This is a genomic window from Rossellomorea sp. FS2, from assembly GCF_047915635.1.
Taxonomy (GTDB): Bacteria; Bacillota; Bacilli; order Bacillales; family Bacillaceae_B; genus Rossellomorea; species Rossellomorea marisflavi_A.
Window position 1 is genome coordinate 438,323 of sequence record NZ_JBLRVS010000007.1, and the last position, 115,343, is coordinate 553,665.

109 protein-coding genes, 4 tRNA genes and 2 riboswitches are annotated in these 115,343 nt (G+C 49.0%); of the genes, 44 read left to right on the plus strand and 69 right to left on the minus strand.

Going from position 1 to position 115,343, the window contains the following annotated elements; translation table 11 throughout:
* Positions 1 to 180: hypothetical protein (locus tag ACNA6I_RS21550; protein ID WP_416314151.1), on the plus strand; the 180-nt coding region annotated here is incomplete at its 5' end.
* Between the two features lie 417 nt (positions 181 to 597).
* Here the strand turns inward: ACNA6I_RS21550 and ACNA6I_RS21555 are convergent.
* The 5 genes from ACNA6I_RS21555 to ACNA6I_RS21575 form a co-directional block, all read right to left on the minus strand.
* On the minus strand, positions 598 to 1,860 hold the full coding sequence (locus ACNA6I_RS21555; RefSeq protein WP_159130249.1) for an ABC transporter substrate-binding protein: 1,263 nt from the start codon (positions 1,858 to 1,860) through the stop codon (positions 598 to 600).
* Positions 1,857 to 3,005 (minus strand): response regulator transcription factor, encoded by a 1,149-nt coding sequence (locus ACNA6I_RS21560; RefSeq protein ID WP_048012127.1) that lies wholly within the window; start codon positions 3,003 to 3,005, stop codon positions 1,857 to 1,859. The genes ACNA6I_RS21555 and ACNA6I_RS21560 overlap by 4 nt, the downstream gene beginning before the upstream one ends.
* Positions 2,983 to 4,734 carry a sensor histidine kinase gene (locus ACNA6I_RS21565; RefSeq protein ID WP_416314152.1) on the minus strand — a complete coding sequence of 584 codons (1,752 nt, stop codon included), beginning with the start codon at positions 4,732 to 4,734 and terminating at the stop codon, positions 2,983 to 2,985. The genes ACNA6I_RS21560 and ACNA6I_RS21565 overlap by 23 nt, the downstream gene beginning before the upstream one ends.
* 266 nt (positions 4,735 to 5,000) lie before the next feature.
* Positions 5,001 to 7,433 (minus strand): MMPL family transporter, encoded by a 2,433-nt coding sequence (locus tag ACNA6I_RS21570; RefSeq protein ID WP_416314153.1) that lies wholly within the window; start codon positions 7,431 to 7,433, stop codon positions 5,001 to 5,003.
* Positions 7,430 to 7,882, minus strand: coding sequence for a MarR family winged helix-turn-helix transcriptional regulator (locus ACNA6I_RS21575; protein ID WP_048004699.1), 453 nt, complete (start codon positions 7,880 to 7,882; stop codon positions 7,430 to 7,432). The genes ACNA6I_RS21570 and ACNA6I_RS21575 overlap by 4 nt, the downstream gene beginning before the upstream one ends.
* Before the next feature lie 125 nt (positions 7,883 to 8,007).
* Between ACNA6I_RS21575 and ACNA6I_RS21580 the strand changes: the two genes are divergently transcribed.
* Positions 8,008 to 8,649 carry a pentapeptide repeat-containing protein gene (locus ACNA6I_RS21580; protein WP_231578988.1) on the plus strand — a complete coding sequence of 214 codons (642 nt, stop codon included), beginning with the start codon at positions 8,008 to 8,010 and terminating at the stop codon, positions 8,647 to 8,649.
* 36 nt (positions 8,650 to 8,685) lie between these two features.
* Here the strand turns inward: ACNA6I_RS21580 and ACNA6I_RS21585 are convergent, their stop codons facing one another.
* The gene (locus ACNA6I_RS21585) at positions 8,686 to 9,123 is read right to left on the minus strand and encodes a hypothetical protein (RefSeq protein ID WP_048004698.1); all 438 of its coding nucleotides are present in this window, start codon (positions 9,121 to 9,123) and stop codon (positions 8,686 to 8,688) included.
* A gap of 181 nt (positions 9,124 to 9,304) precedes the next feature.
* On the opposite strand from ACNA6I_RS21585, the gene ACNA6I_RS21590 reads away from it, so the two are divergent.
* The 3 genes from ACNA6I_RS21590 (at position 9,305) to ACNA6I_RS21600 (ending at position 11,182) form a co-directional block, all read left to right on the plus strand.
* Positions 9,305 to 9,880, plus strand: a complete 576-nt coding sequence (locus ACNA6I_RS21590) for a PadR family transcriptional regulator (RefSeq protein WP_048004697.1) — start codon at positions 9,305 to 9,307, stop codon at positions 9,878 to 9,880.
* A complete protein-coding gene (locus ACNA6I_RS21595) occupies positions 9,861 to 10,334 on the plus strand; it encodes a DUF4188 domain-containing protein (protein WP_416314206.1) in 474 nt (157 codons plus the stop codon). The genes ACNA6I_RS21590 and ACNA6I_RS21595 overlap by 20 nt, the downstream gene beginning before the upstream one ends.
* 65 nt (positions 10,335 to 10,399) lie before the next feature.
* Positions 10,400 to 11,182, plus strand: a complete 783-nt coding sequence (locus tag ACNA6I_RS21600; protein WP_367259399.1) for a DUF3891 family protein — start codon at positions 10,400 to 10,402, stop codon at positions 11,180 to 11,182.
* 335 nt (positions 11,183 to 11,517) lie between these two features.
* Here ACNA6I_RS21600 and ACNA6I_RS21605 read toward each other — a convergent pair whose 3' ends face one another.
* Complete coding sequence (locus ACNA6I_RS21605; protein WP_252265431.1) at positions 11,518 to 12,219, minus strand: hypothetical protein; 702 nt, start codon at positions 12,217 to 12,219, stop codon at positions 11,518 to 11,520.
* On the minus strand, positions 12,216 to 12,938 hold the full coding sequence (locus ACNA6I_RS21610) for a hypothetical protein (RefSeq protein WP_048004693.1): 723 nt from the start codon (positions 12,936 to 12,938) through the stop codon (positions 12,216 to 12,218). The genes ACNA6I_RS21605 and ACNA6I_RS21610 overlap by 4 nt, the downstream gene beginning before the upstream one ends.
* Positions 12,939 to 13,114: 176 nt before the next feature.
* On the opposite strand from ACNA6I_RS21610, the gene ACNA6I_RS21615 reads away from it, so the two are divergent.
* On the plus strand, positions 13,115 to 13,783 hold the full coding sequence (locus ACNA6I_RS21615; protein WP_048004692.1) for an SOS response-associated peptidase: 669 nt from the start codon (positions 13,115 to 13,117) through the stop codon (positions 13,781 to 13,783).
* 38 nt (positions 13,784 to 13,821) lie between these two features.
* On the opposite strand, the gene ACNA6I_RS21620 is transcribed toward ACNA6I_RS21615, so the two are convergent.
* The 8 genes from ACNA6I_RS21620 to ACNA6I_RS21655 all read right to left on the minus strand — a co-directional run bounded on the left by ACNA6I_RS21620 (position 13,822) and on the right by ACNA6I_RS21655 (position 20,396).
* Positions 13,822 to 14,991 carry a CynX/NimT family MFS transporter gene (locus tag ACNA6I_RS21620; RefSeq protein ID WP_048004691.1) on the minus strand — a complete coding sequence of 390 codons (1,170 nt, stop codon included), beginning with the start codon at positions 14,989 to 14,991 and terminating at the stop codon, positions 13,822 to 13,824.
* A 5-nt stretch (positions 14,992 to 14,996) separates the two neighbouring features.
* The gene (locus ACNA6I_RS21625) at positions 14,997 to 15,692 is read right to left on the minus strand and encodes a FadR/GntR family transcriptional regulator (protein WP_053072410.1); all 696 of its coding nucleotides are present in this window, start codon (positions 15,690 to 15,692) and stop codon (positions 14,997 to 14,999) included.
* A gap of 105 nt (positions 15,693 to 15,797) precedes the next feature.
* Complete coding sequence (gene arsC, locus ACNA6I_RS21630) at positions 15,798 to 16,217, minus strand: arsenate reductase (thioredoxin) (RefSeq protein WP_048004690.1); 420 nt, start codon at positions 16,215 to 16,217, stop codon at positions 15,798 to 15,800.
* Between the two features lie 33 nt (positions 16,218 to 16,250).
* Positions 16,251 to 17,546, minus strand: coding sequence for an arsenical efflux pump membrane protein ArsB (locus ACNA6I_RS21635; RefSeq protein ID WP_048004947.1), 1,296 nt, complete (start codon positions 17,544 to 17,546; stop codon positions 16,251 to 16,253).
* 13 nt (positions 17,547 to 17,559) lie between these two features.
* Positions 17,560 to 17,886, minus strand: coding sequence for an ArsR/SmtB family transcription factor (locus tag ACNA6I_RS21640; protein WP_048004946.1), 327 nt, complete (start codon positions 17,884 to 17,886; stop codon positions 17,560 to 17,562).
* 174 nt (positions 17,887 to 18,060) lie between these two features.
* Entirely contained in the window at positions 18,061 to 19,362 is a 1,302-nt protein-coding gene (locus ACNA6I_RS21645) for an NAD(P)-binding domain-containing protein (protein WP_416314154.1), read from the minus strand.
* Positions 19,359 to 19,868, minus strand: coding sequence for an arsinothricin resistance N-acetyltransferase ArsN1 family A (locus tag ACNA6I_RS21650; RefSeq protein WP_231578987.1), 510 nt, complete (start codon positions 19,866 to 19,868; stop codon positions 19,359 to 19,361). The genes ACNA6I_RS21645 and ACNA6I_RS21650 overlap by 4 nt, the downstream gene beginning before the upstream one ends.
* 72 nt (positions 19,869 to 19,940) lie before the next feature.
* Positions 19,941 to 20,396 (minus strand): MarR family winged helix-turn-helix transcriptional regulator, encoded by a 456-nt coding sequence (locus ACNA6I_RS21655; protein WP_048004687.1) that lies wholly within the window; start codon positions 20,394 to 20,396, stop codon positions 19,941 to 19,943.
* A gap of 135 nt (positions 20,397 to 20,531) precedes the next feature.
* Between ACNA6I_RS21655 and ACNA6I_RS21660 the strand changes: the two genes are divergently transcribed.
* The gene (locus tag ACNA6I_RS21660) at positions 20,532 to 20,966 is read left to right on the plus strand and encodes a GNAT family N-acetyltransferase (protein ID WP_048004686.1); all 435 of its coding nucleotides are present in this window, start codon (positions 20,532 to 20,534) and stop codon (positions 20,964 to 20,966) included.
* 259 nt (positions 20,967 to 21,225) lie between these two features.
* On the opposite strand, the gene ACNA6I_RS21665 is transcribed toward ACNA6I_RS21660, so the two are convergent.
* The 6 genes from ACNA6I_RS21665 to ACNA6I_RS21690 form a co-directional block, all read right to left on the minus strand.
* Positions 21,226 to 23,667, minus strand: coding sequence for an FtsX-like permease family protein (locus ACNA6I_RS21665; protein WP_416314155.1), 2,442 nt, complete (start codon positions 23,665 to 23,667; stop codon positions 21,226 to 21,228).
* Between the two features lie 5 nt (positions 23,668 to 23,672).
* Positions 23,673 to 24,431 carry an ABC transporter ATP-binding protein gene (locus tag ACNA6I_RS21670; RefSeq protein WP_416314156.1) on the minus strand — a complete coding sequence of 253 codons (759 nt, stop codon included), beginning with the start codon at positions 24,429 to 24,431 and terminating at the stop codon, positions 23,673 to 23,675.
* A 124-nt stretch (positions 24,432 to 24,555) separates the two neighbouring features.
* Positions 24,556 to 25,029 (minus strand): hypothetical protein, encoded by a 474-nt coding sequence (locus ACNA6I_RS21675; protein ID WP_048004684.1) that lies wholly within the window; start codon positions 25,027 to 25,029, stop codon positions 24,556 to 24,558.
* Between the two features lie 71 nt (positions 25,030 to 25,100).
* A complete protein-coding gene (locus ACNA6I_RS21680) occupies positions 25,101 to 25,709 on the minus strand; it encodes an ABC-2 transporter permease (protein ID WP_416314157.1) in 609 nt (202 codons plus the stop codon).
* Positions 25,690 to 26,571: an ABC transporter ATP-binding protein gene (locus ACNA6I_RS21685; protein ID WP_416314158.1), complete on the minus strand. Its 882-nt coding sequence runs from the start codon at positions 26,569 to 26,571 to the stop codon at positions 25,690 to 25,692. Before ACNA6I_RS21685 ends, ACNA6I_RS21680 begins: the two co-directional genes overlap by 20 nt.
* Entirely contained in the window at positions 26,571 to 26,948 is a 378-nt protein-coding gene (locus tag ACNA6I_RS21690; protein WP_416314159.1) for a GntR family transcriptional regulator, read from the minus strand. Before ACNA6I_RS21690 ends, ACNA6I_RS21685 begins: the two co-directional genes overlap by 1 nt.
* A gap of 158 nt (positions 26,949 to 27,106) precedes the next feature.
* Between ACNA6I_RS21690 and ACNA6I_RS21695 the strand changes: the two genes are divergently transcribed.
* From ACNA6I_RS21695 to ACNA6I_RS21715, 5 genes are all read left to right on the plus strand, one after another.
* The gene (locus tag ACNA6I_RS21695) at positions 27,107 to 27,553 is read left to right on the plus strand and encodes a MarR family winged helix-turn-helix transcriptional regulator (protein ID WP_416314160.1); all 447 of its coding nucleotides are present in this window, start codon (positions 27,107 to 27,109) and stop codon (positions 27,551 to 27,553) included.
* Complete coding sequence (locus ACNA6I_RS21700) at positions 27,550 to 28,113, plus strand: TVP38/TMEM64 family protein (protein WP_416314161.1); 564 nt, start codon at positions 27,550 to 27,552, stop codon at positions 28,111 to 28,113. Before ACNA6I_RS21695 ends, ACNA6I_RS21700 begins: the two co-directional genes overlap by 4 nt.
* A gap of 285 nt (positions 28,114 to 28,398) precedes the next feature.
* Positions 28,399 to 29,094, plus strand: a complete 696-nt coding sequence (locus ACNA6I_RS21705) for a hypothetical protein (RefSeq protein ID WP_416314162.1) — start codon at positions 28,399 to 28,401, stop codon at positions 29,092 to 29,094.
* Between the two features lie 394 nt (positions 29,095 to 29,488).
* Positions 29,489 to 31,399 (plus strand): threonine--tRNA ligase, encoded by a 1,911-nt coding sequence (thrS, locus tag ACNA6I_RS21710; RefSeq protein WP_416314163.1) that lies wholly within the window; start codon positions 29,489 to 29,491, stop codon positions 31,397 to 31,399.
* A gap of 84 nt (positions 31,400 to 31,483) precedes the next feature.
* Positions 31,484 to 32,287: a sulfite exporter TauE/SafE family protein gene (locus ACNA6I_RS21715; RefSeq protein WP_416314164.1), complete on the plus strand. Its 804-nt coding sequence runs from the start codon at positions 31,484 to 31,486 to the stop codon at positions 32,285 to 32,287.
* A 53-nt stretch (positions 32,288 to 32,340) separates the two neighbouring features.
* Here ACNA6I_RS21715 and ytvI read toward each other — a convergent pair whose 3' ends face one another.
* Positions 32,341 to 33,369 carry a sporulation integral membrane protein YtvI gene (gene ytvI / locus ACNA6I_RS21720; protein ID WP_053072158.1) on the minus strand — a complete coding sequence of 343 codons (1,029 nt, stop codon included), beginning with the start codon at positions 33,367 to 33,369 and terminating at the stop codon, positions 32,341 to 32,343.
* A gap of 201 nt (positions 33,370 to 33,570) precedes the next feature.
* Between ytvI and ACNA6I_RS21725 the strand changes: the two genes are divergently transcribed.
* Complete coding sequence (locus ACNA6I_RS21725; RefSeq protein ID WP_416314165.1) at positions 33,571 to 33,789, plus strand: hypothetical protein; 219 nt, start codon at positions 33,571 to 33,573, stop codon at positions 33,787 to 33,789.
* Between the two features lie 19 nt (positions 33,790 to 33,808).
* Here ACNA6I_RS21725 and ACNA6I_RS21730 read toward each other — a convergent pair whose 3' ends face one another.
* From ACNA6I_RS21730 to yeiL, 3 genes are all read right to left on the minus strand, one after another.
* Positions 33,809 to 34,615 (minus strand): MBL fold metallo-hydrolase, encoded by an 807-nt coding sequence (locus ACNA6I_RS21730; RefSeq protein WP_063191863.1) that lies wholly within the window; start codon positions 34,613 to 34,615, stop codon positions 33,809 to 33,811.
* A 112-nt stretch (positions 34,616 to 34,727) separates the two neighbouring features.
* Positions 34,728 to 35,426, minus strand: a complete 699-nt coding sequence (locus tag ACNA6I_RS21735; protein ID WP_048004672.1) for a hypothetical protein — start codon at positions 35,424 to 35,426, stop codon at positions 34,728 to 34,730.
* Positions 35,427 to 35,440: 14 nt separating this feature from the next.
* On the minus strand, positions 35,441 to 36,115 hold the full coding sequence (gene yeiL, locus ACNA6I_RS21740) for a transcriptional regulator YeiL (RefSeq protein WP_048004671.1): 675 nt from the start codon (positions 36,113 to 36,115) through the stop codon (positions 35,441 to 35,443).
* A 241-nt stretch (positions 36,116 to 36,356) separates the two neighbouring features.
* On the opposite strand from yeiL, the gene ACNA6I_RS21745 reads away from it, so the two are divergent.
* Positions 36,357 to 37,538, plus strand: a complete 1,182-nt coding sequence (locus ACNA6I_RS21745; protein ID WP_063191860.1) for an MFS transporter — start codon at positions 36,357 to 36,359, stop codon at positions 37,536 to 37,538.
* Positions 37,539 to 37,609: 71 nt separating this feature from the next.
* Here the strand turns inward: ACNA6I_RS21745 and ACNA6I_RS21750 are convergent, their stop codons facing one another.
* Both ACNA6I_RS21750 and ACNA6I_RS21755 read right to left on the minus strand, forming a co-directional pair.
* Positions 37,610 to 37,879, minus strand: coding sequence for a hypothetical protein (locus ACNA6I_RS21750; RefSeq protein ID WP_063191859.1), 270 nt, complete (start codon positions 37,877 to 37,879; stop codon positions 37,610 to 37,612).
* Between the two features lie 95 nt (positions 37,880 to 37,974).
* Positions 37,975 to 38,319, minus strand: a complete 345-nt coding sequence (locus ACNA6I_RS21755) for a helix-turn-helix transcriptional regulator (protein WP_231579058.1) — start codon at positions 38,317 to 38,319, stop codon at positions 37,975 to 37,977.
* 190 nt (positions 38,320 to 38,509) lie between these two features.
* Here ACNA6I_RS21755 and ACNA6I_RS21760 point away from each other — a divergent pair, with 190 nt between their 5' ends.
* From ACNA6I_RS21760 to ACNA6I_RS21775, 4 genes are all read left to right on the plus strand, one after another.
* Positions 38,510 to 39,337, plus strand: a complete 828-nt coding sequence (locus tag ACNA6I_RS21760) for a MerR family transcriptional regulator (RefSeq protein WP_416314166.1) — start codon at positions 38,510 to 38,512, stop codon at positions 39,335 to 39,337.
* 29 nt (positions 39,338 to 39,366) lie between these two features.
* Positions 39,367 to 40,764: an MATE family efflux transporter gene (locus tag ACNA6I_RS21765; protein WP_416314167.1), complete on the plus strand. Its 1,398-nt coding sequence runs from the start codon at positions 39,367 to 39,369 to the stop codon at positions 40,762 to 40,764.
* A 227-nt stretch (positions 40,765 to 40,991) separates the two neighbouring features.
* Positions 40,992 to 42,254 carry an Nramp family divalent metal transporter gene (locus ACNA6I_RS21770; protein ID WP_048004666.1) on the plus strand — a complete coding sequence of 421 codons (1,263 nt, stop codon included), beginning with the start codon at positions 40,992 to 40,994 and terminating at the stop codon, positions 42,252 to 42,254.
* A 129-nt stretch (positions 42,255 to 42,383) separates the two neighbouring features.
* Positions 42,384 to 42,863 carry a hypothetical protein gene (locus tag ACNA6I_RS21775; RefSeq protein ID WP_048004665.1) on the plus strand — a complete coding sequence of 160 codons (480 nt, stop codon included), beginning with the start codon at positions 42,384 to 42,386 and terminating at the stop codon, positions 42,861 to 42,863.
* Between the two features lie 45 nt (positions 42,864 to 42,908).
* On the opposite strand, the gene ACNA6I_RS21780 is transcribed toward ACNA6I_RS21775, so the two are convergent.
* The 7 genes from ACNA6I_RS21780 to ACNA6I_RS21810 all read right to left on the minus strand — a co-directional run bounded on the left by ACNA6I_RS21780 (position 42,909) and on the right by ACNA6I_RS21810 (position 51,298).
* Positions 42,909 to 44,000 (minus strand): acetyl-CoA C-acyltransferase, encoded by a 1,092-nt coding sequence (locus ACNA6I_RS21780; RefSeq protein ID WP_148794391.1) that lies wholly within the window; start codon positions 43,998 to 44,000, stop codon positions 42,909 to 42,911.
* Entirely contained in the window at positions 43,997 to 45,457 is a 1,461-nt protein-coding gene (locus ACNA6I_RS21785; RefSeq protein ID WP_148794389.1) for an AMP-binding protein, read from the minus strand. Before ACNA6I_RS21785 ends, ACNA6I_RS21780 begins: the two co-directional genes overlap by 4 nt.
* A 100-nt stretch (positions 45,458 to 45,557) precedes the next feature.
* A complete protein-coding gene (locus ACNA6I_RS21790; protein ID WP_048004662.1) occupies positions 45,558 to 46,139 on the minus strand; it encodes a biotin transporter BioY in 582 nt (193 codons plus the stop codon).
* A 182-nt stretch (positions 46,140 to 46,321) separates the two neighbouring features.
* On the minus strand, positions 46,322 to 46,753 hold the full coding sequence (locus tag ACNA6I_RS21795) for a hypothetical protein (RefSeq protein ID WP_048004661.1): 432 nt from the start codon (positions 46,751 to 46,753) through the stop codon (positions 46,322 to 46,324).
* 157 nt (positions 46,754 to 46,910) lie between these two features.
* Positions 46,911 to 48,377, minus strand: coding sequence for a glycoside hydrolase family 1 protein (locus ACNA6I_RS21800; protein WP_048004660.1), 1,467 nt, complete (start codon positions 48,375 to 48,377; stop codon positions 46,911 to 46,913).
* Between the two features lie 66 nt (positions 48,378 to 48,443).
* The gene (locus ACNA6I_RS21805) at positions 48,444 to 50,342 is read right to left on the minus strand and encodes a beta-glucoside-specific PTS transporter subunit IIABC (protein ID WP_082140779.1); all 1,899 of its coding nucleotides are present in this window, start codon (positions 50,340 to 50,342) and stop codon (positions 48,444 to 48,446) included.
* Between the two features lie 104 nt (positions 50,343 to 50,446).
* The gene (locus tag ACNA6I_RS21810) at positions 50,447 to 51,298 is read right to left on the minus strand and encodes a PRD domain-containing protein (RefSeq protein ID WP_048013928.1); all 852 of its coding nucleotides are present in this window, start codon (positions 51,296 to 51,298) and stop codon (positions 50,447 to 50,449) included.
* Positions 51,299 to 51,587: 289 nt separating this feature from the next.
* Here ACNA6I_RS21810 and ACNA6I_RS21815 point away from each other — a divergent pair, with 289 nt between their 5' ends.
* From ACNA6I_RS21815 to lepB, 3 genes are all read left to right on the plus strand, one after another.
* Complete coding sequence (locus ACNA6I_RS21815) at positions 51,588 to 52,484, plus strand: DMT family transporter (RefSeq protein ID WP_416314168.1); 897 nt, start codon at positions 51,588 to 51,590, stop codon at positions 52,482 to 52,484.
* 5 nt (positions 52,485 to 52,489) lie between these two features.
* Positions 52,490 to 52,879: a MerR family transcriptional regulator gene (locus ACNA6I_RS21820; protein WP_416314169.1), complete on the plus strand. Its 390-nt coding sequence runs from the start codon at positions 52,490 to 52,492 to the stop codon at positions 52,877 to 52,879.
* A gap of 177 nt (positions 52,880 to 53,056) precedes the next feature.
* A complete protein-coding gene (gene lepB, locus ACNA6I_RS21825; RefSeq protein WP_048013926.1) occupies positions 53,057 to 53,599 on the plus strand; it encodes a signal peptidase I in 543 nt (180 codons plus the stop codon).
* Between the two features lie 172 nt (positions 53,600 to 53,771).
* Here lepB and ACNA6I_RS21830 read toward each other — a convergent pair whose 3' ends face one another.
* The 3 genes from ACNA6I_RS21830 to ACNA6I_RS21840 are packed head-to-tail and all read right to left on the minus strand — an operon-like array spanning position 53,772 to position 56,130.
* Positions 53,772 to 54,515, minus strand: a complete 744-nt coding sequence (locus ACNA6I_RS21830; protein WP_148794382.1) for an amino acid ABC transporter ATP-binding protein — start codon at positions 54,513 to 54,515, stop codon at positions 53,772 to 53,774.
* An 18-nt stretch (positions 54,516 to 54,533) separates the two neighbouring features.
* Positions 54,534 to 55,259, minus strand: a complete 726-nt coding sequence (locus ACNA6I_RS21835; protein WP_063191848.1) for an amino acid ABC transporter permease — start codon at positions 55,257 to 55,259, stop codon at positions 54,534 to 54,536.
* A 40-nt stretch (positions 55,260 to 55,299) separates the two neighbouring features.
* The gene (locus ACNA6I_RS21840) at positions 55,300 to 56,130 is read right to left on the minus strand and encodes a transporter substrate-binding domain-containing protein (RefSeq protein ID WP_416314170.1); all 831 of its coding nucleotides are present in this window, start codon (positions 56,128 to 56,130) and stop codon (positions 55,300 to 55,302) included.
* Positions 56,131 to 56,238: 108 nt separating this feature from the next.
* Positions 56,239 to 56,422, minus strand: a riboswitch (Lysine riboswitch).
* A gap of 187 nt (positions 56,423 to 56,609) precedes the next feature.
* Between ACNA6I_RS21840 and ACNA6I_RS21845 the strand changes: the two genes are divergently transcribed.
* From ACNA6I_RS21845 to ahpF, 9 genes are all read left to right on the plus strand, one after another.
* The gene (locus ACNA6I_RS21845; protein WP_252265471.1) at positions 56,610 to 57,740 is read left to right on the plus strand and encodes a GGDEF domain-containing protein; all 1,131 of its coding nucleotides are present in this window, start codon (positions 56,610 to 56,612) and stop codon (positions 57,738 to 57,740) included.
* An 84-nt stretch (positions 57,741 to 57,824) separates the two neighbouring features.
* The gene (locus tag ACNA6I_RS21850; RefSeq protein ID WP_416314171.1) at positions 57,825 to 59,501 is read left to right on the plus strand and encodes a PrpR N-terminal domain-containing protein; all 1,677 of its coding nucleotides are present in this window, start codon (positions 57,825 to 57,827) and stop codon (positions 59,499 to 59,501) included.
* A gap of 166 nt (positions 59,502 to 59,667) precedes the next feature.
* Complete coding sequence (locus tag ACNA6I_RS21855; protein WP_252265475.1) at positions 59,668 to 60,666, plus strand: 2-keto-3-deoxygluconate permease; 999 nt, start codon at positions 59,668 to 59,670, stop codon at positions 60,664 to 60,666.
* A 29-nt stretch (positions 60,667 to 60,695) separates the two neighbouring features.
* Positions 60,696 to 61,994 (plus strand): four-carbon acid sugar kinase family protein, encoded by a 1,299-nt coding sequence (locus ACNA6I_RS21860; RefSeq protein ID WP_416314172.1) that lies wholly within the window; start codon positions 60,696 to 60,698, stop codon positions 61,992 to 61,994.
* Positions 61,987 to 62,982 (plus strand): 4-hydroxythreonine-4-phosphate dehydrogenase PdxA, encoded by a 996-nt coding sequence (gene pdxA / locus ACNA6I_RS21865; RefSeq protein WP_290031745.1) that lies wholly within the window; start codon positions 61,987 to 61,989, stop codon positions 62,980 to 62,982. Before ACNA6I_RS21860 ends, pdxA begins: the two co-directional genes overlap by 8 nt.
* A gap of 119 nt (positions 62,983 to 63,101) precedes the next feature.
* The gene (locus ACNA6I_RS21870) at positions 63,102 to 63,818 is read left to right on the plus strand and encodes a 3-ketoacyl-ACP reductase (RefSeq protein ID WP_416314173.1); all 717 of its coding nucleotides are present in this window, start codon (positions 63,102 to 63,104) and stop codon (positions 63,816 to 63,818) included.
* Between the two features lie 216 nt (positions 63,819 to 64,034).
* Positions 64,035 to 65,936 carry a PhoX family protein gene (locus tag ACNA6I_RS21875; protein WP_416314174.1) on the plus strand — a complete coding sequence of 634 codons (1,902 nt, stop codon included), beginning with the start codon at positions 64,035 to 64,037 and terminating at the stop codon, positions 65,934 to 65,936.
* A 406-nt stretch (positions 65,937 to 66,342) separates the two neighbouring features.
* Positions 66,343 to 66,906, plus strand: a complete 564-nt coding sequence (gene ahpC, locus ACNA6I_RS21880) for an alkyl hydroperoxide reductase subunit C (protein ID WP_048004644.1) — start codon at positions 66,343 to 66,345, stop codon at positions 66,904 to 66,906.
* A 13-nt stretch (positions 66,907 to 66,919) separates the two neighbouring features.
* A complete protein-coding gene (gene ahpF, locus ACNA6I_RS21885; RefSeq protein ID WP_048004643.1) occupies positions 66,920 to 68,446 on the plus strand; it encodes an alkyl hydroperoxide reductase subunit F in 1,527 nt (508 codons plus the stop codon).
* 306 nt (positions 68,447 to 68,752) lie between these two features.
* Here ahpF and ACNA6I_RS21890 read toward each other — a convergent pair whose 3' ends face one another.
* Together ACNA6I_RS21890 and ACNA6I_RS21895 are read right to left on the minus strand one after the other, a co-directional pair.
* Positions 68,753 to 70,390 (minus strand): alkaline phosphatase, encoded by a 1,638-nt coding sequence (locus tag ACNA6I_RS21890; protein ID WP_416314207.1) that lies wholly within the window; start codon positions 70,388 to 70,390, stop codon positions 68,753 to 68,755.
* Positions 70,391 to 70,587: 197 nt separating this feature from the next.
* Positions 70,588 to 71,940: an amino acid permease gene (locus ACNA6I_RS21895; protein ID WP_159130276.1), complete on the minus strand. Its 1,353-nt coding sequence runs from the start codon at positions 71,938 to 71,940 to the stop codon at positions 70,588 to 70,590.
* Between the two features lie 124 nt (positions 71,941 to 72,064).
* Positions 72,065 to 72,143: riboswitch (glycine riboswitch) on the minus strand.
* 262 nt (positions 72,144 to 72,405) lie between these two features.
* Between ACNA6I_RS21895 and ACNA6I_RS21900 the strand changes: the two genes are divergently transcribed.
* The gene (locus tag ACNA6I_RS21900; protein ID WP_159130277.1) at positions 72,406 to 73,107 is read left to right on the plus strand and encodes an FTR1 family iron permease; all 702 of its coding nucleotides are present in this window, start codon (positions 72,406 to 72,408) and stop codon (positions 73,105 to 73,107) included.
* Positions 73,108 to 73,149: 42 nt separating this feature from the next.
* On the opposite strand, the gene ACNA6I_RS21905 is transcribed toward ACNA6I_RS21900, so the two are convergent.
* The 8 genes from ACNA6I_RS21905 to ACNA6I_RS21940 all read right to left on the minus strand — a co-directional run bounded on the left by ACNA6I_RS21905 (position 73,150) and on the right by ACNA6I_RS21940 (position 80,453).
* Entirely contained in the window at positions 73,150 to 73,515 is a 366-nt protein-coding gene (locus ACNA6I_RS21905) for a DUF3899 domain-containing protein (protein ID WP_416314175.1), read from the minus strand.
* 63 nt (positions 73,516 to 73,578) lie between these two features.
* Complete coding sequence (locus ACNA6I_RS21910; protein WP_416314176.1) at positions 73,579 to 75,192, minus strand: peptide ABC transporter substrate-binding protein; 1,614 nt, start codon at positions 75,190 to 75,192, stop codon at positions 73,579 to 73,581.
* A 21-nt stretch (positions 75,193 to 75,213) separates the two neighbouring features.
* Positions 75,214 to 76,161 (minus strand): ABC transporter ATP-binding protein, encoded by a 948-nt coding sequence (locus ACNA6I_RS21915; protein ID WP_048004638.1) that lies wholly within the window; start codon positions 76,159 to 76,161, stop codon positions 75,214 to 75,216.
* Positions 76,161 to 77,177 (minus strand): ABC transporter ATP-binding protein, encoded by a 1,017-nt coding sequence (locus tag ACNA6I_RS21920; protein ID WP_048004637.1) that lies wholly within the window; start codon positions 77,175 to 77,177, stop codon positions 76,161 to 76,163. The genes ACNA6I_RS21915 and ACNA6I_RS21920 overlap by 1 nt, the downstream gene beginning before the upstream one ends.
* Before the next feature lie 13 nt (positions 77,178 to 77,190).
* Complete coding sequence (locus ACNA6I_RS21925) at positions 77,191 to 78,132, minus strand: ABC transporter permease (protein ID WP_048004636.1); 942 nt, start codon at positions 78,130 to 78,132, stop codon at positions 77,191 to 77,193.
* 1 nt (position 78,133) lies between these two features.
* Positions 78,134 to 79,060, minus strand: coding sequence for an ABC transporter permease (locus ACNA6I_RS21930; RefSeq protein WP_416314177.1), 927 nt, complete (start codon positions 79,058 to 79,060; stop codon positions 78,134 to 78,136).
* 31 nt (positions 79,061 to 79,091) lie between these two features.
* Positions 79,092 to 79,940, minus strand: coding sequence for a M55 family metallopeptidase (locus tag ACNA6I_RS21935; RefSeq protein WP_416314178.1), 849 nt, complete (start codon positions 79,938 to 79,940; stop codon positions 79,092 to 79,094).
* A 21-nt stretch (positions 79,941 to 79,961) separates the two neighbouring features.
* Entirely contained in the window at positions 79,962 to 80,453 is a 492-nt protein-coding gene (locus ACNA6I_RS21940) for an Lrp/AsnC family transcriptional regulator (protein ID WP_231579055.1), read from the minus strand.
* Positions 80,454 to 80,604: 151 nt separating this feature from the next.
* On the opposite strand from ACNA6I_RS21940, the gene ACNA6I_RS21945 reads away from it, so the two are divergent.
* From ACNA6I_RS21945 to ACNA6I_RS21955, 3 genes are read left to right on the plus strand one after another with little or no spacing between them, the layout of a single operon-like run.
* The gene (locus tag ACNA6I_RS21945) at positions 80,605 to 81,741 is read left to right on the plus strand and encodes an amidohydrolase (protein ID WP_416314179.1); all 1,137 of its coding nucleotides are present in this window, start codon (positions 80,605 to 80,607) and stop codon (positions 81,739 to 81,741) included.
* A gap of 31 nt (positions 81,742 to 81,772) precedes the next feature.
* Positions 81,773 to 83,737 carry a S9 family peptidase gene (locus tag ACNA6I_RS21950; RefSeq protein ID WP_416314180.1) on the plus strand — a complete coding sequence of 655 codons (1,965 nt, stop codon included), beginning with the start codon at positions 81,773 to 81,775 and terminating at the stop codon, positions 83,735 to 83,737.
* Between the two features lie 14 nt (positions 83,738 to 83,751).
* Positions 83,752 to 84,348 (plus strand): pyroglutamyl-peptidase I, encoded by a 597-nt coding sequence (locus ACNA6I_RS21955; protein WP_416314181.1) that lies wholly within the window; start codon positions 83,752 to 83,754, stop codon positions 84,346 to 84,348.
* Between the two features lie 48 nt (positions 84,349 to 84,396).
* Here the strand turns inward: ACNA6I_RS21955 and ACNA6I_RS21960 are convergent, their stop codons facing one another.
* Both ACNA6I_RS21960 and ACNA6I_RS21965 read right to left on the minus strand, forming a co-directional pair.
* Positions 84,397 to 84,930, minus strand: a complete 534-nt coding sequence (locus tag ACNA6I_RS21960) for a hypothetical protein (protein WP_416314182.1) — start codon at positions 84,928 to 84,930, stop codon at positions 84,397 to 84,399.
* A 344-nt stretch (positions 84,931 to 85,274) separates the two neighbouring features.
* Entirely contained in the window at positions 85,275 to 86,630 is a 1,356-nt protein-coding gene (locus tag ACNA6I_RS21965) for an FAD-binding oxidoreductase (protein ID WP_416314183.1), read from the minus strand.
* Between the two features lie 149 nt (positions 86,631 to 86,779).
* On the opposite strand from ACNA6I_RS21965, the gene ACNA6I_RS21970 reads away from it, so the two are divergent.
* The 4 genes from ACNA6I_RS21970 to ACNA6I_RS21985 all read left to right on the plus strand — a co-directional run bounded on the left by ACNA6I_RS21970 (position 86,780) and on the right by ACNA6I_RS21985 (position 91,641).
* Positions 86,780 to 87,301 carry a ClbS/DfsB family four-helix bundle protein gene (locus ACNA6I_RS21970; protein WP_416314184.1) on the plus strand — a complete coding sequence of 174 codons (522 nt, stop codon included), beginning with the start codon at positions 86,780 to 86,782 and terminating at the stop codon, positions 87,299 to 87,301.
* A 195-nt stretch (positions 87,302 to 87,496) separates the two neighbouring features.
* Positions 87,497 to 89,359 (plus strand): beta-glucoside-specific PTS transporter subunit IIABC, encoded by a 1,863-nt coding sequence (locus tag ACNA6I_RS21975; protein WP_416314185.1) that lies wholly within the window; start codon positions 87,497 to 87,499, stop codon positions 89,357 to 89,359.
* On the plus strand, positions 89,359 to 90,771 hold the full coding sequence (locus tag ACNA6I_RS21980) for a glycoside hydrolase family 1 protein (protein WP_416314186.1): 1,413 nt from the start codon (positions 89,359 to 89,361) through the stop codon (positions 90,769 to 90,771). The genes ACNA6I_RS21975 and ACNA6I_RS21980 overlap by 1 nt, the downstream gene beginning before the upstream one ends.
* A 21-nt stretch (positions 90,772 to 90,792) precedes the next feature.
* Positions 90,793 to 91,641 (plus strand): PRD domain-containing protein, encoded by an 849-nt coding sequence (locus tag ACNA6I_RS21985; RefSeq protein ID WP_162244170.1) that lies wholly within the window; start codon positions 90,793 to 90,795, stop codon positions 91,639 to 91,641.
* 72 nt (positions 91,642 to 91,713) lie between these two features.
* Here ACNA6I_RS21985 and yiaA read toward each other — a convergent pair whose 3' ends face one another.
* Together yiaA and ACNA6I_RS21995 are read right to left on the minus strand one after the other, a co-directional pair.
* Complete coding sequence (gene yiaA, locus ACNA6I_RS21990; protein WP_048004613.1) at positions 91,714 to 92,184, minus strand: inner membrane protein YiaA; 471 nt, start codon at positions 92,182 to 92,184, stop codon at positions 91,714 to 91,716.
* A gap of 236 nt (positions 92,185 to 92,420) precedes the next feature.
* A complete protein-coding gene (locus ACNA6I_RS21995) occupies positions 92,421 to 94,436 on the minus strand; it encodes an alpha/beta fold hydrolase (RefSeq protein ID WP_416314187.1) in 2,016 nt (671 codons plus the stop codon).
* A gap of 409 nt (positions 94,437 to 94,845) precedes the next feature.
* Between ACNA6I_RS21995 and ACNA6I_RS22000 the strand changes: the two genes are divergently transcribed.
* The 4 genes from ACNA6I_RS22000 to ACNA6I_RS22015 all read left to right on the plus strand — a co-directional run bounded on the left by ACNA6I_RS22000 (position 94,846) and on the right by ACNA6I_RS22015 (position 98,597).
* A complete protein-coding gene (locus ACNA6I_RS22000; protein WP_063191822.1) occupies positions 94,846 to 95,844 on the plus strand; it encodes a tRNA dihydrouridine synthase in 999 nt (332 codons plus the stop codon).
* Positions 95,845 to 95,968: 124 nt separating this feature from the next.
* Positions 95,969 to 96,550: an SMI1/KNR4 family protein gene (locus tag ACNA6I_RS22005; RefSeq protein ID WP_416314188.1), complete on the plus strand. Its 582-nt coding sequence runs from the start codon at positions 95,969 to 95,971 to the stop codon at positions 96,548 to 96,550.
* Between the two features lie 105 nt (positions 96,551 to 96,655).
* Positions 96,656 to 98,302: a DUF2075 domain-containing protein gene (locus ACNA6I_RS22010; protein ID WP_416314189.1), complete on the plus strand. Its 1,647-nt coding sequence runs from the start codon at positions 96,656 to 96,658 to the stop codon at positions 98,300 to 98,302.
* Entirely contained in the window at positions 98,295 to 98,597 is a 303-nt protein-coding gene (locus ACNA6I_RS22015) for a nucleotide pyrophosphohydrolase (RefSeq protein WP_416314190.1), read from the plus strand. The genes ACNA6I_RS22010 and ACNA6I_RS22015 overlap by 8 nt, the downstream gene beginning before the upstream one ends.
* 64 nt (positions 98,598 to 98,661) lie before the next feature.
* On the opposite strand, the gene ACNA6I_RS22020 is transcribed toward ACNA6I_RS22015, so the two are convergent.
* On the minus strand, positions 98,662 to 99,294 hold the full coding sequence (locus tag ACNA6I_RS22020; protein ID WP_416314191.1) for a copper homeostasis protein CutC: 633 nt from the start codon (positions 99,292 to 99,294) through the stop codon (positions 98,662 to 98,664).
* Between the two features lie 18 nt (positions 99,295 to 99,312).
* Entirely contained in the window at positions 99,313 to 100,416 is a 1,104-nt protein-coding gene (locus ACNA6I_RS22025) for a hypothetical protein (protein WP_416314192.1), read from the minus strand.
* Between the two features lie 248 nt (positions 100,417 to 100,664).
* Here ACNA6I_RS22025 and ACNA6I_RS22030 point away from each other — a divergent pair, with 248 nt between their 5' ends.
* Together ACNA6I_RS22030 and rluF are read left to right on the plus strand one after the other, a co-directional pair.
* Positions 100,665 to 101,297, plus strand: a complete 633-nt coding sequence (locus ACNA6I_RS22030) for a LysE family translocator (RefSeq protein WP_048004607.1) — start codon at positions 100,665 to 100,667, stop codon at positions 101,295 to 101,297.
* A gap of 159 nt (positions 101,298 to 101,456) precedes the next feature.
* On the plus strand, positions 101,457 to 102,164 hold the full coding sequence (rluF, locus tag ACNA6I_RS22035; RefSeq protein WP_048004606.1) for a 23S rRNA pseudouridine(2604) synthase RluF: 708 nt from the start codon (positions 101,457 to 101,459) through the stop codon (positions 102,162 to 102,164).
* A 59-nt stretch (positions 102,165 to 102,223) separates the two neighbouring features.
* Here rluF and ACNA6I_RS22040 read toward each other — a convergent pair whose 3' ends face one another.
* The 15 genes from ACNA6I_RS22040 to ACNA6I_RS22110 form a co-directional block, all read right to left on the minus strand.
* The gene (locus ACNA6I_RS22040) at positions 102,224 to 103,171 is read right to left on the minus strand and encodes an alpha/beta fold hydrolase (protein WP_187427003.1); all 948 of its coding nucleotides are present in this window, start codon (positions 103,169 to 103,171) and stop codon (positions 102,224 to 102,226) included.
* Between the two features lie 155 nt (positions 103,172 to 103,326).
* Positions 103,327 to 103,806 carry a 23S rRNA (pseudouridine(1915)-N(3))-methyltransferase RlmH gene (rlmH, locus tag ACNA6I_RS22045; RefSeq protein ID WP_367080757.1) on the minus strand — a complete coding sequence of 160 codons (480 nt, stop codon included), beginning with the start codon at positions 103,804 to 103,806 and terminating at the stop codon, positions 103,327 to 103,329.
* Between the two features lie 98 nt (positions 103,807 to 103,904).
* Positions 103,905 to 104,063, minus strand: coding sequence for a CxxH/CxxC protein (locus ACNA6I_RS22050; protein WP_082139223.1), 159 nt, complete (start codon positions 104,061 to 104,063; stop codon positions 103,905 to 103,907).
* 111 nt (positions 104,064 to 104,174) lie between these two features.
* Positions 104,175 to 105,413 (minus strand): S1C family serine protease, encoded by a 1,239-nt coding sequence (locus tag ACNA6I_RS22055; protein ID WP_048013894.1) that lies wholly within the window; start codon positions 105,411 to 105,413, stop codon positions 104,175 to 104,177.
* A gap of 595 nt (positions 105,414 to 106,008) precedes the next feature.
* A complete protein-coding gene (locus ACNA6I_RS22060) occupies positions 106,009 to 106,803 on the minus strand; it encodes an MBL fold metallo-hydrolase (RefSeq protein ID WP_053429882.1) in 795 nt (264 codons plus the stop codon).
* Between the two features lie 7 nt (positions 106,804 to 106,810).
* Positions 106,811 to 107,623 (minus strand): two-component system regulatory protein YycI, encoded by an 813-nt coding sequence (locus tag ACNA6I_RS22065; RefSeq protein ID WP_048004602.1) that lies wholly within the window; start codon positions 107,621 to 107,623, stop codon positions 106,811 to 106,813.
* The gene (locus tag ACNA6I_RS22070; protein ID WP_048004601.1) at positions 107,610 to 108,971 is read right to left on the minus strand and encodes a YycH family regulatory protein; all 1,362 of its coding nucleotides are present in this window, start codon (positions 108,969 to 108,971) and stop codon (positions 107,610 to 107,612) included. Before ACNA6I_RS22070 ends, ACNA6I_RS22065 begins: the two co-directional genes overlap by 14 nt.
* Positions 108,968 to 110,791, minus strand: a complete 1,824-nt coding sequence (walK, locus tag ACNA6I_RS22075; protein ID WP_414130784.1) for a cell wall metabolism sensor histidine kinase WalK — start codon at positions 110,789 to 110,791, stop codon at positions 108,968 to 108,970. Before walK ends, ACNA6I_RS22070 begins: the two co-directional genes overlap by 4 nt.
* Before the next feature lie 4 nt (positions 110,792 to 110,795).
* Positions 110,796 to 111,503: a response regulator YycF gene (gene yycF, locus ACNA6I_RS22080; protein ID WP_048004599.1), complete on the minus strand. Its 708-nt coding sequence runs from the start codon at positions 111,501 to 111,503 to the stop codon at positions 110,796 to 110,798.
* Positions 111,504 to 111,666: 163 nt separating this feature from the next.
* Positions 111,667 to 113,097: a peptidoglycan DD-metalloendopeptidase family protein gene (locus tag ACNA6I_RS22085; protein ID WP_048015810.1), complete on the minus strand. Its 1,431-nt coding sequence runs from the start codon at positions 113,095 to 113,097 to the stop codon at positions 111,667 to 111,669.
* A 316-nt stretch (positions 113,098 to 113,413) separates the two neighbouring features.
* Positions 113,414 to 113,486: transfer RNA gene (locus tag ACNA6I_RS22090), tRNA-Phe, on the minus strand.
* A gap of 12 nt (positions 113,487 to 113,498) precedes the next feature.
* A tRNA-Asp gene (locus tag ACNA6I_RS22095) sits at positions 113,499 to 113,575 on the minus strand.
* A gap of 273 nt (positions 113,576 to 113,848) precedes the next feature.
* A tRNA-Glu gene (locus ACNA6I_RS22100) sits at positions 113,849 to 113,920 on the minus strand.
* A 10-nt stretch (positions 113,921 to 113,930) separates the two neighbouring features.
* Positions 113,931 to 114,006: transfer RNA gene (locus ACNA6I_RS22105), tRNA-Lys, on the minus strand.
* Between the two features lie 154 nt (positions 114,007 to 114,160).
* Entirely contained in the window at positions 114,161 to 115,132 is a 972-nt protein-coding gene (locus tag ACNA6I_RS22110; protein ID WP_416314193.1) for a nuclease-related domain-containing protein, read from the minus strand.
* Between the last annotated feature and the right edge of the window lie 211 nt (positions 115,133 to 115,343).

Consider the following 115,343-nt stretch of genomic DNA (forward strand, 5'->3'; position numbering starts at 1 on the left):
GCCGAAGCGGCTCACCGCACGCCCCATGGAAAGCGGGTGGCCGCAGCGGAACGAAACGGTCTCCTCTCCACCACATATTCATTACAAAACAGGATGGCGATTTCTGTTTTGAATCAGCACATTCCGCTCCTACGCACAGAGTGCAGTGCAGCGAAGGCCTCCCGACTCCTATGGGAATAGCGGGCAGGGTGAGACCCTGGAGGCGCAGCCGAAGCGGCTCACCGCACGCCCCATGGAAAGCGGGTGGCCGCAGCGGAACGAAACGGTCTCCTCTCCACCACATATTCATTACAAAACAGGATGGCGATACCCATGTTTCCAATCATCACATCCCCTCTCATATGCACAAAGTGAAGTGCAACGGAGACCTCCCGACTCCTATGGGGATAGTGGGCTGGGTGAGACCTTGCAGGCGTGCCGAAGCGGCTCACCGCACGCCCCATGGAAAGCGGGTGGCCGCAGCGGAACGAAACGGTCCACTCTCAACCTCGGGATGGCAACCCTCTAGCCAATTACTCTCCCAAGCCTGTAATGCATGGTAGTAGAACGATCCATCTATCCTCGCAATAAAAAAAGCACGGCTGGAATGCCATGCTATCAAGGGGAAGGAGCCGCACAAGCCCCTTCAGTCCAGGCTTCATCAAAGCCTTTGAGTGCCTGCTGCCTCGTACTCTCTTTATTGATATATGCTTTCATGATTTCACCGAATCGCTTCTTGATGCAAGGAGAGAAGGAAGACCAATTGAACGTCCTGTTTTCACTGATCAATGAAGACGTCTCTTTTCCCAGGGAACCGAGATCGTTCACAGGCACATTCTTGAACGCCGGAATGAACCGGAAACGCTCCGTCATATACTCCTGCCCCTTTTCAGAAGACACCATCCACCGGAGGAAGCGTTTTGCTTCTCTCTTTTTCGGTTCCGACGATTGTTTATTGATCACCCAGTAGCTCGGGACTCCGGCAATCATCTTGGCGTCTCCCCGGTCATTGAGGGGTAGGGGGAAGATTCCCGTGGGTGCCTCACCCAACAACGGCTCCACCCAGTTTCCTTGAAGGATCATCGCAGCCTTTCCTTCTTTGAAAAGGTCGACCTCCGTGTAGTAATCCGTCGTCGCAGGGGCCGTATTTCCGTATCGGACCGTCAAATCGATAAGTGAAAATAGACGGTTGAATTCTTCACTGTCGGTAAAATGGATGTCCTTTTCATGAAGGGCTTTCACAAACCCGGGACCTTCTTCGGCGAAGGCCACGCTCGTCAAGTGATGACCGAGCTTCCAATCTTCATAATACCCGTTGGCAAAGGGCGTGATTCCTTTAGATGACAGCCTGCGGGCAACTGCTTCCAGTTCCGAGAACGTTTGCGGAGGTTCGGTGATGCCCGCTTTCTTGAAGAGGTCGCGGTTATAGACGACCCCAAAGCCTTCAATGCTCATGGGCTCCCCGTATACTTTCCCGTCAAGGGTGATTCCATCCAGCGTATGAGGGGAGGCATCGGCCACCCACGGTTCATCCGATAAGTCTTCTAGATATCGAATCCATTCCTTCATCGCTTCATTGCCTATATTCGTGAAAATATCGGGTCCTTTTCCCGCAGTCAGCTTAGCGGTAATATCCGAGTAATCATCCGAAGCACCACCCACGGTCTCGACTTTGATCCTGACCCCTGGATGGGCTTCTTCATATTCTTTGGCCATCTGTTCGAATTCATTCGCTATCTCCACCTTCGGATTCCGGACCGTGAGGGTGACAGGTTTCTTCTCCCTTTGTGCCTCCTGTTGTTCATCACGCCCCTCGCATGCAGACAGGGCGATGGAGCTTACAATCAGTGTCGATAGCAGGACCAATATCGGTTTTTTCATTCTGTCACCCCGCTGTTCCCGGAGCGGAACTCATATGGAGTAAAACCGGTCATTTTTTTAAACAGCTTTGAGAAATACTTCTCATCCTGATAGCCGAGCATGGTCGCAATCGAATAGATCGTCTCCTCTGAATCGGTCAGCCAGACTTTCGCCTGTTCGATCCGGAGTTTTGCCACGAATTTGGAAAGAGGAAGCCCCGTTTCTTTCTTGAACGTCCTTGAGATATGTTCCCTTGTGAGGAAGAACATTTTCGAGAGGCGGTCAAGGGAGATATCCTCCATATAGTAGGTTTCCACATATGATACGATCTCTTGGATCCGTCTTGCAGACTCGAGTTCATCTAGGCTGCGGATGCTCCGGTAGTGGTTCTGTTGGAGCTCATCCTGCAGTTTGCTAAATGCAGATGGCAACTCAACCAGATCGGGTAGTTCCCCCTGGACAAGACGGATGGGCAGATCGATATGACTGCTCACCCATTCTTCTACGTAGACCCATTGACCCTTCACCGTCAGGACTGCGTACAGGTTTTCTTCTTCGAGAAAGGCAAACACATTCCCGATACCCTTCTCCTGAAGCTCACCCCTCAGTGCATCCATATGCGGTTCGGGCAGATGGGTGTGGTAGAAGGAGAGAAGGGACACCTCCAGCTCCTCATCCACAGGAAGGAAAGCTGCCAGCTCTTCTGTTCCTCCGCCGCTGCACGCAGATGTAAAGATCTGATTGCTGCGGAGACGCCTCGCTTCTTCAACAATCTCCCCGTCTTCCAACGCTTCCTCCCCGATTGCCGTCACGACCCTGTTCAAAACCGCATCGAACGCATCGGCATCAATGGGTTTCAGCAGATAGTCAAAACTGTTGAGCTGGATCGCCTTTCTCATGAATGTATAATCGTCATAGCCCGTGATCAGGATGATCTTCCCGGTGTACCCGAGCTTATTCAGCTCTTCAATGAGCTCCAGTCCTGTCATCCTCGGCATTTTGATGTCTGTAAAAATGATATCGGGGTTTTCAGTGCGGACGATGTCGAGGGCCTCGTGGCCATTTGACGCTTCCAGCAGCATGGTGATGCCGGACACATCCCAGTCCCCAAGCTGGCGGATGACGTTCCGTACATTGCGTTCATCATCGACGATCAGTGCTTTCATCGCTGTTTCCCCCTTCTTGCTTATCTTCCATGAAAGGCAGCTTCATGATAATCCTGAAGCCCCTACCTTCCAATGTATCCAGCTGAAAAGATGCGTTCTCTTTAAAATTCAATCGCAGGCGGTCATAGATATTTTTCAAGCCGATTCCGCCGTCCTGCCCCGATGGGCCCCCGTAGACGGCGGACCGTATCCGCCCGAGGTCTTCTTCTGTTATGGATGCCCCGGTATTCTGCACGGTAAAGAGGATGGATTCTCCAACCCTTTCACCCGTTATCGAGAGTGTCGCTTCGTCATACCCTTCTTCATAGCTATGCTTGAAGTAGTTCTCGACCAGAGGCTGAAGCAGCATGCTCGGAATGGAAGCAGCACGAACCTCTTCATCCACCTGGATATCAGCCTGCACTCCTTCACCGAATCGCTCACGCTGCAGGGAGAGATACGTCTCGATATAGTCGAGCTCCTCCTGTACGATCACCCATTGATCGGCATGGAGGGAGTACCTCATCATCTTAGAAAGGGACGTGATGAGTTTGTATACATCCTTCGCCCCCGACCTCAAGGCCACAGCACCGATCGTTTGCAGGGCATTGAATAAAAAGTGCGGGTTCACCTGGGATCTGAGAGCACGGAATTGATTCTTCCTGCTCTCGATCTCAAGTTTGTATTCACGGTCGATATGTTGGTTAATGCGGTCCATCATCTCGTCCATATGATCTTCAAGATGACCAAGCTCGTCCTTCCGGGAGGTGGTAAAGTCCACATCCATATTCTCCCCACCGATGCTCCTGACCTTCTCACTTAAGTTCTCGATGGGCTTGGTGATGATATGGGATATGACCACTACCATGATGATGCCCAGAAGCACAACGCCGATTCCCAATAAGATATTCGTCGTGGCCGCTTGATTTACGTCTCTAAAGAGAACATCGCGGTCGATCACCTTGACGAGCCTCCACCCTTCAAGATTGCCTTTCAGCTTCTCTTCGAGGACCAGCTTATCCCCCTCATCCCCGGATTCGCCGTCATTGGTGCGCTGACTCGAATACATGATGCGATCCTCCCCATCGAGAAGAGTCAAGCGGCTCTCACCACCGTCAGAGAGGTTGAGGATCAGGGATGAATAGGCATTGACGTCGATATCCATGGAAATGAAGCCAAGGAATTCACCTGACAAAACATTGGAGACTTTATGATGGATCGTCAACACCCGAGTGCGGTCGGACTCAGGCAGGATCGCCGCATTGTTCGCATTTTCTATCACATGCGGCCTCTCGATGAAGAAATTGTCATCGGACTCATACAGGGTTCGAAAGGGAGCCTGGTTCACATAGTCCTCCTGCTTTTTCGGCGCACTGAACTTCGACTGATACACACTCAAAGCAGAAGAATCCTTTTCAAAATAGATCCTCATCTGCCTGACTTCAGGACGGCTGATCGAGAAGATTTTCATGCTCCGTTCAAACGGTTTTCTCTGCTCATCATTCAGTCCGTTTTCAAACACACTGAGCACATCCGGGTCATTATAGAGGGAGTAGGAGAGCTCGATCATCTCGTCAAAGTACCGCTGAAGAGCACGGCTGCCTTCTTCCAGCTCTTCCCGGCTCTTCTCGATCTCATGCTCCTCGACCGATGATCTCGTATTGTCATAAATAATAAAAACAGATAGGAAATAGGGCAAAATAATAAAGATCACCAGCATCCCGAATAACCTGGACCGTACACTCCGCATCACGTCACCTCCCTTTCCACAACCATACCAATTATTCAGCAAACCTAAACTATAACAGAGAACTGTATGGGGTCAATGCATCAGAAGTAGTATGACCGCACATACTGTCATGGATATTATGTGATAGGACGATTGGTATTATCATGAATGACGTGATGACTTTCAAACGACGAACTCATCTATCTTACCCTTCCTATCAACCGCCTCATCAACAGGCAATGAAGAAAGCCCCTTGCTGATTCGCAAGGGGCTTTCTGTTTATCACGTTATGAACGTGCTTTTTCTTTTTCTTTATGAGGTTTAAACGGCCACCACACGCCCTTGCCGAATGACACGGTCATGGCTGGGATGAGAAGCGGCAGGACGATCAGTCCATACAGGAGGAGACCGGTGATGACGATGGTCGCAATCTGTACGAGGCTGAGGACGCCGGATGGCATCATGGCAGCGAAGGTTCCGGCCAGGATGATGGCGGCGGTGATGATGACGGTCCCCATCTTGGACATGGAGATCTTGATGGCATCTGTCACGGTCATTCCTCCGGCTGCTTCTTCGCGGAAGCGGTCGAGGAGGAAGATGGAATAATCGACCCCGAGGGCTACGAGCATGACGAATCCGAAGAATGGAACGGCCCAGCTGATGCCGTCGTATCCGAATCCGTTCATGAAGATCAGTTCAGCCACGGCAACAGACGTAAAGTACGTCAGAAGCAGGGAACCGATCATATAGAGCGGCATGATGAATGAGCGGAAAAGGATCGCCAGTACGACGAACAGACTGATGAGCATGATTGTCACCGTCTGGGTGAAGTCGCTCGTCGAGATATCATTCAGATCGCGGTTGATGCTGGACACACCGCCGAAGGCGACTTCTGCCTTTTCAAGGGGTGTATCTTTGATGACGCGCTGCGTTGCCTCATCGATTTTTTCAACGGTATCGATCGCTTCCGGAGAATACGGATTGTCCTCCAGGATGACTTCAAGCTGCGTACCCTTTTTGTCATCGAAGGCATAGCGGTCGAGCACTTGTTTGAACTCATCCTGCTCCAAGGTTCCTTCAGGGACGAAGGTGCCTGTATCACGTATCGCCTTGCTGTCAGCCATTTGATTCAGCTGATTGCTTGCCTGGTCGAGGCCGTCTTTGATTTGATCAAGTCCTTCAACCGGATTTGGCTGTTGACCAGACTGGGCAGCCTGCGCCTGTACTTCTGGTGGGAGTGACATGGACTGCTTGATGCCGTCTGCTGTCTGGCCGACACCATCAGAAGCCTGATCGATCCCTTCTGCAATCTTGCCAAGCTGGTAATCTGCATAGAACTCATTGATGACTTCTCCCGTCGGACGTGTCACGGAGCGGACGCTCTTCACGCCATCGACTTTTTCGAGTTCGCTGCTCAGCTTCTCTACATAAGGGACGATGTCTTCGGTGACCAATTCCTTATCGCTTGAGAGGAGCACTTGCACCGGCAGGGAATCCCCTTGCCCAAAACCATCTTCAATGGCATGCAAACCTTTGACAGAGTCATAGTTATCCCCGATTTCATCTACTGTATTGAATGAAAGGGCATCGTCATAGGTCAACAAAAGCGGGACCGTGATGACAGCCACGACAAGCATGGAAAGAATCGGACGGTTGACCGACAGCTTGCTCATCCAACCCCACAGCTTACTATCGTTATGGGATACGGATTTTTTTGACGGCCAGAACAGTTTCTCTTTCAGGGTAGCCATGAAGAACGGCATGACCGTGCTCAGAACAAGTAGGAGAACCGCAATCCCGACTGCGACGGCCACGGCCGATTTGAAGATCGGGAAGTCGGCAAACCCGATGGCAAAGAATCCGATGAATACGGCAAGTCCGCTGATATAAAGGGTACGGCCCGCCGTCTTATACGTACGGATGATGGCATCCTTGACAGCCTTCCCTGCACCGAGTTCTTCCTTGAAGCGGCTGAGGAGCAGGATGCAGTAATCCGTCCCGATCCCGAACAGGATCGCCACAAGGAAGATCTGCGTATAGTTTGATACCGGGAATCCGAACCAGTCGATGAAGAACGCCACGATCGACTGACTGAGAAGATAGGTGATCCCCACTGAAATCAGCGGAATGAATGGGGTGACGATGGAACGGAAAACAGCGAGCAGGAGGGCGAAGATCAAGACGACGGTGATGATTTCCGTTTTCTTCAACCCTTCCTGGGCGCTCAGATTCACATCATTATTGATCAATGCCTCCCCGGTCAGGTAGACATCTTTCTTCCCATCGATGATATCCGATTGAATGGAATCGGCGAGATCGACGACTTCTTCCTGGGAGCCATCTACGGTGATGGGAACAAGAACGGTCTTCCCATCCTCCGATACAAGCTGTGATTCTGTATCTTTGCTTTCAAACGGATCGAGGATCGATTTCACGGGATCCCCTAGATCCTTCAACTGATCGACATCTGCCTGGATGTCTTTCCTCGCGGCATCATCCAATTTGCCGTCTAGTGCATACACGAGGGAAATCGTTTCGTCTCCAGCTCCCGCGTCTTCAAGGATTTCAGCGGCACGCTGGGATCCTGCATCCTTTGGAAGCTGGAATGTTCCCGCTTCTTCTGCCTGTTTCGTCAGGTTTGGTGCCAGTACGAATAGCAATACGGTCAGTGCGATCATGCCGATGGTGATCGGCCACTTGAATTTGATGATATTCTTCACTTACGCTCACCCTCCAATTTCAGTATATGTTTTATCTTTTTGAACATCTGGAGGAACTGATCCAACTCTTCATCCTCCACCTGATCGGCAAACAATGCTTCAATATAATCGTACACCGCCTGGTCGGATTCCTTTACAACAGCACGCCCATGCTGAGTCAGGCTGACAAGCTTCGAGCGATGATCACCCTCAGCTTTGACGATCTCGATCAATCCTTTTTCTTCAAGTTTTTTCAGCCGGTTGGAGATTGCACTTCGATGCACACATTGAAGTTCTGCAATGGCACCGGCAGGCAACGGGCCGTTCTTATTCAACAGCTTCAAGACCTGGATTTGTTCCCGGGAATATTCCTGCCATACTTCAGCCTCGACATCCCTGAGCACGCGCTCGGTCCCGAACACCATGACATCCTCGAACAGCTCCACGGCCTCGATCAGACGCTTATCCAAATAGTTGACCCCCTAAACTAAAATGATTACTCCATTAGTTTAGGGGGTCAACTATTTAATGTCAAGAAAGAAGATGCTACACTAGGGAGGAGGGGTTTGTCCCCAACCGACTTCAAATAAAGCAGGTGTTTCCCATTAAAATCGATAAACCAAAACTGCCCCGCCAGCTCACGCAAGGGAACTTCCAAATGATTTTCATGGAGGAGGACCCGTATTTAAGCAACCTTGAGATCGATGGATCCATCTTTGACGAAGAGGAGATCGACCGGGTGCATCTTTCCGGCATGGTGATCAGGAATTCCTCCTTCCAAGGGACCTCATTCCGAAATATTGATCTGACTGATGTCGAGTTCATCAACTGTGACTTTTCCAACGTGGATATGACAGGGGCGAGCATTCACCGCGTCACGTTCCAGGAGTGCAAGCTTATGGGCGTCCAGCTGCCTGAAAGCCGCTTCGGGAATGTCGCCTTCGAAAACTGTCTCATGACCATGTGTAATTTCAGTGATTCCAAATTCGAAAAAGTGATCTTCCAAGAATCCAATATGAAGCGATCCGACTTCTTCAACTGCAAGCTGGCAAAGGTCATCTATGATGTATGCGACCTGGATGACGTGAGCTTTGATGGAACGAAACTGAAGGGGATCGATCTCAGCACCTCGTATTTCGAGTCCATCCTTGTGTCAATGGAAGATTTGAAGGGCTGCATCGTGTCCGAAAAGCAGGCTCTATCCTTTGCTGCGCTTCTTGGCTTGGATATCCGCTGAATGAAAAGACCCCTGAAACCGATTCAGGGGCCCTTCTCATTGATTCAAGCGATGCTGGACTTCCGCTGGCACTTCAAATACCATCTCTACACCACCATACATCAAGAGAACGTATGGTTCCTCCTTGTATGCGGTAATGCGCGCCACTTCCTTCATATCCGTTTGATCTGCTTGTTCCTCCCCGAACTTCACCGTGTCCGTCCTGTAAAACAGGTAGGTGCTTCCCGCAACCAGATCATCCTTCTGTTTTCCTGTGAGCTTCCATTTTCCCACTTCAAGAGCCTTGCTGAAAGAGTTGATTTCATCGGCATCGCTTACAGTTTGAATGATTTCCCCGCCCTCCGTACGATCGATTTTTTGGACATTCTGGAGGCTGTCGAGGCCTTCCTTTTCGCTTTTCCCAGAAGAGCATCCTGTCAAAATCAGGGTACTCCCTACAGCCAGCAACACGATGCATATCATCAATCGTCTCATCTATCATCCACCCGTTTCCTCTGTTTAACACCAGCATACCAGTACCACCTGGTGATCGGGAACGAGCTTCAGGTCGATTTCCGCTAAGACTTGGGACCGATTGATTTTTCCTTCTTGAACTTTCCCATCAACCGGTATAATATATCAATTAGATATATCAAAAAGATAGGTGTGAAACAAAATGAAGACGTACAATCATACAACCTACGCCATCTTAGGCATCCTGACAACGAACTGCCGGTCGGGCTATGCAATCAAACAGCTCATCGACCGGAGCCTGAATCACTTCTGGAAAATCAGCTACGGACAGATCTACCCAACATTGAAGCGTATTGTGGATGAAGGACTGGCAGAAGTCAGGGCCTCCTCAGGAGAGGGAAAGAGGGATAAGCAGGAATACACCCTCACCTCCAAAGGCATGGAGGTACTCGGGAATTGGCTTTCAGAGCCTGTGGACCAGCCCCCACTTGAGAAGAATGAAATCCTTTTGAAGCTGTTCTTTGGTCGACATCAATCCACCGACCATACCATCAAGCTTTTAACCGACTACAAAGGAAAACTCCAAGAACGACTTGCCACCTATGTGACCATTGAAGAAGGAATCTTGAATCAGGAAGAGCGCTCTGAAGATGTCGACTACTGGCTGTTCACATTGGATTATGGGAAGAGGGGTGCACTGGCTTCAATCGATTGGTGCGACGCGACTCTCGAAAAATTGTACTCTAAGGAGGAGCATGATGGGCAATCAAGTGTTTAACGGCAGATACACGACGGAGAATTCGGAAGAGGTCGTGGTCTTCATCATCGGCATGAGGATCAATAAACGCCTGGCAGTGCACAAATGGTTCCCGGTGTTCAAGGCGATGCCGGGTATGATCAAGGAGTTGTACACGCATAAAGAGGAGCTCGGCTGCCTGTCCATGGAAAGCTACTTCGGCCTCCGGACTACGGTGATGATTCAATATTGGCGGTCGACAGATGACCTCATTGCCTATGCACGGAACGAGAAGCACCTGAAAGCTTGGAAGGCATTCAACCAAAAAATCGGTGCAAGCGGCGTGGTGGGGATCTATCACGAAACGTACAGGCTTTCCCCAGGGGAATACGAGACGGTTTACGGGAACATGCCTCTTTATGGACTGGGTAAAGCACTGAAGCATGTCCCGATTACCAAAAATAAGGACAGGGCCTCCCAGCGATTGAATGCGTGATGCGTTTTACAGGGAATCGAAGCGTGCGATAAAATGGAAGCATCTATTGCGAGGGGGATACCGTTATGATCATCCGTGAAACGAATGATTCCTTCATCATGATCAAACAGCATGACCATGCCTTCCTGTCAGGAGAGATCGTAAAGCACTTCGACGCATCCATAGTAAAATCAAACGCTTATTGGGACGAACTTCTGCATGCCTCTTATCAGCATGACAGGAGCTGGATCGGACTGGACACCACACCGGTCTGGAACGATGCCGCGCACCGTCCTTTCACTTTTTCCGATTACCCGCTCATTCCAAAGCTGGTATTCTATACGCGCGGGATCGATGAGATTTCAGAAGTGCATCTATACGCAGGACTTCTATGCAGCCTTCACTTCTCCTCCTTCTTTACCAACACATCCGATCCCGACTGTCTGCGGTTCCTGGAGAAGGAGGCCCTGCGCCAAACAGAACTGCGGAAAAGGCTGCCTCCTCTGGATGAAGATCTCCTTCAAGAGCATTTCACCCTTCTCCAATTCTCAGACGATTTCTCTCTTTATATGTGCCTGAATCGCCCCGGTGTATCGAAGGACGAAGAGCACCCTTGGTTCAAAAATGGATTCAAGCATACGGAAGGCTTTAATCACACCGATGACCCGTTGAAAGGACAGTGGACGGGCCCTCATGACATCGTAATAACCGGGGCTCCTTTCAAGCATCCCTTCACCGTGGAATTGCTCTATAAAGAAGTGGACAAATCTTCCATTCTCCATGATGGGATTGTCAAAGCCTATGCCTCTGCAGGGATGTACTCCCACAGCATCACAATCAGTAGTGCCGGCACTGACCGACTCGTGTGAGAGAATAACAGACAAAAAAAGAGGTTGGGACAAAACTAAAAAGGGACCATTTAATGAACAACAATATGAGTGCAGGTTCTTTATACCGCTCATGATTTCCGTGCAAGACTCCGCTTTCCGCGGGTAGCCCGTGGGCCTCCTAGGCATGCCTGCGGGGTCTCACATCAGCTACTCTTCCCACAAGAGTCTTCGTCTTGCACTCCAATCAGGAGCTTGAAACAATGAAATCGTAATGGTCATGAAACAAAGTAAAAACCCGAATGCATTAGCCTGATCGCAGGCACATGAAGTCGGGTTTTACTTTGACTAAAACACGTTTGTCCCAGCCTCTTCCTTCATTCCAATTCATCTTCCTGCAGCGGCATCATCAGATCCTGGTGATCTTCATACCGGAGATAAGAAGACTGCCCCTGTCCTTCTATGAAGACATCTTCTCCGGAAGAATCGAGGGACCTCCATCCGAATTCAACACTCGCCTCGGACTCATCCACTTCCCCGCGGATAATAGTTCGCCACTTCTCTGGGACCTTGATGGACCCGTATGGATGCTCGGCAAAGGGAAGCTCCCTTTCCATCTGGATTCGGGGTTGATACGCTTCGTTTTGAAAAGACCGCTTCTGGATCAGGTAGAATACCAGACGGTCCACTTTCTCAGCAGGATCGAGACTCCAGACCACCCGGTAGCTTGAAGGGTCTCCGGGACGCACCTTCCAGATCACCGGGTCGCCGTCTGTCGTGGCTGACGATGCTTTCCACTGATGATCCTTCCATACCCAAAGGCTGAAGCCGCGAACACCGGCATCCGTTTCAAAGGGTATGAAGGCATGGCGATCATCGGCTTGCACCGTTTCCAGTATTGATTCCACCTGTAACCCTTCATCCGTCCCCATTTTGTTCAGTAGCCCGTTGATTTCCTTCGCCGCCGCCTTATCATCGGGCAGAGGACCCGCCGGAGCTAGCTTGAACCAATAGACGAAGCCAAAGGCAATCAAGGAGACGGCAAGTACGATGACGATCATCCGTTTCACATTCTTCATTCCGCCCCGCCCCCTTTTATGATTGATTCAGAGAGTTGATAATAGTATTGGGTATCGCCCGATAAAATCAGCAAGCCCTTCCCGTTCCCTTCAACATAGATCAGCGGTGAAAGACCACTTCCCCACTTCGGCTCGACGCCATTGAGGAGATATGGGAAGCGCTCCGGTGCTTTGGACTGATTTTCATCTTCCACCATTGATTCCATGTACCACATCTCCCCGTCAGGCTGTGCCTGCTTCATTCCCTTCAGCTGTTCATGCAGCTTCTGGTGATCGAGCCTCACATCTGATCCTGCGGGATGACTTTGAACAAGGGAGACCTTCTCTGGATTTGATAGATACGTAGCCGGATCATCTGATGGATAAACAATGGAACTGAGCGGAATGGCCGCCAGTGCCATGATCGCCAGAAGAATATTCCCGGCAAACCCGAACCAGGCGAAACGGCGATACCTCTCCCATCTCCCATTTTTCCGCCTCAAGGTCAAATAGAGGATCAAAACGCCTAGTGGAAGGATCGGGATCCTGACCATGATCCCCCTCGGCTCAAATGTGTATGAAATGGTAAATACCCCTACCATGAAAACTAGGAATTCCTTCCAGAATGGAGCTTGGTGCTTCTGTCGTCTTATCATAAAAACCGCACCTATGATCAGTATGCCCCATGCAATTGCGGTCATCAGCCACGTTAGGGACCCCCCATTAACGTAAGTCGCCATGTTCATTCCCCCTATATTTCTCTAAGTTACATATGTGTAGAATCTTCATCACAAACCCAATGGTTCCATATTTTATCATATAATAATTTTTCCTTCAGCATGAATACATGGTTTTTTTGATTGAATTCTGCGTATTGTTGGTATACTGGTTAAAAAAATGACAGGGGGGCGGGAGCATGTGCGGCCGTTTTTCATTGATTGAGAGTGTACATGAACTTCAACAGCAGTTCGAATTCGACTTATCCGCCGACCTTCAGCCGCGGTTCAATATTGCTCCGAGCCAAGAGGTGTTTTCCATCATTTCGGACGGGAAGAAGCGCCGGGGCGGCATGTTGAGATGGGGGCTAGTTCCCCACTGGGCAAAGGAAGCGAAGATCGGCTATAAGATGATCAACGCCCGTGCTGAAGGGATCAATGAGAAGCCAAGCTTCAGGGAGCCTTTCAGGAAGAAGCGCTGCCTGATCATCGCTGATGGCTTCTACGAATGGAAAAAGGTCGATGACCGCAAGCAACCATACCGCTTCGTCATGAAGGACGGAAAGCCCTTTGCCTTCGCGGGATTGTGGGAAACGTGGAAAAAAGGAGATGCTCCCCTTCATACGTGCACCATCATCACGACGACTCCGAATGCCCTGACAGAAGACGTCCATGACCGCATGCCCGTCATTTTGAAACGTACGGATTACGCCAGGTGGCTGGACCCTTCCAATCAAGCGGTTGACGAGCTGAAATCGCTTCTGGTCCCTTATCCGGCTGAAGAAATGGAGCTCTATGCCGTGAGCGAGCTTGTCAACTCACCGAAGAATGATGTGGCCGACGTCCTGTCTCCGCTGAATAGCTTGTAAATGCGAAGAAGCACGGGAGTCCCCGTGCTTCGTTTGCATTATTCGAGTTTCCCCTTACTTGCACCGATCCCGACAAAGAGTTGGATCAGGGTCAGGAGCATGAGCAGGATGAATGGAATCGTCCAATTGGCGAACAGATCATGTAAGTAACCGAAGAACACGGGACCCACTGCCGCCAATAAGTAACCCATGGATTGGGCCATACCAGACAATCCGGCCGCCTGGGCGCTGTCTGTTGTCCTCAGGACGAAGAACATCATGGCGAGGCCGAACATCGTTCCGATGCCGACCCCGATCAGGAGGACAGATAACACGGTCAGGAAGCCTGTGATTAAACCGATTAATCCAAGGAACAGAAGGATGACGGACCCGATCGTCAACCACCTTTGATCACTCATCTTCTCTGCGACGACGGGGATGATGAACGTCATGGGGATGATCGCCATCTGAAGCGTCGACACGACCCAACCTGCCTCATTGAGGGTATACCCTTGGTCATGAAGGATGGCCGGTAGCCAGGTAAGAAGGGTGTAGAACATGAAGGACTGGATACCCATGAAGATCGTGACATGCCAAGCCTTCAAGGAATTCCACATCCGCACCTTCACCGCCGGAGGCTCGATCACCTTTTCTTTTTTGACCGATTTTAATAAGAAGCTCCATAGGATGACCGAGAGCACGGCAAGGAAGGCCCATACCCCGAGTGAAGCGCGCCAGCCAAGGGAGCTTGACTGGGCAAGTGGGACACTGACGCCTGATGCCAGGCTCCCAAAGACGTTCATGGAAATCCCGTAGACTCCCGTGATCAATCCGACCTTCATGGGGAACGACTTTTTCACCAGGGCCGGCATGAGTACGTTACAGATGGCAATGGCGATCCCGACAAGACCGGTCCCGACGAAAAGCCAGCTGCCGTGGGGGAAGACGCGCAGGACCATGCCGGCAAGTAATACGACAAGAGCCGTATAAATGACCGGTTCGAGCCCGAACTTCAGTGAAAGTCTTGGCGCAAACGGTGAAAAAAGGGCAAAGGCGATGAGTGGGATGGTCATGATGCTCCCCGCCACAGCGTTAGAAAAGTGGAAGTCCCCTTGGATCAATGGGATGAGCGGTCCGACTGAGGTGATTGGCGCCCTCAGATTCATGGCAATGAAGATCACCCCGATGACGGCTATCCAGCCCGCTTGCTGTTGTTTTGCTTCTTGCATACAATTCACTTCTTTCTGTTATGTTCAATGGCATTGATTTGATCAACAAGCGTCCCAAGGTACTTTTTGACGCATTCGGAAGCTTGGACAGGGTCTTTTGCCTCTATGGCTGAAAGGAGTTCTGTGTGCATCCTGATATCTTCGTGATTCAGATCGTTCAGATCAATAAGGTTATAGACTGATTGATGGACAGAGTCGATGATTGAGTCGTACATCTCCATGAACATGGCATTCCCCGACGCACGAATGACCGATTGATGGAAGGCGATATCCTGCCGGACGAATGCCCCGGAATCGATCTCTTCAGCAGCTTCCTGCCACAAAGCCAGGAGGCTGCGCATTTCCCCAAGCTGTTCGTCCGTCCTTCTCAGGGCTGCCTTTTCAGCTGCCTCCCGTTCGAGGGCCAGCCTCAGCTCAAGGACCTCCACCAAATCGCCTGCTCTCATCCGTTTACGAAGGGCACGGTCAAGGCCGCTGTGACTCTTTACGGTGGTTCCGATTCCCTGTCTCGTTTCCAGATATCCGGCGTGAACAAGGGATCGGATCGCTTCCCGAAGGGTATTGCGGCTGATCCCCAGGGTGTCCATCAGGACCGGTTCCGGCGGAATCTTCTCACCAATCGGCCACTCCCCGCTCTCAAGAAGTTGTTCAAGCTGATTCAGGGCCTGCTCGGTCAATGTTTTTGATTGCACCTTTTCCATAATGATCTGACTCCTTTTAAAGGTAGGATGATTGGTTCATTGGATGAGTATAACATAAAAAGAAGCGCAGGAGCGGTTGAAGAACCGTTCCTGCGCTTCTTTTTGTTATTCTCCTGTACGGGCGAAACGCTCGATGCGTTCACCGATTTCATCCCGCACTCGCTGGAAGAATGCCCATTTTTCTTCTTCAGATCCTGTTGCCTTGGCCGGGTCGTCAAAGCCCCAGTGCTCGCGTTTTACGCCAGGCGGTGTCACAGGACACTTATCTGCCGCATCACCGCATAGGGTCACGACAAGATCTGCTGAATTCAAGATGGCCGGATCAATGATATCAGATGTTTGATTCGAGATATCGATATCCGCTTCCTTCATCGCCTTTACAGCATTGGGATTCAAGCCATGGGCTTCGATTCCCGCACTGTAGACGTTCCACTCGTCTCCCAGGTGTTTTTTTGCCCAGCCTTCAGCCATCTGGCTGCGGCATGAATTTCCTGTACATAAAAAGTAGATGGTTTTCTTTGACATGGTGCGTCTCTCCTTACAATGAGTAGTGTGATTTTATAGGATCAGTAACCAGAGATACAGTCCGACCAGTGTAATGAACAGGGTCGGGATCGTCAGGATGATACCTGTTTTGAAATACGTTCCCCAAGAGATCTTCACGCCCTTAAGGGACAATACATGAAGCCATAGCAACGTGGCCAGGGAACCGATCGGGGTGATCTTCGGCCCCAGGTCGGAGCCGATGACATTCGCATAAATCAAGGCTTCCCGGATGACCCCCGTCGTATTCGTATCCGATATGGCAATCGCGTCGATCATCACCGTCGGCATATTATTCATGACTGAGGAAAGGATGGCCGCAATGAAGCCCATTCCGATCGTTGCCGCAAACAGCCCTTGGTCCGCCGTAGCCTGGATGGCATCGGATAGGATATCAGTGAGACCTGCGTTGCGAAGTCCATATACCACCACATACATCCCTATCGAGAAGAACACGATGGCCCATGGCGCACCCTTGATGACCGTCTTCGTGTTCACCACGGGACTTCGTTTCGCCATGATCAGGAAAAAGATTGCGACGATCCCCGCTACGATGGAGACCGGGATCCCGATGAATTCGCTGACGAAATAGCCCGCAAGCAAAACAGCTAGGACCACCCACGACAGCTTGAACATTTTCTCATCTTTGATGGCGTCCACCGGTTTTTTCAGCTGGGACACATCATATTTCCCCGGGATGCTCTTTCGGAAGAAGAGATAGAGCACCAGGATGCTTGCTCCAAGGGAGAAGAAGTTCGGGATGATCATGCGTGAAGCATATTCCACGAACCCGATGTTGAAGTAATCTGCCGATACAATGTTGACCAGATTGCTCACCACGAGGGGAAGCGATGTGGTATCCGCAATGAATCCACTCGCCATGATGAAAGGAAATACGAGCTTCTCATTAAAGTTTAGATTCCTTACCATCGCCAAGACGATGGGCGTCAGAATCAATGCCGCTCCGTCATTTGCAAACAGTGCCGCCACCACGGCCCCTAAAAGCGAAACGTAGATGAACATGCGGACCCCGCTACCCTTGGCCGCTTTGGCCATATGAAGGGCTGCCCATTCAAAGAACCCGATTTCATCGAGAATAAGTGATATCAGGATGATGGCAATGAAGGTCAGGGTCGCGTTCCACACGATCGATGTAACATCGATGACGTCACTGAATGTGACCACTCCGACGAGCAGGGCCAGGATTGCTCCGCCGCAGGCTGACCAGCCGATCGACAGGCCCTTCGGCTGCCATATGACCAGCACCAGTGTGATCAGGAAGATCACCGATGCCAATATAACTTCTGTCAACATAATTCCTCCTCTAGCAAGTTGCGTTCTCGCCCCTGCATCTCAATTGTTGAAGTACCTCATCGCTGTCGGGAATTTGTTGAAGGATCAGCTTGATCAATTCATGCTCCGGACACGAGGCATTTAATGAAAAATAGCGCCACTGACCCCTTCGTTCTTCCTTCACATAGTCGGCAATCTTCAGCTTTTTCAAATGCTGGCTGATGGACGGCTGACTCATTTCAAACATATCCACGAACTGACAGACACAATAATCAGCCGAGCTCAACAGCTTCATCATCATCAGGCGCGTCGGGTCACCAAGCGTCTTCATACAAGCCGAAACCCTCTTTGCATCCATAACTGCTATCGTTGTCAACACCAATCCCCTCCCTGCACATTCATTTGTATGTACGGATTATATAACGAATCACTTATATAATCAATAACTTATATAAAAAATACGCATAGGGGCGGTTCCGATGCGCCATTTTTGTCGCATCGGAACCGCCCCCGTGTTTCAGTGTTCCATCACTCAGCTACAGGAGGTTGATGCACTGCAGGAGGAAGATGTTGTGGTCGGTTTTGAAAAGGTCACACTGCATACGCCGGTTTCAGGCAGTTCCAGCTCCACTTTCGAGGCGGCCTCTTCGTCTTGGCTTATGTGTGCCACCACAGACCGTACTTGCTCATACCCGGTTGCCATGAGGAATGTAGGGGCCCGGCCATAGCTCTTGGCTCCGACAATGTAGAAGTTTTTTTCCGGCTGACTGAGTTCCTTCTCACCATGCGGTCTTACCGTCCCGCAGCTGTGGACGTTCGGATCAATGAGAGGAGCGAGGGCTTTCACACTTTCTGTCGCTTCATCGATCGCCGTCCGCAGTTCGCTGAAAATGGTGCGGTCCGGACGATTGCCCGTATTGACGATCATTTCATCCACTCCTTTGATTTCAGTTGTGGCATTCTTGATGATCAACGTTCCATTTTCAGCAGACATCACTTGCTCGATCTTGAATCCTTCATATACTTGGACGATGCCGGAATCGACGAGGCGATGGATGCGGCTCCCGAGTTCTCCCCTGGCAGCAAGAGCGTCTTTCTCCTCACCACCGTAAGCCTCACTGACGCTTTTCTTACGGATGATCCAGACAATTCCCGTTTCAGGGTATGCTTCTTTCAGTGTTGCCAGTTCAAGGAGGGCATTAATGGCGGAGTGCCCGCTCCCGACAACAGCCACATTTTTTCCGGAATAACGTTCACGATGTTTCCCCGTCACATCCGGCATGCCATAGAATGATTGTTCGTTGGCATGTCGCTCACCGGAAAGCCAGACACCATCTGAATTGGCCGGGTTCGGGTTCCCCCAAGTCCCCGTAGCATCGATGACGGCCTGCGCTTCAACCTTGGAGACTTCCCCGTTCCGCTCGACGTAGAGGACAAACGGGACTTCGTCACGGCCTGCCGTCTTCATCTTATCGCGATCTTTCTTGCTGATCAACAAGACCTTTGCATTCAGTTCAAGATGAGGCTTTATTTCAACGGTCTCAGAAAGGGGAATGAGGTAGTCATCGACCAGCTCCCGGCCTGTCGGCAGCGCTTCCAGATCCGGCTCTTGCCACCCTTGGCGTTTCAACAACTCCACTGATTTTTTATCCATGTTATACCTCCAAGGCGAGAAGAGGCGGATATGTTCCCACGTCTTGATATTCGCTCCGACCGCTTCTCCTGCTTCAAATAGGACAAACGGTTGACCGTAACTGATAAGATGAGCGGCAGCTGCCAATCCGACTGGTCCCGCTCCGATGATGGCAATTGGTAATTGAGGTGATTGGTTCATGATTCTCTCTCCTTTTGGTTAGTTGGTAGAATTTTTTCCATGATCATGACATCGACATATGTTCCATCCAGTATTCCTTGATCCTTAAAGATTCCCACTTCCCGGTATCCACGTTTCCTGTAGAGCCCTTGCCCAAGGGTATTAAACGGGAAGGTGAAGAGGACGAGTTTGTGAAACTGATTTTTGGCCGCTTCCTCCTCCAGGTTCCTCAGAAGCTGCCCGCCGATCCCTTGCCCTCTTGCTCCTCGCCTGATATAAACCGACAACTCGCCCACCCCGGCGTAGGCCGCCCGCGGGCTGTACGGTTGAATACTTGCATATCCGTTGATTCCACCCATATCTTCAGAAACCAGTACGATGTATCGCCCCTTATGACTTTGAAACCATTGGTTTATGTAGACTGCGTCTTTTTGATCCGTTTCCAGCGTGGCAATCCGGTCTTCAATCCCCTCGTTGTATATAGACAGGATCGCTGGTAGGTCCTTTTCTGTAGCATGACGAATCACTCCACCACCTCCATTTGAATTGATCATTTATTGACTTTATCAACTATTAGCCCGAAAGCAACACCACTCCCATCAAGTGGCGCAGCTTCCATTTCCTCCGTTCTGGCGCATAGCCGAGAGGAGGAGACTCATACTTTCCATGACCTGATCATGTTTCGCCGGCTCTATGAACTGAAAGATATTCCCGATGTATTGGAGCATCTGACCAGCAATTTCGTCCGCTTTCTCTTCACCTGTATCTGTCAGGGCAAGGAGCACGTAGCGCCGGTCTTTTGGATCGGCTGTCCGGGAGAGGAGCTCCATTTCTACAAGCTTGTTTACTTGTTTGCTTAGCATACCCGTATCCATCACCAGCTTTTGAGCCAGCGTTTGAAGGGAGATAGCAGGACTTTTTTGAAGCTCATACACAATATGACTTTGCGTTACCGTGATCCCGCAGCAGTCGGATCCATCTCGCTGCAATAATCCGAAATCCCTGACAAGCTGCTGAAGCATTTCGCGCATCTCACTCTGCTTTACTTTATTCATAGAATCACTTCCTTATTTACATGATAATACCAATAGTTGATTAAGTCAACTATATTTCTTGTTCTTTTTCTTTTTTTGAAAATAGTCTACTATTTAAGTGAGAAACAATCATATTTCCTAGAAAGGACGGCGGCAATGTCATCACTAACGATTCTTACCAAAGAGAAACTGACTGATTGGATCCACCTGTACATCAACGTATTCAATTCTCCGCCCTGGAACGAAACTTGGACCGTGGAGTCAGCAGAGGAACGGCTGTCGGACCTCCTGAGCACACCAAAGTCCCGCGGTTATACCCTGCACATTGATGGAAAGCCCGCCGGCTTCATTGCAGGGAATGCCAAAAGGACATCAAAAGGGATGACCTTCTATATCGCAGAACTTTGCGTCGACCCATCCATACAGGGAAAAGGAATTGGATCCACACTCCTCTCTCACTTGGAAAAGGAACTGAACCGTGAAGGAATTCAGTCGATCTATCTTCTCACCTCGCCGGGATCTCCTGCGGAAGGTTTTTATGAACGGCACTCCTTCACAAAGAATGACAACAGGATTATCATGCATAAATGAAAGCGTTTCACGTGAAACAATAAAGCCTGGGAATGCTTATATTCAAGCATTCCCAGGCAATTTATCAATTCAGCACGTTACCCGTGATATACATCGTAATCAGACCGCCGAAAATAAAGAACAATAAGATCATACCCAAAATGATCCAAAATTTCTTCATGTATAACCAACCCTTCATGGATATTGATACGCCCATTGTAACACAACAGGCTTAAAAACAACCCTCTCCGGATGCGTCCAAATGTGACAGAATAAGGGCTTATTCGTTCAATTCTTCTGTCAGCTTCCGTCCCCCGATGCGGTAGGCAAGTGGGGTGAATAGTAAGATCGTCAGTAACAGCATAGCAGAGACGATTCCCCCTATGATGGTGTAGTTAATAGCCAGAGGCCCTGGATCAATGATATTAATGATGAAGGACACGAAGATCCCGATCATGATTCCGAGGCTCAATCCGATCAAGATGTATAGCAACACCTGAGTGAGAATCACGCTGATGATCCCCTTTCTTGTCAGGGAAAGGGTGCGAAGGACGGCAAACTCCTTCCGCTTGGAATGGATATTATTCAAAAGGGTGTTGAAGACTCCGACCGCGACGCTCAGGAGCATGACAGCGAGGAAGATGATAAAGATGGACCAGCGCTGTTGGAACATTTCATCCGATTCGTTCACGGACTGCTCATACGAGTGGACCTGCAGTTCCGGAAACTCTCCCTTCAATGATTCCAGTTGCCCGGGGTCCCCTTCAGTGACGAACATCCTCGCAAATCCTGCATCACTGAAAGTTTCGTCCTTCCAATCCACCAGGATATCTGTATCAAATAATTCACCTTCGATTGCGGTTACCTTTAGAGGCTTCAACGGGACATAGTCCTCCAAATCATTCGAGAATATTTCCAATTGAAGACGGTCCCCCGCTTTCAAATTATGCTTCTTAGCAAAAGGTTCAGAGACAATCACACCATTCTCTTCACCGGATGATTCATCGATGAATCCCTGCTTCATCATTCCATCCAAGTCGCCTCTCAGAACCGTCACGTCCAAGGGGGAATCCCCTTCCATAAGGGCGGCCCCTGTATAGGTGCTGATGAAGCTTGCTTCAGAACCAGGCATTTTTTCTTCGACTGATTCCTTCAGTTTGAACGGATCAAGGGAGGTCGACTCCAGTCTTGACTGCAACACAACTTCCGTCGGAAACTGGCTCTTCAGATACAGTGCTTCATTGTTCTGGATCGTCTTCAGCATGACGGATCCGAATACGGCAATGATCATCATCATGCTCACCGTCAGGATCACGAATGTATTTTTCTTCACCTGGGGAATGACATTCCGGATTGCGACATAGGAGGCATTTCCGGCTACTCTCCGTATGAAGGGCGCACCCTTCTTCAGGATTGGTGAGAGGTAGAGTGGAAACAGGACGAAAATAGAAAGGGTGAAGATTGTCGCGGCAGCAAGCACACTCAACACCTGATTCCCCTCATCTACCGCTACGAGTTTCCCGAAGACCAGTACGACGATGCTTATGATGAGCAGTCCTCTTCCCAGGAATCTCCTGCCTCTGATGGAGAACGACAGCTCCTCATTCTCCTGCATGACCTTCAACGGAAGGGTCTTCCCGTTCTTCACAGCCGGGATCAGAAGGAACAACTGGATCAGGGCGGCGCATGCCGCGGTCATCCACAGTGCCATACCCATGTGGAAGTCCCCCCGTGCGACAGAGATGCCCATCCAGTCCTGCAAGAACCTCTGGACATAGTGCTGGCTGATATAAGCGAGTCCGACACCAATGAAAGCACCCGTTGCCGTAATGACACTGCTTTGGACGAGGATGATCCCGAAGAGTTGCCTTGCTGTGGCCCCGATCGACCTCATGATGGCAAACTGCTGCTTGTATTTGTACAAGAATGTCTCAAAGTTTGAGATGATCAGGAGTGAGGTCACGATCAGGACAAAGAAGCTAAGAACGTAAATAAAGATCGAAAGAGAGGAGAGATTCGCTGTCAGATACGGATTCTCTTCTGCGAGTTCGACGCGGAGTCCCTCATCGAATCCCTTGATCTGCGTCGCAAGCCCGAGATTGTCTGTTCCTGCTGCCGTCTTCACCAGCACATAGGTGGCTTCGATGTCCCCACCCATGAAGCGCTTCACGTCGTCATGAGAAAGAATCAAGATATCAGGCACCACCCCCGTACCCGTATTGTCCTTGAACGTCTCGATCAGGGAAAAGGTCTTCCCTTCAACCGTCAAATCATCCCCTACTCCCACTCCCAGGGCGTTGGCAAGGGACTCATTGATGATGATCTCGTCTTCCCCCACTTCTTTCTTGAAATGATAGCGGCTCTTGACCAGCTCATCGGTACCGACCCCGAGACTGTACGTGGGGGCTTCCCCTCCGAATGAAGAAAGGGCGAGCTGGGTGATGAGGACATTGGAAGTCTCCTTTACACCTTCCATCGCGGTCAGCCGGTCAAGGAAATCCTGATCGATGACCCCGTTATCGGCGGTATCATACCCGACAGACAGATCCATCGTCCCGAACATCTCCGTCACTTCATCCTTCACCGACTGCTTGGCATTCATGGCGAACATCATCATGGTGAGAACAAGGGAAATGGAAAGGCAGACGCTCAGGATCGAAGACAGGGTGATGAACGGATTTGCCCTCAGGAAGCGCATGGAGGTGGCGAAGATCGTCTTCATGCCCCTCATTGATTGCGTAGCTCCATGATTGTCTGAAACTTATTCAGAATTTGTGACAAGTCGCCCTCGCCCGTACATCGATGTTCATCCACGATCTGTCCGTCATGGAAGAAGAGGACCCGGTCCCCATAGGTCGCAACATTCGGATCATGGGTGACAACGATGACACTTTTTTGGAATGTTTCTTTCAGTTCGACTAGCATATGTAGGATATCCCTGCTTGTATTGAAGTCCAGGTTACCCGTCAGTTCATCTGCAAGGATGATGGGTGGTGACGTGATCAGGGCACGGCCGATGGCCACACGCTGCTGTTGCCCACCGGATAGCTCAACCGGCCTGTGCTTACGCCAATCCGTGAGCTGCACGAGACCCAGCATCTCATCTACCTTTTGCTTCACTTCGCTCTTCCCCATGCCTTTCAACACCAAGGGAAGTCCGATGTTTTCTTCGACCGTCAGATCCTTCAGAAGATTGAAGGATTGGAAGATGAATCCGATGTGGTCGCGGCGGTAGATGGTGGCATCCGGTTCCTTGAAGAACCGGGTGGTCTCTTCTCCGTTCAGCATGATGGAACCTCCACTCGGCTCATCCAGTGCCCCGAGGATGTTCAGGAGCGTGCTCTTTCCAGAACCGCTCGTTCCCATGATGGTCAGCATCTCCCCCTCCTCCAGGGAAAATGATACCCCCCTCAGGGCGTTCACCTCGTGTCCCGCACCTTGGTACTGCTTATGTAAATTGTTGATTTCCAATACCGACTGACTCATGAGCCACCTCATTCAACATAATCTATCCATTATTGTTGTAATTTTACAACCAGTGGTCACTTCCTGCAAATTTTAAATAAAAAAAGTCCAGTGGCATCTAAAAGCCACAGGACCTTAAGGGTCATCATTCGATATGCTTTTTCTTTATGATGGTCTCCTGAGCGAGCTGAAATCCATAAATCAGGAGAGACTTCAGAAAGAAAACGGCATACACTTGGTACTCATTCAATCTGACATATGAAAATATCCCCTGTTTCTTCAAGAATTTAGAGAATGGATAAATGAAGAAAAGGTCGGTCACAAAGTTCGTAAGCAGATACTTAATGAAATTGCCGTAAGAGAACTTAAGGATCCAGATCGTCCCGATAAGGAACTGCCCCCATATGAGGGGTGTCTCTCCATTTGCTTTAGGAAATAACCTCTCATAGAACCACCACCATTTCCTCTTCTCGGCCAGGACCCCTTCCAGCCGGATGAACAGGCAGATGAACAGACTCGCCAGTCCGTATCGTTTAACGGTTTCCTTCCCAAGGAATGGAGCCGACAGCCACGGGACCAATAAGATCAACCACAACAAGAGTCTTGGATGCTTCGTCATCAATACGCCCTCCTCAATGGATCTTCAAGCGTATTGTCTCCATGAAGCAGGATTAATATGAGAGACTGCGATTAAAATACTTTTTTCTCATAAATGCGGATCGACAGGACCCACGAGAGCGCGAAGATCGCCAGGACCGCCACACAGACAATCAGATAGGGGGCGGTACTTTCCAGGGAGACCAGCGTCCCGACAGATTCCCTTATGATGTCATTCAAATTGGGGATGAACACATTCACGACGGCAAAGTAAGCCGCGAAAAGGACAAGTGAGGCAATCATCAGGTACTTGGATGCAAACCGGTAAGCAAACGGGAGCATGAAGGAAAGGGACAGGAGGGACAGCATCGTCATGAAGACGATCCCTTGCCATTCCATGATCCTGCCGTGAATGAGCAGACTCCCTAAAAATAGCAGGATGGTGATGGCAACCGTATAGATCAGGACGCTGATATACTTGGAACTGACGATTTCCTTACGGGTGAACGGAAGGGAATTCAAGAAGAGATTGATCGTCGTTTTCTCATCATTCCCAAAGGTCGACATCGACAGGACCAGGATGAAGACAAGCCCTACCCAGATCGGCGGAGCCCCCAGGACGAGATAGATGATCAAGACGCCCAATAGGATGACGAGGATATTCCGGTGGAGCATGAAGTCCTTACGAATCAACTGAAGCATGGAACCGGTCCCCTTTCTTCGTGTAATACATGATATCCTCCAACGTCGGTGCCTCGATAAGGGCGTGGCCACCGAAGAGGTCCTCGGCCTTCACCCGGTCTGCCGTCAGGGCTTCGAAGCCGAATTTCGTCTTCTTCAAGCTGACAAACTCCTTCTCCGTATCTGCATCCAGCAGTTCAAGCCCGCCCTTGACCAATGCATAATCTTCTTCAATCTTGTAATAAGGCTTCGTGAAAATATGCCGGCCACCATGGATGAACGTGATATAATCGGCCGCGCTTTCCAGATCCGTCGTGATGTGGGTGGAATAAAGGATCGTCTTCTCTCCCTCCTCCATCACGCTGTGCAGGATATCGAGGAGCTCCCTGCGGAAGATGGGGTCAAGACCTGCCGTCGGTTCATCCATCAGGATGAGTTCTGCGTGATGGGAAAATGCGATAGCCAGTGAAGCCTTCATGAGCATTCCTTTCGAGAAGGTCTTAAGCTTTTTCTTCAAGGGGAGGTGGAACATCGTGACATACTGTTCGAACACATCATCATCCCATCTAGAATAGGACCACTTCGCAATTTTCTTCATTTCATGGAGTGTCAGCTGCTCGTAGAAGACATTCTCATCAAATACGAAGCCGATCCGTTCCTTTATTTCCTTTTCATGATTCCTGTAGTCCATACCAAGCACCTTCAGCTCTCCACGGTCCGGCTTCAACAGGTTCAGGATCATCTTGAGCGTTGTGGATTTTCCGACCCCGTTCCCCCCGATCAGTCCTGTAATGAACCCTTTCTTCACTTCGAGTGAAAAATCATTGATCTCAAAGCCGTTGAATCGTTTCTCCACATTCCTCAATTCAATTGCATTCTCCATCAGTCTTCCTCCCTATATAACATATCAAGCAACTCTTGAAGTTCCGAAAGGGGGATCCCCATTTCCCTCCCGCTCCGGATGGCTGAAGAGAGCTGCTCTTCGATCCCCTTCATCTTCTCCTCCTTGATCAGCTCGCTGTTTTGATCCGCAACGAACGATCCCTTCCCTACAACAGAGTAGATGTATCCGTTCTTCTCAAGCTCTTCGTACGCACGCTTCGTCGTAATCAGGCTGACACTTAGTTCCTTTGCCAGCTGCCTCATGGATGGCAGGCTCTTTCCGGTTGGAAGATGCCCCGACATGATCTGCTCCTTTACCTGTTCGTTGATCTGTTCATAAATCGGTTGCTTGGAGCGATTTGAAATTAGGATTTTCATACCTGAACCTCTCAATTTTTACTTTATATGTAACAATATATACAATATACACAATATATACAATAGGGATTCTCAAAAAAATTGTGATTGACCGATACTCCCTAATGTTTTAATATGTTTAATAGTTTAACTACATAAACCATTAGAGGTGATTAAACTTGAATCAAGCTGCTTATATCAAAGAAGCCGTATCAATCTTCAACTCCATCAACAGCTATCTTCTGAAACATCATTTCGCGAAATTGAACCACGATATCCCTCCTAAGCAGTTCATGATCATGAAATACGTGTACGAAGTGAAGAAGACAAAAATCCAGGACGTAGCGGACCAATTCGACCTTTCCATGAGCTCTGTCAGCCAACTCGTTAAAAAACTTGAATCAGACGGATTTGTGAATCGCTCCATCAATCCAGACAATCGAAGGGAAACATTTTTGACCCTGGGAGATAAGGGAGAAGACTATTTCAAAGAATATGAACGCGTCGATCAATACATCATTGATCACTATTACGCACAATTAAGCATCGAAGAAACGAAGCAGATGCGCGACATCGCGCAGAAGCTCCAGGGAATCGTCATGGATCGTCAAGGGGACAACGAGTGAATTGGCAGCAGCAGACGATCGACCTCTTCATTGCATATGAGTCGATAGCCGTCGTCATCAGCATTGCATTGAACATTGTCATCAGCGTTCTGGGCGTCGTTCCTAGCGTCTTTTTGACTGCTGCAAACCTCGCTATATTCGGCCTCTGGGGTGGAATCGGCGTGTCCTTCATCGGAGAGGTATTCGGGGCCATCATCGCCTTTTTCCTGTATCGTAAAGGATTCAGGCAGTTGAAGGATCGGAAGGGGTTCACCCATCCTAAAGTTCAGAAGCTGTTAGGTGCCTCAGGGAAAGAATCGTTCATCCTGATCCTTTCCCTGAGGATCATGCCCTTTATCCCATCGGGTTTAGTGACGTTCATCGCAGCCATCGGCAAAGCGCCGTGGACGGTATTTGTTGCGGCAAGCTCCCTTGGCAAGATCCCTGCCATTTTAATAGAGGGATTCTCGGTTTATCATGTCATTCAATGGACAGGAACGGGGAAATGGATCCTTGCCGCCCTTGCAGGAATCTCCCTCTTCATCATCATCCAAAGGCTTTATTCACGGCCATCCAGTTGAAACTCCTGCACTATGAATAATGGAAATCATGACTGCCCAGCGGCAGATACTCGAACACTATTTCATGATAGTATGCATATTTATCAGGAAAGCTCTGTTAAAGGTAAATGTTGATACTTGTCCGGATTCTTGACGTATTCCGATGAACAATGAGGACACTGTTCGGTTCGGAAAATATAAGGGTCGGCAACGGCATCAATGTAAATGTTGCGGGCGTCTGTCCAAATTTAACAAATAGGTTTTTCGTTACGTTCGACTAATTTGAAACGAGATGGGAAGTGCAAAATGGAAGATATTTATACGAATGTCTTGAAAAACGACAGATTAGATAAATACCCTTTATTCAAAAAGTTTTGTGTCCTCAAAGAAAAAGGGCTACGGAAGGAATCCTTTAAAGCATTATCCTCATTTATAGATGAAGCAAAGGAATGGGATAATGATAAACAACAGAATTTCGCTTGTTGGCTATTTACTTTATTTGAAGTATCAGACAATATTCACCACTTACTTGTTCATCCTTTAGAAGAAAATTTATTAAAGCCTTTACTTGAGGAATGGATTAAAAAAAATCCTAAAGAACCAAGACCATATAGGTGGTATGGTTTGTTTTTACAAACCGAAAAACAGATTGAATACTTAAACAATGCAATTGAACTTGGTGGCAAAAGCGAACAATTATCATTGTTAAAACTAATTGATATTAATTTTTACTCTCTTTGGTATTCGTTTCATCATATATCTGAAGATTTATATCTGGGCAATATTGAAGAAGATTCTATTCTTATTACCAAGTTACAGGAGTTAAATGATAAGGTGAAATGCCAACAAACCAGGAAGAACAATGATGACAAAATGAACTATTATAGAGAACTTTTGAATGATTGGATGATGTTTAAAAAAGAACAAAAAAAGGACTTTGTTAAATGGTGTAAAATAAAAGGTAAAAATTACCATTTGACAAAGGCTTATTATTACGAATAATGAAGGGCTTTTTATAGCCCTTTTAAAATTGTGATAAATCAACATTAAACTTTAACAAAGCCATCAGGAAAATAAAGTATTTACATTATTTTCTTCATCTGGTATAGTTGGTAACAATTTAATCAATCGACTCGGCAATGACGAGGATACGAGGCTGGATGAACGGTTTACAGAGAAGGGAGACACGGCTGAAAGCTCCCCAATGCAGCATCCGGTTTTACTCCCTTTGAGCCGCGCTTGGAAACTTGCGCCGTTTTATGCGATGTTACAGCATATTCAATGAGCCACCGCTTGCGGTGGGAATTTGGGTGGAACCACGGGTAATCAACACATGCTCGTCCCTTCTTGGGACGTCATGTGTTTTTTTATTTTTATAGAAAAGGAGACAAAGAAGATGTCAAATCAACACGTTAGGATTCAATTTCCAGATGGTCAACAACAAGAATTCCCACAAGGTGTCACACTGACCGATATCGCTCAGTCGATCAGCCCGGGCTTACGCAAAAAAGCCGTGGTAGGGAGTGTGAATGGAACGACGGTTGATTTGACACGACCGATTCTGGAGGATGCTGACATTTCCATTTACGATGCCGGGTCTCAGGAGGGAATCGGTGTCATACGCCATTCGGCCGCCCATATCCTTGCCCAGGCTATCAGACGACTGTATCCGGACGCCTCTTTCGGAGTGGGGCCGGTGATCGAAAACGGATTCTATTATGATATCGATATAGAAAAAGCTTTAGTCCCGGAGGATCTGGTGGAGATTGAGGACATGATGGGACAGATAGTCCAAGAGGATCTTCTTGTCCTCCGAAAAGAAGTGACAAAGGATGAGGCGGAGCACCTCTTCTCTCATGATCCATCGAAACTGGAACTGCTTGAAGATATTCCTGCCGGTGAACCCATAACGGTATACGAACAAGGGGATTTCTATGATCTATGCCGCGGCCCCCATGCGCCATCCACTGGTAAGGTGAAGCACTTCAAGCTTATGAGCGTCTCAGGGGCATACTGGCGCGGGGACAGCGACAATCGTATGCTCCAACGGATCTACGGGGTTGCCTTTGCGTCGAATAAGGAATTGGAAGATCACTTCCTTTTCCTCAAAGAGGCGGAAAAGCGGAATCACCGGAAGCTCGGGAAGGAGCTCGACCTGTTCATGTTCTCTGAAGAAGCTCCGGGGATGCCCTTTTACTTGGCGAACGGACAGTTGATCCGGAATGAGCTGGAATCCTTCCTAAGAGACCTCCAGACATCATACGATTATCAGGAAGTCCGCACTCCCCTGATGATGAACCAGCGCCTTTGGGAGCAGTCCGGCCACTGGGATCATTATAAAGAGAATATGTACTTTACTCAGGTGGACGATCAATCGTTTGCCCTTAAGCCCATGAATTGTCCGGGACATATGCTGATCTTCAAGAATGGTCTACGCTCCTACAGGGACCTGCCGATCCGCATGGCAGAGTTTGGACAAGTACACCGGCACGAGTTCAGCGGCGCCCTCAATGGCTTGTTGCGCGTCCGCAGCTTCTGTCAGGATGATGCCCATATCTTTGTAACGCCAGAGCAGATCGAGGCAGAAGTGTCCCTTGCCTTGAAGATCATCGACCATGTATACCAGGTATTCGGATTCAGCTACGAAATCGAACTTTCCACCCGTCCGGATGACTACATGGGGGATCCGGATCTGTGGGACCAAGCGGAATCTGCTCTGGAGAACGTATTGAAGAAGATTGGTTTTCCATACAAAATCAATGAAGGAGACGGCGCTTTCTATGGACCGAAGATCGATATCCACATCAGGGATGCCATCAAGCGCAGCCATCAGTGCGCGACCGTCCAGCTCGACTTCCAGCTTCCAGAGAAGTTCGATCTGACATACGTGAATGAAGAAAACGAGAAAGTGCGCCCGGTTGTCATCCATCGTGCCGTCTTCGGTTCCATTGACCGCTTCCTCGGCATCCTGATCGAGCACTTTGGTGGAGCGTTCCCCCTTTGGCTCGCACCTAAGCAGGTCGAGGTCATCCACGTCTCAGACGCGCACACTCCATATGCCGAAAGCGTTCTGCTGAAACTTCGCCAGGCAGGGATACGCGCCTCTTTGAATAATAGGAATGAAAAGCTTGGGAAGAAGATTCGCGAAGGACAAATGCGAAAAGTTCCATATATTCTTGTGCTTGGAGATAAAGAGAAAGAGAGTGGCTCCGTGACCGTCCGGTGCTACGGAAGCGAGAAGCTGGAGGAATACCCCGTAAATGATTTCGTGGAAAAGGTAAGAGATCAGATCCGCGACAAGCAGTGATGGGAATGTCGCCTTGTTGAATGCCAAAAAGTAGCGTATCCTAAAAAGATAAAGCTGCCTCAATCCAACAAGGAAGGTGTCAACATGACCGTTTCTCTTATCATGTTCGGCTTGATCGGGATCCTGATCGGGATCCTCTCAAGTATGTTCGGTTTCGGTGGAGGCTTCGTCGTGGTACCGGTGCTGTATGCATTCCTGCCCGACACGATCCCTCATGAATACCTCATGCACACAGCCATCGGATCATCCCTTGCCGTCATGATCATCAACTCATTCAACTCAACCTATAATCACTCCCGTAAAGGGAACATCAAGTGGTCTGTCTTCAAAAAGCTTGCCGGGTTCATTGCGGCAGGATCACTCATCGGCGGAATCGTAGCCATCTTCATCGATAGCGAGGTTCTGAGGATCCTCTTCATCGCCCTGCTCGGCTATATCCTGATCAGCAATCTCCTGAAGAAGACGTTTACCTCGGATCGGGAGGATGATGACTTCCAGCTTCCGGGGAAGAAGGCTTCGGCTTTCTTCGGGACGGGGATCGGATTCATCTCTACCCTCCTCGGTATCGGTGGTAGCGTCATGACCATCCCGTTCCTCCGGAAGCAAGGGATGCGGATGCTGAATGCTGTCGCACTGGCGACCCCACTCGGCCTCCCCATCGCCATTGTAGGGGCAATCAGCTACTTGGTTTCAGGTTTGCAGGTAGACCATATGCCTGCATCCACAATCGGATTCATTTATCTCCCTGCCCTTGTCGGTTTCACGGTAGGGGGGTTCATCGGGGTCCCATTCGGAAGAAAATGGGCACAGAAGCTGCCTGACGGAATCTTTTCAAAAGCCTATCTTGCCATCCTGGCCGTCGTGATCATCATGATGATCGTGGCGTAAATAAAGCGGGGACGAATCCAGTGCAGACCTGCACCGGATTCGTCCCCGCTTTTTTATCCTTTATTCAGTTGGAAAAGGCCTGCTTCCTTGGCAGAGCGGATGGCGATATACACAAATGGTCCAAGGATCAGCCCCATGACCCCGAAGAAGACGAACCCGAAGTACATGGTCAAGACGGTCGGCAAGGCAGCAAGGCCGATCGAGTCCCCAAGGATTTTCGGCTCGATGGCACGGCGGACGATGGTGATCACAGCCGCGAGAACAATCAAAGCCAGACCGCCGTTCACGTCTCCGAGTATCATGGCGAGAAGGCCCCATGGCGCAAGCACAAGTGCCGGCCCCACATAAAGGGGAATGATATCGACCAGCCAGATAATGATGCTCATGATGAGAGCAACCTTAGGAGAAATGAACAATAATGAGATATAGGTGATCAGGAATACCCCGATACTCAGGATGAATTGAGCCTTCCAGTACCCCATGAACACTTTGCTCATCTTCTGGAATACGAAGCGGAGTTTACCCGATGTTTCCGGCTTGAAGAAATTGAAGAACATATTCAGAAGCTTCGGGAGATCCAGACTGAAGAGGAAAAAGGTGATGAGATAGATCAATGTGACGAATACCATATTTGGAATCGACTGAAGCGCCGAACCGATGGCATTGATCAGCTGTGAGGTCAGATGCACAGCTGTATCGGTAAGTCCTTGGGACTGTTTCTCGATTTCCTTGACAATCCGATCACCCTGCGGGACTTCATCGATGAATTCATTGAAACGGATCACCTGATCATTGACGAACACCTGAATATCCTTTGCGTAGACCGGAATATTCAATGACCATTCATACAGGGAATTGAACACCCTCGTCACCGTGAAATACAGTCCCCACGCACAAACAAGCATAAACGTGGTGAAGACGATGATGACAGGCAGGAGACGTTTTTCCGACTTGAGGAGTTTCTTCACCCACTTGACGAGCGGTTCCATGACCATGGCTGTCAAAAGGGCAAGGAATATGGGGAGGAACACTGAAAAGTAAATATACACAAACACACAAGCAGCTAGGAGAAGCACAAACATTATAACGCGTTTAACCAGAACTCGATTCAACTATCATTAACCTTCCTTCCAAGAGCCCATTAGGCACGAGCAACCTTCACTATAATATCTCAATTCTAAAGTGAATAGGAAGGAAAGTAAATCTTTAGTAAAAATAGAAATCTCGCGATGAAACTTTTTTGTTGATCCATCCGTAAATAAGAGGAAAAGGAGTTGATCAGCATGGCTGCTTGTACAAGCTGTCAGAATAAATGGAGGGGACGAGATATTTGGAAGCTTGGTTTCTCCAAAGAAGGAAAAATCTGTCCCCACTGTGGTACCACCCAATACATTTCTGCCGAAACGCAGAGGATGATGAGCCTCGGCTTCATCAGTGTGGTGGCCATTCTTCTATTCCCTTTTATCATCAAACTGAGCGGAGAGAAAGAGCCCCTATGGTAAACCTGAAAAGCATCCCGCTCTATAATTCTTCGATGATGGACGAAACAATATGCTTGGAATCCCATTCTCCTCTGGAAAATGACATGATCGGATACTTATTCGGGAAAATGGTCTGTTGAATCTCATTGACCCCAAGACCTTCATGATGAAGGGCCGTCACCTTTTCCTTTATTTTTGTTAAGTACTCAAGCTTCAGCTTCATGGCTTTTTTCCCATTCTTTACATACCCTGCATGGCAACAGAACATCTCGTCGAAATCATACGTAAGAATGTCCCTGATCGACCGGATGATGGCAGGTATGCTCTCTTCCCGCAGTACAATTTTCGTTTTAGGAGAAACGTAGAGATCCCCCGAGAATAGTTGCCCGGTTGACTCATTCAGGAATGAAACGTGATCGGCGGCATGTCCCGGAGTGGAGATGACCTTAAACACATCCCGTCCCGAATGGATGACTTCAGGCAGTGTCCCTGATTGGAATGCAGGACGTTTACCCCAGAACATCCGTCTATAAAAGGGGTAGTTTGCTTTTTCCGTACATTCCTTACGAAAAAGAGGGTTCATCAGAACCGGGATTCCTTTGCTGTTGCAATAGGAAGCGTTTCCCGTATGGTCTTCATGATGATGCGTGATCATGACCAATTCGGGATTCACCTCATCAATAAACGGTCGGAAATGGCGACGCAAGGAGTGTGAGCCGGTATCGATCAAGACATCCCCTGCCGCAAACGCATAGCAATTCAACTGAACCCCGAATGCTTCTTGTCTACACTCGAACAATCGAACGCCTGATTGTTCACTCGGACATGAATTTTGTTTAAAAAGCACGTAGAACCCTCCCTATCATCTCTCTTTTCTCTACTGTACCACATGAATGAATAATCACTCACTTTTTTCAATGAAAAAGAAGCAGGAATCTCCCACTTCTTACAGGACCGTCTTACTTGAAATAAAAATGATGAAGGATAAGAGCCACCATTGCCTCGTGATCACGGTTCCTGACTTCCATGGCCGAAACATTACTCACGATATGATTCCGCTTCAATGTGCCGATCGCAGCCTCCCCCGAGGTCACCGTTATCGTCGAGGTGACCGTGTTGGCGGCCGTCTGGAGCGTCCGATTTCCAATGTGGAACTCGATCACTTCCTTCAGTTTGGCTATGCGTCTAAGATCCACCAGCGTCCTCGCCTGGCCGATCAACTCACCGTTCCGTACGATTTCCCAGTGTTCCTGCCTCGAAAACCAGCGTTCCCGATACCATTTTACCTGATAGAGGTCCCCATCAACCTTGATCTCCATAGATACGTACCAGTTGGAACTGACCATCTCTCCGATGATAAAACGGCCTTTGCTTTCGTAATATCTCTTAAGATACCCTCTTTTTTGATCGCCTTCGAATAGTGGCTTCGGGACGGCAAAGGACCGTTGAAGGTGATAAAAGCTCCACCCCTTCACATCCTTCGGAACATACGCCTGCTCCTTTTTTTGGAAGTGCTTGGTCAGCACATATAGAACAAGGGCTCCCACGGGAAATAGGAAGGCAGCTCCCAACAGCTCAGGATCAACAGCATCGAACAAAAGATAGCGGAACAAGGCCACGATCATGACCATGACAAAATAAAATAGTAATTGGATCAACGTTTTCCCTACTTTCAGCTTTCATTTCTCAGGAGTTCGGCCAGGACCTCAAGTGCCTTGGCATCGGTGATGATGTACCGGGTCCCTTCTTTCCTGATGTATCCTTTTTTTGTAAAGGATGAGAGCACATGAAGGAGATGTCTGTACGATACGCCAAGGAAATCGCAGACCGTCACATGCTTCTCTTTATAGATGGTGCCGTCCGCTGTCTGGAGGATGAAATCGGCCAATCGATTCTCAAGTGGAAAAGACAGGGTTTGAGAATACTTGGCCGACATGGCCGTCGCCTTCAGCGTAAGGAACCTGGTCAACTCCCTCAAGAACGTGGCATCCTCCAACAGCTGATCTCGGAATGACTCGAGTGGAACAGCATAGCAAACCGTTCTTGTAAGCGCCTGGATCCCTTTGGAATAGTATACTTCGTTCACAAGCTCCATCTCACCGATGAAGTCATGGGCATTTACAAAATTGATCAGGGAGACTTTTCCGTTGGAATACGTCACATAGATTTTCGCCTTTCCCTCAATCACATAATAAAAATAGTCTGGCCTTGTCCCTTCCCTGATCACCCATTCATCCCGCTCGAACAAATGGACCTCCAGATGCCGGTCCATGGGAAAGGAAAAGAAGGACGCTACGGAATTCCGTTTCATGATGTCTTGTCTTTGCGCACCTGTGATTTTCTTCATGGCACTTACCTTCCTTTTTTCCACAATGTATAAAGGAGGAAGGTGATCAGGATCAAAAATACGAGTCCAACTCCCACTAACGTATCAAGTATGAAATCGATTCTTCTCACCTCCAATGATAATATCTAAAATCTACCATAGTCGTATGGGGGTGGAAAGAAGTGTTTTTCTCAGAATGTGAGATTTCTCATATTTTTTTGCCACTCACCTTGGTATGATGCAATCAAATGGAGGAATCGACATGAACACACAACGCTGGATGAGTAGACAATTTTTCACTTTTTATCTAACATGGGGAATCTTCCTGCCGTACTGGACGGGGTGGATGATCAACTCGAAGGGGGTATCGGTCGCAGAGGCAAGCTTGATCATGAGTCTCGGGCTCGTCATTCGCGGGCTCTCCACCCTGTTCGCCTTTCCCTATCTTTCTTCTAAATTCAGCAGCAAGATGCTCTTGAACGGCATGGGAATCGGGACCTTCCTGGCCATCCTTCTTTGCATCCCGGCAAGTTCCTACTGGACTCTCATGGCCGTTGTCCTGCTGCTGCACTTCTTCTATCCTACGCTCATGCCCGCACTCGACACAGCGGCCGGTGTCCTTGTGCAGAACAGACAGTTGAAGCATTACGGAAAAAGCCGCTCCTGGGGGTCCCTCGGCTTCGTCATCGGTGGACTGATCCTCACACTTTTCACAAGTAAGCTTGGAGATGGTGTCATCATATGGGCCTTATTGATCGGGTTGTTCCTGTTGATCGCACTCGGGATGCTGAAGGCTCCAGACGTTCTGTCGAATAAGCCCAAGCCGTTGCCGGCCGCCCGTGGGGCCATGCTCAAGCTGTTCAAGGTGAAACACTTCGGCCTTGTCCTTGTCATCGTCATCCTGCTGCAAGCGGCCCATGCGTCCTACTACAACTACGGCTACATCTTCCTTCAGGAAATCGATGCACCGAAGTCCTGGATCGGGGCCATCATGAACATCGGAGTCATCGCTGAAATCCTGTTCTTCCTCGTGGCAGACCGCTTATTCCGGAACGTGTCTGTCGGGACGATGCTTGCAACGGCTGCGCTCGGCTCGACCATCCGCTGGCTCCTTGTCTTCGCCTTCCCGAGCGTCGCCGTGTTCTCGGTTTCGCAGCTTCTGCACGCCTGCTCATTTGCCATGGGCCATTATGCGTTCATGCAGTATCTGATCAAGAACATCGCACCGAAGGACGTCCCGAAGGCGCAGGGCATCTATTCCGCCCTCGCCCTCAGCTGGAGCACCGCAGTCTTCACCCTTTTTGGTGGGTTTCTGTATGAGATCGACCCACGCTACGCGTTTTTGGGGATGATTGTCTGCACGATCCCTTCGTTCATCGTCGCACTCGTTTACCGGAAGATACAGAAAAACGACCGGAGTGCCCAGTCGTCCCTGGCAAGTTGACGGAGAGCATTACAAAAAGGAATCCCTTGCCTGAGGAGGCGGGATTCCTTTTTATGTGTGTAATTAACAGCCTAATGGGCCACCGGATGCAGAAGCAGGTACACGGCCGTGACCATGCTCCCGATTCCGATCAATCCTAACAGGGCAATCGTTAGCATCCTGTTGATGCGATGCAACGCAAGCAGGCCATAATAGAGCACGGCTCCTGTAATCAGAAAGAGAAGGAATCCCATCATCTCGTGCGAGCCCAATGGATGAAGAAGCAGATTCAAGGCAATTCCCCCGAAGATGAATGCCCCGACTGAAGCCACTATCTTGCGGGGACTGACAAACTGTTCCATGATTTCACCTCCGTCTTAGCCTTCCGTTTGATCAAGTATAACGGATTGATGTTATCCCCATCCACTCGTCTGTACCAGAATCATGTTTGAGATGATCAAAGACGATTCAGAATCATAGACACCAGTCCATAGAGCATACCGAAGGCAGGAAAGATCACCCACCAGGGCCACATGCTCCTTACACTCCCCGCTTCCCTGATGATGATCCGCTCCTGAAAGCTTTTATCCCCTTTGATCAATTCATCAAGTGATATCTTATACAGATCGCTCAAAAGGATCAGATTATCCAGATCGGGGTAGCATTTGCCCGTTTCCCACTTGGAAATCGATTGCCTTGAGATACTCAACTGCGTAGCCACGTCATCCTGGGACAGCCTGCACTCTTCACGCTTTCGTTTTAAATTCCCGGCCAGTTCCATTCCCATCAACCACCTGTTCATTAGTATGGATTCAGTATAATCCCACGGTCATTCTCTTGGGAGAAGACAGTGGTTGAACGTCCGCAACCTGTGGTTGCATACGAAGCTGCCTTCCTTATCGCTTTATTCTCGTTTCCTCCTCCATATTCCTTCTATTGCGGGATTTTGGGGTAGAATGGAAGAAACGATTTCTATGTAAAGGTGAGGGAATATGAGAAAACGATTGAGGATCGGAGAAATATCCAATCTCTTCAAATTATCAAAACCGACGCTTCGCTATTATGACGAGATTGGTTTATTCAGCCCTAAATATACAGACGAACAAAATCAATACCGCTACTATGGCATCGAACAGTTTGCCACGCTGGATGCCATCATTTTCCTGAGGAAGAACGGGTTTGCCATCAAGGATATCAAGGAACAGCTGGAGAAGCGGTCGCCCGAGGGGACCCTCGACCTCCTTCAACGGAAACTGGAGGAGACCAGGCAGGAGATCCGGGACCTGGAGATCATTTCCCGCAAGATCCAGAACAAGATCACCACCATCCAAGAAGGGCTGTCCCTGCTGACGGAGACGGCTGTCACCATCAAGGAGTTCGGTGCCCGGTCCATCACGTATTACTACAATGAAGGACCGGTCGATATGATTGCGAAGATGGATGAGATCCATTTGAGCGATATGGAGAGGATTTCCCAGATGTCCCACGTCTACGATGGATTTTTCACGGGAGACCTCGGTTTTGTCGTCGATTATCCGAGCTTACAGGAAGAGGGACCGGTGAAATACAGCCGCATCTTCGACTTGAATGAAGACCATGCCTCCCCCCACTTCCTGAGAGGAGGTCTATACGCCTGCTATCCCTATAAGGGGCCTTATGAAGACATAAAAGAAGCCCATCTGCACGTACTCGACCATATCCATACTCACGGCTACCTTGTCGACGGGGAGGCAATCGAGCTCTATATCCTCGATGAATCTGTCGTCAAGGATGAGAACGATTACCTGACCATGATCCAGGTTCCCGTGAAAAGAAGGTGATTGACCTTCAAGCTGCTTGAACGTTTACAATGACTTCTATCACCATCAATGGAGGTCAATTCATCATGGAAACGACAGACAGTCTATTTCTAAAGCAACCGGTGAAGAACGTATTCCTGCGGTACTTCTTCCCTTCCATATTCGGCCTGATGGTCATGGCCGTCAATATCCTGATCGACGGTATCTTCATCGGTCACGGCGTCGGTGAGATCGCGCTTGCGGGCGTCAATGTAGCCCTTCCTGTATTCTCCCTCATATTCGCCATCGCACTCTGGATCGGGATGGGGGGCGGGACGCTTTACTCCATGCACCTGGGGCGCTCTGATCATTATGCAGCAAGAAGTTTCTTCAGTCTTTCCATCACCGCCGTCATTACCCTGCTCGTTCTTCTCGGGTTCATCGGCTATGTGAATATGGAGGCTGTGGGGAGCTTGCTTGGAGCGAATTCGGATACAGCCACTTTCGCCCATGAATACTTAAGCGTCATGTTCCTTTTCGGTTGGATCATTGCCCTCGAACAGGTGCTGAGCATCTTTGTACGGAATGACGGAAGCCCGGTTCTTTCCATGATCTCACTGGTCGTCATGGCGCTGGTCAATATCGGCATGAACTACCTCACGATCTTCGTCTGGGGACTTGGGGTGACGGGTGCTGCAGTATCCACGGTCACAGGGGGAGCAGTCGGTGTCCTGATCCTCCTGACCCATTTTATGAAAAAAGAAAGCTCTCTGCGGAAGCCGGCATTTGCATGGAGCCTCCAGCGACTTCTTCACATCTTCTCCATCGGGTTTCCGAGCCTGCTGGCTGAGATGGGGATGTTCGTTTTTGTGGCAGGCTACAATGTGACGATCGTCCATCTCCTCGGAACGGAAGGGGTAGCGGCATTCTCCGTCATCAATTATCTTCACAGCTTCATGTTCATCACCTTCTTCGGGATCGAAGCCGCCCTGCAGCCGATGATCAGCTTCTATCACGGAGCCAGGGAAACAGGGCGCATCAAGGACAGCGTGAGGATTGGGGAAAAAGCCGCACTGATTCTTGGAATCGGATTGACTACTATCGGATTAGTGGCAGCGCCACTCCTTGTATCCCTATTCGGCATCGAATCGGAGGAAGTCCGTACCATGGCCACCCAAGGCCTTCGCCTCTTCTTCCTGGGGTACCTCTTCCTCGGATTCAACTTTGTCTATATGACCTACTTCCAGGCAACGGGGCAGATCGGGGCGTCTTCCCTGATCATCCTCTTGAGGGGATTCATTTTCCTTGTCACATTCCTTCTGGTCCTGCCTGCCCTGATGGGATCAACCGGAGTTTGGCTCGCCTTGCCATTTGCAGAACTGACGATGTCTGCCTTGCTTTTCTTCTTCGTCAGAAGGAGAACCCTCTCGGCAACGCATCTGACTGGGAAATTTCCCATCCACGGATGAACCACCACAACAGCCCAAGTCGGAAAGCGACTTGGGCTGTTTTTCATAAAGCGGAAAGGAAGATGTTTGTAATCGGGAAGGTTGTGAAAAAATAAATTCATCTTTCTTTCATTAAAGGCAAGGTTTCATGGTTTACAATTTCAGGTTGCAGGAATATAATGACGTTAAGTTTTACCTAAGGAAACTTTTTAACCTTTAACTAACTATCATGAAGCAGGTGAACATAAATGAAGCAGTCAACAAAAACCACGTCTGCAGCAGAAGCCGTTCTGAGAGGGGATGTAAAAGGGTGGAAGAGGATCCTTCCCTTCCTTGGACCCGCCTTCATCGCAGCCGTCGCCTATATCGATCCAGGTAACTTTGCGACCAACATCGCCGCAGGATCCACTTACGGCTATCAGCTGCTGTGGGTCATCGCCTTTTCCAATTTAATGGCCGTACTCATTCAATCTTTATCAGCAAAGCTCGGCATCGCTACAGGGCGGAATCTTCCTGAAGTTGCGAGGGACCGGTTCTCCAAGAAAACATCGATCTTCCTCTGGGTCCAGAGCGAACTCGTCATCATCGCCACCGACCTTGCCGAATTCATCGGTGCCGCCCTGGGTCTCCATCTCATCTTTGGGATTGGCATGGTGCCGTCGGCCATCATTACGGCCGTCGCCTCTTTTGCCATCCTGGAAATGCAACGCAGGGGATACCGGGCGTTCGAGACGACGATCTCCGCCATGGTCATCATGGTCGTCCTTGCATTCGCCCTGCAGACATTTTTCGCCCAGCCGGACTGGGCAGCCGTCGGTATGGGGATCGTGACGCCATCCTTTGAGGGGACAGAGAGCATCATCCTTTCCGCAGGAATCCTGGGGGCCACCGTCATGCCCCACGCAATCTACCTTCATTCAGCTCTGACGAACAAGCGCATCGTCGGACGTTCGGAAAAGGAAAAGAAACAGATCTTCCGCTTTGAATTCATCGATATCGTCATTGCCATGATCGTAGCCGGTGCCATCAACATGAGCATGCTCATCATCGCAGCAGCCCTCTTCTTCGAGAAGGGCATGCGGATCGAGGATCTGACGGTCATGTTCAACGAACTCGGGTCCAACCTTGGTTCATTCGCCGCCATCCTGTTCGGCCTGGGCCTTCTGATCGCCGGCCTTTCCAGCTCCTCCGTGGGAACGATGACAGGTGATGTCGTCATGCAGGGCTTCATCCGCAGGCACATAAATCTGTATCTCCGCCGGGCGATCACGATGCTTCCGCCGCTGATCATCATCATCTCCGGCGTCAATGCAACCAAGGCCCTCGTCGTCAGTCAGGTGATCCTGTCATTCGGTATCGCCTTCGCCCTTGTCCCCCTCATCATGTTCACCAGCAACAAGGAGCTCATGGGCGAACTGCGGAATCACAAGGTGACCACCACCATTGCCTGGATCATCTGCGGAATCGTCATCCTCCTGAACGGGTACTTGATCATCGATACATTCCTTTGACCACGAAAAAAGAGCATTCCACCCGGGATGCTCTTTTTCGTTGATTAAATTGTTCACAAATCTGTCACTTACGAAAGAAGAACCTTCCTTGGTATCCTTAGCTTCATTACAAATGAAGGAATGATCAATATGCCAAGCTCTAAAAAAGAAGGTCTCATATTCGGGGTGATGATGTGCTTCGGAATGGTCATCGTCATGTCACTCTATAACGCTGTCATTAACGGCACCATTCAAGACTTCTCGATGTTCTCCGTGGTCGAAATCTTCATAGGACTCGTCATTGCCCTAGTACTGGATATCGTCGTTGTCGGACCCCTGGCCAGGAAGATTGCGTTCAGCCTCCCCATCGACCGTTCGAAAAAAATCAACATGATCCTCGCCATGTCATCCTGCATGGTCATTGGAATGGTTCTTTTCATGTCACTCTTCGGACTTGTGACAGCCGTCTTCGCTCACGGGTTGGAGGTAGAAAACCTCTTCACAGCCTACCTCATGATTGCCGGGAAGAATGTCATCATGGCCTTGCCGCTACAGCTACTCATCATGGGGCCACTTGTGCGGGGTTTGTTCACAAAAGTAGTGAAACCACGCCTTACATCACCTGCCTGATCCACCGTGATTCCCGCCCTGCAAAGAAATGGGCGGGGACACCTATTAAACAACCTCGAACAATACCGCCAAACCAATTCCTCCCCCGCTTCCGATGGCCGCTAACACGAAGCGGACACCCTTCCGTCTTTGCACCTCATAAAAAAGCCTCGTCACCATGATGCTTCCAGAGGCACCATACGGATGACCGATCGTCAAAGCACCGCCCGATACATTCAATTTTCCATAAGGGATGGAGAGCTCCGTGGCGCATGCGACAATCTTGGAGGCGAACGCTTCATTGATTTCGACCAAATCGATGTCTTCCATTGTAAGCTGATTCCGCTCGAGGATCCCTTTGATCGCCGGGATCGGCCCTGCGCCTGGAAAGTGGGGATGAACCCCGACGACTTCACTGTCCACAAAACGCAATACGGGTTCTAAGCCCTTCTTTCTCGCAAGAGACTCTTCCATCACAAGGACAGCCGCAGCCCCGTCATGGATTCCGCAGCTATTCGCGACCGTGACGGTGCCTCCCGGTTTGACGAGGGGCCTGGCCCTCTTCAACAACGCAGGAAGATTCCTCTTTTTCATCAGCTCTTCGTCTGTATCCACATCGGGAAGGGGAAGGATTTCCCGATGAACCATGCCATCCTCATGGGCACGCCAGCTCCGATCAAAACTGAGGAGGGCATACTCATCCTGGGCTTCCTTCGTAATGAAGAATCGCTCGGCCACCAGCTCGGCTGCTTCCGGCATCTCCGGGTCCCCAAGTTCATCCGGTGAAAACCGGGCGCGTCTTGGAAACGGTGAGGTGCTGACGCTTTCGGCCCCGCCCGCTACATACGCATCCCCCGCCCCTCCCTGGATAAGGTGACAAGCAAGGCGGATCGACTCCAATCCTGCACTGCACTGGCGGTCAATGGTCATTCCCGGTACAGCAAGGGGGATACCCGCTTCAAGACTTGCCAGCCGCGCCACATTGCCTCCTGGACCAACCACGTTTCCGAGGATGACATCACGAATGGGGACCTTGGCACCTCCGGCGAGATGACGGATAAGGGGAGCCGCCAATTCATGTACCTCCAGCCCCTTCAAGATTCCTCCGGCTTTTCCAATCGGGGTGCGCTTCGCATGAACGATCACTGCCCTTTTCATACGGGAGACTCCAGCTGTCTTCGGAGCTCAGCCCTGGCTACTTTCCCGCTCGTCGTATAAGGGAGGGAAGGGACGAAGAGCCACCGCCTGGGTACTTTGTATCCAGCAAGATGATCCTTGCAGAAACGCTTCAGTTCAAGTTTCTCCGCATGTCCAACTACCACCGCGACGGCGATCTGCCCCCAGTAAGGGTCGGGCATCCCGATGACGGCGACTTCTTCCACCCCCGGATGGCGGGCAAGGACCGTTTCAATCTCTTCCGGAAATAGATTGATGCCCCCGTACATGATCATGTTTTTCTCCCGTCCTTCAATGGTCAGGAACCCGTCCTTATCAATCTTGCCCATATCATGAACCGTTGCCCACCCGTCTTTATCCCTTATCCCTTCAATCGTCCCATCTTCCTCTTCATAGTAGCCATCGATCAGGAATGGACTCCGGACATGAATCTTCCCGACCTCATCAGGAGAGGTGATGACCCCTCCGCTGCGATCACGGATTTCGATTTCCACATGCTGGCACGGCTGTCCGACAGTCGAGGTCTTGGATTGTCCGTCTCGACCAGTTAGAAAGGAGACAAAACTCAGCTCACCTGCTCCATAGAATTCGATCATTTCCATATCGGGGAACATCATCCCGATTTTCGCCTTTGATTCCTCCGTCCATTTTGCCCCTGAGGAAAGAAGCTTGAATGTCCTCTCCACACTCTGCCCTTCTTTCAGGAAGGCTTCGACCATTGTCGGGACTACATAGAGGGCTGTGATGGGACAGGAACCAAGCCACTCCATCGTCTGACTTGGAGAGAATTTATCCAATAGATACACCGTTCCGCCAAGATGAAGCGTACTGATGGCTCCGTAGAGAAAATGGGAGTGGAAAAGGGACCCCGGTATGAGGGCATGGACCGTTTCATCCAGTCCGAAGTCATGGACACTGCACTCGAAGCTCTTCACCCATGAATCATGGGAGCGTACGAAGGCCTTTGGGCTGCCTGTCGTTCCAGAGGTGAAGCCTGTATAGAAGGGAGGATTGTCTCCAGGTGGTGTGATGGTTGTGAAATGCGTATCCGCTATTTCTTGAAGGCAATCACCAACCTTTCTCATCTCCGGGAATACCTCGTTCAAATGATTGAAGGATTTCTCAGTCGCGACAATAATGGAAGGTTTGGAGAGTGCCACCCGCTTCTGCAGTTCAGGCGTCTTCCATTTCATATCATAAGGAACGGCATTCCATCCTGCCATGGCTGCCCCTGCAAAAAACTGCAGGAAGTCGATCCCGTTCGGCAGGAGGATACCGATCGTCCGATTGCCTGAATGCCTGGACTGAAGCCACGCTGCTGTTCGCTCGACTGCTTCTGCCCACTCCCGATAAGTAACCTCTTTATCTTCTGTATGGATGGCTGTCTTTTCAGCTCTGATTTTTGTGTGCTGTGAATACGCCTTGGTGATGGTCGTCATCGTTTCTCTCCTTTTCTATGGTCTGTTTTGACCCTTTCGTGGAATAGATGGCTGATTCCTTCTTTATAAAGCAAAAAAGGACACAAGTGTGTCCTTTCGATTAAGCCGTTTTCGATAGATTGCCTGTCCGTTTCAAGGAGCCCAGTGAGCGCATGATGACAGGATGGGTGCGGAGCTTGTAGACGAGGATCGACCCGACCACTGCCTTGATGATATCACCCGGAATGTAGGCAAGGCTGACCTTGACCGTATCCATCACCGAAATGCCCATGACCATTGCCTGCACCGGGATTCCGATCAAGTAGATAAGGAAGATGCCGACAGTAAGATTGACGAGCAGCACATGGTGGAACCTGACTTTTTTGAAAAGGGACAGGACATAGCCGATGACAAACGCCGTGACAGCCCATGAAATGATGTAGCCTCCGCTCGGACCGACGAAAACGCCTAGTCCGCCACGTCCACCAGATAGGAGTGGTACACCTGCGGCGACAAGTAGGAGGAAGACCGCCTGACTCATAAAGCCCAGTCTAGCCCCCAGGACACCTCCCGACAGGAGCACACCCATCGTCTGAAGAGTAAGGGGAACCGGGGTGAAGCTAAGGGCGATGGACGGGATCAACCCGAATGAGCCCATTACGGCCGCGAAGACCGCCACTAATGTCATTTCTCTGATTTTCATATGATGATCACCTGTTTTATGTCATTTGATAGTTTTATCATAGACACTGGGGTGATTTATGTCAACTTTATTTTATAATAGGTTTACATATAAATAATTTCATCTGATCAGAGAAGCTGCTAAACGAAAAACCACCGGACAGCTCCTGATCAGAAACTGTCCGGTGGCGCACAAACAATCAATTATTTTAATACATCCTCTTTGTAGTCGGACTCGACTTCTCCTACGAGATAATCTCCGTCCACTTTTTCCATGACCCAAATCATGACTTCTTTGCCCTCATCCTCGGATTTCCGACTTACCATGACGACTTCCCAAGGGTTCTCGTATTGTTCATCAAGATCTTCCTCAATCTCTTTAAGCAGATTCTTTTTTTTGATGGTTTCGAAGTTCAACTTCTCGACCCCGCCCATATCACGGACCATTTCTGCAACCATATCGATTGAACCAACAAGATCGCTGTTACCCCCGACAATTTTATTATAGGTTTCTTCGTCGTTTTTAAGTGCGGCCTTATAAAGCACTTCGACTGCCTTATCAGGTGAACTCCCAATGGAACAGGCACTTGTCAGTAAAACTAGACCGGCCATCAGTGCATATAGTAGTTTTTTCATGTTGAATCTCCCATTCTACTCTCTATTTTTAAACCATTGACTAGAATACGACAAAAAGGAATATTATTCAATCTTTTTAGGTATTTAATAGTAGGTATTTATATTCATATGAAATCCAAAAAAGAAGACGGCAGAGTCATCTGCCGTCCGGTAAACATTATAGCTCTTCACCATTCGTTTCAATCACTTTTTGATACCAGGCGAAGGAGTCTTTCTTGGAACGGTTCAGAGTACCATTTCCATCGTCATCTTGATCTACATAGATGAACCCGTAGCGCTTGGACATTTCTGAAGTGGACATGCTCACAAGGTCGATTGGTCCCCAAGCAGTATAGCCCATAAGGTCGACACCGTCCTTCACAGCTTCCTTCATCTGCTCGATATGCTGACGAAGGTAGTCGATGCGGTACGGATCGTGGATGGAACCATCCTCTTCAACCGTATCGTACGCTCCAAGACCATTTTCCACGACGAAGAGCGGTTTGCCGTAGCGGGTTTGGAAATCCTGAAGAGCCACGCGGAGGCCTTTTGGATCGATCTGCCAGCCCCAGTCGGATGATTCGAGGTATTGGTTCTTCACTGCACCCTCTACTAGGTTTCCAGCCGTTGCTTCGAATTCACCGTGGGTTGTCACGGAAATAGACATGTAATAACTGAACGAGATGAAATCTACCGGATACTGCTTCAAGATCTCGTCGTCTCCTCTTTCCTTGATGACTTCAATGCCGTTTTCAGCGAAGTATCGGTTCATGAAGGACGGGTACTCCCCTTTGGCGTGGACGTCGGTGAAGAACAGGTTGAGGTCGTTCATGCGCTGTGCCTTAAGGACATCATCCGGATGATTCGTGACAGGATATGTCTGCATGCGGGCAAGCATACAGCCCACCTGTGAACCCGGGATGATCTCATGGGCAAGCTTCGTCACCAATGCACTCGCCACAAATTGATGGTGGGCAGCCTGGTAAGCAATCTGATCGCTTGTTTTCTCAGGGAGGCGATCGATGAGGACCCCTCCACCGGTGTACGGGCTGTGCGTGATCACGTTGATTTCATTGAACGTCAGCCAGTATTTCACGTAGTCCTTATAGCGGGTGAACACCGTTTCGGCGTAGCGGACGTAGAAGTCGATGACTTCGCGGCTGTACCAGCCGTTGTATTTGCGCGTAAGTTCTAGTGGTGTCTCATAGTGGGACAGGGTCACGAGCGGCTCGATATCATATTTCTTCAGTTCCTTAAAGACGTTCTCATAGAATTGAAGGCCTGCTTCATTCGGCTCGGCATCGTTGCCGTTCGGGAAGATCCTCGCCCAGTTGATGGAGAGGCGGAATACTTTGAAGCCAAGCTCGGCAAACAACGCGATATCTTCTTTATAGCGGTGATAAAAGTCGATTCCGTCACGTTTCGGGAAGCGATCGTCGATTTTGCCCGCAAGGACATCCTCGATGTAGTGGGAAGTCACGTCCATTTTCACGTTGAGTCCGCGCTTTTCCTTCGGGATATGAGGGACCATATCAGCTGTCGAAAGACCTTTACCATCAAGATTGTAGGCTCCTTCCACCTGATTCGCAGCTGTCGCTCCGCCCCATAGGAAGTCTGGTTTGAATCCTGTTATTGTTTTCGTCATGTTTCATCGTCCCTTTCTATAATGGAATGCTTTGGAGACTGCTGCTCTGCAGCCTCCAAGCGATACTTACTTCACTAATGTCAGCAGTTGTTCCCCTTCAAAGATCGGTCCGGATTCGTTCAGCGGCAGCACATCGAGATAATCGGCGGTATTGGTGATGATCACCATGGTGACCGCCTCCAGGCCCGCTTCCTTGATGGCATCACGATCAAACTCGACGAGTACCTGTCCGGCTTCGATCCGATCATTCGTAGCGACATGGGCCTTGAAGTTCTCACCCTTCAAGGAAACCGTATCGATCCCGATGTGGATGAGGATTTCTTCCCCTTTGTCCCCCTTGATCCCGATGGCATGCTTCGAGTCGGCAAGGACCATGATCGTCCCGCTGATCGGCGCCACGACACGGTTGGCAGATGGTTCAATCGCAATCCCTTTCCCCATGATTTCTTCAGCAAAGGTTGGATCGGATACGTCCTTCAGTGGAACAATGGTCCCTTCAAGAGGAGACTGGATGCTTCCTTGTTTACCAGTAGCAACCGGTTGTTTCGGCTCACTATCTGCTTTCACAGCCGCACCGTCTTCCGGGATATCCTCAAACCCAAGGATCAGGACAAGGATGAACGGAAGGAGGATCGAGAGGACGAACAGGATGATCGCTATGATGATGGCCGCTGACGCACCACTCGGATCTGCGAAGACCGGCAGGGAGAATACCCCCACAAGTCCGCCGAGTGCGAAGGCTTTAAAGCCATACCAGCCGGCAAATGCCCCGAGGACGGCACTGGAACCCAGCGCGTACGCAAATGGCTTTTTGAGCTTCATATTGACCCCGTACATGGCAGGCTCGGTGATCCCGATGGTTGCGGATATCCCAGCTGAGATTGCCATCTGCCTGAGTGCCTTATTCTTCGTACGCACGGCCACACCGAACGCGGAGCCGGCCTGTCCAAGGTTGCTGATGAACATCATTGGCTGCAGGACAGCATCATTGCCGTATATGGTCAGGTTTTGGATGGCAATCGGAACGAATGCATAGTGCATACCAGTCATGATGATCAATGGCATCAATCCGGCCATTAACGCACCTGCGACAGGACCTGCATGCGTGAAGAGCCATAGGAAGATATCAGATAAGCCGTTTCCTAGGTTGGTTCCAAGTGGGCCGATCACCCAGAGGGTAAGAGGCATGACAATCAACAAAGTGATCATTGATGAGAACATGAGTGAAATGACAGATGGGATCACTTTTTTCACTAAGTTGTACACGTACTTCAGCAAAATGACGCCGAGGATGATCGGTACGACGCTTGATGCATAGCTCAGTACGGGAATCGAGATGAAATCTGCACCGAACAAGGTAAAGCTTTTCGCGTCGGTAAAACCGTTGGCCGCATTCATAAATGTTGGATACATGAGCGTTCCGGCCACGGCAAGAGCCAGGTATTCATTGGTCTTCAGCTTGCGGGCTGCCGATACGGCCAGGAAGAACGGCATGAAATAAAACACGCTGTCTCCTATGGCATTAAGGACTGCATACGTATCTCCGGTATCCTTCAGCCATCCGACTGTAACAAATAGGGCCAGGAACCCTTTCAGTAACCCCGCACCGGCAAGGGCCGGCAGGATCGGAGTGAAGATACCGGAAATGAAGTCCATGACTGCAGACAACGCACCTTGTTTCTGTCCTTTGCGTTCCGGAGCACCCCCGGATCCGCCCACAAGCGGCTCGACCTCCTCGAAAACATCCGAGACCGTATTCCCGATGATCACCTGGAACTGATCACCTGAGAATTGGGCGCCAAGCACCCCGTCGATTGATTTGATCGTATCGATATTGACCTTTTCTTTGTCATGAAGATTGAAGCGGAGCCGGGTGACACAGTGCCACGCCTGATCGACGTTCCCTCCGCCTCCGATGTTTTCAACTACTTGTTCGGCTAATTCTCTATACTTCTTTGCCATCATTCGTTCCCCCTTTTTGTCCAAAAAAAATACCCAAACGGAATCGGCTCTTTGGCCAAATCCATTTGGGTAATGCCTGATCGAATCAGTAACAATCCACCATGAAACTATTTAGCTGATTGGTTGGTGACGCGCCACACGTGAAGCGTGAGATACAGGATCTCATTCGAGGACAGCGTCCAGCCGTACTGCTTGAGGAGCAGATGGGAGATTTTCTCCACTGCCCTGTAGGCTTTCTCATATTTGTTCTTCACGACCTCAAGTAAGGTGACATCGACTTCTTCGGGGTCGCCCTGTTCCTGTTTGAACTGCCGGATGAAGAAGTAGCGCAGATGGGTGATGAAGCGGGTGTAATTGAGGGAATCCTCATCAAGCTTCACCTGGAAGTGATACTGGACGATCTCGATGATCCGGTTGATCACTTCTGTCATCTTGAGTGTTTCTTCGATATCGGTTTTGCGTTCCTGCTGCCCGTTGACAAAATGATAGGTGATGAAGGTTTCTTCACTCTTCGGAAGCAGCACATCCAGCCTGTCGAACACCTGCCGGATGGCATTTTTCGCCGCTGCGTATTCCTTCGGATAAAGATTCTTCACTTCCCACCGGTTCGTATCGGGATAGTCCACCCGTTCATTCGCCCGTTTGACAGCGAAATTCAGGTGATCGGCGAGGGTGAGGTAAATATTATTATTGAATGTGACCCCAAGCTCCGCCTCTGCATTCTTGATGATTTCCACTGAAACATCGAGGACCTCGGAATCAATTTCATCCAACACCTGCATCAATGGTCTGCGGGTCGATGACTGCTCGGCGACGAATTTGCGCCGGATATTCTCTTCGGGAATGGGATCCCCTTTTTTCCGCTGGAATCCTACGCCCGTCCCCATCACAATCCACTCAGTCCCTGATGGATCTTCTACCAATGCTACGTTGTTATTGAATGCCTTTGAAAATTTCATGGAACGTCCTCCATATCCCCTAAAACAACAAAATCCTATCTTAAAAACACACAGTGAACCTTTGTGCTTTTAACATAGGTAATGCCTGATCGAGTCAGTAACAATCCTGATATGACTTTGTACTCATACTATACTGCTTTGTGAAAACGATGTCAATAGTTTTGAACTGCTATAACAACCTCCATAATCTACCACCCTCACAAAAACTTGACTTGGAGTCAACTCCAGATTATAGGATGGTTCCCGTGCCACTGAGTGGCTGACATTGTTCAAAAGGAGTTGTTCATAGATGAAAAAGGTTAAAGTCATCGGCATGATCGGACTGATCAGCATCATTTGGGGGTATTTATGGGTAAGCATGAAGGTGGGACTCCAAGACATCCCTCCGTTTTTCTTTACGACCCTGAGACTATTCATCGGTGCATTGGTCCTCATCACGGTGTTAATCATAAGAAGGAAACCGATCCTTCCAAAAGGAAATGAGTGGCGTCGATTCTTCGCCCTCGGCATGCTCATGTGCGTAGGCTATTACGCCCTATGCACCTACGGGATCCAATTTGTCGATTCTGGCATTTCTTCTGTCCTCGTCTATACGATGCCGATCATCGTCAGCATACTCGCCCACTTCTTCCTGAATGAGCGCCTGAACTGGCTAAAGGGCTTCGGGCTGATCGTCGGTGCAGCAGGACTGACCACCATCATCGGGCCAAAGCTTCTCCATCTGTCTTGGAATCTTGCCCTGTTTGGCGAGATCGTCATCGTCGTGTCGGCCTTCTTCTGGTCTTCAGCCAATGTGTATACGAAGAAAATCGGGCGTGATCACGATAAGATCAAAATGACCCTATGGCAGCTGATTGACGGGGGGATCATTCTCCTTATCATCTCCCTGCTGAAAGAACACCATGAAATTGCCCATCTGAGTATCCATATGCCTTCCATGCTGGCCCTTTTATACAGCAGCATACTAGGTACGGCCGTTGCATTCGTCGGATGGAACTGGGTTCTTGGGAATATTGAGGCTTCGATCGCCTCCATCTCCCTGATGTCGGTGCCGATCCTCGGACTGTTATTCGGATCCATTCAGCTTCATGAAGCGATTACCCGGAATGTCATCATCGGGGCGCTATTCGTCTGCCTCGGTATCCTGTTCACATCCTTGCCCAAAAAGAAACCATTGAAAGGGTGATAGCTATGTATACAATCGGACAAACCTCTGAGAAAACGGGATTCTCCCGGGATACGCTGCGCTACTACGAAAAAGTCGGGCTCATCCCGCCACCGTCAAGACTTGAAAATGGGAGAAGGGTCTATACCGACGAAGACATCGAAACGCTTCTCCTCCTCTCGAGCCTGAAGTCCACGGGTCTATCCATAGAGGAGATGACCGATATCGTGAAGGCGAGAAAGATTGCCCTTCCCAACAGAGAGAAAAAGAACGATGAATACCGTAAGTCCGTACAGAAGAAAATTGCGATCCTTCACAAGCACATCCAAGTCATGGAACTGCAAAAGCAGGAAATCGAGAAGATCATCCAGGCTAGCGAGGAAAAGATCAGGCACTATGAAGGATTGATAAAATAGTTTCTCTCCCAGATCCGCCACGATCGTTCAGACCTCATTTTTAGGTTAATAATGGAAAATAAGCAAAATGACCTGATAGGATTAGAAGGATTCACGGAAGAAGTGGTAGAATGAATGGAGATAGACCAACCCGCACTTGAAACCAGAGTGAGGACATGGAGAGGAGAGACTGAACCTGTGACGAAGAAAAAAAGTGAATCCCTGGAGTGGATCAAGGCACTGGCCATCGCCATCATCCTGGTGGTCATCGCCCGTTCCTTCCTTATCACCCCGATCGTGGTTGAAGGGGCATCCATGAATACGACCCTTCAGGATAAAGACCGGATGATCGTAACCAAGATCGGTGATCCGAAGCGGTTCGATATCGTTGTGTTCCACGCCAATGAGCAGCAGGATTACATCAAGCGCGTCATCGGGCTGCCCGGTGATACGATCGAATTTAAAAATGACACACTTTACGTCAATGGCAAGGCCTATGATGAACCTTACCTCGACGACCAAAAAATGGCCAGAGCAGGCGACCTGACCGAACCGTTCAAGCTGGAAGATACGGCAGTCGGCCAAAAGACCGTCCCGGAAGGCACCGTCTTCGTCATGGGGGACAACCGCCAGAACAGCGAAGACAGCCGCATGATCGGAGCCATCCCCATGGATCAGATCGTGGGAAAAACGAATTTGATCTACTATCCGTTTAAGGATTTTAAGATTATTCATAACTAATAAGAAGCGCCGGGATCCTCATCCCCGCGCTTCTTTCTTGTTTTATTGAAGGTTTCCACTCAGGCAAGCGGAGGAAGAATAATGTAGATGGATCGATGTTCCTCCGGGTAGCAAAAAAACCGAACCCCCTATACAAAAAAGAGAATTCGGATTTTCAGTTGAACTTTATAAATCAGCTAAGTTGTTTTAATGTTCGCTTCAAAAACTCCCTCGTACGCTCCTGCTTCGGATGGTTGAAGATCTGTTCCGGCGGGCCTTCTTCGGCGATGACGCCTTTGTCCATGAAGACGACGCGGTCGGATACTTCCTTGGCGAATTCCATTTCGTGCGTCACGATGAGCATGGTGAGGCCGGATCCGGCTAGCTCCTTCATGACCCTTAATACTTCACCGACCATCTCAGGATCGAGTGCGGATGTCGGCTCATCGAAGAGCATGACATCCGGCTCCATGGAAAGGGCGCGCGCGATGGCGACGCGCTGCTTCTGGCCCCCTGAGAGCTGTTTCGGGCTGGCGTTGACATATTGGCTCATGCCAACGACGTCCAAGTATTTCAAGGCGACCTTTTCCGCTTCCTCTTTGGAGCGCTTCAGTACCTTGACCTGGCCGACGACGCAGTTCTTCAAGACATTGTGGTTGTTGAACAGGTTGAACTGCTGGAACACCATGCCCAGGTTTTGGCGGTATGCGAAGATATCATGCTTGCTGTCGAGGATATTCTCCCCGTTGTAGATGATCTGACCGCCGCTCGGTTTTTCCAACAGATTGATGCAGCGGAGAAGGGTGGATTTACCGGAACCGGAGGAACCGATGATGCTCACCACTTCCCCTTTTTTCACTGAAAAGTCGATGTCCTTGAGCACTTCATGGGTGCCGAAGGATTTGTTCAAATGCTGGATGTCTATGACGTTTTCCACAGGGCTTCCTCCTTCTCCTTATTTGGCTTTCGCATCTACCATTGTATAGCTGTCCGGTCCGTCGAGCTTCTTCTCGAAGTGACGGAGGATCTTGGTCACGGCGAATGTCATGACGAAGTAGATCATACATGCGACGAAGAATGATTCGAAGTAACGGAAATTGTTCCCTGCCACGGATTTGGTCAGGAAGTACAGCTCCGATACAGAAATGACATTCAGGACGGATGTATCTTTGATGTTGATGATAAAATGATTCCCCGTTGCCGGCAGGATATTACGGATGACCTGAGGCATGACGACATTCCACATCGTCTGCACATGGTTCATCCCGATGGCCTGGGCAGCCTCGAATTGCCCCTTGTCGATGGAGATGATCCCACCGCGGACGATTTCGGCCATATAGGCACCCGTATTGATGGAGACGACGATGAAAGCCGCCACCATGACGTTCATATCGAATCCGAAGGCCATGGCCGAACCGTAATAGATGACCATTGCCTGTACAATCATCGGCGTGCCCCGGAAGAATTCGATGTAGATGGATAATACGATGTTCACGACTTTGAGGATGACCTTCTTCGGTCCGCGTTCAGGGACAGGGATGGTCCGGATGACGCCTGCCAACAGGCCTATGGCGGCACCGATCACGGTACCGACAAAGGCGATCAACAAGGTCACACCCGCTCCTCGCAAGAACATGGCCCAGTTGTCTGTAATAATTCTGATGATCCACTCTAAGCTCATTGTTCTCCTCCTTCTTCATATTGCCTGACCGGCAACATGATTACTGTTCTGCAGGCTGGTTCTTGATGGCCTGATCCATGATCTCTGTACGTTCATCTTCTGAAATATCTTTCAATGCTTTATTGATTTCTTCCGTGAGGTCGCTTCCTTTTTCCACTCCTACAGCTACGGCCGTATCATCTTCTGATGTTTTGAACCCATCATTGAATTCAACCATGGCGAAATCGTCATTTGCTGTTGAAGCACTCACTGCTTCCGGACGTTCCGATACATATCCATCGATAATGCCTGATTGAAGGGCAACCCTCATGGCAGGGAAGTTATCCATGGCTGTTTCTTTGGAAACCCCTTTGATCTGATCGATCACAGAGTAGTGGAAGGTGTTCAATTGTGCTGTCACCTTAGCCCCTTTGAAGTCTTGGATCGACTTGGCTCCTTCATATTTACCGCCTTTTTTCACGACCATCACAAGATCGGATTTGTAGTAGTTATCAGAGAAGTCGATGGCTTTTTTACGCTCAGCTGTCGGGGACATCCCTGCGACAATGGCGTCGATCTTACCTGAGTTCAGGGCAGGAACGAGTCCGTCCCACTCTGTTTTCACAACAACGAGTTCTTTGCCCATTTTATCTGCAAGCTTTTTCGCCATTTCCACGTCATACCCGCCGGCATATTCCTTGCTTCCTTTGATTTTAACCGCTCCATTGGCGTCTGATTTCTGTGACCAGTTGAATGGTGCGTATCCTGCTTCAAGACCTACAGTGAATGTGTCTTTGTCTTCCGAACCTGAAGCGCCGCTTTTCCCGCAGCCTGCCAACATAACCAGTGCCGAAACCAACAATAATGCGAAGATCGTTGCTCTTTTTTTCATTCTTTTCGTCCCCCTATTTTTTGTAAATGCTTTTGGACAAACAAAAAACGGCCTGAGATCAACTCAGGCCGTAGTATACGAAGTCACCCATAAGTCCTCTCTATTCCCCAATGAGATAGCACAACTCAATAAACCGGGACGTTTATTGAGACAGTCCTGCAGCTCTTAACTGCAGACCCAGCAGGTCATACCGAGACATATGAACCCACTTCGGCGACATTTCCTTCTCCCTGACATCGACGCTTCTCGAGCTCCGCCAAGGACTGTTAAATATCGCACCTCTACCTCACTATTCATAGCGAGGTCTTATTAAATTTTCTCTAACAGTCTACAATTAAACCAGGAAACTGTCAATCCATTGAACTAGTTATTTTCCTGATTTCCAAAGATTACACCCGTTACCAAATCGACATCCACTCAGAAAGTCCCAGGTTTGATATACTATACTCAGACCATTTTTCAGTAAGGAGAGTGCCGGATTGGAGATCTATGTCGATTCCACCATCATTACAGCCCTGCTGTTCATCGGCTTCTTATTCACCCTGATTATGATCGGATCTTACGGATTTACCCACAAGCGGGATATGACCCTGAATATGTTCTTCCTGGCCAAATGTTGCCAGATCCTGGCGGTATCCTTAATGGTGTTCCGGGGCGATATTTCCGATGTGCTATCGATATGGTTGGCCAACATCGTTCTTTATACGGGGACATCTTTGGAAGTTGCAGCGCTAGTGAATCTTCAGGGCTATTTACGTCCTAAGATGAGGCTCATCTATATATATGTGACGATCGTCGGGATTATGGGCTTTTCCATCTTATTTATCTTTTACAATACAGAGTCTGTCCGCATCGCCTACTATTCGTTCCTGACGGCCATCCTCCTTTCACCGGTTTGTCTGGTCGGTTTCAGGAGTTCATCCCTTCTGATGAAGGTTGTGAGCCTGCTTTATGGAGTTGGCGTCATCTTCTCCATCGTCCGGGGATTCAGTTCATTTTTCATCCCAATCCAATCCTTTACCCTTTATAATCCCGGGGTCCTTCAATTGATTGTCCTGCTTTCTTTTTATGTTTTATCGAATTTGATGAATCTTGCCTTCCTTCTTCTGATGAAGGAAAAGGTCGACCGGGAACTCGTCATCCTGGCAAACCAGGATGATCTGACAGGAGTACTGAATAGACGGGCATTCACCAGAAGCGCAGAAGATCTTGTTCGTCACAACAAAAAAGGGTTGCAACACTCGTTCCTTCTCTTTGATGTCGATCATTTTAAACAGATCAACGATACATATGGTCACTTGGCAGGGGATCAAGTCCTTCAAGATATGACCACAACGATACAGGGTCAATTAACGGATAAGGACCTGTTTGGACGATATGGTGGAGATGAATTCGCCATCTTGCTTGTTGATAAAGGGATAGAGGCTTCAAATCGCTTTACTGAACAATTGATTTCTTCTCTCCACTCAACCAAGAGCATCGTCCCATATCAAGTCAGTATAGGCATCACCACCTTCGAGACCTCAACCTTGGAAGAGCTTTATGCCTGTTGTGATGAAGCCTTGTATGAAGCAAAAAAAGCGGGCCGTAATCAATTCAAGAGATGGTGACCGGCGGATACCTCCTCGTGACATCAGTCCCCAGGTGTGACATAATAGTGTTTAAATATGCAACAGATTAGGAGTATGTCGGACATGAAAGCTCTCTTAATAGCACCTTATAGCGGAATGGCTGAAGTCAGCAAGCAGCTTGACCTCCCTCCAGACGTGAAGATGGACGTCACTGTCGCCAACCTCGAGGAGGGAGCTGACTTTGCACGTCAAACGATGCTGGAGGAGTACGATATCATCATCAGCCGCGGGGGCACGGCACTGGCAATCGAACAGGTTGCTTCCCTACCGGTGATCCATATTCAAATATCAGGCTACGATATGCTACGCGTCTTTACGCTGATTAAAAACATCGGAAAGAAAGTCGCGCTAGTCGGATTTGCGTCTGTTACACAAGGGGCCGCAACTCTTTGCAATATCCTTGAATACGACATTGAAGTAAAGACCATTGCCAACAGGACGGAAGTGAAGCCACTCCTCGAATCCCTCAAGGAAGCCGGTTATGAATCCATCATAGGAGATGTGGTAACCGTGCAAGCTGCCGAATCCATGGGCCTTCATGGAGTGCTCATCACTTCAGGAAAAGAGGCATTGATCCAAGCAATTGAGGAAGGAAGACGTGCTTTCCAGCTTTCCAAAAAGGTAAGGCATAATTACGATATCTTCCATCAGCTTTTTCATGAATTCCCTTACCCAACTGCCGTAATCGGAAAAGACCTCCTGATTCATGAGCGAAATGCGGCTTACCGTGCGTATCTTGATGACAATGCCTTAACCCAATCAACCATTAAACTCCCACTGGAAGATGTGTTGAGTACAGGAAAGAACCAGTGGTTGAAACTTGAACACGGGAACCAGTTTTTAGTGGTTCAACTTTTCAAACTCACGGATACGAAAGCCGGAATGATGTGCTTTGTCAGAGGAAACCCATCCGACAGGAAGCCGATATCGATCGATATTGGACCGAATGCCTCTCCAATAATTGGAGAAAGCCTCTATTCACGGGATCTGGCTAGACAATTGAAACGACTGAGCTCAATGCCACTCTCCATCATCGGTGATAAAGGAACAGGCAAATCGACGGTGGCAGAAAACATTCACCACCAACGATTTGGGCACGCCGCTCCTCTAATCAGCATCGACGCCGCTTTGCTCGATGAACATGCTTTGAGCGAATTGAAACAAATCCTTTTGCCTATCCAGGCAGGGAGCATTGTGGTTCTAAACCAGGATAAAAGCCAGCACGTGGAAGAATTCACGAGTTTGTTGACATCCTATTCTCATCGTATGCAGGTCATATTTATCCAGGAAGATGCCGGGCAGGATGTAACGATCGAAACGCAAAGTATCCACTTAGCCCCATTATCAAGACGAAAAGAGGACATCCCGGTCTTCGCCCATTATTTCTTAACGGCCTTACATGCTCAAAACGGAAGTGAAACCGTAGGGATAAAGCCTGAAGCCATGACCTTGTTGAAGGAATATGATTGGCCCGGGAATCTCCATGAACTGAAGCAAGCGATCCATGAATTGGCACAGAAAGCCGACGGATATTATATAGAAAAAGCACAAACAGAAATGTTGCTATCATGCAAAAAAACATCGATTCATTCCACATCAGTCGACGGGACACTCAGACAAATCGAAAAAAGGATTATAGAAACGGTTTTGGCTGAGGAAAACGGGAATCAATCCCGCGCTTCGAAGCGTCTGGGCATTAATCGATCTACATTGTGGAGAAAACTGAATGAAGAGAATTGAAGAGCCATCGGGGCTCTTCTTTTTTTGTTTCATTTTGCAACAATAATTATTAAATAAAAATAAATATATTATTAGTGTTGCAAAATTAGATACAAAGTTCTATTATGTAGATTGTAAGCGGTTTACCGAGAGATTATTCACGACATACACATAAGGGGATGTTAAAATGAAGATCAAATCAACCTTAAACCGAATCCCAGGTGGGATGATGGTTGTACCTTTGTTGCTTTCTGCAACAATCAACACCATCGCTCCAGATCTGCTGAGAATCGGGAACTTCACACAGGCATTGTTCGTAGACGGTGCCGGTACGCTTATCGCTTTATTTCTATTATGTACCGGCGCACAGATCAACGTCAGGAATGTAGGGGTCAGTCTTGGAAAAGGAGCAGTGCTGTTATCCGTAAAATGGCTAGTAGGGGCGGCAGTTGGATTGCTAGCCTATATGTTTGCTGGTGAGAATGGACTTTGGATGGGGTTGGCACCTATTGCCGTCATTGCCTCCATGACGAATAGTAACGGTGGACTTTATATGGCGCTTGTTGGCCAATACGGAGATAAAACGGACAGGGCGGCATACTCATTGCTTGCGTTGAATGACGGACCCTTCCTTACAATGGTAGCGCTCTCTATCTTCGGAGCCATGGGCTTTGTGGACGGATTATTCTCTGTCACCGCATTCATTTCGGTCCTGCTTCCCATCATCATCGGAATGATCTTGGGTAACCTCGATGGAGAAATGAGAGATTTCCTTAATACCGGTAGCTCTATGCTGATTCCGTTCTTCGCCTTTGCATTAGGGATGGGAATCAACTTCAAGGCTATTGTCGAAGGCGGATTATCAGGGGTTGCACTCGGGCTCATGACGGTATTCATAACAGGGACTGCAGGGTACTTGGTGTTCAAAGCACTGAAATGGAATCCGATTGCAGGAGCTGCTGAAGGGTCTACTGCGGGTAACGCCGTTGCAACGCCGGCGGCAATAGCAGCCGCCAGTGCAGGATTTGCAGCCAATGTGGAAATCGCGACCGTGCAAGTTGCAGCTTCCGTCGTGACGACAGCTGTCCTCCTCCCACTTTATATAGCGTTCCTAGTGAAACGCCTGGAGAAAAAAGGGGTCCGGTTACCGGAGGACTACTCAACAGATGAAAAAGCAGCATCGTAGAAAATGAGATTCAAATGAGGGATTACACTATGGAAAAATGGATCGCAATCGTAGCGGATGATCTGACGGGGGCAAACGACAGCGGAGTTCAGTTGACGGAAAAAGGGGTACCTACCTCCGTCCTGTTTGACCTTCCGGATCATTCTCAAACGCTTGACCAAGGTATTGTCATTGACACGAACGGACGCGCACTTCTTAGAGAAGAAGCCTATAAAAAAACAAAAGAGGCAGCGCAGTTTATTAAAGAAGCGGGTTATCGGACGATCTATAAAAAAATGGATTCTACTTTACGCGGACATATCGGCACCGAATTAAAGGCCATGAAAGACGTCTTTCAACCGGAATTCGTATTCATATCCCCGGCTTTCCCGGCCCTTCACCGCACAACAAAGGATGGGATCCATTACATCAAAGATCAGCAAGTATCAGACACTGAAATCTCACGGGACCCTAAGCATCCCGTGAAAGAATCTTCCATTCCGACATTGATTGAAAACGAGATTGGAGAAAAAGTCGGCCTACTAAAGAAATCAGCGCTAATAAATAGAGAAACGTTTGAACAAATCGTCAGGTCCTTTCAATCTCAAGGGATATGCTACTTGGTTTGTGATGCGGAAACGGAAGAAGACCTCAAACTGTTCTCCAAATGGATGCTGCAGCTATCATCAAAGGTGATCTGGGCAGGTTCAGCAGGACTGGCAGAGGTATTACCAGACGTACTTCAATTACATTCTATACCGGCAGAACGGACGATCACTCCTTCTGAACAAGTGGTCATCGTATGCGGAAGCCTATCGCTCACCACGCAAAAACAGGTGCGGACAGCTGCTGCCAAAGATGATGTGATCGGGGTAGAAGTAGATACACTGAAAATCTTCTCACCTCTTTGGGTGGAGGCTCAACAAGTCTATCTCAATCAGTGCAAGTCGGCCATTGAAGAGGGTAAGCACGTTGCAATCTTTGTGCCTTCGAACGTTGAAATCAGGGAGAAGGTTAAGCAGGCTGGAGAGTCCCTCGGATTTTCGTCCTATCAAATAGGAGAAGAAATCTCCACCGCACTGGCCGAAATCGTCCGGGCCCTTGCAAACGCCTATCACCACCTAAACAGCTTTGTGTTAACTGGAGGGGATACGGCGAAAGAAACTGCTAAACAATTGGGCGGCAATGGAATAAGGCTGATCAAGCAGCTTGAACCCGGAATCCCGGTGGGTCAGTTAATCGGGGCGTCCAGGCCCTTGACTGTCGTAACAAAAGCAGGGGCATTCGGAGATGATGATTCAATCTACCGAGCTGCCTGTGAATTGAAGGGAGATATCGTATATGAGTAAGAAACCAATCGTCGGCATCACAATGGGGGATGGGGCTGGTGTGGGCCCGGAAATCATCATGAAGAGCCTCCAGCACCAACATCTATATGAACAGGCTCACCCCATCGTCATCGGGGATGCTTCAAGACTGGATAAAGCGAATGAAATCCTTGGCAATAAAGTAAAAATCGTACGCTTGGAGGATACAGACTCATTCGATACAACCGAGCACGGAACCGTTCATTGCCTGGATCTGCACCTGCTGCCTGAGGACCTTCCATTCGGAAAAGTGTCGGCTGAAGCCGGAAACGCAGCTTTTCATTATCTTAAGAAAGCAATCGAATTAGCCAATCAGCAGAAAATCAGTGCGATCTGCACGGCACCATTAAATAAAGAAGCTCTCCATAAAGGAGGGCATCAGTATCCTGGCCATACAGAGATTCTGGCAGAGTTGACAGGTACAGCCGATTTCTCCATGATGCTATCGTCACCTAAATTGAAAGTGATCCATGTGACCACTCATGTCGGCCTGTTGGATGCAATCAATATGATTGAACCGGATCGGGTACTGAGGGTTATCAAACTGGCGCACGACACCCTTTCCAAATCAGGAGTGGCAGCTCCGAAGATCGGTGTGTGCGGAATCAACCCTCATGCTGGCGAAAATGGACTATTCGGTTATGGAGAAGAAGAAGAGAAAATCATTCCCGCAATCGAACGTGCCCAAGGAGACGGGATTAACGTAGAAGGCCCTCTCCCAGCGGACACACTTTTCTTCCGTGCCCAAAGGGGCGACTTCGACATCGTCGTCGCCATGTATCATGACCAGGGCCACGGACCGATCAAAGTTCTCGGATTAGAATCAGGTGTCAACATCACCGTCGGACTCCCGATCATCCGGACAAGCGTTGATCACGGAACGGCGTTTGATATTGCCGGCAAAGGAATCGCCGACGAAGGCAGCATGCTGGAAGCCCTTCATCAGGCAATTGAACTTGCACCTAAGTAAACACCATTGTTGGACCTCGACATTCTCGAGGTCCATTTTATTTACAGAGCAGACAGTTTATTCGCTTCATCACCTGAAGTTCGATACAATAAAAAAATCTGAACCAAAGGAGTGGTACCATGCAATTGATTAAAGGAAAAGTAGCGTTGATCACAGGAGCAGGTCGCGGTATCGGCCGCGCGACGGCGGAAGCTTTCGCCAAAGAAGGGGTCCACGTAGGACTTGTGGGACGCACTATTGAGAACCTCGAGAAAGCAGCAGACGAATTGAAGCAGTATGATGTCAATGTGTCCTTTGCGGCTGCTGACGTAGCAGATCTAGATGGCATCACAAAAGCAGTTGAAACGATCCGAGCTGAACTCGGTCCCATTGATATCCTCGTAAACAATGCAGGAATCTCTAAATTCGGCGGCTTCATGGAGCTCACACCGGATGAATGGACGAACATCATCGATGTCAACGTCAAAGGCGTATACTATACGACACGCGCCGTGCTTCCGGAAATGATCGAGCGCAACACCGGAGATATTATCAATATCTCCTCTACAGCAGGTCAAAAAGGGGCACCGGTCACAAGCGCATACTCTGCTTCCAAAGCGGCCGTCATCGGGTTGAGCGAATCCCTTATGATGGAAGTACGCAAAAAGAATATCCGCGTGACGACCCTGACACCTAGCACCGTGGCTACCGATATGGCAGTGGATCTGAAGCTGACTGACGGAAACCCGGATAAGGTCATGCAAGCAGAAGATATGGCCGACCTCATGGTGGCACAGCTCAAACTCCACCCTCGCGTGGTATTGAAGCATGCCGGACTGTGGTCGAATAACCCATAATCGCACTCCCATAGACAAGCAGGACCCGCCGAGCAAAATGGCGGGTCTTTTTCTATATAACCCCTCAACAACCTTCGATCATCCAACGCTTCCAATAAGAGGATGACCCGTCACAGAAATGTCCACATTCCTTTACAATTGCACTAAAACCCTTAAAACCCCCTCAACATTCCGGTGGTTAAATGAAGCTAAGCTTACATTGGGAGGGAATCAACCATGAAAAAACGCGTGTCCATCGGCCTATCCATCACACTTCTTGCTTCTGGAGCAACCTCTGCGTTCGCTTCCGAACATCATGCTCATCCACATCCGAAACAGATCAAGAACGTCGAGTTCCAATCAATGAACGCACCGACCACCATTGAAGACATGGTCAAAACCTATACGGAAGCTTCCGTTAAAGTAACGTATAAAGATGGCAGCGTGGAAGAAACGCCGCTCAATTATAATCAGCTATTCCTATCTAAAGATAAGATCGTGGATAACAAAGGGGAGATGATTGCCGCCGGCACCCCGATCGATGCAAATGGTAACCCGATCATCGATCGGAGCGTACCCGATCAACCGTCACCTTACGTTTCAGACGCACCGGACTCAAATAGTTTCATCACCATCAATGGCAAATCCTATATCATTTCTCACTATGAATATGATTCCGTAGACAATGCAGGGGAAGAGATCTCCGGCTTACCAGCATCGATGACCTTGACCCAAGTGGAGAAAGACGATAAAACAGGTGAATTGACCGTCAATCATGCAAAGAAAATCGATTTTGCCAACGTGAACGGTCTATGGACACCATGTAATGGCTCCACAACCGAATGGGGAACCCACCTTGGTTCCGAAGAGTATGAGCCTGACGCAAGGGCATTTGAAGAAGATCCTTCATCGGATGCACATAAAGACGTGACAAGCTTCGCTGAGCGCTACTTCGGTGATGCATCGAAAGCCAATCCGTATTTCTATGGATGGATTCCGGAAATTTCCGTAGACGATAACGGTGAAGCCTCGGTCGTGAAGCATTACAGCACGGGTCGCTTCTCTCATGAAATGATGCAGGTCCTTCCTGATAACAAGACCGCCCTCTTCGGAGATGACGGAAACAACACGATGATGTTCATGTATGTCGCAGACAAAGAGAAGGATTTCTCTGCCGGAACGCTGTATGCGGCCAAGTTCAAACAAAAAAGCGGTGAAAATGGCGGCAAGGGCGATCTTCAATGGATCAAGCTCGGCCACTCCACGGATGATGAGGTCAAATCCATCATCGACAAAGGTGTGACGTTCAGCGACATCTTTGAAACATCTGAAGAGCCTAGAGAAGGATTCACAGCCGTGAAGACTGCGGCAAGCAAGAAAGTTGAATACCTGAAAGTGAAACCAGGCATGGAAAAAGCAGCGGCATTCCTTGAGTCCCGCCGTTACGGGGCCATCCTCGGTGCCACCAGCGAGTTCAATAAGATGGAAGGCCTGAGCGTGAACAAGAAGGACAAGAAAGCCTATATGGCCATCTCTTACCAAAACAGTGCCATGCTGAAACAACCGGATGCTGTCCAGGATGACATCCAGCTGCCTCACCTCGAGTCCGGAGTCACGTACCAGCTCAACATGGCTGCCGGTCAAAAAGACCAGTCCAAAGGGAAGATCCACAGTCGCTATGTGCCTGCCAGCATGGAAGGTCTCGTCATCGGTAAAGACCTTGAAAAGGCCGATGCATACGGAAATACGGCGGATCCCGATAAAATCGCCAATCCGGACAACCTGACGTACTCAGAAGATATGAATACCCTCTTCATCGGTGAAGATAGTGACATGCATACGAATAACTTCGTCTGGGCTTACAACGTGAAGACGAAGAAGCTCTCCCGCATCCTATCTGTTCCGGTGGGAGCTGAAGCAACAGGACTGCGTGCCGTCGAAAACATCGAGAACTCCCGCTATTTGCTGAGCAACTACCAGCATCCAGGGGAAAAACTCGGTAAGAAAGACATCACAGCCGTTGATAAAGAAGCACTGGAAAAAGCCATGCGCGACAGCATCGGAATCCAGGAAACAGGTGGCGTCGGCTATGTATCCGGCCTTCCTTCCAATGAAGGACCACAGCATAAGAAACAGTAAACAGAAGAAAATCCGAACGATGATTCAAATCGTTCGGATTTTTTCTCTCTATTACCAATGGTAAGCATGACTCTATCCCGTTACCGACAGCGGTAATGATTCAAGGGTTTGTTGCAAGCAAGCATTCTCAATCATCCCTTGCTAATTTTCAAATTGGCCCGGGACCCTTTCGTTTTGCAGATAAGCGGATTCCCAGATTATACAATCGTATCATTAGAAATCCCATGCCGTGTAATGCTAAAATATAAAGGGTCATCCCGTATAAAACCCTTCGATTTAGGCAAAATCAGAAGATGGGGAGATTTTTTCACCGGAAGTGCCACTTTTCCTTTGACAAATAACCCAATGTATATAATAATGAGTATTGAATTAGAATTATTACAATTAACCAAGGAGGAATTTCGATATGTCATTAATCGGAACTGAAGTTCTACCATTTACTGCACAAGCTTACCACAAAGGTGATTTCGTAGAGGTCACTGAAGAAAACTTCAAAGGTAAATGGAGCGTAGTCTGCTTCTACCCTGCAGATTTCACATTCGTATGCCCTACTGAACTTGGCGACCTACAAGATCAATATGCTACGCTTAAAGATTTAGGCGTTGAAGTATACTCCGTTTCTACAGATACACATTTCACTCATAAAGCATGGCATGACCATTCAGATACAATCAACAAAATCGAGTACGTGATGATTGGTGACCCTTCACAAAAAATCTCACGCAACTTCGACGTATTGGACGAAGAAGAAGGACTTGCTGACCGCGGTACATTCATCATCGATCCAGACGGCGTGATTCAAACAGTTGAAATCAATGCCGGCGGTATCGGACGTGACGCAAGCTCACTCGTAAACAAAATCAAAGCAGCACAATATGTGCGTAAAAACCCAGGTGAAGTTTGCCCGGCTAAATGGGAAGAAGGAAGCGAAACCCTTACACCAGGACTTGACCTAGTAGGTAAAATCTAAGGAGTTCGATTACATGTTGGATGCAAATATCAAAGCACAGCTAGAACAGTATCTTCAAATGTTAGAGAGCGATATTTTGCTCAAGGTGAGTGCTGGAGAAGACAAGGTATCGCAAGACATGCTCTCATTGGTGGATCAGCTTGCGACCATGTCTCCCCGCATCAAAGTGGAGAACACTGAACTGGAACGCACACCAAGCTTCAGCGTCAATCGCATAGGCGAAGATACCGGCATCACATTTGCCGGCGTCCCGCTGGGGCACGAGTTCACTTCATTGGTCCTTGCTTTGCTGCAAGTGAGCGGCAGGGCACCGAAAGTCGATCAAACCGTGATCGACCAGATCAAAAATGTGAAGGGTGAATACCACTTCGAGTCGTATATCAGCCTCACATGCCACAACTGCCCTGATGTCGTACAGGCCCTAAACATCATGAGTCTCCTCAATGACGGAATCTCTCATACGATGATTGACGGCGCTGCGTTCAAAGATGAAGTCGAAAGCAAAGAAATCATGGCGGTCCCGACTGTATTCCTGAATGGTGAAGAGTTCGGAAGCGGTCGTATGACCCTTGAAGAAATGCTGAACAAAATGGGTAGCGGCCCTGATGCAGCTGAATTCGCCGATAAAGATCCATATGATGTCCTCGTAGTCGGTGGCGGTCCCGCTGGTGCAAGTGCTGCGATCTACGCGGCGCGTAAAGGTATTCGCACCGGACTTGTAGCCGAGCGCTTTGGTGGACAGGTGATGGACACCCTCGGCATCGAGAACTTCATCAGCATGACCAAGACGGAAGGTCCGAAACTTGTCGCAAGCCTCGAAGAACACGTGAAGGATTACAACATCGACGTGATGAACCTTCAGCGTGCCAAGGGCCTCGAGAAGAAAGACCTCGTCGAATTGGAACTTGAAAACGGTGCGGTCCTCAAGAGTAAGACCGTCATCCTTTCAACAGGTGCCCGCTGGCGTAACGTCGGCGTCCCTGGCGAAGCAGAATTCAAGAACAAAGGGGTAGCTTACTGCCCTCACTGTGACGGACCATTGTTCGAAGGAAAAGATGTAGCGGTCATCGGCGGAGGAAACTCCGGCGTCGAAGCAGCCATCGACCTTGCAGGGATCGTCAAGCATGTGACCGTCCTTGAATTCATGCCTGAGCTGAAAGCCGATGCTGTACTGCAGGAACGCCTCAACAGCCTTCCAAACGTCACGGTCGTGAAAAACGCCCAGACGAAAGAGATCACGGGTACCGACAAGGTGAACGGGATCACGTACATCGATCGTGCGACAGAAGAAGAGCATCACGTGGAACTTGCCGGCGTATTCGTTCAGATCGGTCTTGTACCGAACACGGAATGGCTCGGTGACTCCCTTGAGAAAACACGCATGGGTGAGATCGTTGTCGATAAGCACGGTGCAACCAGCATGCCTGGTGTCTTCGCTGCCGGAGACTGCACGGACAGTGCCTACAAGCAGATCATCATCTCCATGGGATCAGGTGCGACCGCATCACTTGGTGCGTTTGATTACATGATCCGGAACTAATAACAATAAGAGGCTGGAACAAACGTGTTTTAGTCATAGAAAAACCCGAATTAAATTGCCGACGATCAGGCAAAATAATTCGGGTTTTTCATTTGTTTCATGACCATTACTATTTACTTGTTTCTAGCGGTTGATTGGAGTGCAAGACGAAGACTCTTGCGGGAAGAGTAGCTAATGTGAGACCCCGCAGGCTTGCCGAGTAGGCTCACGGGCTACCCGCGCGCAGTCTTGCACGGAAATCATGAGCGGTATAAAGAACCTATACTGATAGTGTGCGCCAGTTTTTTGTGGATTTTGAAAAGGGAGCTATTTCGCTTCCTTCAACGCTTTCTCCGACACATAGAAGTCTTTTCCGTTATAGACCGTTACCCCATCGAGAGTCTTCGTTTTGGACTTTTTCTTATCCGTCACCGTGACGATGTTCTTGTTCGCAGGCACTTCAATTTTCTTCTTATTCTTCTCGGCCACAAATACCGGATTGTTTTCATCCGTTACATCAATACGGGTTTTGTAGCCTTTTTTCTCAAAGGATTCCCGTGCATTGACGAATAATTTGTCCGTTGTCTTCTCCAGGTTCACACCCATGAAATCAGCCATCTTCTTCGGCAGGTCGGTGTTCTCTACCATTCCGTATGGTCTGGACGGTCCGTAGGCGTACAGGAATACATCCTCACCCGTGTGCCCGCCTGTGGTGAAGCCAAGGTTAGCACGGCTTGCAAGCATTTTGGAAAGATCTCCGTTTAGGTTCTTCGATGCCTTCAGGGCTTCAATCTCTTCCTTCGTGAGGTTATCCAGCCCATAGAGAGCGGCGACCTGCTTCATATTCGAGCGATCGGCTTTGAGCTTACCTGTCGCACCTTCAAGGGTCATGCTCGCCTTTTTCAACGGATCGATATAGGCTGAAACCGGTGTGCTCGGATAGCTTGCGTTCGTATTGACATTCCCCATCGTGATGCCGCTGTTCCCGTGATCGGATACGGCTATGACCATGGTGTTTCCGTCTTTTTTGGCAAATTCCAGCGCTTCATTGACCGCGTCATCGAATGCAAGCACATCCCCGATCATGCCGATTGGATCATTGGCGTGGGCCGCCCAGTCGACTTTGCTTCCTTCTACGAAGAGGAAGAACCCTTCTTTATTCTTGGACAGGGTATCGATCCCTTTCTTCGTCATCTCGGCAAGTGTTGGTTCGTTTTTGCGCGTCTTCTCACGGTCGATATCATACGCCATGGCAGAAGGGGCAAACGCTCCCCAAAGCTTCTCAGAGTTGGACTTCATGAGGTCTTTGCGTGTTTCTACAACGTCATAACCCCTCGAATCAATCACCTTCAGCAGATCTTCGCCATCCTCTCGGCCCTCCGGTGTCAGGGATTCCTTCCCGCCGCCAAGAACGACATCGATTCCTTGATACACCTGCTGTTCGGCAATGTCATTATAGTTGCTGCGATGTGGGGCGTGGGAGGAGAAGCCGGCCGGAGTCGCATGCTGAATTTCGGAGGTAGAGATGATCCCGGTGGACTTCCCATCAAGTTTGGCTGCTTCGAGTACGTTGGCAACAGGCCGTAATTGGTCTTCCTCTTTGATCTGTTCCACTCCCGGAGAACTGACCACTTTAGGCAGAAGGCCCACGACCTTATCATTGCTTTTATTCCCTGTTGCAAGAGCGGTGGCTGCGGGTGCTGAATCCGTAATCGCCGACTCTGCTGAATAGGTACGGACGCCGCCTATGGAAATCTCATCCATAGCCAAGTCCTCACCCTTGTACCAACGGGCGAGTGATGTTGCCCCGGCACTTGTCCCATCCATGACCATCATGATCACGTTGGTCGGTTCCTTTTTCTTGTCCTTAGCTTCCACCTCTGTTTTCACTGACCCTGCAAAGCCCAGTGATGAAAAGGCCAGAGCTGCGGCCAATGATAGGCCGGTCACCTTTTTCGATCCCATTCGTCCCATTCCAATCTCCTCCTCTATGATCCATCTTCACATTTATACTAGAAGGCATATGTAAAATGGGACAAGTGATAATGTAATTATTTTGTAAATGTGTTTGGTTGCCCAATTGGTCCGCTTATTACCTATGGCACAGATGCAGGCACTTCATTTCATAAAACAGCCCCGCACGCACGTGTACGGGGCTGTTTTTATGATGAAAGTGAAGCTTTCTGCCTGATCCGATAGACTGCAAACAGGATGACGAACCATATCGGTGTCAACAAGAGAGCAGGCCTTGTCTCATCGGCAAACAACATGATGACGAGTATCGCAGCGAATAGTGCCAACACAAGATAATTCACCAGCGGGGTGAACGGTGCTTTGAAGCTCGACTTCTCATGGAGATCAGGACGCTTCCTTCGGTACAAAATATGACAAACGAGAATGATGCCCCACACCCAGATGAAGCAGATGGCACTGATCGTCGTGACGATCCCAAAGGCCTGATCCGGGATGAGCTTGCTGAGCAACGCACCTACCGATACCACCACAGTGGAGACCAATAGCGCATGACTGGGGACATGGTTCCGGTTTAATCTTCCCAATCGGGCCGGCGCCTGTTTTCCCTTACTAAGATTGAAAAGGATCCGGCTCGTAGAGAACATCCCGCTGTTGCAGGCGGAAGCCGCCGATGTGAGAACCACGAAGTTGATGATCCCGGCGGCCAAGGGAACCCCGATCAGACCGAATGTCTTCACAAACGGGCTCTCTGTCGCCGTCAGCTCCATCCAGGGATTGATGCACAGCAGGATGATGATGGCACCTACGTAAAAGAAGAGGATCCTCAGGGGAATCTTATTGATGGCAGACGGAATATTCTTCTGCGGATTGGACGTTTCCGCCGCCGATACCCCGATAAGTTCCACACCGACATAGGCAAAGATCACCATCTGAAGGGAGAGAAGGAAACCACTCATCCCATTGGGGAAGAAACCGCCATTCTCCCATAAGTTCGTCACGGTCACCGGTCCAGCATCCGTATTGAACCCGATGACAAGCAGGACCACGCCCACTGCAATGAGGGCAAGGATCGTAATGACCTTGATCAGGGCGAACCAAAATTCCAGTTCACCGAACAGCTTGACCGTCAGAAGATTGAACCCAAGGAGAATAACAAGACAGATAAGGGCCGGGATCCACTGGGGGATGTCAAACCAATAGTTTACGTATACGCCGACGGCGATCACATCGGCCATTGCCGTCATGATCCAGCAAAACCAATACGTCCAGCCCGTGACAAACGAAGCCCAGGACCCAAGATAGTCCTCCGCTATATCGGTGATGGATTGATACCCTGCTTTCGAAAGCAATAGCTCACCGAGTGCCCTCATGACGAAAAACAGGGCAATCCCAACGAGTAAATACGCAAAGATGATGGAAGGACCCGCCGACTGAATCGCCTTACCGGAACCCAGGAAAAGCCCGGTTCCGATCGTACCCCCGATCGCGATCAGCTGTACATGGCGATTGGAAAGATCCCTCTTTAACTCTTGTTGTGCCAAAACAAACTCCTCCTCAACATGTTCCACGTGAAACGAAAATAAAAAAAAGAGATTGGAAGCATCCAATCTCTCAGTCGAAAAGAATATCAAATATAGATTTCCCCTCGTTCGGAAAATCCATACCCGGTACCCTTCTGTCCTTTTGCCTGAGATTGTGAACCCTTCGGCGCCGCTTGAATAGCGGTCTCTCCAGAAGCTGCTCCTGCTGTAGTGTGACCCACAGCGATCGTAGCTTGATATTATTATGTTTGAATAGTTATATATTGTAGACCCGTTGAATGGATTTGTCAAAGGAAGTTCCTCCTTGTGCAGAAGCCACGCAGCTGTTTCCTCCAGATGCTGTCGGTCACTTGGTTGAGCTCTCCAGATCGACCAAATCTTTTTTTATTTATAGTATTGACAGTGATAATCATTCTCATTATTATAAAGCTTAGAAATGCACTCATACCATACGGGGGAATACATATGTTGGATTCGCTTTTTCTTTCATTTCGTGAAGGCCTGGAAGCGGCCTTGATCATCGGCATTATTTTGGCAACGCTCTCACAGCTGAACCGGAAGCATCTTGCCAAGGTTGTCGGATTCGGTACCATTGCAGGCGTGATCGGCAGTTTGATCCTGGGCTGGGGTCTATTCACGTTTGCACAAAGCATCTCCCATGAAGCAGAAGAAATCATGGAGGCCGTCATGCGGATCGCGGCAGCAGGCTTGATTGCCTACTTCATCCTTTGGCTCCACCGCAATCAGCAGGTTGCAGGCAAAATCAAAGGGCAAACGGAGAAGTCTTCTACTTCCAAAATCGGTTTATTCTTATTGGCCTTCCTTTCCGTCATCCGCGAAGGCATGGAGCTCATGGTATTCAACATGACCAAGATCTCAGAAAGCGCCGGTACCGTGGCTCTCGGTAGCATCATCGGAATCGTAGCGGCTGCACTCGTTGCATTCGTGATCTTCAAGACGACGATCAAGCTTAACCTCTCCCTGATCTTCAAAGCATTGGGGCTCATCCTCGTCTTCCTTGGCGGAGAAATGTTTGCAGAAGGCATCGTGGAGCTCTTGGAGACTCACTCTGAAGCAATGGAGATCCTATTCTTGGCCGTCTTCATCGTTCCGGCATTGTTTATCCTCCTGAAGGATGATGTGGCGAGATTCAGACGAACGGCATAACAAAAAGAATCCCATCTCAATCGAGATGGGATCTTTTTATTACTAGACGATCAGTATTCCAACAGAGATCAAGATGGAGCAAGCCCCCATGATGAATGTACCCTGGGTGATCCGCGTGGAAAGATTGGATTTGAATGCCTGGAAATCATGATCTTTCTGGATCAGGTCATCAGCCCGCTCCATGGATCGCGACCGCCTGATCATCCGCTCGCCGATGATCTTAAATCCCTCCACGATAGGCGAGAGGAACCCTGTCTTCAAGATCATCGCACTGACACCCAGGATCAAAAGGCAGAGACCGATCAGAAAGGCAGAGTCGGCTAAATCAGCCCTGGATCCCAGCTTTAATCCGATAGCAGCCACCCATCCTGAAACGGTGACCATCGCAAGCCCCATCTTCCATTTCATCAAGAATCTCCCCTTCCCATCCTTACGCTCTCCATCCACATCAGGATCAGAGAACAGGCGTTGTTATTCTGATACTTTCTCCGCCCACTTCAAGTACGGATAACGGTTGACCGGATACACGATGTCCTTGAAGTTCTGTGCGGTCATATAGTTATTCGTATAGTGATAGATCGGGTTGAACGGCAGGTCTTCCATGAGTACTTCTTCTGCCTGATGAAGGAGGTCGTAGCGTTTCGCTGTATCCTGCTCCACTTTGGCGTCTGCCATCAGTTTGTCGTACTTATCGTTGACCCAGTTGGTACGGTTGTTCGGGCTATCCCCGAGGTAGTAGTCAAGGATGACGACCGGATCCACCAGGACCCCGATCCACCCCATACGGGCCATCTGGAAGTTCTTCTGCTGGGTCGTATCTAGATAGGTCTTCCATTCCTGATTGGAAAGCTTTATATCAACGCCAAGGTTCTTCTTGTACATGGACTGGACGGCTTCTGCGATCTTCTTGTGGTTCTCGGATGTGTTATACGTGAGGGTCACAGCCGGCAGCTCGCTCCAGCCTTCCTCTTTCATGCCCTCTTCCAGGAGCTTTTTCGCTTCTTCGACATTCGATTCGAAATAGGCTCCTCCCTGCTCACGGAAGTCGCCATCGCCTGTATCAACGCCGCCCGGTACAAAGGCATAAGCAGGTGTTTCACCAGCTTTTGTGACGTTTTTCGTGAGGGACTCGCGGTCGACGGCAAGGGTGAAGGCACGACGGATCTTTTCATTGGTGAACGGTTCCTTGTCCACATTGAACATATACATATACGTTCCGAAGTATGGTACTTCACTATATTCCTTGGAATCTTTCTCCTGGGCTACCACATCAGACGGAAGGGTCTGGATCAAGTCCAATTCCTTTGTTTTGAACATCTGATAATAGGTTGTAGCGTCATTGACCATTTTGTAGGTTACTTTATCAAGATTAACGACTTTGTTATCCCAGTATTCCTTGTTCTTCTCAATGACCACTTTACTGTCATGCTTCCAGTTCGTGAGCTTGAACGGTCCGTTGCTCACATACGTGTCTGCTCCGGCCGCCCAGTTTTTATTTTCTTCGACGGTATCCTTCTTCACAGGATAGAACGTCCACATGGTCAATAGTTCATCGAAATAGCTGAGGGGAGCTTCGAGATCCACAACAAGCGTTTTTTCGTCTTTCGCTGTTACGCCGACATCTTCCACTTTCCCTTTGCCTTTGTTATAATCCTCGGCACCTTTCAGGTAATAAAGGTAGAAAGCGAACGAACTTCCCGTATCAGGGTTCAGCACGCGTTTCCATGCATATTCGAAATCTTCTGCCGTGACGTTGCTGCCGTCAGACCATTTTGCATCGTCCCGGATCGTGAAAGTATAGGTTTTCCCGTCTTCTGATACATCGGCTTTACTTGCCGTTCCTAGGACCGGTTTCCCTTCTTTGTCCTTCGTATACAGTCCTTCGAATACATGGTCCATCACCCAGCCGGATGTGGTATCGGTGGCAAGGGCCGGGTCGAGATCAGGCGGCTCACTCATGGCATTGACCGTCATTTCCTGTGCGACCTTTCCGTCGGTTCCGCTTCCTGACTCCTTGCTGCTGCAACCCGCGGCCACAAGGGCGAGGGATGTGACCAAAAGCAAACTCTGTGTCCATTTTTTCATCGGGGTTCCTCCTTCAACAATTTAATATAGATGACACGCTGTCCAGTGATTCTCTTCGACTTCCTTCCACTCCGGTACCTGCGACGCGCAAATCTCCGTCGCATGGGGGCAGCGGGTCCTGAACCGGCAGCCGCTCGGCGGGTTCACCGGGCTCGGGGGATCCCCTTCAATGACGATCTTCTCTCTTTTGGCTGCAGTTGGATTCGCAACAGGGATGGCTGAAAGCAGAGCCTTCGTATAGGGGTGAAGAGGGTTGCGAAACAGTTCGTCACTGTCTGCCAGCTCCATCATCCGTCCGAGATACATGACTCCGATACGGTCGCTGATATGCTTCACCATGCCGAGATCATGGGCGATGAAGAGATAGGTGAGCTCCTCTTCCTGCTTCAGATCCTCCAAGAGATTGATCACCTGGGCCTGGATGGAGACATCAAGGGCGGAAATCGGTTCATCGGCGACGATGAATTTCGGTTCCACCGCCAGGGCGCGGGCAATGCCGATCCGCTGACGCTGTCCACCGCTGAATTCATGAGGGTATCTCTTGGCATGCTCCGGCTTCAAACCGACTTTTTCAAGCAGCTCATATACCCTTTCCTGACGGGCTTTTCCCCTTGCCAATCGATGGGCATCAATCCCCTCAGCAATGATATCCCCTACCCTCATGCGGGGATTCAGGGAGGCGTGGGGATCCTGAAAGATCACCTGGATCTCCCGGTTCGCCCGCTTCTTCTCTTTCTTATCGAGCTTGGTCATATCACGACCGTTATAATGAATCGTTCCTGACGTCGGCCCCTCAAGACCGACGATCGTCTTCCCGAGGGTGGACTTGCCGCTTCCACTTTCCCCGACGAGTCCGAACGTTTCACCTTTCTTGATCTGGATGGAGATGTCATCGACCGATTTGACGACGGCTCCCTTTCCGATCGGATAATGCTTCTTCAGCTTGTCTACTTCTATGATGTGGGTCATCACTCTTCCCTCCCTGCGCTGACAAGTTCCGTAAGTGCCGGGGTCCTCGGGTCGTTCAGCCAGCACTTCGCTTCATGGCCTTCCCCGATGGCAAAGGCAGGTGGCATCTCCTCGACACATACCTCCATGGCATACTTGCAGCGGGGAGCAAACGGACATCCCTTCGGCGGGGAGAAAAGGTCAGGCGGTGTGCCTTCAATGGGGACAAGCCGCTCCTTTTCTGCCGCCTCAATATCCGGGATCGACTCCAGCAGCCCCCATGTGTATGGATGCTTCGGACGATGGAACAGCTCTTCGACAGTGGCCGTCTCCACGATCAATCCGCCGTACATGACAGCTACCCGCTCGGCCGTTTCGGCCACGACGCCGAGGTCATGGGTGATGAGGATGATCGATGTCCCCATCTCATCCTTCAGTCCCTTCATGAGATCAAGGACCTGGGCCTGGATGGTCACATCAAGGGCCGTGGTCGGTTCATCGGCAATCAGGATTTCAGGATGACACGCAAGGGCGATGGCAATCATGATCCTTTGCCTCATCCCGCCGCTGAATTCGTGGGGATACTGTTCGTATCGTTCTGCAGGATTCGGGATGCCTACCTTCCTGATCATCTCGACAGCCCGCTTCCTCGCTTCATCACGTTTGACGCTCTGATGGGTGATGATGCTTTCCTCGATTTGCTTTCCGACCTTCATCGTCGGATTCAGGGACGTCATGGGATCCTGGAAGACCATGCTGATCCGGGATCCTTTGACCTTCTGCATCTCCCGTTTGGAAAGCTTCAGGAGGTCCCTCCCGTCAAACAACACTTCCCCTTGCTTGATCCGTCCCGGAGGAGTTGGGATGAGCCCCATGACAGCTTGTACCGTTACACTCTTCCCGCTTCCACTCTCCCCGACGATGGCGAGGATCTCTCCTTTATTCACATGGAAGGATACGTCCCGTACTGCCTGGACCTCGCCTCCGTATGTTTTAAAACCGACTTCCAGATGGTTGACTTCAAGTAGACGTTCCATCCTGTTCACCTCCTTATTTATTCGATTTAGGGTCAAGTGCGTCCTGAAGACCGTCGCCAAATGCATTGAATGCGAACATGGTGAGGGAAATCATCAAGCCAGGGAAGAATAGACGCCACCACTGACCGCTGAGGATGACACCAAGTGAATCGTTTGCCATTGTCCCCCAGCTTGCGAAAGGAGCCTGGACACCGAGTCCTAGGAAGCTCAGGAACGATTCGGCAAAAATGGCCTGCGGGATCGTGAACGTCAAGTTGACAATGATGATACCGGCTGTGTTCGGGATCAGATGCCGCCAGATGATCTTTGAATGGGAGGTCCCGAGCTTTTCTGCCGCGAGTACATACTCCTGTGACTTCAGCTGAAGGATCTGTCCTCGGATGATCCTCGCCATCCCTACCCAGCCCGTGACGGAAAGGGCGATGATGATGGACGTGATGCCCGGTTCCATGATGACCATGAGGAGAATGACGATAAGCAGGTAAGGAATGCCGTACAGGATTTCCACTATGCGCATCAAGATGCTGTCGATGCGGTCACCGACCTTGCCTCGGCCTGCCATGTAACCGGAGATCCCTCCGATGGTCACCCCGAGGATGATATCGATCGCAGCGGCAATCAGCCCGATCGTAAGGGAGACACGTGCCCCGTACCAGGTTCGAGACCACACATCCCGTCCAAGGTCGTCCGTACCGAACCAGTGATCACCGTTCGGAGCGATATTCGTTTTCTCAAGATCCTGTCCTGCTGGGTCATACGGTACAAGATGGGGCCCGAAGATACCTAATAGAATGATGACGAATAGAAGCGATAGCCCCAATATGGACATCTTGTTCTTGATCACATTCAGGAGCATTTCCTTCCACACGCTCATGCTCGGGCGCTCGGCTGCTTCCTGTTCTGTTTTGTTGGATAATGGACGGAATAGGGAGTCGTCGACTCGTTTGGCTTCCATGTTACTCCCCTCCACTCGTAAGTTTTATTCTCGGATCAATGAAACGGTAAGAAATGTCGATCAAGAACAGGGTGACCACTAAAAGGGTGCTGAAGAAGATCGTCGTCCCCATGATGACGGGATAATCCCTGTTGAAGATGCTGTCAACGAAGTAGCGGCCGATCCCCGGTATGGCAAAGATCTTCTCGATGACGAAGGTACCGGTGATCAAGGCGACAAATAGCGGTCCAATGAAGGAAATCACGGGAAGGATGGCATTCCGGATCCCGTGCCGGACGACAAGCTTGGTCGTCGATAACCCTTTGGCATCGGCGGTCCGGATGTAGTTCTGGTTCAGCACCTCGAGCATGCTCGATCTCATGAACCGTGCGATGACGGCGAGTGGCGTCGCAGCCAGTGCCAGTGACGGAAGGATGGAGTGCTGCCAGGTCCCCCAGGAAGCGACGGGAAGAATGCCCCACTCTACTGCGAAATATTTGATCAGCAGAGGGGCGAGAATGAAGCTTGGAACCGAGATCCCGATGATGGCGATGAACATGGACAGATAATCCAGGGCCCGGTTATGGTGGAGCGCCGCAACGATCCCGAGCAGCAGACCGAACGCCAAGGCGATGACAAGCGCCTGCAGTCCAAGGAGGGCCGATGCCGGTGCTCCTTCAGCAATGATCATATTGACCGAACGCGTCTCCGACTGGATGGAGATGCCGAGGTCAAAGGTGGCCAAGTCCTTCATATATAGAAGATACTGGGCGGCAATCGGTTCATCGAGATTGTATTTCGCCCTGATATTCTGCAGCACTTCAGGCGGCAGGACATCGGCATCCGAAGCAAACGGATCCCCCGGGATCATCTTCATGATCAGGAACGTCAGGCTGGCAATGACCCAGATGGTCATCAGCATGGTGAACAATCGTTTAACTATGTACATCCACTCACCTCCAAGGTTTTTTTGTTCTGTGTCAGGCGTTCACACTTCCGAGTACACCATTGGTCGCCGACATGGCGATGATCACGCAGCCCCACATATGCTTGTAGGCCGTGACCATGTCATCACAGTTGAAGCGGATGCTCCTCGGCCCGGTCAGTTCCACTGTCGGAAGCGTCGTGGTCATCATCGCCTGCTGTGATCCCTTCAGCTCAAGCTCAAAGGTGACGGGACCTTCCACTTGCAGTGGTACGGCCTGTTTGGCTTCTTTCACGGCTTCTTCCGCTTTTTCCCGGATTTCCTTCCGTGCCACTTCAGGATGGAGAAGCTCGGCTGCGAAACGGTCAACCGCTCGCTTCGTGACGGCTGCTTTCACCGAAGGCAGCGTCTCCTGCACTTCTGCGACGTACGCATCGTCACCCGAGATGAAGATGGCCGGCACGCCGAAGCTTCCTGCCACGAGAGAATTCATCTCTGTTTCCCCCACAACCTGTCCATTGATCTTCATTTCGTTTACACAAATGCCGGCAAGTGTATGACTGATGACCGCCCGTTCCGATCCCGCTTCACGACCGTGATGGCCGACGAACATGATCCCGTCGAAGCTTTCATCCAGTCCCTCGAGCTGACACATGACCCGGTTGTTGCCGGATACGAGGGTGGCGCGGGGATCCAGTTCTTCAATCAATAGATTCGACATATTCCCGTGCCCATCGGCGACGACAACGGCCGTTGCCCCGCCGTTATATGCTCCTTCAATGGCCGCGTTCACATCGGCGGTCATCAAGTGCCGGAAGCGCTGATATTCGGAAGGTGTCTTCAGCTGTTGATTGGTTGCCACTCCTGATATCCCTTCCATGTCTGCAGAGATAAAGATTTTCATAGGAGACCCTCATTTCGTTTTTTATAAGTATTCAAACGTATTCTTGTAGTTTTCGAGCTGGATGATGGTGTTATAGGAAATCACCCCTTCGATCTTATCCATCTTGAAGATGAAGTCCCTGATGTCTTCCTGATTCTGGACGTTGATCTGGATCAGGAGGGGATACTCCCCGGAAGTGATCGTGATATAGCGTACCTCCCTGATCTGGCTGAGGGAGGTTTTCACCTTCTCGATCATCCCTTGTCCCACCTTCAGCTGTATAATCGCGCCCGCCTTTAACCCCAAGGCGATCGGATTGACGACACCAACGACTTCAATGATTTCGTTTTGCACAAGATTTTTATACCTGAGCCGGATGGTCTTTTCTGTTACTTCCAGTTCATTTGCTATTTCAGAAAAAGGAATTCTCCCATCCCTCGATAGCATTTTGATAATCCCACGGTCTAATTCATCGATCTGATAGTCCACTTGCTTCCCTACTCCCCGAACGTATTTCTCAAACTTTTTACCCATTTCAGTACATATTGTGTAGTTGACGAACATTTACAATACTAATTTTTTGAATTAATATCGTTATAAGGAAATTTTGAGTATAGAGGGTATTATATAAAATAAATTTTCAGAAATCAATGATAATTCTGGATAATAGGAGGGAATTTATTTCATGATAGCTTTAACGAATGTGACAGGGGTAGACGGGACAGGAAGGGAACTGAAGGATTCCATCATTCTGATTAAAGAGGGAAAATTCGTATCGGTGGATGCGGATGCCGTCCCGGCAGGATATGAAGTGATTGATGCCGCAGGCAAGTATTTCACACCGGGGCTGATTGACGTGCACACCCATCTCGGGGTCCATGAAGAGGGCATTGGGAAAGAAGGACAGGATTTCAACGAAACGAGCTCCGCTACCACCCCGGGCGTCAGGGCGATTGACGGGATCAACCCTAAGGACCGCGGATTTGAAGATGCAAGACGGGCAGGCGTCACGACGGTTCAGGTTATGCCGGGAAGCGCCAATGTAATCGGCGGGGAAATGTGCGTACTGAAGACCGTGGGGGACATCGTCGATGAGATGGTGATCCGGAATCCATCCGGTCTGAAAGCAGCCACTGGAGAAAACCCGAAGCGATTCCACGGGGAAAAGGGGCGGATGCCCACGACGCGAATGGGCGTGGCAGGCCTCCTACGGAAGAAATTCATTGAGGCAGAAAACTATAAGAGGAAATTATCATTAGGGGAAACCGGGCGCGATGCCGAGCTCGAACCTATCGTCAAAGTGCTGGATAAAGAGATCCCACTGCGCGTCCACGCACATCGCGCCGATGATATCGTGACGGTGCTGCGCCTGAAAAGGGAGTTCGGCTTCGATGTGACAATCGAGCACTGTACGGAAGGTCACCAGATCGCTCCGTTCATCGCGAAGCACGATGTTCGCGTGTCGGTTGGGCCAACCATGACGCCGCGTTCAAAAGTAGAGCTCTCCGATAAGGGATGGAACACCCTCCTTGCCCTTGCCGAAGCGGATGTACCGTTCTCGATTACGACCGATCACCCTGTGATTGCCATCGAGCACCTCATGACGAGCGTGATCCTGGCGGTGAAATACGGACTGACAGAAGCACAGGCCATGAAGGCCATCACATCCGATGCCGCCAAGCATCTCGGCGTAGATGACCGGGTAGGGACCGTGGAAGTCGGCAAGGATGCGGATTTTGTGCTCTGGAACGGGACGCCTTTCGACCTCAGGAACCAAGTGGAATACACCTATATCAACGGAGTACGGGTTTTCGGTGAGTGACCGTGCCCATCATTAAAAGGAGGACACCAAGATGACCAAAGGACTTTCATCCAGGGATCTACTCGACTTTTCATTCATTTCAGACCCACAGATTTCACCCGATGGGAAACGGGCCCTATTTGTCAAAAGAACCGTGCTCAATGACGAACGTTACCGGTCCAATCTGTATCATATCAACCTCGTGACCGGAGAGATTTCTCCCTTCACGCACGGAGATGCTTCCGATACGCAGCCGAGGTGGTCACCCGATGGGAAAAGCATCGTATTCGTGTCGGACCGGTCAGGTAAACGTCAGCTTTGGCGCATCGCGGCGGACGGAGGAGAAGCAAGAGAGGTTACCTCATTCAAACATGGCGCCTCCCAGCCAGTCTGGTCGCCTGATGGAATGAAGATCATCGTCACGGCCCCCTTACGAGAGGGAGAAGGATTGGAGAAAGTGGAAGAAAGCAAAGAAGAATCAGCGCTCAAGCCCTTTATCACAACAAGCATGCAATATAAGTCCGATGCCGAAGGATTTTCCGATGGCACCTATCGCCAGCTTGTCCTTTTAGACCTTGAAACGAGGAAGGAAACCGTGCTGACGAGCGGACCGTATAACCATGGAATACCTGCCTTCTCACCGGATGGATCAACAGTAGCATACTGCGCCAACCGCTCTGCCGATCCTGAGAGGACTTTCTTCTCTGACGTCTACGAGCTCGACTTGGAAACCCTGAAGGCGGAAATCCTCACCAGCGGGGACCTTCGTTTGCGTTTGCCGAACTATTCCCCGGACGGCGAAACCTTGTCCGTCCTCGGAGATGACATGGCATATGCAGGTTCAACGCTCACAAGGGTTTGGACGCTTGATCGAAAGACAAGGGAATTGACCTGTCTTACTGAGGACTGGGACGTGGAATGCAGCGACGTGGCCATCAATGATATGGGGACGGGAACGGCCGGCGGCGCGGTATGGTCAAAGGATGGCCAATCGCTGTACTTCGCTGCGAGCGACCGCGGTGCCACCAACCTTTACCGCATCACTTTGGAGCGTGAGATCACCACGATCATCGATGGGAAGCGGCAGGTGTATGGGTTCAGCACGGACACCGCCCAGGACAATATTCTGTTTGCCGTCAGCCAATATGATATTCCGGGAGATCTATTTATCTTGGATTCTACTGGTGAGAAGAGACTCTCGTGGGAAAACGAGGATGCCTTGAAGGAGATCGAGCTCTCCGTTCCTGAAGAATTCCCGATTCAGGCAGAGGACGGAACGGTTCTTCAAGGATGGATCATGAAGCCTGTTGGCACCAATGAAACATCCCACCCCCTTGTCGTGGAAATCCACGGTGGTCCCCATGCCATGTACAGCTACGGATTCATGCACGAGTTTCAGGTGCTTGCATCCAAGGGGTACGGCGTCCTTTATACAAATCCGAGGGGGAGTCACGGGTACGGTCAGACCTTCGTGGATGCCGTCCGGGGCCGGTACGGGGGAATCGACTATGAAGACATCATGACGACACTGGACCAGGCGCTAGAGACGTTCGCCTGGATCGACCCGGATCGCCTCGGTGTCACCGGCGGAAGCTACGGCGGGTTCATGACAAACTGGATCGTAGGGCAGACCGACCGCTTCAAGGCAGCCGCCACCCAGCGCTCGATCAGCAACTGGATCTCCTTCTTCGGCGTCAGCGATATCGGTTATTACTTCACGGAATGGGAGCATAAGACGACCATACTCGAGGATCCCGATGAGCTGTGGCGAATCTCCCCCTTGCGCTATGTGAAGAACGTAGACACACCGCTCCTGATCCTTCATAGCGAGAACGACCTTCGCTGTCCTGTCGAGCAGGCGGAACAGCTGTATATCGCACTGAAGCAACTGAAGAAGGAAACGCGTTTCGTCCGGTTCCCAGAATCCAATCACGAGCTGTCACGAAGCGGAAAACCGGGTCTGAGGCTCATCCGCCTCGATGAAATCACCGACTGGTTCGATCAGTATCTAAGATAAAGGAGAGATGCGAGATGAACGTCTTACTCACTGGATTCGAAGCCTTCCTCGGCATGGAATCCAACCCGACTGAAATCATCGTCCGTGAGCTCGACGGATCGACCGTGGCCGGGAACACCATCATCGGAAAAGTACTTCCCGTCGACTTCACCCAGTCGGCGGGCATCCTCCTCGACGCCATCAAGGAGCATGAACCTGACGTTGTCCTGTCCCTCGGACTTGCTGCAGGAAGGAACCGCATCACCCCAGAGAGGATCGCCATCAACTGCAAAGACGGGGAACCCGACAATGCAGGAAACCGATATGATGGACAAAAAATCATCGAAGATGCTCCCGATGCGTATTTCTCGACCCTGCCCATCAAGGAATTTGAAATGGAGCTTCGCAGGCAATCACTACCCGCCGGCATCTCCAATACGGCCGGGACCTATCTGTGCAACCAGATCATGTACGCCGCCAGGCATCATATCGAAACACATCAGCTGAAGATCCGCTCAGGATTCGTCCATATCCCGGCGCATCACGGACTGGCTTTGGATAATAGTAAGCTTCCATCTTGGTCTGTAGGGGATTTAGTAGAGAGTGTGCGGGTGATGGTCGGTATTTTGTAAAATTCGTTAAACGTAAAGAGCGGGATGCTTATATGCTCCCGCTCTTTTTTATCTCATTCGTTCTTTTTTCGGCCGGCCAAAACCTGAATACATACTCTTCAATTGTTCCGGATTTTGGAGGATATACATGTATCGGTGCAGGTATGTAGCTATGTACGCCATGATCAGGATCAGTACAGAGTAGGCGGCAACCAGTACCATCATCTTAAAGGACTTTGACACGGTTAAAGAGAGCAGGAATTGAGCCACGATATATCCGATACTTGACGCAGTAATGATCGGGGACAGATTGAGGCCTGAAGGATTCTCATCCAACCTGTCATAGGTCCCGGAATACAACATCCGGTAATTGAAGATTTGAAAAAATACGAGGGCAGCAACAAGAAGAACGGCACTGATCACAGCATAAAGCGGCCCCTCCACTCCTACATTCACATACATTAATTTTTGGGTAACGATGAAATATAGGTAAGCTACGGTGACACCTAACACACCCATGTATAAGAAATAGGATCTTTCAAACTTAAAGGGTGCCACGAGGTAGACGATCCCCCACATATTCATGAGTATGACTGGGATCATGCCCGCCCAGAAGAATCCTCTATGAAAAGGGTCACTAAGGAGAGGGAGCACCCCGAGAAAGTCCATGAATATTAGTAAGAATACAACTACATTCTGCCGATTTTCCGTAGGGAATTGCATATGAGTCAGGTAAAAGTTGGGTAAATCTTTCTCTTGTTTTTTCGGTTTATTCACTCCAGGGTCACCTCTTATTTTGATAATGTTGTATGAAACAAATACGGATTTCCAATTTTTTAACATCTTTATCATGATTGTATCGTTTTTGGCTTCTTTTTACCAAACGTTATTCCTCTTCCAAAACTCATAATCTACTCATAAAAAAGAAGCATAGAATCCTATGCTCCTCACTTCAACCCCTGCGGAAACGTAAACACATTAAACGGGTCATACTTACGATTGATCCGTTTGAGCGCAGGGGCGTTCCCTCCAAAATACTCCCTTTCATAGTTCGGTAGATTGCTGATGGGGAAATTAACAAACGATCCTCTGGTAATGGGTTTGATGGATTGGAAACGTTCCTGGACCCATTCGCGATTGACCTTGGCAGCACAGTCGTCCGTCCAGACGGATTGTATGCCGAGGATATAGCGGGCGTCACGGAAGAAGAAGGCGGTGTCCCGTTTTCCTACGCTTTCAATGGCTCCGCCCATGGCATAGAACGAAACGGCGGCGTAGACGGACCCTTCTGCGGGATGCTGGACAAGATCGGCGATTTTTGAGAGTTCCTTCCCTGAGTAGGTCCTCTGTACGAATCGACCTGTGGATTTGAATTTCTCTGATGGAGGATAGGTCGCCTCCACCTTCTTCACCGCTTCCAGGAAAGAGGATTCTTCCAGCTCTTCACGGTATCCTTCCACCGCGCTGAACGGTTGGAGGAGTGCGCTCGCTTCTGCCGGTGTCCCGTAAAAGAACCCCCGCGCAAATATGCCGAGTCCTTCCCCTTCGGCGTTGTAGAAGCTTGCTACGACGGTCATACGGGGATCGAGGTCCGGCAGCCACTTCTGCCAGATATCCATGACGTTTGCCTGTTTGTCCTTCGTGGTGCCGACATAGAAAAACTGAACCAATGTAACGGTTGGATTGTTCGGTTCCGGCAGCTGAAACGTCATTCCTACCACGACGCCGAAGTTCCCGCTCCCTGCACCACGGCATGCCCAGAACAGGTCGGCATTCGTGTCCTTATTCGCCTTGATCAGCTTCCCCTGATCGTTAACCAGTTCCAATTCAACTAAGCTATCGCACCCGAGTCCGAGAAGCCTGCTCGAGTATCCCCAGCCTCCCCCGAGGGTGAATCCCGACACCCCCACCGTCGGGCATGTCCCACCGGGAAACGCATAACCGTTGGACCCGACAAAATCATACACCGCTGTGTTTTTTGCACCGGCCTCCATCCTGAGGAGATTCTTCTCACGATCAAGCTCGAGCCTGTTCAGACGGCTGATATCGATGACGAGGACGCAGTTCCCGGTGGAATATCCCTCATAGTGATGCCCGCCCGACCGGATACGGATCGGCACACACCGCTTCCTTGCCCAGCGCACCGCGTTTGCTACATCCTGATTGTCCCCGCAGTAGACGATGACAAGGGGAAATTTATTGATTGCCCGGTTCCACTCCTGGCGGGATTCTTCATATTCCGGCGTTTTCGGGGTCACGATCTCACCCGTCAGTCCTTCAAAAAACCACGATTCTAACTTCATACCTTTCACCTCTATGAATACTTACATCTATTAGTATCGTATTCACGGTTGATAGAAAGGTGCGCAGGAGAACAATTTAAATTCCTATTTTTACCTTTATTCACTTTGCATTTGATATACTGAAGAAAACCGAAAAGAGGAACTGGACTATGACTGATGCAGAAGGAAAAGAACGCCTCATTCTAAAGAGCGAAGAAGCATTTCAGACCCTCATGAACCTCATCACCTCCATTCCACCTAGGAAGAGGAAAGAATCCATCATCACCGATGAAAGAGACAAGAACTTCCGAGATGTCCTCATGCATCTGTACGAATGGCACAGCATGCTTGAGCGCTGGTACCGCGAAGGGATGGACGGGGACGAGCCTTCCATGCCCGCACCCGGATACCAGTGGCGGGATATCGGTGCCCTGAATCAGAAGATCTGGGATGACTATCAGGAGGTTCCCTTGAATAAGGCCATTAAAAAGGTCACGAAAAGCCACACGCGGGTGATGGACCTCATCGACAGGCACTCCACGGAGGAAATCATGACGAAGAAATACGTTAAGTGGACGAAAACGAGTCATCTCTATAGTTATTTTGCAGCGAATACATATAAGCATTATGAGTGGGCGCTCAGGAAGTGTGCAGAAATAAAAGGTGGGTTAATGTCCGATACAATGAGGTGAAAATTACCTTCTTGTCAAGACCGGGAGCCTGTGCTATAGTACCTGTAAGCGTTTTAAACAAATACTATTAATTGGCGTGTTACTGGTAAAGCAGGCAAGACCAAAATAATTTGCTCCATTCCATCCATGGAATCGGTGCACATTGTTTTGGTCTTTTTTTATTGTCCTATCAGGCCGCTTCAAGGGGATGAAAGTATGAATTATTCTAAATTGGGGAAAGAGATCCTGGCATTATCCGGAGGGAAGGATAATGTATCCATGGTCACACACTGTGCTACTAGATTGAGATTCGAATTCTATGATTCTTCAAAGGTGAAAGGAAAAGAAATCGAGGGCCTCCAGGGCGTCATCTCCGTCGTCGATAAAGGCGGACAGTACCAGGTGATCATCGGCAATGAAGTACAGCAGGCCTACCGTGCTATCAAGGAAGAGCTCGGTGAGGGCGTAAACCCTTCAAAAGAGCCTCGCGAAGGGGAAAAAGAAAAAAAAGGATATATCACCCGTCTCATCAGTGTCATCTCGACTACTTTCACTCCTTTTATCCCTGCCATCATCGGTGCTGGTATGATCAAGGCCGTTTTGGCTGTACTCGTCTTGACCGGGGTATTGACCGAAGAAAGTCAAACGTACTTTATATTGAATACGGTTGCAGATGCTGCCTTCTTCTTCATGCCGATGCTCCTTGCATACGGGGCATCCATCAAGTTCAAGACCAACCCGGTGCTGTCCATGACCATCGCCGGTGCGCTTCTTCATCCGAATTGGGGAACCTTCCTGACTTCAGGGGATGATTTATTCTTCATGGGCATCCCGGTGCGTCTGACTGATTACGCTGGTTCTGTCCTGCCGATCATCATCACGGTCTGGATTATGTCTTATATTGAGCGATTCGCTGAATGGGTGTCCCCATCGGTCATTAAATTCTTTTTAAAGCCACTGCTTATCCTGATTATCACGGCTCCACTTGCCGTGGTCATCATCGGGCCGATCGGAACATATTTGAACGACCTGGTAGCAGCAGGGGCAGACGGTATCAACAACCACGCAAGCTGGCTGATCCCGATGCTGATGGGTGGATTGCAGCCATTCCTCCTGATCACCGGAACGGCTTGGGCCATGACACCGATTGCCACGACCCAGCTTTCCAATAACGGATCGGAGATGATCAACGGGCCGGGAATGCTGGCATCAAACATTGCACAAGGTGCCGCCACCCTTGCCGTCGCAGTTAAGTCGAAGAATAAGGAATTGAAGCAGCTCGCAGGTTCCGCAGGGTTTACAGCCCTTGTCGGCATTACGGAACCGTCTCTATATGGGGTCACTCTTAAACTGAAGAAACCGCTCATCGCCGCCATGATTGGAGGCGCCTGCGGTGGGATTTACGCAGGATTATCAGGGCTAGTCCGTTACGCATTCGTATCGCCCGGACTTGCAGCCATTCCCGCTTTTATCGGGGAGAATCCAATGAATATCGTCCATGCTTTCATTACGATCGTGATCGCCTTCACCGTTGCGTTTGCAGCTACATGGATCCTCGGCTTTGAAGATCCTGTTGATGGATCCCCTCAAAAAGAAGAGGCGGTCAGCACTCAGGACCATGTAATCAAGAGCCCGCTGGAGGGACAAGCGCTACCCCTGAACGAAGTCAATGATCATGTGTTTTCCAACGAGCTCATCGGCAAAGGGCTGGCCATCCTGCCTTCCAAAGGAGAAGTACGTGCACCCTTCACTGGAGAAATCGTCACACAGATGGCTTCCAAGCATGCCGTTGGACTACGTAGCACCACCGGTATTGAGGTGTTGATCCATGTGGGTATCGACACGGTGAATCTTCAAGGGGAATTCTATGAAACTCATATTCAACAAGGCGACCGCGTTCAAGAAGGGGACCTGCTTATCACATTTGATATCGATGCCATTCACGCAAAAGGGTATGAAACGGTGACACCTGTCATCATTACCAATCACGCCGACTTCGGTCCGCTCATGACCGATGAAAAGTCCGCCGTATCCATAGGCGAAACACTAATGGAGCTTTCAAAGAAGGAGGAAGAATAATGCATTATAAAACACCAAAAGACTTTCCAGGGAACTTCCTGTGGGGAGCTTCTACATCTGCCTATCAAATAGAAGGGGCGTGGAATGAGGGCGGTAAAGGAATGTCGGTCATTGATGCGATGGATCATCCCGAAGGAACAGCGGGATTCACCGTTGCCAGTGATCATTATCACCGCTATCAAGAGGATATCCGGCTCTTCAGCGAACTCGGTCTCAAGGCTTACCGCTTCTCCATTGCATGGACAAGAATTTTCCCCAATGGAACGGGAGAGGCAAACGAAGAGGGGCTCGCCTTCTATGACCGCCTCATCGATGAATTGATAGCAAACGGCATCGAACCACTGGTGACCATGTACCACTTTGATCTCCCTTATGCTCTTGATGAACAAGGAGGATGGCTGAACCGTCAAACCGTCGATGCCTTTACCCTTTATGCTAAAACCCTGTTTCAACGATACGGGCACAAAGTAAACTATTGGATCACGATCAACGAGCAGAATACGTTGATCCTTCACCCCGGAGCCGTTGGTATTCCCAAAGGGGGAACACTACCGACCAAAAAGGAACTTTACCAGCAAAATCACAACATGATGGTGGCACAAGGCAGGGTCATGGCCCTATGCAAAGAACTCTCCCCTCATGCTCAGATCGGGCCGGCCTTGAATATGACGTCCATGTACCAGGCCACAAGTAAACCTGAGGATGCCATCGCCGCCCACAACTGGGAAACCCTGCGAGGGTACAGCTTCCTTGACCTGGCCGTACACGGACGCTATAACCCATTGTTATGGAGTTACCTCGAAGAACGGGATTGGCTTCCTCGCATAGAGGCAGATGACTTCGACGTGATGCAGAAGGGAAGACCCGATTTCATCGCCATGAATTATTACTCTACTGCCACCATTGCAGAGAGTACAGGATCTGCCCAAGATGTCAGCCCCCGTGCAGGTGATCAGCAGATCATGCTTGGAGAAATAGGGGTATACCGTCCGGAAGAAAACCCGTATGTCGATAAAACAAAGTATGGATGGGTGATTGATCCCGTCGGTTTACGCCTGACCTTACGAAAGATTTATGAACGATACGCCCTTCCCATCGTAATCACGGAGAATGGAATCGGTGCTCCAGATGAGTTGACCGAAGACGGAAAAGTCCATGATGACTACCGTGTTCAATTCCTACGCTCTCATATCGAGCAGATCCAATTGGCCATAACCGACGGCGTCAATGTCTTCGGATACTGTCCATGGGCTGCCATGGATGTCGTCAGCACCCACCAGGGATACGGGAAGAGATATGGTTTCATCTATGTGGACCGGGGCGAATTTGATTTAAAAGGAATGGACCGCATCAAAAAAGACAGCTATTATTGGTATCAACGACTCATTTCCACGAATGGGAAAGACATCTAAAGACTGTGACAGAAGATGGTGATGAAAGTGAAAGTAGTGAAAATCTTGAATAACAGCCTCGTTCTTTCAAAAGATGACAACGGACAGGAAATCATCGTGATGGGCAAGGGACTAGGGTTTAAGAGCAAAGAAGGCGATACGATTCCGGAGGCAGCCATCGAAAAGGTCTTCGTCCCCAATGATCGTCATTCGAGACAGGAATATATCCACTTACTCCAAAGCATACCGAAAGAACATCTGGAGGCTATCAATGACTCACTAGAACGCATGAAGGCATACTGGACATACGAACTCGATCAACATGCCACGCTCATGCTTTTCGACCATCTCGCCTTTGCCATCGAGCGTACTGAAAAGGGAATCATCTTACAAAATAAATTACTGAACGAGATTCGCTTGCACTACCCGGAAGAGTTCACCGCCGCAATGGTGCTCCTCTCCGATCTAAATAAGCTGCTACCTATGGAGCTTCCTGAAGAAGAAGCGGGTAATATCGCCTTTCACCTCGTCAATGCAAGAAATGAAGAGGCTCATTTCGAGAATACGATATTAGCTGTCTCCATGCTCAAGGACATCCAAAACATCGTACGCTATCAGCTGAATATCACGCTGGATCCAACTTCCACACGGTACAACCGGTTCATCACGCACTTACAGTACTATATCAGGCGGTTGATGGAAGACCAGCAGCTCAATTCAAAGGATGTTCTATTATTCGATCGATATCGAAGCGAATATCCCGATGAATATCAATGTGCCCAGTCCATATCAACGTACGGAGAAAAGATGACCGGGAAACCCAGCACGGATGAAGAAGTCTTTTACCTCCTCATCCACCTCATCCGCTTCACGAATTACCAGGATCAATAGAAGAAAGACCAGCGGTTATCGCTGGTCTTTTTCCATGAAAAAGCCGGCACTCCAATGAGTACCGGCTTCCCATCAATCCCGGTCCCTTGCCTGCTGGGTGTCCCGGATATTCTTCTGGATGGTGATGGCTGAAAACAGGCTCAGCACGAAGGCCATGGCATAGAAGCCTTTTTCGCTGAGGATGATGCTTCCCGCGTTGTAAAGACCGATTCCGACGAGGGCGATGGCGATGATCATCGCTACCCAGCTGAGGCCGTAGTAGATGCCAGAGACGGGAATGTCTTCTTCTTTATCTCGTACCGCTTTTTGCAGGGATACTGCAGAGTACAGGCCGAAGATGAGGACAGCGAAGTAGTACCCTTTCTCATTGAGCTCCATACCGGCGTTGAAAAGGCCGATCAGATAGGCGCCCAATCCGATGATGAGGGCTGCCCAGCTCGCGCCTTTAAACGCAGCAGTAGGTTCCCCTTCCTTGCGTTCAACTTTTGGCTTCGGCTTCTTCTCCTCGTTCTGTACAAACGGGTTATCATTCAAGTCTGCCATTCATTTCTCTCCTTTTATAAAAGCATGATAAATGCGTATTCCAGAACATATTATAGCAAGTATTTTACATAAATTGTTTAAACAGGGGACAATTCGTGACTTTTGATGTGCCCTTATTTAGGATATTCTCTTGCTTCCTTGTTCTAGTACCTTATTTTAGCAATTGGTAAACCTTTACTTGATTCAAAAGTCCCCCTGATTCCGCAATGGGAGTCAGGGGGACTTTTGTGTGAACCTTATAAAATGGTATACAGCGTCGTATTGGCCACCGTGATCAAGGTGATGAGCACGGTATTGAGGAACGCCCCGACATAGACGTTACCGGTCTTGCGGTAGAAGTAGCGATTGAAGATCGATGCCACAAGCAGGACGGGTACGAGTCCGATCACGATGATGGAAGACAGTGATTCAGATGGGTATCCGGCTGTTCCTGTGGTGAACAACAATCCGTATTGATACACAAGGTACAGGATCAAGCCCCCGATGAAGTGGAGCGCAGAGATCACATATCCCTTGAATCCATCGTACTTGGTGGTTGCCGTATTCATATTCACCGACAAACCGACGATGAAGTAGTAAATGAAGAAGAGCAGCGCATATTTGAGAAGGGCGAAGAGATGATGCCCTTCAAACGTCTTCACGGCCACCGTCCAAATACGGAAGTCGACCTTGAAGATCCCATCGATAAGGTAAAGGATCCCGTAGCCGATCCCGACAGCGATGAGGACGGTGACAAGGGAAGCCACGACCGATTTCACACTTGCTCTCACGCCATAGCTTGCGATGGTAGCACCCTCAGGTTTTTTTGAGATATAGTGATACCCGATCATCATCATAAGGGTGATCAGTGCCACATTGATGGCCCAGTAGAGGATCGGATTCACAGTCGGTGCACCGAAGAACTGCGTCGTTTCCGTCAGCTTACCTTGGTAGCGTAGGAAGACGTATTGGATGATGCTCAACACCAGCATGATCGGTGCAAGCACGCCCATGTTGCGATCCGTCTTTTTCATGGCTGAGGCAATGACCCCGATAGCAGACAGGGCGATGAGGACCATACTGATCTGCCTTAACAGCCTCATACCGGATACATCGCCGCTATAGAGCGCCGAGAAGAAGAGGGCCGGGAATAGACCGCCGATCACGACCAGGATCAATCCAGCGACCTTTGCCCCGTTCGACGTTGGACCAGGCAGCGGTTCCGGGAATTTCGTCCTCACATTCTTCAGGAACGGAATTCGTGAAAGGAGCGAAATGAGCGGCACGAACAATAGGAAGAATCCGACCAGGGCGATGAAAGAGAACCACTCTTTGTACATCCAGCTTTGACCTGACGTGTCGTTCAGCGTATCGCTATAGTCTGCGAATGCCTTGCTGTAGAAATCGATGGCATATCCCGTTGAGGTCTTGGAGAAGTGATTCCACGGATGGGTCTCATTCGGTTCATAGATGACCCGTTTCCCACCGTTCACATCGTAGATCTTCCCTGCCTGTGGAGCACTAGGATCACCGACGAAGCTTTTTCCTTCCTCGGTGTTGATATAATCCTTCTTCACGACGGATGCCCCGGCAGCAGTTGCATCGGCATCGAAGAAGAATTCATCATACTTTCCGGCAACCTTCCCTGAGAACCTTGGTCCATATGACTGATTAATGGCCTCAAGGCTGTACTCCATCGTCTTCAGCCACTGATAATCAGACCCCATGGTAAGGGAGCTGAAGATTTTCCTGACTCCTGTCTTCTGGAAGTCGGCTTCATCGAGCATCACGGCATGCGTCGAGGAGAATCCACCCATGGAGTGCCCCGACACGGCGATGATCCCATTGCCTTCACCGTTCTTCAACACGAAGTCCTGATCATACATATATTGCACGGCATCATACATGGAAAACGGCCAGAACGAGAAGAACGGCACCGGCTTTTCCATCGTACCCGTCGAATGCCCGTGATCATATTGATCGAGGGCGAGGACCACATAACCCCGCTTCGACATTTCAATGGCCTGAGCATCCTGCATCTCGGCAGAATTCAAATATCCATGGGTCGCGACGATGGCAGGCCGTGGATTTTCATCCGCCCCGTCAGGCTTATACAGCAGCCCTGACAGTTCCCCCCTTGGCGTGTCAAAGTAGATGCGCGATACATCGACCTTGCCGTTTGAGTTATTGAAGCGGGATGCTCCCACGCTTCCAACGAGAATCAATACCAGTGACACGAGCAACAGAACGACGGTTTTCTTTGATTTTCCCATCTTATCCCCCTGTGAAGTTTTATTTCTATATTTATTCCGATATACGAAATATTAGCCCATACCCAGCGAAAAAAAGACACACCAAGCCCCTTGAATACGGAATTCAAGGTCATGAATGTGTCTCACGGTCTCCTCACGGCGTATCAACTTGAAATTAATTCTATACCCGAAAGAAAACGCTGTCAATAAAAATGGTAACTTTTAACCCATTACGTTTTACCTGCAAACCTGTTAAAATGCACACTAACTGGATCCAAATGGGGTCAAAGAAAGGGCCAGAGCGCCCGGTTCCCTTGCACTTTTCCTGTAGAACCATTAAAGTATATACTGGTTGGAATTTGACCATAAGCATGTTACTTTTTAATTTTGGGAAACTCGATTTCCCTCAAGGAAAGGGTTTAACGATACAATGAAAGATAATTTTTGGCATGAGTTACCTCGGCCGTTTTTTATACTGGCACCAATGGAAGCCGTGACCGATGTGGTATTCCGCCACGTCGTAAGTGAAGCGGCAAGACCTGATGTATTTTTCACAGAGTTTACGAATACAGAAAGCTACTGTCACCCGAAAGGCAAGGACAGCGTACGCGGCCGCCTCACGTTCACCGATGACGAGCAGCCGATTGTCGCCCATATCTGGGGAGACAAGCCTGAATACTTCCGTCAGATGAGCATCGGCATGGCGGAAATGGGCTTCCGTGGGATCGACATCAACATGGGATGCCCCGTGCAGAATGTAGCCGCCAATGGAAAAGGCTCCGGCCTCATCCGCCGTCCTGACACGGCTGCCGAGCTGATCCAGGCAGCAAAAGCCGGTGGACTTCCCGTCAGCGTGAAGACCCGCCTCGGCTACACCGAAGTGGACGAATGGTATGACTGGCTCAAGCATCTCCTTGAGCAGGATATCGTCAACCTATCCATCCACCTCAGGACGAAAAAAGAAATGAGCAACGTGGACGCCCACTGGGAACTGATCCCCGAGATCAAGAAGCTGCGCGACGAAATCGCACCAAACACGCTTCTTACAATCAACGGAGACATCCCGGACCGTCAAAAAGGGCTTGAGCTCGCCGAAAAATACGGAGTCGACGGCATCATGATCGGACGAGGAATCTTCCAAAACCCGTTCGCCTTCGAAACCGAGAAGAAAGAGCACAGCAGCCAGGAGCTCCTCGAACTCCTCCGCCTCCAGCTCGACCTTCATGACAAATACAACGACGAACTCGAACCACGCCCATTCAAACCGCTCCGCCGCTTCTTCAAAATCTACGTCCGCGGCTTCAAAGGCGCAAGCGAACTCCGCAACCGCCTCATGGAAACCGAATCGACAGATGAAGTACGTGCGCTGCTGGATGAATATGCAGAGAAAATCGGGATTCAGGAAGAGAAGGGATTCTCGGTTACCTGATTCGATGAAGAAGAGCCCATAGGCTCTTCTTTTTTTGATTGACTTTATCCCCTTTTTTCACTACTATTCCAAATAGTTACATAGATTTGTATGACTTCATTCGGTCATTTAAGGAGGCGGAACAATGGAACTGATCAACCACTTCATCAAAGGATTACATGAGCACCTGCTGCCAGAAGAATTGGAAGAACTCAAAAAGTCTCACGGTGCCAGCCCGGAAGACCTTGAACAGCTTAGACGACTCTACCCAGACTGCCCGGAATCACTCCTGTCCCTGCTTGAAAACATCGACGGGACGTTCTGGAGACAATACGGCGAAGAAAAGATCGCCGTCTGCATCCTCGGTTCCGATGTCGAAGACGGTAGATATCCCTATTACCTCTTGTCCACCCAGCAGATGATCGGCAGCTCAAAAGAAGAAGTAGACACCTCTTATCTTTCCGAATATGAAGAAGACGACGTCGATCCCAGGATCAATCAAGACGGCCTGTATCCCGGCACGTACATCCACTTCTCCGACTGTATGAATAACGGGGGAACCTCCAATCTATTCATCGATTTCAACCCGACCGACCAAGGCGTTTCCGGACAGATTGTCCGCTTTTTACATGATCCGGATGAGTTTAAAGTGATTGCTGATAGCTTTGATGAGTATGTACAGGGATTGATTGATGGCGGGTTCGTGTTTTTGGAGGAAGAAGAGTGATTCAGAAGGGACAGCCAGTAGAGAAGCTGTCCCTTTATCATACAATTTTTTCTAAATACTCAACAAACTATGTTACGATAAGAAAAAAACTACAGGGGTCGGATCATGGACGGATTAATTTATGAAGACCAAAGCTTCACGCCCGGACACACACAACGCGTTGAAACAAAATATCTCAATAACTATCCCATCGTCTACATCCTCTATAATGAGATGAAAAAGCCTGCCGCCTATATCGGTCAAACCGTGCATGCTTCGCGCCGGTTAAAGAATCATCTTGAAGATAAGAGACGAACTGGATTGAATCGTTCCATTTTGATCGGACACGAACAGTTTAATCAGTCTGCAACCTATAATATTGAATCCAATCTTATCAACTTTTTCATCGCTGACAATCAATATAAGCTGCAGAACGTGAGTCAGACGCGGATGCGGGTGATGCACGATTACTATGAAAAGAAAAGATATAATGAAGAGATTTTCCCGGCCATCTGGGAGAAGCTGCGCACAGAAAGTATTGTGAGTGACACGATCGAGAACTTAAAAAATAAGGATATCTATAAACTCTCTCCCTATAAGGAACTATCCGCTCATCAGCTTGAAATCAAAAATGAGATCCTTGATTTTTGCAGGAATCATGCTGATCATGACGGCCACCACGTCATCGCCATTGAAGGAGATGCGGGAACAGGAAAAAGCGTACTATTAAGTTCCCTTTTCAATACGATCCAAGACCTTTCAAAAGACCCCAGCTCTGAATTAGCAGGAAAAGACAACTATCTTCTCGTCAACCATACAGAAATGCTGAAAACCTATAAGAGCATCGCAAACAGCCTACCGAACTTGAAGAAAAAGAACCTGATGAAGCCTACTCCGTTCATCAATCAGATGACGAAGTTCGGCAAAAATGCGGATATCGTGTTGATCGATGAAGCACATCTTCTATTGACCAAAGAGGATGCCTACAACAACTTCCGCTATGACAATCAACTGGATGAGATCATCAAGCGCAGCAAGATTTCAATTGTCATCTTTGACCCAAAACAGGTTCTTAAAATCAAGAGCTATTGGGATGGAAGCTTGCTTGATGAAATTATATCTCGTTACAATGCCACTACGAAAAAGCTTTCCGAACAAATGCGCATGGAAGCTAACCAAGATACACTCCAGTGGATTCAACAGTTTGTAAGAAAGAAGATCATGCCTTTACCAAAAAAAGATCCCCATTTCGAATTTAGGATTTTTGACAACCCGGAACAGTTCAGAAAAGCCATCGAGGAAAAGAACGAAGAAAAAGGACTCTCCCGCATCGTATCCACCTTTGACTATCTGCATAAAAAGGACGGGGGCGCCTATTACGTCGATAAAGACGGGCTCAATATGCCTTGGAATCAGACTCAGGATAGCATTACTTGGGCAGAAAACCCTAATTCCATCAGAGAAGTAGGTTCCATCTACACGGTACAAGGATTTGACTTGAACTATGTCGGGGTCGTCCTTGGCCCTTCCATCAGCTATGATGAAGAACGCGATGAACTTGTCATCGATCCTTCTCACTATAAGGACACTGGAGCCTTCGTCTCACGATCTGATCTCTCTCTGGAGAAGAACCAAGAAATCAAAGAAGAAATCATCCTGAATTCTATTAATGTCCTGATGAAACGGGGCATTCATGGACTGTACCTGTATGCGACCGATCCTACACTTCATAAACGACTGCAGCAACTAAAAGGAGACAACAACCATGAGTGATATTCAACAGTTAATAAACAAGATCGACCAGTTCCGGGACGACCGGAACTGGAGACCGAACCACAACCCGAAAGATCTCGCCATCTCCATTTCCATCGAAGCCGCCGAGCTGCTCGAAGACTTTCAGTGGGTCACAAGTGAAGAGGCACTGGAGGAAAACACCGAAAATATCCGCGAAGAGATTGCCGATATCCTGATTTATTCCCTTACCCTGTGCTCGGAGCTTGGGTTCGATGTGAAGGAGATCGTGGAAGAGAAGATTGTGAAGAACGGATTGAAGTACCCAGTAAAATGAATAGAGCACCACACGAAATACCCCTCCTCATAGCGAGAAGGGGTATTTCCGTTATTTTATCCCATCAATCAACGATTCTGGTACCGTGAGCTTCCTTGACGCCTAACGAAGATGTGATGTCCTCCAGATTTCGTGAGGTCACCCCTCCGCCAGGAAGGATCGCAATCCTGCCATTTGCATGGTCCATATACGTTTTCAACCGGTCCACATTGCCTTCAATCCTCGTATCTGCCGGACCACCATGGGTCAGAATACGATGAACACCATGCTCCACCAGCCAATCGATGGCCTTCAGCTGGGACTCAGCCGTAATCGCATCGAACGCCATATGAAAGACCACTTCAAGACCACTGGCTACTTCAAGTAGCGTGACCATGGCTTCCTCATCAATCCAACCGTCTTGAGTCAGGCAGCCGAAGACGACTCCATCGGTTCCCATCTTTTTCAGATGGATGATATCCTGCTTCATGATCTCGATTTCATCGACAGTGTAGACGAAATCGCCGCCTCTTGGGCGGATCATGCTCATGACCTTCACGTTGCGACTGCGGCAGTAGTCCATCGTGACCTGTGCCACACCGGGACTGACCGTCGTTCCGCCAACGGCGAGGTTATCGCATAGTTCCACCCGCTGGGCACCTTTTTCGATGGCTTCAGGGACCTTCGTGAAATTCTCAACACAGACTTCCTTCAACATGCTAGTTCTCCTTACTTCTTATTGATAGTTTACAAAAGCCGGTGCAGGGTCGAGTTCCAGGACGTCTTCAGGCGTCATGACCGGTTCATCCTTCTTGTAGAATACTTTGAACCCGCCGTACTGGATCGGCTGATTATGGACGAGCTGATGGTATCCTGCCCGCTTCAATCCGGCAATTCCGTGACCGTCATTGTTCAGCACCACTTCCACATTCTCTGTAGGCTGGATCGCGTCTTTATTGTTCAGGATGATATCGGCAAATTGGTGCACAACCACCATTTTGTCTGGCAGGTCGTTCTCCTCAGTCAGTTTGGAAATATACTCAATCGCCTCTTGCACTTCCTCACCATCTACATGCCCCAGATCTTCACCGGGAACCTGTCCGTCTGTCACATGGAATTCAGTATCGATGGCCAAGTGAACATTCGGACGCTTCAAATACTTCTCTACCAGCTTCACCTGATTCATAATCGAGTCTTTCCCCAATTGAATATCCAGGATCAACAGCGCATCATTCTCCTCTGCGAGCTTCGCATACGTCTCGATATCCTCTTCAGATGTCGGAACCATATACAGACCATCATCCCCGGGACTACGCTGCGCCACGGTTGCGATCAATTCTATCGCAGGGATGGCCGGACGATCCGGATCCAGTTCAGAATAGGCCTTCGTCTGTTCCTTCAATTTGGTCATCAACTCATCCGGACTGTACTCACCCAAGATCCCCATGTTCTCAGAACGGGGGGTTCCATAGTAGGAAACAATCCTGTTCTCTTTAAGGGGACCATCCGTCTGATCTTCCTTATCTTTAGCAAGCGTCTGCCCTAGTGGCACACTTCTCGTCGTGTCATCACCATGCGCCTCAGAAGTCGGCATATCCGACTGCTGCTCACTCGTATAATGGCTCTCAATCGGCTCGGCACCCTCAGATGGCTTGATTGCTTCATAGCTCGCCACAGGCTCCTTCTTCGCAGGCTCCTCTTTCTTCTTCTCATTCTCTTTCTTTGAGGTCTGCTCGGTCTTCGGCTCTTTCTTCTCCGTACTTGCTTCCTCAGAGCAGCCCGCCAACAGCAAACCCGGGACCACACCAAAGAAAGCTCCTGCCATCACTAGTTTTTTCACATTATCCCACCTGTTTCAACACGTATTTCATATGTATGATGATCCGTCCACACCACAAATGATTTCTTTACCATTTTTACTATAATTCTATCAGAATATCAAATGTATCTAGTTTGTAGAGACCTTACCATTTACCATACCACGTGAAAACAGGAATAATCGTATATTTAAAATGTTTTAACAATTTCAGGTGATCTTCTTGTAATATAGTAAAAAGGGCTTGTGAAATAAGAAAGAGGTGCAAAAGTATGTTTGGCGTCATTCATTTTGAAGTATTTCTTCTAACGGGAATCCTACTGAACCTGATTCCCGGAGCAGACACGATGTATATTGTCGGTCGAAGCATATCACAAGGTCGGACAGCAGGTATTTACTCGGTGCTGGGGATCATTAGCGGTTCCCTAGTCCATACGTTATTCGTGGCGTTTGGTCTATCCTTGATCTTGGTAAAATCCGTTCTCTTATTCAATGTCATCAAGGTCATCGGAGTCGTGTACCTCGTATACCTGGGTATTCGCATGATTCTAGATAAATCGAATCTTGCCTTCCAACAAGCGACAGGCACCACAATGAACAAACGAAAAATCTACATCCAGGGCTTACTGACCAGTCTCACCAATCCCAAAGTATCGCTATTCTTTATCGCATTCATGCCTCAGTTCATAGACCCCAATGTCACAAGTCCCGTCCCATTCTTGATACTAGGACTAACCTTCACCATAACGGGGTTGCTCTGGTGCCTGTTCGTAGCCTACTTCTCCTCCTACGTCACCAAAACGCTCAGGGGAAACCAAAAGGTTGGACAGGTCTTGAATAAAGTAACCGGAGTGATCTTTATCGGGATGGGGATCAAACTCCTTCAAACAAAAGCTCCGAGCTAAAGTAGATAAAAATCTCCAGATTGCAAACAAGCCGATCAGATTTCGTCTGATCGGCTTTCTTTAGAATTACAATATATTCCCGTTACCTAAAAACATTTTGTGATTCCTTAAAAATATATTAGTATGGAAGATAACAATCGGATTAAAAGAGGTGCTACCATGCGTATTAACAAATATATAAGCGAAGCCGGAAAAGCGTCCAGGCGCGGTGCGGACAGACTCATCGAAGACGGTAGGGTCACCATCAACGGAAAACGCGCCACAATCGGCGACCAGGTGAACCCCGGAGATGACGTCGTCGTAGACGGGAACCCAATCCGGGTCGCACGAAACAACGTATACATTGCCTTGAACAAACCAGTAGGCATCACCAGCACAACAGAAAAAGGCGTAAAAGGAAACATCGTCGACCTCGTCAACCATCCCTTGAGAATCTTCAACATTGGACGACTCGATAAGGACTCCGAGGGACTCATCCTCATGACCAACGACGGTGACATCGTAAACGAAATCCTGCGCTCAGAAAACCAACACGAAAAAGAATACATCGTCTCAGTCGACAAGCCCATTACACCTGAATTCGTCAAGAAAATGTCAGAAGGCGTCAAAATCCTAGGGACCACAACGCTCCCATGTAAAGTCGAGCAACTATCAAAATTCGACTTCCAAATTACACTGACACAGGGATTGAACCGCCAGATCCGCCGTATGTGTGAGGTATTGGGGTATAATGTGTACCGATTGCAGCGGACGCGGATCATGAATATCCAGTTGGGGAAACTGCCTCCTGGCCAGTGGAGGGATCTGTCTAAGAAAGAGAAGACTCAGTTGTTTAGGGAGTTGGATTATGAGGCTCGGGAGTGGTGAATCTTACTCCTAAGGCACCCTTCCACTTATGTTGGAAAGGTGCTCTTTCTTTTTAATCTCTATTCATTACTTATTATTATCTCTTTTAATTTAGATATAAACTTTTCTTTCTCGTCTATAAATGGTGCATGTGCGGATTGCTCAAACGTAATAAGTTCTTTTTTAGGGGCTTTTATGTGCTGATAAAATTTTGTTGCTTGATAATGTGATGTAAGAAAATCATATCTTCCTTGAAGGATATAGACTGGAACTTCAAATTGATTTATTTTATTTAGTAAATTGGTGGTAGAGATAGGCTTACTTAAAACTTTGTAAGAATTAAACATTCCAGCAATCACGTTTCTCTTCTCTGTTAACGTGTAAACCGGTGCAAGGATAATGTCCTTAATGATTTGAAAGTTTGAATATCCCCTTCTAAGAAAGCCCACACCAAACTTTTCTGTATATTTACTTCGTATAATATTGTACTTCTGACTTTTATAATATAAATGGTTAAATTCAAATCCCTCAACTTCTGCTATCCATTTTTTATTGTTAGTATCCTTCACTTTTTTTAATAAATATTGATATGTTTCTTTTTCTGACTCTTGAGGTATGCTAACTTGTCCAACACCGATATACGCATGATATAAAGATGGATTATCAGAAGCTGCTAAACTAGCTAGTAAAGTTCCCCATGAATGACCAAGTATAAATATTTTCTCAGAATTAAACTTGTCACATAAGTATCGGCTAATGTGAATTGTATCACATACCATCTGTTCAATCGTCATTCCTTCTGAATCAGAAGTGTAAGACATACCTGTTCCTCGTTGATCCCAATAACAAACTGTGAAAATAGTATGTAAGTTAATCTTGTTAGCTTTCATAATAGGGAATACCGGAAGTCCCGGCCCTCCATGAACGATTAATAATACAGGCAAAGAAGTATCATTCGTCTCTATAATGATTCCTTGTTTTACAGAATCAATATAAAAATATTCCTTAGATGAGAAGATTTTTGTCACATAATCAACTCCATATTCAATATTACGTTCACATTCATTATATGTATTTGATACCTTTACATTCGACTTAACGTTAATCATTTAAAAATTTCAGCATTTAACACAACAAAAAAGAGCATATCGTTGTACGATATGCACCAGCTTGGATATATTCATCATTTATGATACGGTTCCCCCCGATTAATACGAAAAGCCCGATAAACCTGCTCCACCAGCACCAATCGCATCAGCTGATGAGGAAATGTCATCTTTGAAAACGACAGTTTCTCATCGGCCCGCTTCAATACATCATCACTGAGTCCAAGTGATCCACCGATGATGAAGGCGACTTTGCTTTTGCCGTAGGTGGCGAGTTTGTCGAGGGTGTCGGCTAGTTCCTCGGAGGATTTCATTTTGCCCTGGATGGCGAGGGCGATGACGTGGTGGTCCGAGGAGATCTTGGAGAGGATGCGCTCGCCTTCTTTGTTTTTGACCTGCTGCATCTCGGAGTCGCTCAGGACTTCGGGGGCTTTTTCATCGGCGAGCTCGACGATGTCGATTTTGGCGTAGGCCCCGAGTCGTTTCGTGTATTCGGCGATTCCTTGCTTCAGGTATTTTTCTTTCAGTTTACCGACGGTGATGATGGTGATGTTCATGGTTTATCCACACTCTCTTTACAAACAGATTACAAACATATTATCCACAGAATTTATCCACATATCCACAAAACCCATCCATATGTCGTGGGGGAATATTAGTTCGCCACTACATATATTGCGTTATTCCCACAATATTCACAGGTTGTGGATAACTGTTTTTCCTTTGGAAGCTCTTCCAGTTTAGGCGCGACCTCATGCTCATCGACGGCGATGTCGAGTGCGAGTTCCACGTGTTCCAGGCAGCAGTTAATCATGCTGAATCGACTCCTTTTGCTATGTTTTTATACTTATCCACAGGTTATCATAACACGTAAAGAAAAAGCAGGAAAGGGATGCCCTCTTCCTGCTTTTACGTTATCCACATATTACAATTGTGATTCATCCGTTAATTTCATTGTGACTTCTTGAAGTTTTCCGTCGCGGTAGAATTTCACCTTCATGGAGTCGCCGACTTTTTTCTTCGTGTAAAGATGTTTCCGCAAGTCGACAGTGCTTTCAATTTTCTCACCATCAAGCTCAACGATGACATCAAGCTCTTGCAGCTTTGCTTGGGCTGCTGGCGAGTTCGGCATAACCTGGCGAACCAACACGCCTGATTTCACATCTTTAGGAAGCTTCAATGTTTCTTGTTGGTGATATGAAGATACTTCGCTCACATCTTGGAGTGTGATTCCCATGGAAGGACGTTTCACTTCTCCATGCTCTTCAAGATCTTCTATGATCGGTTGAGCCGAGTTGATCGGGATCGCAAGGCCGATTCCTTCAACGGCGTCCTGGGCGATCTTCATGGAGTTGATTCCGACAAGCTGACCGGAAATATTGACGAGTGCTCCACCGCTGTTACCAGGGTTGATGGCCGCATCCGTCTGGATGACTTCCGTATTCCAGTCTTCAACGCCGTCCTGGTTGATATCAACCGGAATCGTACGGTTCACACCGGACACGATCCCTTGTGTCACAGAACCTGAGAACTGAAGGCCAAGGGGGTTACCGATGGCGATGACCGGTTCACCCTGTTTCAATTTATCAGAGTCACCGAATTTCGCAATGGCACTGTCTTTTACATTGCTGCCGTCGATTTCAATGACCGCAAGATCCGTCCACTGATCGGCACCGCGAGCATTAGCTTTTACTTTGGACCCATCTGAAAGGGTGACTTCAAGCTGATCGGCCCCTTCAATGACGTGGTTGTTCGTGACGATGAGGACCTTGTCCCCTTCACGCTTGTAGATGACACCTGAACCTGATCCCGCTTCCTGGGTTTGAGATCCGTCATTACCGGATTGACCCCAGAAGCTCTGAGACTGGATGTTGCTGATCCCGACAACGGAATCCCCGGCTTTTTCAACGGCTTTCGTGACATCCGACGATACATCGACAGCCACATTCTCCGTTTTCGCACTATCCACCTTATTCTCAGTCGTCACGCCGTTCGCATTATTATTCGAACCGAACAAATCGGTCCCGGTCAACTGAGGTACCGCCACCAGCACCAAAAGCGCACCGACAATCACACCAATCAAACCCGAGAAGAAAATCCCGCCGCCTCCTCGTCTCCTTCTTTCCCTATTCTCCGAAGAGGGTCCCTGATCATAATATCCCATCTATTCTTCATCCTTTCTCCATTATTAGTCCATTCGTTAGTTTTTCTTTACTACCCTCATTATAGTCAGATTAAATTAGAAACTGATGAAAAAAAAGTAAGAAAACCATGATGATATAGAGGCAATTTTGTGAACATTCAAGGCGCAAAAACCCATTTTTCTATTCCCCACATAACTAAAATGAGGGGGAAGAAGGGTTGATCTATGCACTAACGCCCGATATTAAGCAGTAGTGCAGTGCAGCGGAGGTTGGTCGAAGCGAAACGGAACGAACGTCCTATCTCTTTTCCCTCCAATAAAACAGAAGAAAGGGGCAGTGAGACGTGCCCACTCTATGCACTTACTCCCATATCAAGCAGTAGTGCAGTGCAGCGTAGGCCGACCGACTCCCGCGGAAACTAGAGGAAAGGTCGAGACCCCGCAGGCACGAGGAGGCTCGACTTCCTCTCCGCAGGAAAGCGTGTCGGCCGCAGCGAAACGAAACGTCCCATCTTATCGCAAAAAGCTACCAAAGCTCAAAAATACAAAAAAGGATGAAGACCCGAAAGCCTCCACCCTTACTCTACCCCTTGCCAAACAAAGGATAAACCTTCCATCACACAGCCACAAGCGGCGTAGGAACCTTAGGATCCGTATCCAGCAAATCAAACTGCTCCCCAACAAGAATGCCCTTCGTCTCCAACGTCTGCGAAACGCTCATCCTTGCCAGATCCTTCATATTATTATCCAAGCTCAAATGCGCCAAATAAAAATTCTTCGTCCGATCGCCAGCCACCTCGGCCATGGCAACCGCTGCATCTTCATTCGACACATGCCCCACATCGCTCAGGATGCGGCGCTTGATGTTCCACGGGTAACGCCCCATACGGAGCATCCCCACATCATGATTGCTCTCGAACACATACGTATCGGCATTCGAAATGATGCCCTTCATACGGTCGCTCACGTACCCTGTATCCGTCATGAGGACGAGTTTCTTCTCCCCTTGATGGAACACATAGAACATCGGCTCCGCTGCATCATGGGACACACCGAATGACTCGATGCTTATGCCGCCGAAATGCTTGGCCGTTTCCATGTCAAAGGTGAATTTCTGCTCGGTGTCGATATTCCCCACGAGACCGTCCATGGCGTTCCACGTCTTCTGATTCGCATAGATGGGAAGCTTGTACTTCCGCGCAAGGACGCCGAGGCCCTTGATGTGATCGCTATGCTCATGGGTGACGAGGATGCCGGACAGGTCTTCGATCTTCCGTCCGATCTGGCTGAACAATCCTTCCATCTGCTTGCCGCTGAAACCTGCATCGACGAGGAAGGAGTGCTCTTCGTTCTCAACGAATATGGCATTTCCTGTACTGCCGGAAGCAAGTACACTAAAATGCATGCTCATGTTTCTCTCACTCCAATGGTTTGTCTTTATCTGTCGTGCTCGTCTCCAAAAATTGTCCTTCGAAGGCGTTCTGATAGTAATCCTCTGTCTCATCCCCATTCTTCACGACGAAATGCCATGTAGGGGCCAGCACCTGGGATTCCTCCCAAGGCACAAAGGTGGAGTAGCCGAGAACCGGCCGTTCCACAGTGCTGCCAGCAGGAATGCGCTGGGTGTTATAGAGGTTGCCGAATGCTGCAAACGGGGTGATGATCGGTTTTTGCTCGTCGCTCAGTTCCTTGATGCTGTCGAACATCGTCTGGGTGTACGAGACGATTTCATTGCTCTGATTGAGCTGGAACACGATCATCCCGTTCGTATTATTGTAGATCTTCCTATCCTTGTACGTCTGGAAATAGGTGATCGTTCCTTTTTCTTTATCAATATCCCAGTAGCTGTACTTGTCCCCATCGATCATGTTCACCTTCATGAACTCATTGAGTTCTTCGGGCTTGAATTTCTCACTGATCGGTAAAGGATCCTTCAATACTGAGTTTATCGTATTCTCGTTCATAATTCGAGCATCCTGATTTTTCAAGTCCTTCAGATCCTCTGATTTGAACTTCTTCGCCACCGCTTCAATATACGGTTCCCTCACGACTTCACTGGAGAGGTCCTTTGGATACTTGATATTCTCAGACTTCAGCTGTTCATCAATCGTCCACTGACCGAGGGTATCGAGGTTGCTTTCAGAGACCTTGCTGATGAACGTGGAGACCAGGAAGACGTTCAAGATGAGAAATACGACGATGAAGATCGTTTTCGTCTTACTCCAATCCATTCAAGACATCCTCCTTTTGCTCCGTATCCAGTCTGATCCAATTACCGTCGTACTTATAATACCAGGAAGGCTCAAAGTTCAGCTTCCGGCTATCCTCCGGGTTTCGGGTCATCTTGTATCCGACCACGATATCCTGCACGGAATCGAGATCGATGCTCTTCGCGTCCTGGAGCATCGTAATGACAGAGGCACCGCTTGGAAGCTGTTCTTTCGACACAGCGCTCGACGAGAAGTCGCTAGATGAGAAGTCCAGGGTGAAATAAGGGCGGCTATACTTATTGACCGAGTTGGTCCCCACCGTCTCCGTGATTTCCGCCATTCCCTGATCATTGAATACCGGAAGATTCTGGACGAAGAGTCGGTAGGTGACTTTGTTCTGATCCGGATTGATCGAGAAGAATTGGAAGTTCTTGTCCGTCCAACCGCCGTGCTCATTGACGAAGCTCATGGTCTCCGTAAGCAGATGATAAGACGGCCACGGCTCGACTCTCTCCTCTGTGGGATACACGAAGGAGAGCGTGTTGTAATCTTTATTCACGGTCATCAGACTGTACACAGAGATATACGTGTCGACATTTCCGTTTGACGAGAGATTGATGCTCTTCCCATCGATAAACAGGGCATTCTTATAATCCTCTATGGAATCCAGGTCGGTGAAGTACTGATAGCTGATGTATTCATCCTTCGCAAGCGGCAGATAGATCGTCCGGTCGTCCGTCAGCGCATATTCCATATACTCTGTATATTGAAGGGAGAGCTTTTTCAAGTATCGACTGGCGAACGTGTTGACGCTGTTCTGGTCGACACGGGCTGTATAAACGCTGGTCGTCCCCTTTTTCGTTTCCTTTGGCAGGAAGAAAACGGCACTGGAATCAAGCCCCTTATCATTCAAATCGATGATGATACGTTCGAAATCGGCTCTCGGAACCGACGAGCTGTCCAGATTCAGGATCTGGCTGTAGACCGATAGGGGGACATTGTCAGGGAAGATGATTTCGATGCGATTTTCTCCCTTGGACACTTCCTTTAGATCTTGTTCGCTCAATTGCACCTGGGAGAAATCATAGACGTTCCACGTCCCGATGTCCTCCATGACCTTATCGATCTCTTTTTGATTCGACGTACCGAGGGTCTTATCGGCCTGATGGTACAGGAGTTTGAACGGCTTGATCAACGAAGGCGCAAGCTCATCTTCCGGGCGCTTTTCCCCGACGGTCACTTTCACGGGGTTATCCTGATCCTCGATTGTTTCATAACGTGGTTGATACGTCCATAGACTGTAGGTCAGGAAGATGCTGATCGCCACCAGGACGGTCAGCAGTATGGATTTGAATTTTTCGTAGTTCATGACCAATCATCCTCTTGAAGAGCGTCATAAGGCAGGGTAAAGGTGATGGTCGTCCCTTTTCCTTCTACACTGTCCGCCCAGATATCGCCGCCATGCGCAGTGATCATTTCCTTCGCGATGGCAAGACCAAGGCCGGTTCCACCCATTTGACGGGTCCGCGCTTTATCGACGCGGTAGAACCGCTCGAAGATTTTACCGAGATTGTCTTTCGGAATCCCGAGCCCCTGGTCGGAAATGCTGATTTCAATGAACCCATTCTTCTCCTCGACGATGAACGTGATCGTTCCGCCTTCCGGAGAATACTTGAGCGCATTGGAAATGATATTATCCAAAACCTGCGTGATTTTATCCTGATCGATCTCGACGAACATCGCCTGATAGGGAAGGATCCGCACGAAGCGGACATCCTGATTCTTCGACATCTCGAAGCGATCGATGATCTTATGGAAGAACCCGATGAAGTCCATCCAGTCCCTGTTGAACCGGTAGTCCTTGCTGTCCATCTTCGACAGCTGCAGCAGGTCATTGACGAGACGGATCATCCGCTCGGTTTCATTCTGGGTGACATCAAGGAAACGCGGTGCGATATTCTCGTCCTGCCAGGCTCCTTCTGCAAGGGCCTCCAGGTAGCTTCGCATCGTCGTGAGCGGCGTCCGGAGCTCATGGGACACGTTCGCCACGAATTCACGGCGTTCCAGGTCGATCTTCTCCTGCTCCGTAATATCATGAAGCACGGTGATCAAGCCGTTCACGAAGCCCGTCTCCTTCTGGATGATAGAGAAATTCGCGCGCAGGATATACGGCTTTTCATTCGTACTGTAGTCCAGGATGATGGAGTCCTGGGTATTGGAAAGATCCTCGAAGCTATACTCTTCTTCGATCCCAAGAAGGGAAACGATCGGCTGCGACACCACCGTTTCACGTGAAACATTCAGCATGTTTGCTGCGGGATCGTTGATGAGGATGACCCGGCCTTTCCGGTCGGTGGCGATGACCCCGTCCGTCATATAGGAAAGGACGGAGGACAGCTTCCTTCGCTCCCCTTCTGTCGACGCCTGGGAGTCCTGAAGCCGTTTCGTCAGGTTATTGAAGGTGATGGCGAGCTGACCGATTTCATCATACCCGTACACCTTGACCTTCCGGGAGAAATTCCCCTTCGACATGGCCAGGGCCTGCTTCCGCATATCGGAAATCGGCCGCGTGATCGTCTGGGCCAGAAGCACCCCAAGGATCGCCGTGATGACAAGGGCGATGATCGTCCCCCTCGTGAAGATCGCATTGATCTCATTCATCTGATCATAGACCGTCTCGATCTGTCCGACGACGAACATCGCCCCGATCACTTCGTTATTGCTCTCGATCGGTTCCGTGAACACCCAGATCCGATCACCTGATTTTTTATCAAAATAAATGTCATTATGATTGATACCGAGGGCAAGGGCCCGCTTGACTTCCTTTTCCCCGGCTGCCTGGCCGATGAGGTTCTGCTCATTCTGTCCAGACGTCCCGATGACCCGGCTCTTCGCATTGATCACCCGGATCTCCGAGATATCGTTCGTCCTGCTGTCCCTCAGGATCCGGTTCAGATCGTCCTCAAGCTTCGGATCGGTATCGGTCCGGGTTTTGAGCATTTCTTCTTTCACCGTATACTGAAGGATCTCCACCCTGTTCTGGATGGAGGTCTTGAAGTTATTCACAAACCGTTCCTCAAGGGAGCGGACAAAGTACACCCCGATGATCTGCATGGCGAGCAGGATCAGGAGTACATAGATCATCACGAACTTAAGATGGATGGAACGGGTCAATCCGACTTTCTTCATCCGATTACTCCTGTTCTGGGTTTCTCAAGTAGTACCCGACACCCCGTCGCGTCACGATCCACGTCGGATGGCTCGGATTATCCTCGATCTTCTCGCGGAGCCTACGCACCGTCACATCGACCGTACGGACATCCCCGTAGTAGTCATAGCCCCACACCGTCTGCAAGAGATGCTCACGGGTCATGACTTGTCCGATATGCTTCGCAAGATAATGAAGCAACTCGAACTCACGATGGGTCAGCTCAATGGTGTCTCCACGCTTCGACACGACATACGCATCGGGATGGATCGTGAGTGAACCGATCGTGATTTCATTATTCTCATCCTCTTCCACCTGGGCCGCACCCTGCTGGTGACGGCGAAGATTCGCCTTCACACGGGCGATCAGCTCGCGTGTACTGAACGGTTTGGTTACATAATCATCCGCACCAAGCTCAAGGCCGAGGACTTTGTCGATCTCTGAGTCCTTCGCCGTCAGCATGATGATCGGCATCTCATATTTTTTCCGGATTTCACGGCACACTTCCATGCCGTCACGGTTTGGAAGCATAATATCAAGAAGCACAAGGTCCGGCTTGATTTCCTCTGCCATACGCACGGCTTCATCCCCGTCATACGCACAGTGAACCTCGTATCCTTCCTTTTTCAAATTGAACTGCAGTATATCAGCAATGGGTTTTTCATCGTCAACGACTAGAATTTTCTTATCCATATGAATTGATCTCCTTATTTAAACGAATTTGATTCAGGATACTCTCTTTAAATTTATCACTTTCTTCATATTAAATCACCTTTTACTCAGAAAACTCCTTCTTCCCAATATAACAAAGGGGACTGACATTGCAAAATGGATGTCAGTCCCCTCGTGATGAAATCTATTGATGAAGTACGTCCAATGGATTCAGCATCTTTCCGTCCTTATACACTTCGATGTGCAGGTGGACACCGGTTGATTGCCCCGTATCCCCCATCACGCCGATCTTCTGGCCCTGCTCGACCTTCTGACCGGCCTTTACAGAGATGGAAGCCAAATGTCCGTAAATCGTCTTATAGCCATTCTGGTGATCAATGACAATCTTGTTGCCGTAGCCGCCGTCATTCCATCCTGCCGACTCGACAACACCGTTATCCACGGTTTTGATCATATGATCGGTCGGACGCGCGATATCGATTCCCTTATGGAATTTACCCCAGCGCTCACCCTGCTTGGAGGAGATGTATCCCCCGTTCGTCGGCCAGACGAAGTTTCCGTTCCCGCGGCCAGGGATCTCCTTTGTTCCTTTAAGGACGATATAGTCCACAGGCTTCTTCAGCGTTTCCTCATCCTTCACGTCCTTTGATTCAACCGCACCGTTCTCTTCGGTCACCTCATAGGTCACGGATTTCTCGCCTTCTTTACCGGCCTGCTCGACCTTTGTATCGCCCTTCGTCATGGACGCATCGTCTTTCACTTTCTTCTCATAGTCGATTGCTTCAAGCTTGTTGACTTCCTTCTTCACCACCATATGAAGAAATGGTTCAGATTCCTTGATCACAAGCTTCTCACCGACCTTCAGCGCCTCGTCAGCCTTCACGCCCTTGTTCAAGTCGAGGATGTCATCCATGGAGAGGTCATGCTCCTTGGCAATTTCCCCAAGGCTGTCGCCGCGCTCCACTTTGTAATCCTTCTCTTCGACTTTACCAGACTCAAGATCCTTCGCAGCCTCTTTCACCGAAACCACTTCATCCGGATCGACCTTCGCTTCCTTCGTCTCCACCTGCTCCTTGAACGAAAGATCCAGGATCCTGGACTCATTCTCCCCGAGCTCCGGCAGGGACTCGTCGTCCTTACGATTCTCGTAATCTTCCAGTTCTTTTTTCGAAACATGATTGAGTTTGAACGCCTTGAGCACGTCCTCGGCGTCCTTCTCATCCTTCACGTAGGCCACCGGCTCACCGTCCACCTCCACGGCATAGGCATTCGCCTCGACAGAAACCGAATTCTGGACGGTATTCAACACGTCCTGATCCTGTGATTCAATCGTAAATACATCTTCAGGTATGTAAGTTACTTCTTTATTAAAATCAAGATCGATATCCTTATGTTCATCCATGGCTTTGGAAAGCTTCTTCTCAAGCACAGCATCCACTTCCGCTTTATCCGTCACGGCCCCGACATACTCAGAACCCATATATACATGATACACCGTCTTAAAGTCCTCAGCAGCAGAAGCACTCGACGCCGTCGTAAATGCTCCCAGCACAAGGGCAATCGCACCTGCTCTTTTCAGCGAGGGAAACGGTGATGATGGTAACCCCAATTTCATTGATTTTCCTCCTATTACAAGACATGCATGTCTATCGTAGTAGTCTTTCAATCACTCATACCAACCCAATTTACCATATTTCAACGAATTCCGGGCTGATGTATCATGATTGTAAAAAAACTGTATCAACGACTAGGACAATCGATTGATAGATGGGCTGTGAAGCTTGTCATAGAGGGAATTGGGAATGTAAGGACATTGCAATAAACATGGGGAAACATGGGTGAAAAGAGCGGGGAATATTACAGGAAGATGACAAAAAAGCATAATAAAAAAGTACTACGAGAGGCAACGTCGTCGCAGTACTTTTTATAAATGGCTCAGGACAGAATCGAACTGCCGACACATGGATTTTCAGTCCATTGCTCTACCAACTGAGCTACTGAGCCACACTATGAAAATGGCGGTCCGGACGGGACTCGAACCCGCGACCTCCTGCGTGACAGGCAGGCATTCTAACCAACTGAACTACCGGACCAGAGCTTTTTGCGATAGCAAAATAGCTATCATTACTTTTTCTCGAATGCGAAGATCATGAACTTTGCTTCAGGAAAATAGCTATCATTAGGATTCGCAATAGCGAAAATAAATCTACAACACATTCGTGACCATACTCGACATAGGTGTTAAACATCCCACATCAAATGCCGAAAGCTTTTAAATCCGGAAAATTTCGACAAATCACGAATAAAAATTTGCGACCCACATGGTGGATCGTCTATTTTTAAATCCCAATGAAGGAATGAAAAAATGACCCGTACGGGATTCGAACCCGTGTTACCGCCGTGAAAGGGCGGTGTCTTAACCGCTTGACCAACGGGCCACAAAAATAATGGTGAGCCATGAAGGATTCGAACCTTCGACCCTCTGATTAAAAGTCAGATGCTCTACCAACTGAGCTAATGGCTCTAAAAAAGGATATATATAAACACGATTCGGCCGTTTATATCTTACATCTATCAGGCCTCTTTCGTGACAACGAAATTAATATTATCACAGAGCAAAACACTCCTGCAATAGTTTTTTGTCTTTTTTCGTCGAAAATTATTTCTCGGGGAATAATTTAGAGATTTATTTGCTCGGAAATGGTGTAGAACGTGCTTTTGTAGTGGCCGGATTTGGTTAGGTGGGGGGTGGATTGGAGGAGGCGTGTCGCAAGTTGATAAGAGTCAATCATTAGAAATTCTCTGAGTTGTTTACTAGTGATGGTCTTTCCGAAAAGAAGGTAATAGTCTTTTAAAGCAGATAAATGGGCACTGGTCGATCGGCAGGAGCATTTGGGACATGTCCAGTATTTATAAACTCGTTTCATTGGAAAGCTGTTGCACTCTGGACAGAATACACCACTGATGATATCGGTTCTTTCAAGTCCGTAACGGTCTAGTATGGGACTCTGATCAGGCTCATGCTTTATAAGAATTTGTTTGGTTAGCTTCTTCAGTTCCTTTTGAGTGATAAAGGGCTGGTCGTATTGTTTCTTAATGGTATCAATGCTGGATACGAGAGAAGGAGGTTTTACTATTAGATTATCTGCCTCATAATCTGAGGACGTTAAAACTGAGTAAGGATTACTCATGACAATCATGCCATGTAGGGGGATTTGTGGAAGTGAGCTTTTCTTTAACCATGCTCTAAATTGAGTGATTTGCCGTTGTACTTGTAGCAGTGGGTCCGGAAATGCCCTCTCTTGTCCATTCTTACTTTGAATCAATTGATTGAACTTCCCATCAAACGTGATATGACCTGAGAGATTTTTCACCTCGGCGATGACGGCAAAAAACGGCGAGATGACTAAGACGTCGATCTGAAAGAACCGCTCTCCATCATACAACCGGACATCATGAAGAATATGATAGAGTTCTTCTTGTAAAAATGTAAGGTGAAACTCAAGGGATTTCTCTCCGTTGTATCCGGATAAGAATTTGCTTAGGTCTGATTTCACATGAGGAAGTTTAGTCGAGTGTTCTTTCATTCTTTCGGAAAGGGTTTGTAACTTGTGGACGATTGCGGGGATTTCTAACTCTTTTATCTTCATAGCATCACTCTCCTTAAACGATATTCATACCTTTTTCGCTGAATTGTACCGAAATCCTCTTTATGAGCCGAAAATTAATACTTTTTCAAGGTGCTGGTTGGATTTATTACCGACTTTTTAATTTTTTCTACCGACAATTGATTTTTTTCTACCGACAATTCAAATTTTATTACCAACTCACGTATTTGCCGAAAATGTCATTACCGATTCT

Bases quoted from the DNA above. Each gene is read 5' to 3' on its own strand.
- ACNA6I_RS21555 (WP_159130249.1), bottom strand. From the start codon at position 1,860: ATGAAAAAACCGATATTGGTCCTGCTATCGACACTGATTGTAAGCTCC.
- ACNA6I_RS21560 (WP_048012127.1), bottom strand. From the start codon at position 3,005: ATGAAAGCACTGATCGTCGATGATGAACGCAATGTACGGAACGTCATC.
- ACNA6I_RS21565 (WP_416314152.1), bottom strand. From the start codon at position 4,734: ATGCGGAGTGTACGGTCCAGGTTATTCGGGATGCTGGTGATCTTTATT.
- ACNA6I_RS21585 (WP_048004698.1), bottom strand. From the start codon at position 9,123: ATGAGACGATTGATGATATGCATCGTGTTGCTGGCTGTAGGGAGTACC.
- ACNA6I_RS21590 (WP_048004697.1), top strand. From the start codon at position 9,305: ATGAAGACGTACAATCATACAACCTACGCCATCTTAGGCATCCTGACA.
- ACNA6I_RS21595 (WP_416314206.1), top strand. From the start codon at position 9,861: ATGGGCAATCAAGTGTTTAACGGCAGATACACGACGGAGAATTCGGAA.
- ACNA6I_RS21600 (WP_367259399.1), top strand. From the start codon at position 10,400: ATGATCATCCGTGAAACGAATGATTCCTTCATCATGATCAAACAGCAT.
- ACNA6I_RS21605 (WP_252265431.1), bottom strand. From the start codon at position 12,219: ATGAAGAATGTGAAACGGATGATCGTCATCGTACTTGCCGTCTCCTTG.
- ACNA6I_RS21610 (WP_048004693.1), bottom strand. From the start codon at position 12,938: ATGGCGACTTACGTTAATGGGGGGTCCCTAACGTGGCTGATGACCGCA.
- ACNA6I_RS21615 (WP_048004692.1), top strand. From the start codon at position 13,115: ATGTGCGGCCGTTTTTCATTGATTGAGAGTGTACATGAACTTCAACAG.
- ACNA6I_RS21620 (WP_048004691.1), bottom strand. From the start codon at position 14,991: ATGCAAGAAGCAAAACAACAGCAAGCGGGCTGGATAGCCGTCATCGGG.
- ACNA6I_RS21625 (WP_053072410.1), bottom strand. From the start codon at position 15,692: ATGGAAAAGGTGCAATCAAAAACATTGACCGAGCAGGCCCTGAATCAG.
- arsC (WP_048004690.1), bottom strand. From the start codon at position 16,217: ATGTCAAAGAAAACCATCTACTTTTTATGTACAGGAAATTCATGCCGC.
- ACNA6I_RS21640 (WP_048004946.1), bottom strand. From the start codon at position 17,886: ATGGATGCAAAGAGGGTTTCGGCTTGTATGAAGACGCTTGGTGACCCG.
- ACNA6I_RS21645 (WP_416314154.1), bottom strand. From the start codon at position 19,362: ATGAACCAATCACCTCAATTACCAATTGCCATCATCGGAGCGGGACCA.
- ACNA6I_RS21655 (WP_048004687.1), bottom strand. From the start codon at position 20,396: ATGAATAAAGTAAAGCAGAGTGAGATGCGCGAAATGCTTCAGCAGCTT.
- ACNA6I_RS21660 (WP_048004686.1), top strand. From the start codon at position 20,532: ATGTCATCACTAACGATTCTTACCAAAGAGAAACTGACTGATTGGATC.
- ACNA6I_RS21665 (WP_416314155.1), bottom strand. From the start codon at position 23,667: ATGAAGACGATCTTCGCCACCTCCATGCGCTTCCTGAGGGCAAATCCG.
- ACNA6I_RS21670 (WP_416314156.1), bottom strand. From the start codon at position 24,431: ATGAGTCAGTCGGTATTGGAAATCAACAATTTACATAAGCAGTACCAA.
- ACNA6I_RS21675 (WP_048004684.1), bottom strand. From the start codon at position 25,029: ATGACGAAGCATCCAAGACTCTTGTTGTGGTTGATCTTATTGGTCCCG.
- ACNA6I_RS21680 (WP_416314157.1), bottom strand. From the start codon at position 25,709: ATGCTTCAGTTGATTCGTAAGGACTTCATGCTCCACCGGAATATCCTC.
- ACNA6I_RS21685 (WP_416314158.1), bottom strand. From the start codon at position 26,571: ATGGAGAATGCAATTGAATTGAGGAATGTGGAGAAACGATTCAACGGC.
- ACNA6I_RS21690 (WP_416314159.1), bottom strand. From the start codon at position 26,948: ATGAAAATCCTAATTTCAAATCGCTCCAAGCAACCGATTTATGAACAG.
- ACNA6I_RS21705 (WP_416314162.1), top strand. From the start codon at position 28,399: ATGGAAGATATTTATACGAATGTCTTGAAAAACGACAGATTAGATAAA.
- thrS (WP_416314163.1), top strand. From the start codon at position 29,489: ATGTCAAATCAACACGTTAGGATTCAATTTCCAGATGGTCAACAACAA.
- ACNA6I_RS21715 (WP_416314164.1), top strand. From the start codon at position 31,484: ATGACCGTTTCTCTTATCATGTTCGGCTTGATCGGGATCCTGATCGGG.
- ytvI (WP_053072158.1), bottom strand. From the start codon at position 33,369: ATGTTTGTGCTTCTCCTAGCTGCTTGTGTGTTTGTGTATATTTACTTT.
- ACNA6I_RS21725 (WP_416314165.1), top strand. From the start codon at position 33,571: ATGGCTGCTTGTACAAGCTGTCAGAATAAATGGAGGGGACGAGATATT.
- yeiL (WP_048004671.1), bottom strand. From the start codon at position 36,115: ATGAAGAAAATCACAGGTGCGCAAAGACAAGACATCATGAAACGGAAT.
- ACNA6I_RS21745 (WP_063191860.1), top strand. From the start codon at position 36,357: ATGAACACACAACGCTGGATGAGTAGACAATTTTTCACTTTTTATCTA.
- ACNA6I_RS21750 (WP_063191859.1), bottom strand. From the start codon at position 37,879: ATGGAACAGTTTGTCAGTCCCCGCAAGATAGTGGCTTCAGTCGGGGCA.
- ACNA6I_RS21755 (WP_231579058.1), bottom strand. From the start codon at position 38,319: ATGAACAGGTGGTTGATGGGAATGGAACTGGCCGGGAATTTAAAACGA.
- ACNA6I_RS21760 (WP_416314166.1), top strand. From the start codon at position 38,510: ATGAGAAAACGATTGAGGATCGGAGAAATATCCAATCTCTTCAAATTA.
- ACNA6I_RS21765 (WP_416314167.1), top strand. From the start codon at position 39,367: ATGACTTCTATCACCATCAATGGAGGTCAATTCATCATGGAAACGACA.
- ACNA6I_RS21770 (WP_048004666.1), top strand. From the start codon at position 40,992: ATGAAGCAGTCAACAAAAACCACGTCTGCAGCAGAAGCCGTTCTGAGA.
- ACNA6I_RS21775 (WP_048004665.1), top strand. From the start codon at position 42,384: ATGCCAAGCTCTAAAAAAGAAGGTCTCATATTCGGGGTGATGATGTGC.
- ACNA6I_RS21780 (WP_148794391.1), bottom strand. From the start codon at position 44,000: ATGAAAAGGGCAGTGATCGTTCATGCGAAGCGCACCCCGATTGGAAAA.
- ACNA6I_RS21785 (WP_148794389.1), bottom strand. From the start codon at position 45,457: ATGACGACCATCACCAAGGCGTATTCACAGCACACAAAAATCAGAGCT.
- ACNA6I_RS21790 (WP_048004662.1), bottom strand. From the start codon at position 46,139: ATGAAAATCAGAGAAATGACATTAGTGGCGGTCTTCGCGGCCGTAATG.
- ACNA6I_RS21795 (WP_048004661.1), bottom strand. From the start codon at position 46,753: ATGAAAAAACTACTATATGCACTGATGGCCGGTCTAGTTTTACTGACA.
- ACNA6I_RS21800 (WP_048004660.1), bottom strand. From the start codon at position 48,377: ATGACGAAAACAATAACAGGATTCAAACCAGACTTCCTATGGGGCGGA.
- ACNA6I_RS21805 (WP_082140779.1), bottom strand. From the start codon at position 50,342: ATGATGGCAAAGAAGTATAGAGAATTAGCCGAACAAGTAGTTGAAAAC.
- ACNA6I_RS21810 (WP_048013928.1), bottom strand. From the start codon at position 51,298: ATGAAATTTTCAAAGGCATTCAATAACAACGTAGCATTGGTAGAAGAT.
- ACNA6I_RS21815 (WP_416314168.1), top strand. From the start codon at position 51,588: ATGAAAAAGGTTAAAGTCATCGGCATGATCGGACTGATCAGCATCATT.
- ACNA6I_RS21820 (WP_416314169.1), top strand. From the start codon at position 52,490: ATGTATACAATCGGACAAACCTCTGAGAAAACGGGATTCTCCCGGGAT.
- ACNA6I_RS21835 (WP_063191848.1), bottom strand. From the start codon at position 55,259: ATGAGCTTAGAGTGGATCATCAGAATTATTACAGACAACTGGGCCATG.
- ACNA6I_RS21840 (WP_416314170.1), bottom strand. From the start codon at position 56,130: ATGAAAAAAAGAGCAACGATCTTCGCATTATTGTTGGTTTCGGCACTG.
- ACNA6I_RS21850 (WP_416314171.1), top strand. From the start codon at position 57,825: ATGAAAGCTCTCTTAATAGCACCTTATAGCGGAATGGCTGAAGTCAGC.
- ACNA6I_RS21855 (WP_252265475.1), top strand. From the start codon at position 59,668: ATGAAGATCAAATCAACCTTAAACCGAATCCCAGGTGGGATGATGGTT.
- ACNA6I_RS21860 (WP_416314172.1), top strand. From the start codon at position 60,696: ATGGAAAAATGGATCGCAATCGTAGCGGATGATCTGACGGGGGCAAAC.
- pdxA (WP_290031745.1), top strand. From the start codon at position 61,987: ATGAGTAAGAAACCAATCGTCGGCATCACAATGGGGGATGGGGCTGGT.
- ACNA6I_RS21870 (WP_416314173.1), top strand. From the start codon at position 63,102: ATGCAATTGATTAAAGGAAAAGTAGCGTTGATCACAGGAGCAGGTCGC.
- ACNA6I_RS21875 (WP_416314174.1), top strand. From the start codon at position 64,035: ATGAAAAAACGCGTGTCCATCGGCCTATCCATCACACTTCTTGCTTCT.
- ahpC (WP_048004644.1), top strand. From the start codon at position 66,343: ATGTCATTAATCGGAACTGAAGTTCTACCATTTACTGCACAAGCTTAC.
- ahpF (WP_048004643.1), top strand. From the start codon at position 66,920: ATGTTGGATGCAAATATCAAAGCACAGCTAGAACAGTATCTTCAAATG.
- ACNA6I_RS21890 (WP_416314207.1), bottom strand. From the start codon at position 70,390: ATGGGATCGAAAAAGGTGACCGGCCTATCATTGGCCGCAGCTCTGGCC.
- ACNA6I_RS21900 (WP_159130277.1), top strand. From the start codon at position 72,406: ATGTTGGATTCGCTTTTTCTTTCATTTCGTGAAGGCCTGGAAGCGGCC.
- ACNA6I_RS21905 (WP_416314175.1), bottom strand. From the start codon at position 73,515: ATGAAATGGAAGATGGGGCTTGCGATGGTCACCGTTTCAGGATGGGTG.
- ACNA6I_RS21910 (WP_416314176.1), bottom strand. From the start codon at position 75,192: ATGAAAAAATGGACACAGAGTTTGCTTTTGGTCACATCCCTCGCCCTT.
- ACNA6I_RS21915 (WP_048004638.1), bottom strand. From the start codon at position 76,161: ATGACCCACATCATAGAAGTAGACAAGCTGAAGAAGCATTATCCGATC.
- ACNA6I_RS21920 (WP_048004637.1), bottom strand. From the start codon at position 77,177: ATGGAACGTCTACTTGAAGTCAACCATCTGGAAGTCGGTTTTAAAACA.
- ACNA6I_RS21925 (WP_048004636.1), bottom strand. From the start codon at position 78,132: ATGGAAGCCAAACGAGTCGACGACTCCCTATTCCGTCCATTATCCAAC.
- ACNA6I_RS21930 (WP_416314177.1), bottom strand. From the start codon at position 79,060: ATGTACATAGTTAAACGATTGTTCACCATGCTGATGACCATCTGGGTC.
- ACNA6I_RS21935 (WP_416314178.1), bottom strand. From the start codon at position 79,940: ATGAAAATCTTTATCTCTGCAGACATGGAAGGGATATCAGGAGTGGCA.
- ACNA6I_RS21940 (WP_231579055.1), bottom strand. From the start codon at position 80,453: ATGGGTAAAAAGTTTGAGAAATACGTTCGGGGAGTAGGGAAGCAAGTG.
- ACNA6I_RS21945 (WP_416314179.1), top strand. From the start codon at position 80,605: ATGATAGCTTTAACGAATGTGACAGGGGTAGACGGGACAGGAAGGGAA.
- ACNA6I_RS21950 (WP_416314180.1), top strand. From the start codon at position 81,773: ATGACCAAAGGACTTTCATCCAGGGATCTACTCGACTTTTCATTCATT.
- ACNA6I_RS21955 (WP_416314181.1), top strand. From the start codon at position 83,752: ATGAACGTCTTACTCACTGGATTCGAAGCCTTCCTCGGCATGGAATCC.
- ACNA6I_RS21960 (WP_416314182.1), bottom strand. From the start codon at position 84,930: ATGATCCCAGTCATACTCATGAATATGTGGGGGATCGTCTACCTCGTG.
- ACNA6I_RS21965 (WP_416314183.1), bottom strand. From the start codon at position 86,630: ATGAAGTTAGAATCGTGGTTTTTTGAAGGACTGACGGGTGAGATCGTG.
- ACNA6I_RS21970 (WP_416314184.1), top strand. From the start codon at position 86,780: ATGACTGATGCAGAAGGAAAAGAACGCCTCATTCTAAAGAGCGAAGAA.
- ACNA6I_RS21975 (WP_416314185.1), top strand. From the start codon at position 87,497: ATGAATTATTCTAAATTGGGGAAAGAGATCCTGGCATTATCCGGAGGG.
- ACNA6I_RS21980 (WP_416314186.1), top strand. From the start codon at position 89,359: ATGCATTATAAAACACCAAAAGACTTTCCAGGGAACTTCCTGTGGGGA.
- ACNA6I_RS21985 (WP_162244170.1), top strand. From the start codon at position 90,793: ATGAAAGTGAAAGTAGTGAAAATCTTGAATAACAGCCTCGTTCTTTCA.
- yiaA (WP_048004613.1), bottom strand. From the start codon at position 92,184: ATGGCAGACTTGAATGATAACCCGTTTGTACAGAACGAGGAGAAGAAG.
- ACNA6I_RS21995 (WP_416314187.1), bottom strand. From the start codon at position 94,436: ATGGGAAAATCAAAGAAAACCGTCGTTCTGTTGCTCGTGTCACTGGTA.
- ACNA6I_RS22000 (WP_063191822.1), top strand. From the start codon at position 94,846: ATGAAAGATAATTTTTGGCATGAGTTACCTCGGCCGTTTTTTATACTG.
- ACNA6I_RS22005 (WP_416314188.1), top strand. From the start codon at position 95,969: ATGGAACTGATCAACCACTTCATCAAAGGATTACATGAGCACCTGCTG.
- ACNA6I_RS22010 (WP_416314189.1), top strand. From the start codon at position 96,656: ATGGACGGATTAATTTATGAAGACCAAAGCTTCACGCCCGGACACACA.
- ACNA6I_RS22015 (WP_416314190.1), top strand. From the start codon at position 98,295: ATGAGTGATATTCAACAGTTAATAAACAAGATCGACCAGTTCCGGGAC.
- ACNA6I_RS22020 (WP_416314191.1), bottom strand. From the start codon at position 99,294: ATGTTGAAGGAAGTCTGTGTTGAGAATTTCACGAAGGTCCCTGAAGCC.
- ACNA6I_RS22030 (WP_048004607.1), top strand. From the start codon at position 100,665: ATGTTTGGCGTCATTCATTTTGAAGTATTTCTTCTAACGGGAATCCTA.
- rluF (WP_048004606.1), top strand. From the start codon at position 101,457: ATGCGTATTAACAAATATATAAGCGAAGCCGGAAAAGCGTCCAGGCGC.
- rlmH (WP_367080757.1), bottom strand. From the start codon at position 103,806: ATGAACATCACCATCATCACCGTCGGTAAACTGAAAGAAAAATACCTG.
- ACNA6I_RS22050 (WP_082139223.1), bottom strand. From the start codon at position 104,063: ATGATTAACTGCTGCCTGGAACACGTGGAACTCGCACTCGACATCGCC.
- ACNA6I_RS22055 (WP_048013894.1), bottom strand. From the start codon at position 105,413: ATGGGATATTATGATCAGGGACCCTCTTCGGAGAATAGGGAAAGAAGG.
- ACNA6I_RS22060 (WP_053429882.1), bottom strand. From the start codon at position 106,803: ATGAGCATGCATTTTAGTGTACTTGCTTCCGGCAGTACAGGAAATGCC.
- ACNA6I_RS22065 (WP_048004602.1), bottom strand. From the start codon at position 107,623: ATGGATTGGAGTAAGACGAAAACGATCTTCATCGTCGTATTTCTCATC.
- ACNA6I_RS22070 (WP_048004601.1), bottom strand. From the start codon at position 108,971: ATGAACTACGAAAAATTCAAATCCATACTGCTGACCGTCCTGGTGGCG.
- walK (WP_414130784.1), bottom strand. From the start codon at position 110,791: ATGAAGAAAGTCGGATTGACCCGTTCCATCCATCTTAAGTTCGTGATG.
- yycF (WP_048004599.1), bottom strand. From the start codon at position 111,503: ATGGATAAGAAAATTCTAGTCGTTGACGATGAAAAACCCATTGCTGAT.
- ACNA6I_RS22085 (WP_048015810.1), bottom strand. From the start codon at position 113,097: ATGAAATTGGGGTTACCATCATCACCGTTTCCCTCGCTGAAAAGAGCA.
- ACNA6I_RS22110 (WP_416314193.1), bottom strand. From the start codon at position 115,132: ATGAAGATAAAAGAGTTAGAAATCCCCGCAATCGTCCACAAGTTACAA.